Below are 112507 nucleotides of genomic sequence, written 5' to 3' on the forward strand. Positions count from 1 at the left end.
CGTCTATCGGCGTACGAGCGCGGCGACGAACCCCTGGGCGACGCCGTCCTCGTCGTTGGAGGGCGCACGGTGGCGCGCGGCTGCCAGGACGTCCGGGTGGGCGTTGGCCATGGCGTAGAGATACAGGTCAGGGCAGCACGACGATCTTCCGTCCCTGGCCGGCTGCGAACCGGTCCAGTGCCTGCGGGTACTCCGTCAGCGGCAGGCGGTGGCTGATGAAGACCTGGGGATCGAGTACCCCGGTGGCGAACAGTTCCGCCGCGCGCTCGTAGCTGTGCAGGACGGCCATGGAGCCGGTGATAGTGATCTCCTGGTTGTAGATGCGGTACGGCGAAATGGTGGCCGTGGTCGCGTAGTCGGAGACCCCGAACTGCAGAAAGGTGCCGGCCTTGGCGACCCGTTCCAGGCCGTCCTGGATGGCGGCGGCATTGCCGGTCGCGTCGACCACCACGTCCCAGCCACCCGGTCGTCCCAACTCCTCGGCAGAGAGCGCAGCTTGGGAACAGCCCAGCTTCTCTGCCGTCGCCAGCCGCTTCGGGTTGACGTCGACGACCTCCACCGATGCGGCACCGGTGCGCTTGGCCAGCTCCAGCATCATCAGGCCCATCGTCCCGCTGCCGTAGATCAGCACATGCGAGCCGAGCCTGCTGTTGAGCACGTCGTAGCCACGCACGGCGCAGGACAGCGGCTCGATCAGCGCCGCGTCCTGGACGTCCACGTGGTCCGGCAGTCGTACGCAGTTGGCGACGGGCGCCACGGCGTACTCGGCGGCGCCGCCGGCCACGCTCACACCGATCGCCTGCCATCGGTCGCAGAGGTTGTTGCGTCCCGCCCGGCAGGAGCGGCACTCGTTGCAGTACAGCGAGGGGTCCACGGCGACCCGGTCGCCGATCGCGAGTTCGGTGACCTCGCTGCCGAGGCCCACGACCTCCCCGGCGAACTCGTGGCCCGGAACGACCGGCAGGGTCGGTGCGAACTCGCCCTGCAGGATGTGCAGATCGGTCCCGCACAGCCCGCAGGCCGCCACATCGACCACGACCTCGCGCGGTCCGGGAGCGGGGTCGGGCACCGTGGTGACGGTGACCTTGCCGGGGGCTTCGATGACAGCGGCTTTCACTTGACGGCTCCCAGGGACAGGCCGCGGACGAGTTTGTCCTGGGCGGCGAAGCCGGCGATGAGGACGGGCAGGGAGACCAGGGTGGCCGCGGCGCACAGCCGGGCCAGGAAGAGGCCTTCGTTGGTGATGAAGCCGACCAGGAACACCGGGGCGGTGGAGGCCTGGGTGGCGGTGAGGTTGACGGCGAACATGAACTCGTTCCAGCTGAAGATGAAGCAGATCAGCGAGGTGGCGGCGAGTCCGGGCATGGCGATCGGTGCGACGACCCGCCACAGCACGGTGAGCAGGCCCGCGCCGTCGACCTCGGCGGCCTCCAGGATCTCCTTGGGGACCTCGGCGAGGAAGGAACGCATCATCCAGATCGCGATCGGCAGGTTCATCGCGGTGTACAGGACGATCAGCGTCCAGACGTTGTCCAGCATCCCGACCTCTTTGACGATCATGTAGACCGGGAGCAGGGCCGCGATCGCGGGGAGGAACTTGGTGGACAGGAAGAAGAACATCACGTCGGTCCACTTCTCGACCGGCTTGATGGACAGCGCGTAGGCCGTCGGCACCGCCAGGGCGAGCACCAGCAGCGTCGAAATCACGCTGGCCATGGCCGAGTTGAGGAGGAAGGGGGTGATGTCCCGGCTGAACAGCAGTTCGTACTGGTCGGTGGTGAGCGCGGCCAGCGGGGTGGGCGGGTTGGTCGCGGCGTCGGCCTCCTGGTGGAAGGAGGTGAGCACCATCCAGGCCACCGGGGCGAAGAACGCCAGGGTGGCGAGCCAGGCGACGAACGTCCACAGCGGCGACAACCTGGGCGCACCACCGTGCTCACCCTGCCGGTCGCGGCGGCGGATCAGTTTCCTGATCCCTGCTCCGGGTGCGGGGAGGGCTGCGTGGGTCATCGGGATATCTCCTCGCGGAACAGGGATGCGATGGTGCGCAGCGCGAAGGTCGCGATCACGATCGAGCCGAGGACGACGACGACTCCGGCGGCGGCCGCCTCGCCGTACTCGTACTTGCGGAACATGGTCAGGTAGATCTCGTAGGGCAGGTTGGTGGTCTGCTTGCCGGGGCCGCCCTGGGTGATGCTGTAGACCGCGTCGAAGGTCTGCACGACGTAGATGGTGCCGAGCAGGATGCCCAGCTCCAGGTACTGGCGCAGGTGCGGCAGCGTGATGTGGCGGAAGGTCGCCAGGGGGGAGGCCCCGTCGACGCGGGCCGCCTCCAGGACGTCACCGGGCTGCGCCTGCAGGCCGGCCAGCAGGATCAGCATCATGAACGGGGTCCACTGCCACACCAGGGAGATCACCACGGCCGGCATCGGGTAGGACGAAATCCAGTCGATGGTGGGGCCGTTGTCGGCGCCGAAGAGGCGGTAGACGGCGTTGAGGGTGCCGTTGAGCAGGCCGTAGTCGGGGTTGTAGAGGGCGTGCTTCCACAACAGGGAGGCGGCGACCGGCATGACCAGGAACGGGGCGATGAGCAGGGTGCGGGCCAGGCCGCGGCCGACGAACCTGCGGTCCAGCAGCAGCGCCAGGCCCAGGCCGAACAGCACGCTGATGAGGACCACCGATGCGGTGAGTACGACGGTGTTGAGCACCGCCGTGCGCAGCCGCTCGTCGGAGAAGACGAACGTGAAGTTGGACAGGCCCACAAAGCGCCGGTCTCCCGGCCTGAGGATGTTCCAGTGGAAGGTGGAGATGACGAGGGTGGCCACAAAGGGCAGTTGCGTCACGACGATGGTGAAGATCAGCGCCGGCAGCAGCGGGATGCGCCGCCGCCACTTGTTGATGCCGGTGGGCTTGCGGGTACGCACGGGTGGCGGTGTGGTCTTGGGTGCAGCGGTGAGCGTGGTCATGGACTGTCCTTGGCCGGTGACGGCCGGGTAGGGGAGACGGTGCCGTGCCCGGCCGGCGCCATGGCCGGCCGGGCGTCCAAGGGTCACTTCTGCTTCTTGGCGACTTCCTCGGCGAGCTTCTGGCCGTCGCTGAGCGCCTTGTCCACGCTGGTCTTTCCGGCGATGGCCGCGGAGATCTCCTGGGTCACCTTGGTGCCCAGGTCCTGGAACTCGGGGACGGCCACGAACTGGATCCCCACCGTCGGCCTGGGCTGCACACCCGGGTCGGACGGGTTGGCCTGCTGGATGGACTGCAAGGTGACGTCACCGAACGCCGCGGACGCCTTGGCGTACTCGGGGTTCGCATACGTGCTGGCCCGCTTGCCGGCCGGCACCCGCGACCAGCCCAGCTCCTCGCCGACCAGCTCCTCGTACTCCTTGCTGGAGGCCCACAGCATGAACTTCGAGGCCGCGTCCGCCTTCTTGGTGGTCTTGGGCATCGCCCACGCCCAGGCCCACAGCCAGCCACTGTTGGCGGTCTCGACCGTCGGGGCGTACGCGTAGCCGACCTTGCCGGCCACCTTGCTGGACTTGGGGTCCTCCAACGACCCGGCCGCACTGGTCGCGTCGTACCACATCGCGACCTTGCCCTGACTCATCGCGTTCAGACACTCGGTGAACCCGGCCTGCGACGCGCCCGCCTCACCGTGCTTCTTCACCAGGTCGACGTAGAAGTTCGTCGCCTCCTTGAACTTCGGGCTGTTGACCTGCGCCTTCCAGTCCTCGGTGAACCAGGTGCCGCCGAAGGTGTTCACCATGGTGGTCAGCGGCGCCCCCAGCTCGCCCCAGCCGGCCAGACCACGCAGGCAGATGCCCTTCATCCCCGGCCGGGCGCCGTCCACCTTCGCGGCGATGGCGGCGACCTGCTGCCAGGTCGGCTTTTCGGGCATCGTGATGCCCTTCTGCGCCATGACCTCCTTGTTGTACATCAGGAAGGACGACTCGCCGTAGAACGGCAGTGCGTACAGCTTGCCGTCCTCACCGGACAGCGACTTGACCATCGGCTTGAGCAGATCGGCCTTGTCGAAGCTCTTGTCCTTGTCGGCGTAGGAGCCCAGCTCCTGCAGCCAGCCGTTCTGCTCCCAGATCGGCACCTCGTACGCGCCGATGGTCGCCACGTCGTACTGGCCGGCCTGGGTGGCGATGTCCTGGGTGACTTTGTCCCGCAGCTCGTTCTCCGGAAGGATCGTGAAGTTCACCTTGATCCCGGTGTCCTTCGTGAACGTGCTCTTCGTCAGTTTCGCGATGTCCTCCATCTGCGGATTGCCGACCATCAGCACATTGATGCTCTCGCCGTCACCGGAGCTCGAGGAGCCGCCCGCCCCGCTACAGGCGACCAGCAGTGAGCTTGCGGCCGTGGCCGTGGCGATGACATGGATCATTCTTCGTGTGCGCATGACTGACTCCAGGAGTGTTCGAGGGCATGGGGAACCAGGACCCCGGCCTTACGGGGTGGAATGGGGAGATGAACTGCGGCTCAGGCCTGGATGACCTGGGGACCCAGCAGTGCGTAGCGGTGGGCCTCGGAACTGTGCAGCCCCGTGTCGGTGACGATGGCTTCAAAATCCGTCACGTCAGCGAATCGGCAGAAGCTCATGGCGCCGAATTTCGCATGGACGCCGGAGAACACCCGGCGTTTGGCGACCCGCATGACCTCGGCCTTCACCTCACTGACCGCGGGATCAGGGGTGGTGAGTCCGTACTCGCGGGAGATGCCGTTCGCGCCGACGTACGCCAGGTCGATGGCGAAGTCGGACAGCATGCGGGTCGCCCAGTGGTCGACCGTGGCCAGCGTCCCGCCACGCACCCTGCCGCCGAGCAGCAGCACGGTGATGTTCTGGGCGGAGGCCAGGTCCGATGCGGTGGCCAGCGAGGAGGTGACCACGGTCAGTGGACGCTCGCGGGGGAGGGCGGCGGCGATGAGTTGCGGGGTGTAGCCCTCGTCGATGTAGACGGTCTCGGCGTCCCCGAGCAGCGCGGCTGCGGCGGCCGCGATCCGGGACTTCTCGGGGACGTGCTCGGTCGTACGGAAGGCGAGCGTGGTCTCGAAGCCCGCGCTCTCCACGGGATGGGCACCGCCGTGCGTACGCCGGACCAGCCCTTGCGCCTCCAGCAGGTTCAGATCACGCCTCACGGTCTCCTTGGAGACCCCGAGTTCGGCGGCGAGCTTTCCTACGTCCACGGATCCGGAACGGCGTGCCGTTTCCAGAATTCCGCGTCTTCGTTCCTCGGCGTCCACGGCGACACCTCCGTTTCACGGCTCTGGGCGCTGTACCCGCGCCGACTGTTTCCCGGAGCCTGGCCCGATCGGGCTCTGGTGGCCCAATTTCTACAAGGGGATTGCCCTTGCTGACCAGGTTCGTCGTAATGCAGTTGATGACCGAATGTGCCCGTATTTCGGAGTGCGGATCCCCTGGATGATGCGGTGGCGGGTTCCGCAGGGCGGGAGGCTGCTGCCCGCTCGACGACGGCTGTGTGCCCGTTCGCTGCCCGTTCTTCCGGACGGATCCGGACACGTGGCCGGGATCATGCGTGGGCATCCGGTCACCTGCGGGGTCGGCTGATGCGCGCGGCGCAGCGACGGAGCACGGAAATGAGTGCGGCCCGCTGCGCGTCAGGGACGCGGCGGGCCGCGGTGGATGTGCAACCGGGTCGGAGGGCAGAGCAGCGCATCGGCTGAACTGGGGTGTTGCAACGCCTGGAACCCGGGCCGGGCGGAGTCCGCCCGGGGAGTGTCATGAGTGGACAGGGCCCCGCCCCTGCGCCGGTCGTCGGCACAGAGGCGGGACTCCAGTGATTCGCGGGCCTGTCAGACCCGGTCGAGGATCATGTCCATCTCGTCGATGAACGCCTGGTCGGGCTCGGGCTGGGGGTCATCGCCGTTCTGGCGGGCGTACGAGGCGGTCGCGGAGTTCTCCGCCGCGACCTCGACGGCGTTGCGGTCGCCGGCCTGCTCGAAGGCCCGCTGCAGGGCGGTTTGGCCGAGCGTCATCATCTGGACCATGGCACGGTTGGCCTGCTGCCGCACGCCGGCCTCCTGGGCGGCATCGGCGTTGGCCCGCTGGCGGTCGATGAGCTCCGTGGCCAGGATCAGCAGGTTGACGCCCCACACGATGCCCACCATGGCCCCGGCGGCGCCGACTCCGGTAACGCCGGTAGCCGCCAGGATCAGGCCGCCGATGATCGCGGTGCCGCCCAGGAGCACGGTACGGGTGAACTGGGTGCCGGTCGGATGGGCGAGGCAGCGGTCGCGGCAGTCCGCACCGAGTTTGTCGTCGTTGTTGGCGAACAGCGCCGCGGTCATGTCCTGGAGCTTGCGGTCGTTTTCACTGGTCCCGAAGTCCGCGCCGGCTATCTCGTTGCGGAACTTCTCGGCCTCTGCCTTCATCTTCGGGATGTCGGTGTCCAGGTTCCAGCCGGTGACCTGCCGGGACACCTCGTTGGCCTCCGCGAACGCCGCGTCGACGTCGGCCTTTTCCGCGGTGCCGGGCTCCTGCTTGAGGGCGGTGAGGTCCATCTGGAGTTCGACGTCGTTGAAGTTGTCGAAGAAGGCGACGCTCGTGCCGTCCCCGTTCACGACGTACTCCAAGTCCTCTCCGGCGGCCTTCGCGGAGTCGGGCCTGATCAGCACGTAGGCGAGGACCGCCAACGCGGTGATGCCGATGGTGACCAGCAGGAGGGTGCGGTTGCGTCGCCGGCGGTGCGAGGGGGCTGGCTGGGCAGGGGGAACTGCAAGAGTGCTCATTCGGCTTCCTTTTTCGGGGCACCGGATGGTGCCACGGAGTTGGGGGGAAGGACGCTGATGGCTTGTATATGTCTGGCCGAAGCGGGATTCGACAGCGGAATTCGACGATGAGGGTGCGGCTGCCCCGGGCATGAGGGGACGGATGAAATCCGCCTCCCGAGCCCGCGATGTGGTCAGCCGCGTCGGAACGTGCCACCTACATGGGTCCTTGGCTTTCGGGCGCGGGATCCGGCCGCGCCATCCGAATGCCCCTGGTATGGGGCCGTTGGACCTGAGGTGTGCCTTCTGGGAGAAGTCTCATCGATCGGGAGCGCTCGCCGACAGAGTCAAATATCCCGAGTCGGTTGCCCGTTTGAGGGGAGTTACCGAGCGCGATCCGCCCATACGGGCCGATTCTGCCCGGGATTCAGCCCGAGGCAGAGCCTTTCGGCTCTGCCTCAACCTGCCGATTGCTCCATGCGACGGGGTTTTGTGCCCTTCTTGTGGTGAGTGGGTCGTGTACGCCTCGCTTGACGAAAGAGACAGAGGGCCCCCGTCCCAGCCATCCGTTCCAGGCCGTCGGTGTCTCCGCTGGTCAGAGCCCGTTCCAGCATTCCAGCGTCCCGTAGTGACCGCCTTTTGTGGCGGACGGGACGGATCGCGGAACAAGCTGCGGTCGTCCAAGCAGCCCGCTGGACGACCCACTTCCGCACCATGGAGATCTCGATGCGTTCGCGCCTTGCCACCCGTTCCGCCCGCCTCGCCCTGGCCGCAGCCGCGGCGGCTGTCCTCACCGCAACCGCAACCGCCACCGCAACCGCCGACAGCGGAAGCAACACCGTGCAGGCCTGCGGAACCAACGACCTGACCTTCACGGTCAGCTCGGAGACGCAGGCGGGTGGCTACCTCCTCGTCACCGCCAAGGCCAAGTCCGGCGTCACCTGCTACCTGGAGGGCGTCTTCCCCTCCGCGTCCTTCGGCTCCGCCGCCGACACCCAGGTGTCGCCCGCCGAGCAGGGCGTCAGCGACAACGTCACTCTCTCCGGGGCCACCGCCGCCTACGCCGGCATCAACCCCAAGCCCACCAACGACGACAACGGCAGGCAGTTCGACCTGCTCCACCTCTCCGTCCAAGGCGACGAGACCAACGCCATCACCCTCGACCTCCCCCACACCGTCACGGTCGACAGGCCCATCGCCACCAACTGGCACGCTGACCCCGCCGACGCCGTTCCTTTCCCCAGCTGACCTCCGCGCCGGGCGCCTTCACCTCGCCCGTCGACAGCAGCGTCACCTGCCGGCGGGCCGGCGTAGCCCGCCTCCTGCCCTGGTGACGAGCCCGCACCCGCCGCCCCCGGCCGACGGACACACCGCCGGCCGGGGGCGGCGTCAGTCGGTAGAGATGGCCGACGCCGGTGAGTGCCTTGCCCGTGCCGGCCGGTACATGGGGAGACCCTTCGCCCGGATCGCGGGTGACGTGACGCCGTACCGGGAGTGAAGCGGGGGACTGACCGGAACAGGAACCGTATCTCCGTGTATGGGCGTTTTACGGTGCCCTGATGCGACTTGTTTCTAGGTGGGCCCTGCTCTCGTCGGGGTGCGCGCCCGTCCTGCTGGCCGGAGGCTGGGCGATCGCGGCGGTGTTGGAGGGGCCTGCCTACGACCCCGCCACCCAGACGATCAGTGTCCTGGCGGCGTACGGGGCCGCCGGATTCTGGGTGGTGACCGGAGGGCTGCTCGCCCTGGGCGTCTGCCACCTGCTGACCGCCTGGGGGCTGCGTGCGGCCGCACTCGCCGGGCGTGTGGCGCTGGCCGGCGGGGGAGCGGCGACACTGGGCGTTGCATTGGTCCCCGCACCGAGTAGTGGGGGGTCTCTGCGGCACGGTTTCATTGCCGGGGTCGGATTCGCTCTCCTGGCGGTGTGGCCGGTCCTGGCCGCCGATCGTAGAACGGGCACGCCTTGGGGACTTCGGCCCGCGCCCTCGCTCGCGGCGACCGCATTGATGACGGTCGGCGCGGCATGGTTCCTGCTCGAACTGCACCGCCACGGTGCCCCGGGCGTCGCCGAACGCGTGGTGACCTGTATCCAGTCCCTCTGGCCCTTCGTGGTCGTCGCTTCCTGCGTCCGCCACGCTGACGACGACGGGCCTGCGATGTGACTCCCGCGATGTGAGGGACGAATGCCGTCGTCGACGCGCGGGTGGCGGAAGAACGGGATGAAGTCCTCCCGCGGCGACAGCTCGATCCAGTCGTAGCCCAACTCGGCGACCACGGCGGACAGTTCGAGCAGCGGGACGTTGCGGATCATGTGTGGGTCGAGGGCGATCCTCGTCGTGCGCACTCCCTGATTAAAGCGCTTTAAGCCCTGGTACTATCAGCGGCGTCACAGACAGATGTCAAGGGTGTTGCCCAAACCACGGGAGGTCGTGTGGACGAGCTCGGCTCCGCTGCCCCCGCGGGCGGCAACGGCGCGATCCCGCGTCCCCGCCTGGAGGACGTCGCCGCGCGCGTCGGCCTGTCGACGGCGTCGGTGTCGCTGGTGCTGCGGGGCGTGCCCGGGCCCAGCGAGCGCACCCGGCAGCGCGTCCTGAAGGCCGCCGCCGAACTCGGCTACCGCCCCGACCGCACCGCCAGCGCCCTGGCCAGCAGACGCAGCCGGCTGCTCGGCGTCATGGTCGCCATCCACAGCCCCTTTCACGCCGAGCTGGTCGAGCACCTGCACACGGCTGCCGAGGAGGTCGGCTACGACCTCGTCCTGAGCGCCCTGACTCCGAACCGCGACGAGAACACGGCCGTCGAGACGCTTCTGGCCTTCCGCTGCGAGGCGCTGATCCTCCTCGGTCCGTTGGCCCCCGCCTCCGTACTCGCCGACCTCGACCGAAGGGCGCCCGTCATCTCCGTGGGCCGCCGGATCACCGGGGCCGAACTGGACGCCGTCCGCACCGCCGACGACGACGGAGTCGGCCAGATCGTCGACCACCTGGTGGGCCTCGGCCACCGCACGATCGCCTACGTCGACGGCGGCAAGGGTGTCATCGCCACCGACCGGCGCCGTGGCTACCGCAGCGCCATGCGCCGCCACGGACTCGACGAACAGATCGGGATCCTGCACGGGGACATCACCGAGGAGGCAGGGGAGAAGGCCGGCCGGCACTTCCTCGACGACGGTGAACTGCCGACCGCCGTCGTGGCCTACAACGACCAGAGCGCCATAGGCCTGCTCACCGCCTTCCGGCGGGCCGGCATCGACGTCCCCGGCACCATCTCCGTCGCCGGCTACGACGACAACACCCTGTCCCGGCTGGCCGCCTTCGACCTGACCACCGTCAGCCAGAACGCCGAGGAACAGGCCCGCCAGGCCGTGACGGCCGCCGTCGAGCGCCTCGACCAGGGCCGCACCACACCCCGCGAGATCGTCCTCGCTCCCTCCCTGGTGATACGGGGGACCACGGCTCGGCCGCGCTGATCACGGGGCAGGCGTCGCCGGTCCCACGAAGATTCGTACAACGTCGGAACAACGTCCACAGAAGGGCTGTCATCGTGAATGGGCTCGGCATCGCCGTCGTGGGGTTCGGCTGGATGGGACGCGTGCACACGCAGGCGTACGCCCGTCTGCCACACCACTTCCCGCAGCTGTCCCTGCGGCCCGAACTGGTCACCGTCGCGGACGAGGTGCCCGGCCGGGCCGAGGAGGCGGCGGGGCGGTACGGTTTCGCGTCCGCGGTCCGCGACTGGCGGGAGGTGGCCGCCGATCCGCGGGTGCGGGCGGTGAGCATCACCGCCCCGAACTTCCTGCACCGCGAGATCGGCGTGGCGATGGCCGAGGCCGGCAAGCACATCTGGATCGAGAAGCCGGTGGGCCTGACCGCCGAGGACGCCAGGGCCGTCGCCGACGCCCTCGGCAAGGCGGGCGTACAGGGCACGGTCGGCTTCAACTACCGCAACGCGCCCGCCGTCGAGGCCGCCCGCGAACTGGTCGCCTCCGGCGAGATCGGCACGGTCACACACGTACGCATCCGGCTGTTCAGCGACTACGCGGCGCACCCCGAGGGTGCCCTGAGCTGGCGGTACGAGCGGGAGCGCGGGGGCAGCGGGGTGCTGGGCGACCTGGCCTCACACGGCGTCGACCTGGCCCGCTTCCTGCTCGGGGACATCACCTCCCTCACCGCCGACACCGCCGTCTTCATCCCCGAGCGGGCCCGCCCCACCGGCGCCACCGCCGGTCACGCCAGGGCCGCCGGCGGCGAACTCGGCCCGGTGGAGAACGAGGACTACGTCAACTGCCTCCTCCGTTTCGCCTCCGGCGCCCGCGGCGTCCTGGAGGCGTCCCGGGTCTCGGTCGGCGAGCAGAACAACTACGGATTCGAGATCCATGGCACCACCGGCGCGGTGTTCTGGGACTACCGCCGGATGGGAGAGCTCGCCGTCAGCCGCGGCAGCAGTTACCAGGACCAGCCCGTGAGCACGCTGTACGTCGGCCCCGGCCACGGGGAGTACGCCGCCTTCCAGCCGGGCTCGGCCAACAGCATGGGGTACGACGACCTGAAGGTCATCGAGGCGTACCACTTCGTGCGTTCGGTCGCCGAGGGCGTCCCGTACGGGCCGACGGCGGCCGACGCCGTGGCGAGCGCGGTGGCACTGGACGCCATGGCACGCTCCGCCGAGCAGGGAACGTGGGTGGACCTGGGGTGACGCGTCATCCGCCGCCGTCGAGGTCGGTGCGCCGGCGGAGCACCCGTAGTTCGTGACCGAGGAGTTGCATCTCGTACAGCTTCCCGCGCGCGTTCTCGAACGGGCGGTGCAGGATCATCATCAGCTCACCGTCGAAGGTGTGGAACAGCATGCCGTGACCGCTGTCGTCGCGGACCAAGGGGCGGCGCTGTTCCCAAGGCCCGGTGATGTCACCGGACTTGGAGACGGCGTACGTCTGCACATAGCCGCCGCTGATGGTGCCGTCCTGGTCGGCCACATTCTTCTCGTACGTCGACCACAGCATGAGCAGGGAGTCGTCAGGGGTGCGGTACAGCTGCGGGCCGTCGGTGACGTAGGGCGCGAGCTGGTGCGGTACGCCGCCGGGGATCTGCTCGCTGATCCAGAACGCGTCCGACGCCTTGAACAGGAAGACCGGATCTCCGATCGTCCGGGTCAGGTCCGGAGCCAGCCGGATCGCTTCCATGGTTCCGTCGATGGTCTGCAGCCACTCGTGTGCGTACACCATCCAGGGCTGCCCGGCCGGGTCGACGTAGAGCGTGCCGTCGAGGGTCATCAGCTGCTCGGGAGGGGTGGGGCCCGCCGGGTCGACGACGGTGAAGGGCCCCAGCAGCGAGTCGGACACGGCCGTGATCGTGCCGCGCATGTGGTTGGGGAGCTGGAACGGCGTGCCCCATTGACCGGGCGGCGGTACCGGCAGCGGCTTGTCCTGGTCGTGCAGCGTGGTGAACAGGTAGTACCTGCCGCCCCATGCGTGCACCTCCGGCGCCCATCCGCCGTCGCTCGCCCAGATGTCCTCCTGCTCGGCGGCCCGGAAGACCACGACGGGACGCGTCCAGTCGCGCAGGTCGCTGCTGCGGTAGACCATCGTGCCGGTGCCGTCCACGCCCGATACGGACGGGTCGTTGGACGTGTAGAGGTAGTACGTACCGGACTCGCTGTCGGCGACGATGAACGGATCGTGCAGCGGCATGTCGGGAAGCCGCATCAGCTCGGTCTCATCGGTCTCATGCTCATCGGTCTCATGGGTCTCAGCCACGGGCGAAGAATACGTGGATGCTCATTCCCGGTCGGGGCGGCTACTCCCAACCAGGATCGCGAGAGGTTGGCGGCAGCAGGGACTCGATCTTCCCCCGGACCTCCCGCATCACGGCGACGATGCGTCGCTGATGCTCCTCCGTGAGGCGGGACACTGGTACCGAGCAGCTGATGGCGTCGGTGGCCGGGGTGTCGTAGCGCAGGGCGAAGCCGAAGCCGGCGATGCCGAGGACGGTTTCCTCGCGGTCGATCGCGTAGCCGCGTTCGCGTACCTCGGCGAGGTCGGTGAGCAGTGTCGTCCGGGTGGTGTGCGTGTTCTCCGTGCAGGCCGTCAACGGCTCGTCGGGCAAGGGGAGTTCGGCGTCGGGACGGTCCGCGAGCAGGGCCTTGCCCAGGGCGCCGGCATGGGCGGGGACGCGGCGGCCCACCCGGCTGATCGTGCGCAGGTATTCGTGTGATTCGCGGGTCGCGAGGTAGACGACGTCCGAGCCGTCAAGGCGTGCCAGGTGGATGGTCTCGCCGAGTGCGTCCGAGGCCTCGTCGAGATACGGGCGGACCGTACGAACCCGCTTGTCACTGTCGAGATAGCTGGTGCCGGTGAGCAGCGCGCGGATCCCGATGCCGTACAGGGAACCGGTCGCATCCGTGCGGACCCAGCCGTGCTCGACGAGGGTCTGCAGCAGCGCGTACATGCTGCTGCGGGGCACGCCCAGCTCCTCGGAGAGCTCGCGCAGCCGCGCCGGCTGGTCGCCTCGTGCGGCGAGCAGTTCGAGCAACGCGACAGTACGGACCGCCGACTTGACCTCGGGTACGCCTCCAGCCTGTGACATGAGCCGATCGTAAGTCCGTCTCGTAAGTTCGCCGGCAATCGATGGGCCCTCACCCATTGACCCGTTCCCGTCCACAAGCCTAGCCTCCATCCTCATACATGGATGCTGTCTTCATATGAAGACAGCGTGGTGGAGGCGGCGCCCACGGTTCAAAGGGGAACTGGTACATGCCACTTGTTGTCGTCGGGATCAGTGTTCTGATCCTGCTCTTCCTGATGACGAAGCTGAAACTCAACGGCTTTGTCGCCCTTCTCCTCGTGGCCGTGGGCGTCGGCCTGGTCCAAGGGATCGAGCTGGAGAAGATCCCGGAGGTCCTCTCGGAGGGCATCGGGGGACAGATCGGCGACACGATGCTCGTCATCGGGCTCGGCGCGATGGTCGGCCGGGTGATGGGGGACTCCGGCGCGGCCCAGCGGATAGCCGGCAAGCTCCTCGACCTGTGCGGCCCGCGCTGGGTGCAGGTGGCCATGGTGCTGACGGCCATGCTCATCGGCGTCACGATGTTCTACGAGGTCGCGTTCGTGATCATCGTGCCGATCGCGTTCACCATCGTGCGCGTCACCGGGAAGAACCTGCTGTGGGTCGGGCTCCCGATGTCGATCGCCCTGTCCACCATGCACAGCTTCCTGCCGCCCCACCCCGGACCGACCGCGGTGGCCGCTTCCTTCGACGCCTCGGTCGGACTGACGCTGTTCTACGGCCTGTTCATCGCCCTCCCCGCCGGCGCGCTCATCGCCCTGCTGTGGCCGCGCCTTCCGTTCGTCCGGGCGATGAACCCCTCCATCCCCAAGGGCCTGGTCAGCGAACGCGTCTTCGACGAGGAGGAGATGCCGGGCATGGCCTGGTCGCTGTCGGTCGCCCTGCTGCCCGTCGTACTGATCGCCGGGGCGGCCGTGACCGACATGGCCGCGTCCGGAACCAGTCCTGTCCTGCACTTCGTCGCCTTCATCGGTTCGGCGCCGGTCGCCCTCCTGTTGACGCTGAGCATCGCCATGTGGGCGTTCGGCCCGCGGATCGGCCGCAGCCTTGACGAGGTCAGCGCCTCGTGCCGGTCGGCGGCCCAGGCGATGGCGATGATCCTGCTCGTGATCGGCGCGGGCGGAGCCTTCAAGCAGGTCCTCGTCGACGGCGGGATCTCCGACTACATCAAGGACACGACCGACGGCTGGTCCATCTCGCCGATCGTCCTCGCCTGGCTCATCGCGGCAATCCTCCGCGTGGCCCTCGGCTCGGCGACCGTCGCCGTCGTCACGGCCTCGGGCGTGGTGCTGCCGCTGCTCGCGGGCAGCGGAGTCCACCCAGAGATCATGGTGCTGGCCGTCTCCTGCGGCTCGATCGCGTTCTCCCACGTGAACGACCCCGGCTTCTGGATGTTCAAGGAGTACTTCAACCTGTCCGTCATCGACGCGATCAAGACGCGCACCACCTACACGACCGTGCTCGCGATCCTGGGCCTGGGCGGCGTACTGGCCGTCGAATGGGCCCTGGACGTCCTCAACCTGTGAAGCGGAGACCAGTCATGCGCCAGCCCACCGTCACCAAGTTCTCCGTCCACCCGGTCGCCGGCCGGGATTCCATGGAGCTCAACCTCTCCGGTGCCCACGGCCCGTACTTCACCCGGAACATCGTCGTCCTCGAGGACTCCGAGGGGCGTACGGGACTGGGGGAGGTGCCAGGAGGGGAAAAGATCACGCAGACACTGCGGGACGCCGAATCCCTCGTCGTCGGCGCGCGTGTGGGCGACTACAAGCGCGTCCTGCGGGCCATCGGCGACAGGTTCGTGGATCGCGACCGGGGCGGCAGGGGCGGCCAGACCTTCGATCTGCGCACCACCGTGCACGCGGTCACCGCCGTCGAGTCGGCACTTCTGGATCTCCTCGGGCAACACCTGGAGGTTCCCGTCGCCGCGCTCCTGGGCGAGGGGAAGCAGCGGGATTCCGTACGGGTCCTCGGCTACCTCTTCTACGTCGGCGACCCCGACCGGACCGACCTGGAGTACGTACGCGAACCCGGCTCGGCCGTGGACTGGTACCGGATCCGGCACGAGGAGGCGCTGACCCCCGAGACGATCGTCCGTCAGGCCGAGGCGACCTATGACCTGTACGGTTTCCGCGACTTCAAGCTCAAGGGTGGCGTCCTGCCCGGGAGCGAGGAGGTCGAGGCGGTACGGGCGCTCAAGGAGCGCTTCCCCGAGGCCCGGATCACCCTCGACCCGAACGGCGCCTGGTCCCTCCGGGAAGCCGTCGAACTGTGCAAGCCGCTCGTCGGCACGCTCGCCTACGCCGAGGATCCGTGCGGAGCTGAAGGCGGCTACTCGGGGCGGGAGATCCTCGCGGAGTTCCGCCGGGCCACCGGGCTGCCCACGGCGACCAACATGATCGCGACGGACTGGCGTCAGCTGACCCACGCGCTGGCCCTGCAGTCCGTCTCCATCCCGCTCGCGGACCCGCACTTCTGGACGATGCAGGGTTCGGTACGCGTCGCCCAGCTCTGCGACGCGATGGGGCTGACCTGGGGCTGCCACTCCAACAACCACTTCGACATCTCCCTGGCGATGATGGCCCACTGCGGGGCCGCCGCCCCCGGTGAGTACAACGCCCTTGACACGCACTGGATCTGGCAGGAGGGCCTGGAACGGCTGACCACCGAACCCCCGCGGATCGTCGACGGCGAGGTCGCCGTCCCGGACACCCCCGGCCTCGGCGTCCACCTCGACAGGGACCGCCTCCTCGCGGCCCAGGACCTCTACCTGGAGAAGAAGCTGTCGGCCCGCGACGACGCCCTCGCGATGCGGTACCTGGTCAAGGACTGGACCTTCGACGGCAAGCGGCCCTGTCTCGTGCGCTGAGCCCTGCGCGCTGAACCCGGCCCGGGACGCGCCGAGGGCCGGCGCCCCGGCCCTCAAGCCCAGGCCGTGGCCGGTACGAAGGAGCTGTCCCGGCCGTGCGGGCGGCGGCGTTGGCCTCCGCGTAGGCAGCCGTGCGGCGCCTCGGACCTCCATGGAACTGTTGGCCGTCGAGCCCGGCGGCGTCCGCATCGTCTACATCGCCCGCGTGCGCCGGGACCAGGTCCGAGCGGCGATCAACGAAGCGTTCGACATCATGGCCGGCCACACCAGCGCCGCCGCCGACGTCGACCTCTGAACACCCAGAGCCGCTGTGGCCCCGTTGCGGTCTCGGGAGGAGCATGGGAGATGAGCGACCAAGGAGGGTCGTCATGAAGACCGGAGCCTCGGATTACGACCGCTGGCTGTACGCGCACACGCCATCCCAGGCCGAGGGCGAGCGCGACGAACCGGCCGAGCGTGCGGCCATGGAGCAGCACCCGGACGTGCCCAGAACCGAGCCGTCCCAGGCGGAGGGCGAGAGGGTGGACGACATCAGGACCACATGACCGCCGATAAATGATCAATGAAGGGTGCAGGTGGCAGAGCCCCGGTACCGCGCGACGCGGTCCGGAGCTCGACAGCGCAGGCGCCCGGCGTGGACTGGGTCGACGTCGGCGCCGGCGCCGGAGTTGTCGTGGCCTCGGTCGCCGTCGGCGCGGTGAACAGCCGATCGAGTCGGTCAACGACACCCCTACGATCACTGATCGCAGCGACCAACTGCCCACTCACCGGGCTGGCATGCCTCCGTGAGGGCTGCTGACCACCAAGGGCAGTGACCCATCGGCGAGGTAGAAGTGCCCGGGGAAGTAGTCGATGTGGAGATGACCGCCGTCCTCGGCAGTGGCCATGGCCTGCAGATTCTCCGCGAGGACCGCCCTGCCGGCGGAGTCACCGCTGATCACCAGCATTTGCCGCTCGGCGTCCCGGTGGATAAGGACCCCGGGGCCAGAAGTCTTCCTGACCTCGACCCCGGTCAGGGCGTTGCTGCCCGGCGATGAGGTGGAGTTGAGCAGCCCCTCGCCCTGGGCCACCGCACTTGCCAAGCGCGTCAGTTCTTCCGCCGATGCGGAGAGATCCACTTCGCTGTAGCCGGGGTCGGAGACCAGTCTCACTGGCGTCACTCCTTCAAAGTCGGACTCCCATGATGCCTGCCTGCCAAGATCGTCCGCCATGCGTCCGGGAGCGCGGTGTCGGCGGCACGTCTTCTCCACAGGCGAACTCGTCGACGCCCAGTACCCGCGGTGCCTGCGGCAGCACGGCGGGAATCAGTTGCCCCAGCAGTGCGGTGCGTAGGCCGTGGAGCCACAGCTTTGCGCACAGACGCCGGCCCGGCCACTCACCGAGTTTCATCGCCGCCGCCCTCATCGCCGACCGTGCCGCCGGCGAGGAACGGCGGCGTGGCTCGGTCAGGCCCGAGACCCGTTCCACGAACGTCCGGCGCCGGCTCTGATTCGTCGTCCCTTAAACGGTCGAGTGATCCGCGCCGCGTCTGTGCAGGCCGCGGCCTCACAGCAGGCCGAGGTCCCGGGCGCGGAGTGCCGCCTGGGTGCGGTCGCGCAGGGCGAGGCGGGTGAGGATGCGGGAGACGTGGTTCTTGACCGTGCCCTCGCTGAGGTACAGGCGTGCGGCGATCTCCCGGTTGGTGTGGCCGTGTGCCAGGAGTCGCAGGATGTCGGTCTCGCGGGGGCTCAGCGAGACGGCGGGAGGCGCGTCGGCGGGGGAGGGGGACGGCAGGGCGGCGGTGAGGTGGCGGGTGACGGAGGAGTCGAGCTGGGTGACGCCCGCGTGTGCCAGGCGTACCGCGTGGGCGAGTTCCTCGGCCGGCAGATCCTTGAGGAGATAGCCGTGGGCGCCCGCCCGCAGCGCCTGTACGACGTACTCCTCGTCGTCGAACGTCGTCAGCATCACCACGCTGCACTCCGGCGCCCGGCCGCGCAGGACGGCGACCGCTTCGACCCCGTCCATCTCAGGCATCCGGACGTCCATGAGCACGACGTCCGGGCTCAGTTCCAGTGCCTTCGCCACGGCGTCCCGGCCGTCCACGGCTGTGCCGACGACGGCGATGCCCGGCCGGATGGAGAGCAGGGAGGCGATGCCGTCCCGGATGAGCCGCTGGTCGTCCACCACCAGCACCCGCACCGGCGGCGCCGGCTCCTGGCTGTCTGTGGTCATCGTTCCCCCGTCTTCCCGCACGGAACGGTCACCGTCAGCCGGGTACCGGAGTCCGGGCCGCTGTCGATGTCCACGCTCCCCGCTACCAGGTGCACCCGCTCCCTCATCCCGAGCAGCCCGAACCCGGTGACGGTCGCGTCCGGTGCGAAGCCGCGGCCGTCGTCGGTCACTTCCAGCCGCGCGGCGTCCTCGTCCAGGCGGACGGCCACCGTCACCCGCGTGGCCCGCGCATGGCGGCGCGCGTTGGTCACGCCCTCCTGCGCGGCCCGGTACAGGGCGGTCAGCTCGGCCGTGCTGTAGCCGTCCTCGTCGCCGCTCACCTCGACGGTGACCTGCGGCGATGCCGCACCGCTGTGTGCCAGGCCGGCCAGCGAGGCCGCCAGCGTGGGGTGCGCCGCCTCGCCCCGCAGCGCGTGGACCGACTGCCGGACGTCTCCCAGCGCGAGTCTCACCGACCGCCTCGCCTCGGTCAGCGCCCTCTGAGCCGCGTCGGGGTCCAGGGCCCGGAAGTCCGAGGCCATCTCCAACTGCACGGACATCGCCGTGAGATGGTGCCCGAGACTGTCGTGGATGTCCCGGGCCAGCCGGTTGCGCTCGGCGGCGGCGGACAGCGCGGCGACTCGCGCGGCGTACTTCTCCACTTCGAGCCGGGCGCGCTGTTCGCCGACGGCCACGGCGGCCATCGAGATCGCCAGCACCAGGCCGACGGAGAGCATCAGCAGGTCGGACACGCGCTCCAGATCGCGATACCAGCCGGGTGCGGTCAGCACGTACGCGGTGAGCGGCCCGGCCAGGCACAGCGCGCCCAGCGCGAGCGCGGTCGTGCGGCCGAAGGCGAAGTAGGCGGTGAACGGCAGCAGCACGAACAGCACTTGGGACAGGCCCGAGGTGTCGAGAAACACCACAGCGCCGATCAGTCCGCACCGGGCCAGCAGCAGCGGCACCCGGGCCCCGGGCCGGCGGCGTCCGACCGCTTCCAGAGCGAACAGCGCCCCGATCGCGGCCACAAAACCCGACACCCGCCATGCCGCGGGCTCAGGGCCGTCGCCCAGGCCGGCCGCCGCGTAGTACAGACCGCCGACGAGCACCGCGCCGTACAGCAGCGGCGCTACCCACCGCACGGGCCCATACGCCGCCATGCGCACCCCCTCGCCCCCTCACCCGCTGCCGCCAGGCTAGGCCGAACGCGACCGCCGAGGGACACCGGCGGGAAACTCCGGCCGGTTCGGGCCGATCGGCACATGCCGAACGGCACAACACGGCCCGGAAGACGGTGACTTCCGGCTGCCGACGGCCGACGTCCTGCACCTCCCGCCACCTGCTTGCCGCTCCCTACCGTGACGGCCCTGACCCACTGTCCGAGCCAGACCGAGCACCCGGAGCGGCCTCATGTCCTCGTCCCTCACCTCATCGACATCGACGTTTCGTGCCGGCGCCCTGTGCGGGCTGCTGTCCGGCCTGCTGATCGCCCTGCCCGCGCTGGTCGAGGCGTTCACCGGGGAGACCTCTGCGACCAGCGTCCCCCTCGCCCTCTCCTCCGCGTTCGCCCTGCCGCTGCTCACCGCGCTGCACCGGCGGCAGGGCCCGGCCGGCGGGCGCCTCGCGGAGGTCGCCCACACCGTGAACCTCGTCGGGCTCGGCCTGTTCGGTGGTGCCGCGTTCGCCTCGAACCTGGTGCTGTTCTACTTCAACGACGACGTCATCGAGGAGACCCTGACCGGGCCCACGATCCCCGCACTCATCGGCTCCGCAGCGGTCTTCGCCGTGGGCTGCGCCCTGTTCGGAGCAGCGATGATTCGGGCCCGCGTCCTGCCGAGGGTCCCGTCGTGGGGGTACGCCGTCGTCCTGCCACTGTTCGCGTTCCTGACCTCGCTGCCCGACTCCCTGCTCACCAGTGCGCTGCACGTCCTGGTCGGCGTCATCCTGATGTGGCTCTCGGCCGCGCTGTGGCGGACAGCTGGAGGTATCGAGCACGCTTCCGCCCCGAACCATGTGTCCGTCTGAGCCGTCGTGCGAACCCCTCGCAGGTCAGAGCGGATTTGCGGGTACGAACGAGCTGTCCTGGCGGGACAGTTCGTGTTCCCGTGGGGCGGCCCGGGACTGAGCAGGACCTTTGCTGAGCTGGGCCTTTGCGGTGTCGGCCGTGCCGTGCTTCCCGTCACTTCCCTCGTTTTCCCCCGAGTTCCCGGGCAAGTGTGCACTGATTGTGCACTGGGCGCGGTCAGGGCGGACACGGGATGAGGCGGCCGGAGGATGACAGCGGGCCTCGTTCTGCCCGTCCACTCCATCTACCTCCACACCACCCACTGTCGCGGTTCCCCGACGCTATGCCGCAACAGCCTCCATTGCTGACTTGGTGCTGACTACGCAGCGTTGAACTCCGGCCTTTGGGGCTGATCGGGCGGGGCTCAGTAGGCGACAGCCCTTGTCCATTGCAGGGCTGGTCCGGATATGGTCCGGATCTTGCTCACGGTGCCCTTCGGCAGACGCCAGCGGGATGAAGGAACTGGCTTCACCGCCGGATCGGCGCATCAACGAAGTGGGCCCCAGTACACCCTGCCGCCCCGGGGGCGAACCCGACAGTCAGCGACCGCGCTCGATCCACGCGTCGAGATGCGGCGCCTCGGCGCCGATCGTGGTGTCGTCCCCATGTCCGGTACGCACCGTGGTTTCGGGCGGCAGCGTCAGCAGACGGTCGCGGATTGAGCGGATGATCGTCGGGAAGTGCGAGTACGAACGTCCCGTGGCCCCCGGCCCGCCCTGGAAGAGGGTGTCTCCGGTGAAAACCGTGGCCAGTTCCTCGGCGTAGAGACACACCGCGCCTTGAGTGTGCCCGGGGGTGTGCAGGACCGTCAGTTTCGTCCTGGCGACGGTGAGACGGCGGCCGTCCGAGAGGTAGCCGTCGGGATCCCGGTCGGGATGCGTGTGTTTCCACAACAGACGGTCGTCCAGGTGCAGGAAGATCGGCGCACCGGTGCGGTCGGCCAGTGACGGCGCGGCGTCGATGTGGTCGTTGTGGGCGTGGGTGCACACGATGGCCGTAAGGCGACGGTCGCCGACCGCCTCGGCGATGGCGTCGGCGTCGTGGGCCGCGTCGATGACCAGTGCCTCGTGGTCGTCACCTACGATCCAGACGTTGTTCTCGACGTCCCATGTCCCGCCGTCCAGTGAGAAGATCCCGGCGGTGACGACCCGCTCGACGCGTACGGCTCCGCTCACAGCATCACCACCGAGCGCAGGACGTCGCCGTGGTGCATCCGCTCGAAGGCTTTCTCCACATCGTCGAGTTGGATGGTCTCGGTGACGAATGCCTCCAGGTCCAGGCGGCCCTGCAGGTGCAGGTCGATGAGCATCGGGAAGTCGCGGGAGGGCAGGCAGTCGCCGTACCAGGAGGACTTCAGGGCGCCGCCGCGTCCGAAGACGTCCAGGAGGGGGAGTTCGAGCTTCATCTCCGGGGTGGGTACGCCGACGAGGACGACGGTGCCGGCGAGGTCGCGGGCGTAGAAGGCCTGCCGGTAGGTCTCCGGGCGGCCGACTGCCTCGATGACGACGTCCGCGCCGAAGCCGCCGGTCAGCTCGCGGATCGCCTCGACGGGGTCGGTCTGCTTGGAGTTGACGGTGTGGGTGGCGCCCATGGTGCGGGCTGTGGCCAGCTTGCGGTCGTCGATGTCGACGGCGATGATCTTCGCAGCCCCGGCCAGGTTCGCCCCGGCGATCGCCGCGTCCCCGACACCGCCGCAGCCGATCACCGCGACCGTGCCGCCCCGGCCGACGTTCCCGGTGTTGATCGCGGCACCGATCCCGGCCATCACGCCGCAGCCCAGCAGTCCGGCGACCTGCGGGGCGACCGACGGGTCGACCTTGGTGCACTGCCCGGCCGCGACCAGCGTCTTCTCCGCGAAGGCGCCGATACCGAGTGCCGGAGAGAGTTCCTGGCCGGTCGAGGCCAGGGCCATCTTCTGCGTGGCGTTGTGCGTGTTGAAGCAGTACCAGGGCCAGCCGCGCAGACAGGCCCGGCAATTCCCGCACACTGCTCGCCAGTTCAGGATGACGACGTCCCCGGGCTCGACGTCGGTGACCCCCTCGCCGACCGACTCCACCACGCCCGCCGCCTCGTGGCCCAGCAGGAACGGGAAGTCGTCGCTGATGCCGCCCTGTTTGTAGTGCAGATCGGTGTGACACACCCCGCATGCCTGCACCTGTACCACGGCCTCGCCCGGGCCCGGATCGGGCACCACGATCGTCTCCACCCGCACCGGTTCGTCCTTGCCCGCCGCGATCACGCCGCGTACTTCTTGCGCCATGGGTCAACTGCCTTTCTGGGATTCCGAGTAGTCGTGGAAGCCGCGCCCCGACTTCCGGCCGAGCAGTCCGGCCTCCACCATGCGCAACAGCAGCGGAGGTGCGGCGTGCAAGGGTTCCTTGAAGTCGGCGTACATGGCGTCGGCGATCGCCGCGAGGGTGTCCAGGCCGATCAGGTCGGCCAGGCTCAGCGGGCCCAGGGGGTGGGCGCAGCCGAGGACCATGCCCGTGTCGATGTCCTCCGCGGAGGCGAAGCCGGACTCCAGCATCCGGATCGCGGAGAGCAAGTACGGCACCAGCAGGGCGTTCACCACGAAGCCCGCCCGGTCCTGGGAGCGGATCACCTGCTTGCCGAGCGTGCCGGTTACGAACCCCTCTGCCCGGGCCTGGGTTTGAGGGCTCGTCAGCAGGGACGGCACGATCTCCACGAGGCCGAGGACCGGGACCGGATTGAAGAAGTGCACCCCGATCACCTGGTGCGGGCGCGTGGTGGCCATGCCTAGTTTCATGATGGGCAGCGAGGAGGTGTTCGACACGAGCAGCGCGTCCTCGCGTACGACGATGCGGTCGAGGGCGGCGAACAGGTCGAGCTTCACTGCCTCGTCCTCGGTCGCCGCCTCCACCACCAGGTCCCGGTCGGACAGGTCCACGAGGTCGGAGGTGACCCGCACCCTGTCTATCGCGGCGTCGCGCTCCTCACCGGTGAGCTTGCCGCGCCGTACGCCCCGGTCGAGCGAGGCGGCGATCCGGGACCGACCGGCCTTGGCCGCCTCCTCGTTCACCTCGTGCACCACGACGTCCAAGCCGGCCCGGGCGCAGACCTCGGCGATGCCCGCGCCCATCAGTCCACAGCCGACGACGCCGACCCGGCGCACGTCCGCGCCCGGCCCACCGCTCACCGGAAGGCCGCCTGCCCCGTCAGCGCCTGGCCGATCATCAACGTGTGCATCTCGACGGTGCCCTCGTAGGTGAGGATCGACTCGAGGTTGTTGGCGTGCCGGATGACCGGGTACTCCAGCGAGATGCCGTTCGCGCCCATGATGGTGCGGGCCGTACGGCAGATCTCCAGCGCGCTGCGGGTGTTGTTGAGCTTGCCGAAGCTGACCTGCTCGGGGCGCAGTCCGCGGTCGTCCTTGGCGCGGCCGAGGTGGAAGGCGAGCAGCGTGCCCTTGGCCAGCTCGAGGGCCATGTCGGTCAGCTTGGCCTGCGTCAGCTGGAAGCCGCTGATCGGGCGGCCGAACTGCACTCGGTCGCCCGCGTAGGCGAGTGCCGCTCGGAACGACGAGCGGGCGGCGCCCATGGCGCCCCAGGCGATGCCGTACCGGGCCTCGTTGAGGCAGGACAGCGGGCCCTTCAGCCCCCGTACCTCCGGTAGCACGGCACTCCCGGGCAGCCGTACGGAGTCCAGGACCAGCTCGCTCGTCACCGACGCCCGCAGCGACATCTTGTGCTTGATCGCGGGGGCCGAGAAGCCAGGGGTGTCGGTGGGCACGACGAAACCGCGGACGCCGTCGTCGGTGCGGGCCCAGACCACCGCGACGTCGGCGACCGAGCCGTTGGTGATCCACATCTTGCGTCCGTCGAGTATCCAGTCGTCGCCGTCGCGGCGGGCGGCGGTGCGCATACTGCCGGGGTCGGAGCCGGAGTCGGGCTCGGTGAGTCCGAAGCAGCCGATGGCGGTGCCCGCGGCGAGCCGGGGCAGCCACTCCTCCTTCTGTTCCTCGGACCCGAACGCGTGAATCGCGTACATGGCCAGCGAACCCTGGACCGAGACGAGGGAACGCAGACCGGAGTCGGTCGCCTCCAGTTCGAGACAGGCAAGGCCGTAGTCGACCGCGCTCATACCAGCACAGCCGTAGCCCTCCAGGTGCATGCCCAGCAGGCCCAGCTCGCCGAGTTCCTTGGTGAGTCCACGGATGTCCTCGACCACGCCCTGCTCGAACCACTCGGCGATGTGCGGTTCCACGCGCCGGTCGCAGAAGGTGCGGACGGCGTCGCGCACGGCGCGCTCGTCCGGGGTCAGCAGGCTGTCGATCTCCAGAAGGTCGAGGGGGTCGGCCGGTCGGCCGGAGTTCTGCGCGTGCATCGGGGCTCCAAAGCGAAGAGAAGCGAGGAGAGGCGAGAGGAGAGCAGAGGAGAGGAGAGCAGAGGTGAAGGGGGATGGGGTTGGGGCCGCCGGTCCTGAGGGGGAGTTGGCCGACGGCCCCGGCCATGGGGATCAGGACGTCGCCGTTGGGCTGATGATGAAGTTGCTGAAGCCGCCGTTGCGCTCCGCGATGCCGCTGATGGCCTCGTTGACCTGATCCAGCGGGATGACCTGGTGCTCCAGCGGGCTCAGGTCGAGCAAGCCCGCCTCCACCATGTCGGCCATGGTCTGGCCCTCGCCGGAGGTGAACCAGGCCGATCCGATGAGCCGCAGCTGCTGGTCCATCATGCGGTGGATGTCAATCGGCAGGTCACCGGCGACGGCGCCGATGTTCACCGCGATGCCGCCGCGCGCCATGGCCCGCATGCCGGCCAGGAACGTCTCGTGCGGGGCGCCCGGGCCGAGGGCGTCGATGTAGATGTCGACGCCGTAGTTGTCGGTCTCCTGGTGGATCCAGTCGTCCAGCGGGCCGTCGTTGAGGGAGTGCAGTCGCAGTCGGCCGCCGCCCAGTTTGTCGACCTGGTCGAGCAGGCCCTGGTCGCGGCCGGTGCCGTACACCTCGGTCAGGCCCATGGCGGGCGCGAGCAGGGCGGCGCCGATGCCGAGGGTGCCGCTGATGCCGTTGACCAGGATCGACTTGCCCGGACCGGCGCCGGCCTTGCGGAGGGCGGAGTACATGGTGCCGAGGTAGCCGAAGCGGGCGGCGGCCTCGAAGGACAGGTTGTCGGGGAGCTTCACCAGGGAGTAGGCCGGGGCGATCATGTACTCGGCGAGGCCGCCCTGGTAGCGGTTGAGGAGGTCGATCGCGGTGGGGGAGAAACCGAAGTACCCGGCGAAGGCGTAACTGGCGCAGTTGATCGAGTCGTTGTTGCGGCAGGACCGACAAGCCCCGCAGCTGCGGCCCGGGTTGACGTACACCCGGTCGCCGACCTCCCAGCCCTGGACGCCCTCGCCGACCGCCTCGACCACACCGGCCGGGTCGAGCCCGAAGATCGCCGGGAGCGTGGGCAGGGGGCTGTGCGGGAACCAAGTGGTCCACATGTTCAGGATGTTGGCGAGGTTCGGGACGATGTTGACGGCGTGCACGGCCACCCGGACGTCGCCGGGACCCGGCTCGGGAACGGGGAGTTCCTCGATCAGCATGGGCTCGCCGACTTGGTGCATTCGCGCGGCTCGCATGGTCGCACTCATGGCCACTCCTTCGTGGTGTGGAGATGTCGCCGGTGGAGCCGGCCCCCATCTCATGGTTCGGGGATATGGATGTGGGGGGCGGGATGTGCGTGGGGGTCTCTGGGGTGTGGAGCTCTGGGAGATGCGGTTCTGCGGTGTTGATGTCGGCCGTCGAACCGCACCACCGGTGCCGTCTGTACGGCGTCGCCGCCGTCGTCGTACGGCGTGATCGGTCGCCCGGCGGTCCGGTCGGACCGCCCGTACGGCGTGTGTGATCTCAGTCGTCCAGCAGCGTCGTCAGCCGCTGCCGCTGGAGTTTCCCGGTCGCCCCTCGGGGCAGTGCCGGGACGACGCAGAGGAGGCGGGGCCACTTGTGGCGGGCCAGCCGTCCGTCGAGGTGAGCGCGGACGTCGTCGAGCGTCGGTTCGCCTGAGTCGGAGACGAGGAACGCGGTCACGACCTCGCCCCACACCTCGTCCGGCGTCCCGGACACCGCGACCTCGACCACGCCCGGAAGGTCGGCCAGCGCGTTCTCGACCTCGGCGGGGTCGACGTTCTCGCCGCCGGTGATGATCGTGTCCTTGACCCGGCCGACGACCTCCAGCCGGCCGTCGGCGTCGACACGTCCCCGGTCGCCGCTGTGGAACCAGCCCTCGGCGTCGGTGGCGGGCCGCAGCCCGGTCGCCGTCCAGTAGTGCGAGGCGACCGACGGTCCGCGCACCCAGATCTCACCGGCGACACCCGCCGGGGCGGGCGCCCCCGCCCCGTCCACGACCAGCAGCTCGACATGGGGCACGGCACGCCCCGCGACGGCGGCGGCCGTGTCGAGCGGCGAGTACGTCACCCCCGCACAGGTCTCCGTCAGCCCGTAGGAGTCGGCGACCCCGATGCCGCGCTCGTGGAGCTGCGCCCGGGTCGCCGTCTGGGCCGGTGCCCCGCCGGACAGGACCCATCGAAGGGTGTCCAGGTCACCGCTGGTGAAGCGGGGGTGCCGGGCCAGCAGCGCGGCCATGGCGGGCACCGCGAACGCGCAGGTCACCCGGTGGTCACGGACCAGATCGGTGAACAGGTCCGGGTCGAACCTCGGCGCCAGCACCACCGTTCCGCGCCGTGCCCACGTGTACTGCGGAAGCCCGCCCAGTACGGCCACGTGCGCCAGCGGGGTGGAGACGAGGGCGACGTCGTCCTCGCCGACCGGCAGCAGGGACAGGCCGTTGACCATGCTCCAGCGCAGGTTGTCGTGCGTGAGCGCGACCCCTTTGGGGCGGCCGGAGGTCCCGGACGTGAACGCGATGATCGCGACATCGGACCCCGCGGGCGGCTCGGGATCGGCGGCCGGCGCCGACGCCTCGTCGCCGGGGTGCAGCTCGTCCCACGTCAGCCGGAAGCACGTACCACCGCCATCGCCCGGACCCGCGCTCAGGAACCGTTCGTCACCGGCCACCGCACGCGGCGCGGTCTCCTCGCGGAACACCGCCAGCTCGCCGCCGGTCACCTGAGGGTGGACCGGTACGAGGACCGCGCCCATCCGCGTCACGGCGAACAGCGTGATCAGGGCCTCGGGCCGGGCTGCCCCCTGCATCACCACCCGGTCGCCCCTGCGCACCCCGAACTTGTCGAGCCGGGCGACCGTGCGCCGCACGGCCAGATCCAGCTCGGCATAGGTCCAGGACCTGTCCGCGAAGATCAGGGCGGTGCGCGAGCCGGCCTCGGCCGCGCTCGTCACGAGGTGGGCGCCGAACCACACCTCGGTGGAGTCTCCGGTCATGCGCGCACCTCCTTCCTACGTCGGGCGCGGGCGAGGGCGCCGAGGGTGGACCCCGCGAGATCGGCGGGGGAGACGGGCGGGTTCTGCTGGAGCAGTCGACGGGCCGCCAGGTGCTCGGCGGGCCAGTTCAGTGTCTCCACGGCCACCAGCCGCTCGTCGCGGAAGGCGTACACGGCCAGCCGTTCCGGGGTGTCACTGTCACCGGGCACCACCCGCACTTCGTCGGTGCTCGCCCGCAACCCCGCGATCTGGAGCTTCACCGGACCTTGGTCGCTCCAGAACCACGGCAGACTCTCGTACGGCCCGGCGGCGCCCCCGGCGATACGGCGGCCGACGAGTGCCCCCTGGTCGATGGCGTTCTGCACGGACTCCAGCCGGATGAGCCCGTCCGCGTGCGGATGCGGATGCCGGGCGCAGTCGCCCACGGCAAAGACCCGGGGATCGGAAACCGAGCGCAGCTGCTCGTCCACGATCACCCCGTCGTCCACCGCCAGACCCGCCTCGCGGGCCAGTTCGTCCCTGGGCGTGGCCCCGATGCCGTAGACCACGAGGTCGGCGGGGAGCGGGCCTTGGCCGGTGACGACCTGGTGGACCTGCCCGTCCTTGCCCTCGATCTGCTCGATGGCCGTTCCGGTGAGGATACGGATGCCGTCGCGCTCGTGCCGCTCCCGCAGATGCTCCTCGAGTTGAGGTGAGACGGCCCGGCTGAGCAGCCGGTCGGCCAGTTCGACCACCGTCACGCGTGCTCCGCCTGCCTGGGCGACCTGGGCCAGTTCCAGTCCTATGAACCCGCCGCCCACGACCACGACGTCACGGGCCGTCGTCAGGGCCCGGCCGATCGTGAGGGCGTCGTCGAGGGAGCGCAGCGCGTGGACGCCCGCCAGCTCGGCGCCGGGGACGGGCAGCGGACGGTTGCGCGCGCCGGTCGCCAGGACGAGGTGCTCGTACGGGACGCGCTCGCCCGAGCCGGTGGTCACCGCGCAGGCGGCCGTGTCGAGGGCGGCGACGTACTCGCCGAGCCGCAGATCGATGTCCCGCTCGCGGTAGAAGGACTCCGGCACCAGGTCGACGCCCGGGCCCTCCGGTTCGGTGTGGGCCTTCTTGGACAGCGGGGGCCGCTGGTACGGCAGCCGGGGCTCGTCGGCGAAGACGGTGACCGGGCCCTCGTACCCGGCGCCGCGCAGGGCCTGGACGACGCTGAACCCGGCCTGTCCGCCCCCGACGACGACCACGCCCGCGTTGGTGCCGCTCATACCTGCTCCTCGGGGATGTGGACGACCAGCCCGTCGAGCGCGTCGGAGACCTGGACCTGGCAGCTGAGCCGGCTGGTGGGCCGGCGTTCGGCGGCGGTGAAGTCCAGCATCTCGTCCTCGACGTCGTTCGGCGGTCCCACGAGGTCGCTGTGGCGGTCGTCGACGTAGACGTGGCAGGTGGCGCAGGAGGCGTTTCCGCCGCACTCCGCGACGATGCCGTCGACGCCGTTCGACACGGCCGCCCGCATGAGCACCGTCCCGGAATCGGCGGTGACCTTGCGTTGGGTGCCGTCGGGCAACTCGAAGATGACGATGGGCATGAAGTCCTCCCGATGGGGACGGCTCTAGTGGCTCAGCAGGGCTCACAGGGCCCGGCGGGGCTCAGGCTTGCCAGGTGACGTTCAGCGAGGTGAGTCCCCGGAACACCCAGCCCTCCAGGCGGCCCGCGGCGGAGCCGCTGTCGGATGCTGTCGCGCCCTCGACGAGGCGGAGTCCCTTGAGGCGGCTGAAGACGAGGGGCCAGGCGAGCGCGCTGACCTCGTGGCGTGCGACCCACGCGCCCATGCAGAAGTGCGGACCGCCACCGAAGGCGAGATGCGGCCGGTGCGGCCGGTCGATGTCGAACTCGTCGGCCCGTTCGAAGACCGACTCGTCCCGGTTCCCCGAGGCAATGACGAGGGCCACGCGGCTCCCGGCGGGGAGCGCGACGCCCGCGATCTCGTAGTCCTGGGTGAGCTGGCGTGGATACATGCCGATCGGCGAGATCCAGCGCGCGGTCTCCTCGAAGACCCGCTTCCACAGGCCTGGATCGGCCATGACCCGGTCCCGTACGTCCGGGCGTCGCAGCAGTGCCTGCGCACCGACCCCGAAGACGTCGCGCGGTTCGTTGACGCCGCCGCCGATGACGACCTTGATGTTGTTCTGGATCTCGGTCAGCTCCACCGGATCGGCTGCGTGGACCATGGAGGAGATCACCGAGCCGTCGGGTTCGCGGCGGGCGGCATCGGCCATTTCGGCCACCGCGTCCTCAATGGCCCGGGTGGCCTGCTCGGCACGCAGCCAGATGTCGGGGTCGTCGGCGTAGTTGCCGTTCGCCGCCATCATCGCCCGCGACCAGTCGGAGATGTCGTCGGCGCCGGCGTTGCGCAGCCCCAGGACCACGGCCAGGTTGGCCGCCGCGAGCGGCTCGGCGAAGTCGCCGATCAGGTCGCCCTCGCCGCGCCCGGCGATCCGGTCGAGCAGTTCGTGCGCGTTGCGTTCGAAGGTCCCGGCCCACAGGTCGCGGACCTGGCGGGGGCGGGTCGGCGGCTCGGCCGCGGCCCGCAGCCGCCGGTGCTCCGGGTCGTCCTCACGGAGCAGATTGGGGCCGATGGTGCGCAGCAGCAGCGAGCCCTCCTCGCGCGAGCTGAACACCTCCGGCAGCTTCTCCGCGTGGACGATGTCCTCGTACCGGGTCAGCAGATGCCGTCCGACCGACGGCACCCACGCCAGCGGTGCGGTGCGGCGCAGCTCCGCGTAGGCCGGGTACGGGTCGCGGCGCAGCTCGGCGAGGTCGAGCTCGACGACCGGCGCGCCGGGGGCCGCGGTGGTCATGACGTCCCGCTCGCGCTGATCAGGACGAAGAACATCGTGGCGGGCTCCGTGCCGGTCACGCGCCAGGCGTGCCGGGTGCCGTTCTGGACGACCAGGTCGCCGGGCCCCAGCGTGGCGACCTCACCGCCGTCCAGGTCGAGGACGATCTCGCCGGACAGGACCACGCCGTAGTCGACGGTGGGGGTGGTGTGCATACCAGGGTTGTCGGGCTCGAAGAGTTCGGCGAGTCCGGGGGAGGTCGCCAACTGCTCGGCCGCCGCGGCGGCGGGGTCGAAGCCGGGGTCGGCGTAGACGGCGCTCGGCGGGAAGGTGACGGTCAGGGCGATCGTTTCGCCGGGAGCAGGCACGAAGGACTTCAGCGATGCCGTCGGGTCGGCCGACGGGGTGGCGGGCGCCATCGTGTTCCACACCAGGGACCTGGCGTGGCCCGGGGTGTGGACGCACTGATGGGTGCGCGGCGGCTCGCCGTCACTGATGATCACGGGCTTGCCGCTCGGGCTGACACCGGTAACGACACGACGGACCATGATTCTCTCCCTTGAGAAACCGACGGGGGGCGTCAGGTGAAGGTGGCTGAACGCTAAAGCGCTTAGGGGGTATTCGATAGATGTGTGACAGTCAAAGTTCTGACGAATTTGAAAGATGGCGTCACCACGGGCACCGGGCAGTCGTCCGAGGGGCCGGGCGCGGTCGTTCAGTCTGCGGCCGGGGTCTCCTGATTGACCAGGGTTCGCAGCAGGTGAACCAGCTCACCGAGCTGGTCGTCGCGCAGGACGGCCGTCCACGCCCGCTCGCGCAGGGTCTGGGCCTCGATGGCCTTCCGCAGCGTCTCGCGGCCCTCTTCCGTGAGCTCGACGATCAGCTGGCGGCGGTCGGTCTCCACGCGCTTGCGCGTGACCAGTCCGCGGTTCTCCAGCGTCGTCAGCGCGCTGGAGATGCTGGCGCGCGTGGACCCGGAGACCCGGCCGATGTCCTGCTGGGCGAGGCCGTCGTAGGCCCACAGCGCGTTCAGGATGCGGAATCCCGCCCAGGTCAGACCGAGCGGCCGGTGGACGTGCTTCTCGAAGTCCTTGGTCAGCCGGGCCTCGAGGCGGGTGAGGTCGGTGACCATCTCGATCGCGTCGAGATCCCGGGGATCGGTCGTGCCCAGCTCGCGATGGTGATGGCGCAGCAGCTCCGAGAACTCCCGGGTCCGGCGCAGCCTCGCAGCTTCCGCTTCTCCTACGGTCTCCGTCACGATCTCCCGCCCTCTCTGGCCCGGCCGGACTTGTGTCAGCCGGCGACGATCGGATTGACCATAGTGCCGACGCCCGTGACCTCGGTCCGCAGGACCTTACCTTCGGTGAGGTACAGCCGAGGGGTGCGGCGGACACCGCAGCCGGCCGGGGTGCCGGTGAAGATGAGGTCGCCCGGCTCGAACGTCACCCGCTTCGACAGCCAGGCGATCAGCTCGGGCACGCTGAAGATGAGGTCCGAGGTGCGGCCCCGCTGCACCTCGAGGTCGTCGACCCAGCCGGCCACCTCGATGTCGTCCGGGTCCTCGAACTCGTCGACGGTCACCAGGTATGGGCCGATCGGGCTGAAGGTGTCGTACGACTTCGGCAGCGTGAACTGGTTGATCGGCTTACGCCACTGCTCCTTGCGGTCGCTGATGTCCTGACCCGCGGTGACACCCGCCACGTACGACCAGGCGTCGGTCTCGGAGATGTTCTTGCCGGCCCTCCCCATGACCACCACGAGTTCGGCCTCGTAGTCGACCTTGTCGTACTGCGGCTCCACCACGACAGAGTCGTACGGGCCGACCACCGACGAGGCGAACTTGGCGAACACCGATGGTTCGTCCGGGACCGGGAGGTTGGACTCCTCGGCGTGCGCACGGTAGTTGAGGGCCACCCCGATCGCCTTGTACGGCTTGGCGACCTGGCCCAGGTCACGCAGCTCGAACGGCCTCCAGTCGGCATCCGCGGCACGCTCGGCGAGAGTGCGCAGCTCGTCGTGGAGCGAGAGGTCGGAGAGGACCTCCAGGCGCGGCTCGATCGCTCCCTTGCTGGCGTCCGCGATGTCGAGGGCGCGGTCCCCGCGCACAGCGACGGGGCGGCCGGCGAGGTTGGCGAGCTTCATGCGGGCACTTCCTTCTGGTCGGAGAGCTGCGGGAGGGGGAGCGCGAGGTCGCCCTCCGCCTGTACGCCGAGCGTGTTGATGACGGTGGCGATGGTGAGGTACTGGCCGACGGTGTAGAGGACGTCGATGATCTGCTCGACACTCAGGTGCGCCTCGAGTCGGCCCCACAGCTCGTCGTCGACGGACTGGCGGTCGATGAGCGAGTCGGTGGCGGCGAGCAGGACCTGGTCGAGGGCGTCGAGGCCGTCCCACGCGCCGGTCGCGGCGGCGAGGATCGTCTCGTCGGCCAACCCCGCCCGGCGGGCGATCCTGACGTGCTGGTCCCACTCGTACGCCGCCTGGGCGCGGGCGGCGATCCGCAGGATCATCAGCTCCCGGGACGTCAGCGGCAGGGTGTTCTTGCCCAGCACGTGGTTACTGAAGACGAGGTAGCGGCGCAGCGCGTCCTCGTGGTGGGCCAGGGTGGCCCAGATCGTGTAGATGCGGCCGTTCTGATCGCGGTACGGCGCCAGTGCGGCCAGCGTCTTCTCCTGCAGGTCGGCCTCGTCTACGGGCCGCACGCGGGCTTTCTCGGGCACATCTCCCGGCATCGGAGTCCTCCTCGGCTCGATGACGTCAACGTATTCGTAAGACCCTTGACCGTCAAGAGTCTAACAAATATTGTCCTCGTCATGACGATCCAGAGCCTTGGGTATGTGGGCATCGGTGCGCCCGACCCGGATGCATGGGCGGAGTACGCCCGGACAGTGATAGGCCTCGCGGTCGAGCCGGGGGAGCCTGGTGACTTCGCGCGCCACCACCTGCGTATGGACCAGCACCCGTTCCGCATGTGGCTGACCGAGGCGGAAACCGGCGGCGTGACGGTCATCGGCTGGGAGGTCCGCGACCCGGCCGCGATCGACGAGATGACGGTGCGGCTCAAGGAGGCCGGCATCGACGTGGGCGTCGGCACGGACGAGGAGTGCCACGACCGCCAGGTGGCCCGCATGGTGCACTTCACCGGCCCCCTCGGTATCCGCACCGAGCTGTTCTGCGGCCGGCGCCTCGCCCCCAGCCAGTTCGTCTCACCGCTGGGCGTCGACTTCGTGACCGGGGAACAGGGGCTCGGGCACGTGGTGATGAAGACGCCGTACGTGCAGGAGGCGGTGGACTTCTACTGCGACGTCCTGGGCTTCCGGCTCAGCGACACCGCCGACTACCCCTGGGGCACCTTCTACTTCCTGGGCTGCAACCCCCGGCACCACAGCATCGCCTTCATCCGCTCGTACAAGAACGAGGGCACCCACCACATCCTGTGCGAGGTGACCAGCCCGGAGGAGGTCGGCCGCGCCCTAGACCGGACCCGCGAGCACGACGTCGAGCTCATGGCGACGCTCGGCAAGCACGCCAACGACGGGATGTTCTCCTTCTACATGACGTCGCCCGCCGGCTTCGGCATCGAGATCGGAGCGGGCGGTGTGCAGGTCGACGAGAGCACCTGGGTGAGCCGCACCTACACCGCTGACATCTGGGGCCACCACCCCGTGGACTGACAGCCCCGGGCCTCCATTCCGTGGACTGAACGCCCGGACCTTCCCGTCCCGCACTCGCCCCCATCCGCCGTGGCGCCCATCTGCCCTCGACGAAAGCAGCCGTACCCCATGCTCCAGAGTTTTCTGCAGGACACCTGGGTCACCCCCACGGTCACGCCCGCATCGGCGGTCGCCGTACGCGACGCGGTCACCGGCGAGACGGTCTGCCACGTCTCCTCCGAAGGGCTCGACGTCGCCGGGGCGTTCGCCCACGCACGACGCGTCGGCGGTCCCGCCCTGCGCGACCTCACCTTCCCGCAGCGAGCCGACCTCCTGGACGCGGTCGCCGCCGCCGTCCGGGCCCGCCGCGAGGAGCTCTACGTGCTGTCGGCCCGAGCCGGTGCGACCCTGACGGACGCCCGGTACGACGTCGACGGTGGCATCCGCGTCCTGCGCGACTACGCTGCCCGGGCCCGGGCCGAACTCCCGGACGCCCCCTATCTGTTGGAGGGCCCCGCCGAACGCCTCGCGCGCGGTGAGGACTTCCTCGGCCTCCACCTCGTCACCCCCTCACCGGGCCTGATGCTCCAGGTGAACGCCTTCAACTTCCCGGTCTGGGCCCCGCTGGAGAAGCTGGCGCAGGCGGTGCTGGCCGGTATGCCCAGCGTGGTGAAGCCGGCCACCCCCACCGCATACCTCACCGAACACCTCGTCCGGATCGTCACCGAGGCCGGAGTCCTGCCGCCCGGAGCCCTGCAGATGGTCGTCGGCTCGGTGCGCACGGCGCTCGATCTGCTCCACGAACAGGACGTGCTGTCTTTCACCGGCTCGGCCGCTACCGCCGAGACACTGCGCACGCAGCCGAACCTGGTGGCCCGCTCCGTGCGCTTCAACGCGGAGGCCGACTCCGTCAACGCCATCGTCCTCGCGCCGGACGTCGAGCCCGGATCCCCGCTGTTCGAAGCCTTCGTCCGCGAGGTCGTGACCGAGATGACGGTCAAGGCCGGCCAGAAGTGCACCGCGATCCGCCGGGTCCTCGTCCCGCAGGAGCACGAACTCGCCGCGCTGGACGCGATCTCGGCCGGGCTGGCAGGGGTGACCATCGGCAACCCCGGTGCGGAGGGCGTCCGGATGGGGGCGGTCGTCAGCCTGGAACAACGCGAGGACGTACGGCGGGCGGTCCGCGCCATTGTCGAGTCCGGCCGCTTCGTGTACGGAGACCCGGGCAAGGTGCGTGTGGTGGACGCCGACCCGGAGCGGGGCGCCTTCCTGGACACGCTGTTGATCTCCGCGGACCCGGACGCCTCGGCACCCCACGAGGTCGAACCCTTCGGACCGGCCGCGACCGTGCTGGCGTACCGCGACACCGCCCACGCCATGGACCTGGTTGCGCGCGGCCGAGGCAGCCTCGCCGCCTCCGTGGTCGGCGACGACCTCGCCTGGACGACCGCCTTCGTCCGGGAGGCGGCTCCCTGGCACGGGCGGCTCCACCTGCTGGACTCGACGAACATGGCGCAGACCACCGGGCACGGATCCCCGCTCCCCGCCCTGCGCCACGGCGGCCCGGGCCGGGCCGGCGGGGGATCGGAAATGGGGGGCACCCGCGGTGTCGTGGACCTGATGCAGCGAACGGCACTCCAGGCATCACCGAGGCTGCTGGACTCCCTCCGGAACGGGCATGCCCGGCCGCCGGCCGACTCCGCGTGACGGCCATGCGCGCGAGGCGGGCATGGTCCGAACGGCTCAACCGTCGTACCGCACCCGTGGAACACGGAACGGACCTGCCGGCCACGATGCTGCTGGCGCTGGCCCTGGCCTACGGAGTCTCCCCGCTGGCCATCGACATGTATCTGTCGGCGTTTCCGCGCATGGCGCGTGACCTGCATGCCTCAGCCACCGGCGTCCAGCTGACGCTGACCGCGTTCATGACCGGCCTGGCCGTCGGGCAACTGGTCATCGGGCCGCTGTCGGACCGCTGGGGCCGGCGTCGGCCGCTGCTGGCCGGGACCGCGGTGAGTGTGCTCGCGGGGCTGCTCTGCGCCGCTGCGCCCTCCGCCGGACTGCTTGTCGCGGCCCGTTTCGTGCACGGCGTCAGCGGCGCCGCCGGGATCGTCATCGCCCGTGCCGTGGTCGGGGACCGGGCGCGCGGGGTGGGGGCGGCCCGGGCGTACGGGCTGCTGATGATGACGGCCGGCGTGGCACCGGTCGTCGCCCCGCTGATCGGGGGAGCACTGGTCGGTGCCGTCGGCTGGCGCGGGATCTTCCTCGTCCTCGCGGGGCTGGCGGCACTGACGTTCCTCGGCGTGCTCTTCCTGGTTCCCGAGACTCTGCCGCACGACCGGCGGTACGGCGGAGGGCTCGCCACCATCCTCCGCCGTACCGGCACCCTTCTTACCGACCGGCCGTTCCTTGGTTACGCCTTCGCCTTCGTCTTCGGGTTCGGCACCCTGTTCAGCTACCTCGCGGCGTCGCCGTTCGTCTACCAGAACGTCTTCGGCCTCTCGATCGGGACCTACGCGGTGATCCTGGCCGCCAACGCCATCGGTTTCACCGCCACCAGCGCCCTCAACCGGAGGATCGTCCGGCGTTTGGGCGCCCGTCTCCTGCTGCGCGTCGGCCTCGTCATCATGTCGGTGTGCTCTACGACGCTGTGTCTGCTCGCCGGCACCGGACTGCTCGTCCGCGACGTCGCCGTCCCGCTGGTCTTCGTGACGGTGTCGTCGCTCGGTCTGATCGCGGCCAACGCGACGGCGCTCGCCGTCGCCCGGGCCCCGCAGGCGGCGGGCAGCGCGTCGGCGATCGTCGGGGCTCTGCAGTTCGGTCTGGCCGCGACCGTCTCCCCGCTGGTCGGACTGGGCGGAGAGAACACCGCCGTCCCCATGGCCGTGGCCATGGCCGCCTCAACGGTCGTGGCGGGCACGGCCGTGCTGGTGCTGGCGGGAAGCGAGTAGCAGAACACCGAGAACTGTTGCTCGTCGGCGTTTCTCCGGACGACAGCCAGATCGTGTCCGGCGGACAGTCCGGCGATCTGCAGCTTCAGGCTCCCCTGGTAACTCCAGAACCACGGCAGCGCCGTGTACGGGCGCCCCCTGCCGGTCAGCCGTGCGGCGAGGCAGCGCGCTTGGTCCGCGGCGTTCTGGACCGACTCCAGCCGGATCCGCTGCCCGCTGCGGGAGTCGGGGAACGCGGCACAGCCACCGATCGCCGAGATGTCCGGGTCGGACGTGGACAAGTAGGCGTCGACGATGATGCCGTCGCCGGTTTCCAGGCCCGCGGCTTTGGCGAGTTCGGTGTTCGGTACCACCCCCACCCCGGAGACGACCAGGTCGGCTCCCAGGGTCTCACCGTCGGACGTGCGGACCACCGTTACGCGGCCGTCGCGGCCGAGCAGCTCGGAGAGCCCGCTCTCGAGGATCACCCGGGCGCCTAGGACGCAGTGGCGCTCCGCGAAGAAGTCCGCCGTGGGAGGAGACACGGCGCGCCCCATGACGCGCTCGGCGACGTCGAAGACCACCGCGTCCACCCCTGCGGTCCGGCATGCCGCCGCCACCTCCAGACCGATGAACCCGGACCCGACGATCACCACGTGCCGTGCCGTACGCAGCCGGGTGCGCAGCTTCTCGGCGTCCTCGACCGTGCGCAGGGACAGCACTCCGTCCAACCCGGCACCGGGGACGGGGAGCGGACGCGGGCGCGTACCTGTGGCGAGCACAAGGTGCCCGTACTCGACGACTGAGGCGTCATCAAGGTGCACCGTGCGGCGCGCGCGGTCGAGCTGTACGGCGCGGCGTCCGGTCAGCAGACGGATGTCCCGCTCGGTGTAGAACCTCTGCCCCCGCAGGGCCACCTCCGACCGGCCGCCGCAAACCCGCGGCGGCCGCGTCGTGGCCACCGTCTCTCTTCGATCGGGGCATCGCCGGCCGACGGGCTGCGAGGAGGACAGGGCGTAGTACTGCGGTACTAACGGGCCCCGCCGGATTCGGCTCCGCGGTACGGGATGGTCGCCCGGTACCGCTCCTAGGTTGAGATCGCGGGTCAGTCAGGCCCAGCTCACCCAATGATCTCTTCTCCTGGTGGGAGTAATCCGTGGCCACCTTCCTCTATCGGCTCGGCCGGCTGTCGTTCCGGCGACGACGCATCGTCGTGATGCTGTGGATCGCCGTCCTGGCCGCCATCGGCATCGGCGCCATGAGCGCACCCGGCACATCCTCCGGGGCCCTGAGCGTTCCGGGCACGCAATCGCAGAAGGCGATCGACCTGCTGCAGAAGGAGTTTCCGCAGGCATCCGCCGACGGTGCCACCGCGCGGGTGGTGTTCGAGGCGCCCAGCGGGCAGAAGCTCACCTCCGCCGCCAACAAGGCCGAGGTCGAGTCCCTGGTGGCGAAGCTGGAGAAGTCGCCGCAGGTGTCGGGCGTCTCCGATCCCTTCACCAGCGGCCTGGTCAGCAAGTCCGGCACCATCGCCTACGCCCAGGTGTCCTACAAGGTCGCTCAGGCCGACGTCAGCGGCGCGGCCCACGCCGTCCAGACCAAGGTCGTCGCCCAGGGCGAGAAGGCCGGCCTGAAGGTGAGCCTGGGCGGCAACGCCGTCAAGGACAAGGCCACGAGCAAGGCGGCCGAGCTGATCGGCGTCGGGGTCGCCGCCGTCGTCCTGGTGATCACATTCGGCTCGATGATCGCGGCCGGCTTGCCCCTGCTCACCGCGATCCTCGGGGTGGCCGCGGCCATCCTGTCGGTCACACTTGCCACGCATTTCTTCGACCTGGCCTCGGCCTCCACGACCCTGGCACTGATGCTGGGCCTGGCCGTCGCCATCGACTACGCCCTGTTCATCGTCTCCCGCTACCGCAACGAGATCCGCGACGGCCACGAACCCGAGGAAGCCTGCGGGCGGGCCCTGGGCACCGCCGGGTCCGCGGTCGTCTTCGCCGGCCTGACCGTGATCGTCGCGCTGAGCGGCCTGAGCGTCATCGGCATCGGCATGCTCACCTCCATGGGCCTGGCCTCCGCCTTCGCCGTCGCCGTCGCCGTGATCATCGCGCTGACCCTGCTGCCCGCCATGCTCGGCTTCGCCGGTACGCGGATCATGAAGGGCAAGCTGCTCACCCGCCGTATGAAGGCGCTGGAGCGCGGCGAGGGCGAGTCGATGGGCGTGCGCTGGGCGAGGTTCGTCACCCGCAACCCGGTCAAGGTGCTCGCCGTCTCGGTGGTCGGCCTGGCCCTGGTGGCCATCCCCACGATGTCCCTGAAGATGGCCCTGAACGACGACTCCGGGAAGCCCCCCGGCACCACCCAGCGCATCGCCTACGACACCCTCAGTAAGGGTTTCGGGCCGGGCTTCAACGGACCGCTCACCGTGGTCGTCGACGCCCGGGACAGCGACAATCCCAAGGCTGCCGCCCAGGACGCGTACACCATGCTGAGCAAGCTGGACGATGTCGCGGCCGTCCGTCCTCCCTCCTTCAACCAGGCCGGCGACGTGGCCCTGCTCGGCGCCGTCCCCAAGAGCGCCGCCACCAGTGAGGCCACCAAGGACCTCGTGGGCGAGATCCGCGACCACGGCGCCGCCCTGCACCAGGACACCGGCGCCGACCTGATGGTCACCGGTCTGACCGCCGTCAACATCGACGTCAGCACCAAGCTCTCGGACGCGCTCGTGCCCTACCTGGCCATCGTCGTGGGCCTGGCTCTGGTCCTGCTCCTGCTGGTCTTCCGGTCGATCGTGATCCCGCTCAAGGCCGCCCTGGGCTTCCTGCTCAGTGTGGTCTCGACCCTGGGTGTCCTGGTCGCGGTCTTCCAGTGGGGCTGGCTGAAGGATCTCTTCGGCGTCGACCAGACCGGACCCATCGTCAGCCTGCTGCCCATCGTGCTGATCGGCGTGGTGTTCGGACTCGCCATGGACTACGAGGTCTTCCTCGTCTCCCGGATGCGGGAGGAGTACGTCCATGGCGCCGAACCCACGCAGGCCATCGTGCAGGGTTTCCGGCACAGCGGCCGGGTGGTCACCGCGGCCGCGGTCATCATGGTCTCCGTCTTCTCCGGATTCCTCCTCGACGACGAGGTGCTGATCAAGTCCATCGGGCTGGGGCTCGCCGCCGCCGTGTTCTTCGACGCCTTCGTCGTCCGGATGACCATCGTCCCGGCGGTGATGGCCCTGCTCGGCCACCGCTCCTGGGCCCTGCCGCAGTGGCTGGACCGCATCCTGCCCGACGTGGACGTCGAGGGCGAGAAGCTGCGCCACGCGCTCGAAGCCGAGCCGACGGACCCCGCGCCCGAGCCCGTACTCGCCGGTGTCGCCGCCGGGGTCCACGCGGGCTCGGACGGCCACAGCGCCCCCCACTCCTTCACCGGCGTCCACGCTTCTGGTGTCACGGACGCGTCGGCACCTGCCCAGCAGGCCCCCAGGAAGGCACGAGGACTGTCCAGGTTCAAGCAGCGCCTCGCACGGGGCGGTGACGCCACCGTCCCCGCTGACACGACGGAGTCGGAGGCACCGGTACGCAGGAAGCTGCTGAAGAACCCGATGCGCAGGAGGTGACGAGAGCGAGCCGTAGCACCGGCTTCCGCGCCGGCTCCTGACGTGGCGGCCGACTCTCACCGGCCGTCTCCCCTGCCCCGCCCGTCGGCCCGATCCCCCCGGGCCGGCGGGCGGCCTGACATCGCGAAGGGTCTGTCCCGTGACCGCACCCAGTGCCCCCGTTCCCGCCCCACGCCCGGACGAGCGCCAGTTCCTTCAGGCGCTGACGAGCGATCCCGAGCAGCGGGTGATCGTCTCGGTCGTCTCCCGGCTCGCCTCGTGGCGGCGGGCCGACCGGGCCCGTCCCTGGGTCCGGCGGTGGGGGGTCCCGGGCTTCTGCCTCGTGGTCGGCAGCGACGCCTACGCCAATCCCCACAACGTCGGCAATCCCCAGCTGCCGATCGTCCTCGCCTTCTGTATCCCGCTGCTGTGGCGGGAACGACGTCCCATGCTGGTCTTCGCCCTCACCACGGCCGTTTCGATCGTGTCTCTTCCTCTGGGTGTGCTGACCGGCGCCGAATTCGCCCGGGTGGTCGCCCTCTTCAATGTCGGCCATCACTGCACGCCGCGCCGGCTGGCCGTCGCCACCGGCGTCACCCTCGTGCAACTCGTCGCATGGGCCTACTTCTTCTGGCGCGGCCAGCAGCTGGAGTACGTCACGCGTCCGGAGCCCGTGACGTTGATGGTGATGGTCGCCGTAGTGGCGTTCGCGGCACTGGGCCTGCTTGTGCGGCTGGCCTACGCCTACATCGACGCCTTGAAGAAGCAACGTGACCAGCAGGCCCGTCTCGCCACCGCGCAGGAACGCGCCCGCGTCTCCCGCGAGATGCACGACATCCTCGGCCACACCCTCGCCGTCATCGTCGGCCTCGCCGACGGCGCAGCCGGCCTCACCGAGACCAAGCCCGAACGCGGTGCCCAGACCCTCCGCACCATCAGCGCCAGCGGCCGCGACGCCCTGGCCGAACTGCGCCGCCTGCTCGCCGTCATCGGCGACGACCGCCACGGCCAGGGCCGGTCGCACGACGTCCCTCTCGCCCCGCAGCCCAGCCTCGCCGACCTCGACGCGCTGCTCGACCGGGTCCGCGCCGCCGGCCCCACCGTCGCCCTGCACGCGCACGGCGACCTCACCGAGCTGGCCCCGGGACTCCAGCTGTCCGCGTACCGCATCATCCAGGAGGCCCTGACCAACACCGTCAAGTACGCCGCCTCCGACACCTCGGTCCACGTCTCCATCGCCGCCGACCCCGACACCGTACGCATCACGGTCGAGGACACCGGCCCGCCCCGTACCCCGCGTACACGCCGTGGCCGGACGGGCAGCGGCCGAGGGCTGGTCGGCATGCGCGAGCGCGCCGCCCTCTACCGGGGCGAGGTCACCGCCGGCCTCAACCCGCACGGCGGCTGGACCGTCCACGCCACCCTCATCCCCAACCCGCCGGTCAACTCCCTGGAGAAGGACCCAGCTTGACCATTGTCCTCACCGTCGACGGCAAGGCGCTGCAGCGGATTGGGCTTCGGCATGCTGCTGGAGGTTCAGCCCCGGCCTCACCGTCGTCGGCGAGGCCGCGGACCAGTGCAGCAGTCCGTACCGCCGCCGAACTCCGCCGATGCCGTCCTGACGGATGTCCGCATGCCCGGCATGGACGGTATCGAGACCACACGGCACATCGTCGAGTCCGGCGGACCTCCCGGAGTCCCAGCTGACCAGCTTCGAGCCGCACGAGTACGCCTACGGGGCGCTGCGCACCGGAGCCGGCGGGTTCCGGCTTGCGGACGCCCACCCGGACGAACTCCTGGTGGGAATCAGGACGGTCGCGTGCGGCGACGCCGTGGACGTGCCCGCCATCCCGCGCCGCCTGCTGGAAACCGTCACCGCGCGGATCGCCCGGCCCGGGCTCGGCATCGCCCCGACCCGCGCCTGACCGGCCTGCCCAGCATGAGCGCAAGGCCCTGGCCGATATCACCGCCTGGGCACGATCGGCGTACAACCCACGACACGGGACTCGCCCGGCAGACCCGACCGCGCCTGGGCCCAGAGTCGACGCGCCTTCCTACCGCGGTACTACCCGGCACTGCCGTATTCGGTCCCGCGGTGCCGATGACATGCGCGTTTCCCCGCCTAGTTTGACGGCAGGGTCACACACGCCTCGTCCCCGCCGTGATCCGGGCAAACCCTCTCTCCCCAGCCGGCCCTGCCGGTCCCGCTCCGGGCACCGCCGCCCCTCGCCCACAGCCCCCTGCGCGGTGCCCGCCCAGCAGTTGGTCATCCGTGACAACGATCAGGAGAAACCCATGGGACCGTATGCACGCACAGGTCTGGCCGGAATCATGAGCTGCGGCGTTCTGCTCACCGCCGTCCTCATCGGACGGCTGGACGGCACCGACACCGCCACCGGCAACGCCAACGACGAGCGACCGCAGCCGGGGCCCTACGTCGCTCTCGGAGACTCCTACACCTCCGGCCCGAAGATCCCACGACAGTCCGGGACACCGGTCGGCTGCGACCGTTCCGACCACAACTATCCCGCGGTGGTGGCACGCCAACTCGGCGTCACAGCCGCCGACTTCCGTGATGTCAGCTGCAGCGGTGCCACCATCACCGACCTCACCGCGCCGCAGAAGACGTCCAACGGCACCAACCCCGCCCAGCTTTCGGCCCTCTCGACGCGGACACGGCTGGTCACCCTCGGCATCGGCGGCAACGACATCGGCTTCGGCTCGACGGTCACGAAATGCGTCACGATGGGCGCGATGTACCGTGCGACCGGCAGCGACCGCCTCTTCTCCGACGATGCGCCCTGCAAGAAGCAGTACGTCGACGACGGCACCGACGAAGTGACACAGAAGATCCAGGCGACTGGCCGACAGCTGTCCGCGGCGCTGGCCGAGATCGAACGGCATGCACCGAAGGCCCGGGTCTACGTCGTCGGCTATCCGGCGATCCTGCCCGCCGAAGGCAAAGGCTGCGGCAGGGAACTGCCCCTCGCGCCCGGTGACGCGACCTACCTGCACGACAAGGGGAAGCAGCTCAACACCATGCTGCGCGGGCAGGCTGAGGCCGCCGGAGCGACGTACGTCGACACCTACTCCCCGTCCGTCGGTCACGACGCCTGCTCCGCGCAGAAGACCCGCTGGATCGAGCCCCTGCGGCCCAGCAGCCCGGCCGCCGCCGTCCATCCGAACGCGCACGGCGAGCAAGGCATGGCCGACGCCGTGCTCCGCGCGATCGGCGACTGAACGCCCGCAGGAGACAGGGGACTTCCAGCCGCCGGCGACCGGCCTATCTGATCCACCCCGCCCAACCGCGCTCGTTGCCGGCATGGCGCCCCACAGGAAGAGCCACGGCAGCATGCCCACCGTTCTCGTTGTCAACGACCAGAAGCTGCAACGCCTCGGCTACCGCCTTCTGCTGCATTCCGAGCCGGACCTGAATGCGGTCGGCGAGGCGGCCGGCGGTGCCGAGGCGGTCCGCATGAGCACCGCGCTTCGCCCGGACGTCGTCCTCATGCACATCTTCAAGCCCGGCACGGACTCGATCGACACCGTCCGCCGCATCGCACGCGGCGACAGCCCGCCCCACCCTCGTGTACTGGTGCTTGCCCCCGTCGGGCTCGACGGGTACGCCTGGGCCGTGCTGGCAGCCGGTGCTGACGCACTGCTTCCGGAGAACACCGCCCCGCACGAGCTGACCGCGGCCATTCGTGCGGTGGCGGCCGGAGGCACCGTCATCCCGCCCGATCTCACCCGCCGGCTCATCGACACCGTTCGACGTCGGCCGCCCGCCTCCACGTCCCTCCCGACGGAACGGCTCGGCGCACTCACCGAACGTGAACGTCAGGTCCTTGCCGCCGTGGCCTCCGGCTGGAGCACCACCGAGATCGCCGCACACCTGTCCATCGCCCCGACCACTGTCAAATTCCACGTCTGCCGCATCCTCACCAAGATCGGCGCCCGCAGCCGCGTCCAGGCAGTTGCCTTCGCCTACGAGTCGGGCCTGACCGAACCGCAGACCACTCGCTCGCCGCTCCCTGCGCCCGGGCGCGCCCGCCCGACCCTGTGAGGCGGGCGCGGCCGGGCACGGCCCGCTCGTCGCAGCCGCGAGGGGGGCGCCCTAGTACCCCGGTACTAGTCGGCGTCGCCGTATTCCCGCCCACAGTGCCGTAGCGCCAGTCGATACCGCTTCTAGGCTGAAATCCGGGCCTGGTCAGGCCCGTCCACGCAAAGACCTCTTTCCTGGCGGGAACAAATCCGTGGCCACCATCCTGCGCCGACTCAAGTCGGTCAGCGTTTCACTCACTCATGGCGGCCGGACCGGCCACGATGCTGCTTCTGTCGGTCTTCCCCTCGCTCTTGGACCCGCACATGCCCACACTCGTCCTGAGACTCGCCGTGGCACCGGACTCCGCCTCGCCTTTGCCCTGTTCGAGGGCGAGAAGTCGCGCCACGCCCTCGACGCCCAGCAGACCGCCCACCCCACGGCCCCCTTCTCCCCGGCTTCGGCCCCGGCTCCGGCGGCGCGGGTCCTGGCCAGGCCAGGACGACCGCAGAACCCGAGCCGTCGTCAGCCGTACGATCACGGAAGAGCGGCCGGCCCCGGTCGGCGTTCTTCCCGAGTCGCCGCTCGTCTATCCATTCCCTCGGGACCGGCGAGCGGATCGCCTGCACCGCGGAGGGCACAGACCTTGACACCCACGCCCCCACAGGATTCCCGGCCCGGTCGACACGTCCCCAGCCGACCCGAGCTGCCCGAGGCACTGACGAGCGACGCTGAGCAACGTGTGATTGTGTCGATCATCGCTCGGCTGTCTTCCTGGCGGTGGGCGGACCGGACCCACCCCCGGGTCCGGAGGTGGGGCGTACCGTTGTTCTGCGCCGTCCTGGGACTGCCGTCCATGCTCAACCCCGCCGGCGAATCCGGGGTCGGCGAAGAGCTGGTCCTCACCGTCGCCGTGGCCGTTCCGCTGCTGTGGCGGGAGCGCAGGCCCATGCTGGTCTTCGCGCTCATCACTGCCACCGCCGTGCTGATGGCCTCCACAGGGTCCCTCCATGACGCCAACGCCAGTGCCGACGTAGCCCGCATCGTGGCCCTGTTCAACGTCGGCCGCTTCGGCACCCCCCGCCAGCTGCTCATCGCCGTCACCATCTCCCTGGTGCAGTTGGTCGCCTGGGCCGTCACGCTGTGGAGCGACGGTCAGCTGGAGTACGCCAGACGGCCGGAAATCCTCCTGCTGTTGGGGGTGGTGACGGTGACGGCCATCGCCGGGCTCGGCCTCGCCACCCGCCTGGTGAACGTCGTCATCGCCGGCCTGCAGAAGGAGAAGGACCAGCAGGCCCGTCTCGCCGTCGCCCAGGAACGTGCCCGCGTCTCCGGGGAGATGCACGACATCCTCGGCCACACCCTCGCTGTCATGGTCGGTCTCGCCGACGGCGCCGCGGGCCTGACCGAGACAAAGCCTCAGCGCGGCGCCGAAACCCTGCGGATCATCGCCGACAGCGGCCGTGGCGCCCTCGCCGAACTGCGCCGCCTACTCGCCGTCATCGGCGACGACAACGACCGGCCGGACGAAGCCCCGCTCAGCCCGCAGCCCGGCCTGGCCGACCTCGGTCCGCTGATCGAACGCGTCCGTGCCGCCGGACCGAGCGTCACCCTCGGCACCGACGGCGACCTCACCGCGCCGGCCCCTGGTCTCCAGCTCGCCGTCTACCGCATCGTCCAGGAAGCTTTCACCAACACCCTCAAGTACGCCGCCGCCGACACCTCCATCAGCGTCCGGGTAGCCGTCGGCTCCGAGACGGTCCACGTCGATGTCGAGGACACCGGGCCCCTCCACGCACTCCGCTCCCGCAGACGGAGCGCAGGAAGCGGCCGGGGTCTGGTCGGCATGCGCGAGCGCGCGGCCATCTATCAGGGCCAGGTCACCGCCGGGCCCAACCGCGAAGGCGGCTGGAGCGTCCACGCCCGCCTCCTGACCACCCCGCCTGTCACCACGACCACAACGGAGAACCCTCGCGCATGACCACCGTGCTCATCGTCGACGACCAGGCCCTGCAACGCCTCGGCTTCAGCATGCTGCTGGAACAGCACCCCGACCTCACCCTCATCGGCGAGGCCACCCACGGTGCCGAAGCCGTCCGCAAGGCCGCCGAGCTCAAGCCCGACGTCGTCCTCATGGACGTCCGCATGCCGGGCATGGACGGCATCGAGGCCACCAGACGCATCATCGAGTCCGGCGGACGCTCCCGCATCCTGGTCCTGACCACCTTCGACCTCGACGAATACGCCTACGACGCCCTGCGCGCCGGAGCGTCCGGGTTCCTGCTCAAAGACGCCCTGCCCGACGAACTGGTCTCCGGCATCCGCGCGGTGGCCGCCGGAGACGCCGTCATCTCGCCCGGTCTGACCCGCAAGCTTATCGACGCCTTCGGCAGCCGTCTGCCGGGCCACACGCCCGAACAGCAACGGCAGCTGGCTCGCCTCACCAACCGCGAACGCGAAGTGCTCACCGCCATCGCGACCGGCTGGAGCAACACCGAGATCGCCAAACGCCTCTCCCTCGCCGAGTCCACCGTCAAGTCACACGTGAGCAGCATCCTCACCAAGATCGGGGTCCGGGACCGGGTCCAGGCCGTGATCTTCGCCTACGACACCGGCCTCGTCAGGCCCGCCTGAACATGGCCGGAGGACGCCGTACCAGGCTCGGGCGCCGGTTCCTGGGCTTCAGACAGCGGGCGGCGCTTCCTTCGCCACAACAGCGCGCCCCCGATCGCCATCAGAGCGACCAGGGCGAAGGCGGGGCCGCCCAGCGTCAGGACGCGCTGGAGAGAGGTCGCGGCGGCGTATCCGACACCTGCTTCGGCTGTGGCCCACACACAGGCGGCGACGACGCTGTAGGGAGCGATGCGCCGGTAGGGCAGGCGGGTGGCGCCCGCGAAGTGCGGGGCGAGGGTGCGCACCACCGGCAGGAAACGGGCCAGGAAGACCGCTCGGCCGCCGTGGCGCGTCATCAGCGTCTCGGCCTGGTGCCAGGCGGCACCCGGTATCCGACGGCCTATGCGGCCTCCGCGCAGCTGATCACCGAGGAGTCTGCCGGTGCGATGGGCGAGGAAGTCACCCGCCACCACGGCTCCGGCCGCGGCAGCGATCACGAGAGGAAGGCTGATGTGGCCGGTGCGAGCCAGCGCGCCGGCGGTCAGGAGCAGGGTGAGCGTGGGGATGAAAGCGCCGACGAGAAGGATCGACTCGGCCAGGACAGCGGCGGCCACCACCGCGTACGCCGAGGCCGGGGAGATGTGGCCGAGGATGTCGGAGAGCGCGTTCACCGACTCGCCTCGACGGACTGCGGCTCGATCAGGTCCGCGGAGACGAGGGGTCGTTGCAGATGCCAGACGTAGGCGGGGGGAACGTTGGCCCATACCGTCCAGCGGCCCGTGGCATAGGTGCGCTGGTAGGTGGCCATGATCTCGTCCACGGCGGCGTGGCGGCAGGCTTCGGCTCGCGGTGCCGTCAGGGCGCGGGCCTTGCGGGTGCCGAGGTAGGCGAAGTAGGTCAGCGTGCCGCCGGGGTGGAGGAGTTCCATGTAGCGGGCCATGATGCGCTCGACCTGCACGGGCGTGAAGTTGGTCAGCGGCAGCCCGGAGACGATGACGTCGTAGCGCTGGTCGGTGTCGAGCTGCTCGACGTAGGTCTGATGCACGTTCACCTGCGCAGACGTGGCTGTCAGGTGCGGGTGCGTGGTGACGAGACTGCGCAGTCGCGAGGCGAAACGCGGATTTGCCTCGACGATGTCCAGGCGGCTGGCTCGGGGCAGTTCGGGTATCAGGGTGCGGGTGACCGCGCCGGTGCCGGCACCGGCTTCCAGGACCGCCAGCGGGCGGGGCGCCTGAGCCCGTACGGGATCGGTGAGCGCGCGGGCCAGGGCCTTGCCGCTGGGGGCTACGGCACCCGTGGTGCGCAGATCACGGGCTGCCTCGATCAGGAACGTCCAGCCTTCGGCATTGCGCTGCGCCGGGACGCGGTCGTGGGGAGTGGTCCAGTCGTTCATGGAATTGACGCTAGAAAGCCGCGTCCGGCATCGGATCCGTCGTTCTGCGACGGTGTCCCCCTACGAAAGTAGGGGGCAGGCAGTGTCGATCGTCAGATGGAAGGGAGCGTGAGTCTGTCTAGGATCGCGAAGGTGGGCAGGAACAAGGCCTCAAGGTGGGCAGCAGCCGCCGGACGTGCAGGACTCGTGGCGTTTCTCGCGCTGGCCGCCGCGGTGAACGGTGCGTCGATCGGCAGCGGTCAGTACGTGGCCCCGGTCATCGCCTCCGCGGTGGTGTGCGCGGTGGCTCTGCTCGTGCCGCGGCTGAGATGGCCTCTCGCGCCGTTCCTGGTCACCGCGGTCACCGCGTGGTGGGGATGGCTCACGGTGCCGCTGCTGGGCATCGTCATGTTCGACCTGGCCGTGGCGCGCCGGATGCGGGTGGCGGCGGGCTGCGCCGCCGTTGCGTTGGGCGTCAATCTGCTCGGCTACCCGGCAACTCGGGTGTGGGTCGACCAACGGTATGTGTCCGCGCTGTTCGTGCTACTCGTCGCCGCCGTCGTCGGACTGTGGCTTGGCAACCGTCGGGGACTGATCCAGGCGCTGGCCGCCGACATGGAGCATCTGCGCGTCGAGTCGCAGCTGCGCGAGGAAGCGGCCCGCATCGCGGAACGGTCCCGTATCGCCGCCGAGATGCACGACGTCCTGGCCCACCGCCTGAGCCTGATCGCGCTGCACACCGGCGTGCTGGCCACCAAGAACGACATGCTGCCCGCACCGGTCGCGGAACGACTCGGTCTGCTGCGCACGGCGTCCGTCGAAGCCCTCACCGATCTGCGCGACGTTCTCGGTGTGCTGCGCGACTCCGACCCCGGCCCCGACGCCACGCCGACCAGCGCCGCGCTCACGCCGGTGATGAGGGAAGTAGGGGAACTGGCCGACGAGGCCCGCGCCGCCGGCCAGCACATCGAGCTGACCACCGACGGCCTTCCCGAGCGGGCTCCGACCACCCACCGTCTGGCCGTGTACCGCATCGTCCAGGAAGCACTGACCAATGCCCGCAAGCACGCCGACGGCGCTCCGGTGACCGTACGCATCGACTACGGGCCGCCCGCCACCCTCGTCGAGGTCACCAACCCCCCTGGCACTCCCCGTACGGACACCGTCGGCAGCGGCTACGGCCTCGTCGGCCTGCGCGAACGCGTCACCGCCCTCGGCGGGCACCTGGACTCCGGACCGGCCGGCGCGGGCGCCTGGCGACTGGCCGCCCGCATCCCCCACCCCGCCGGCATCGAACAGAACGGCACCCGCACATGATCCGCACCATGATCGTCGATGACGACGCCCTGGTCCGCCTCGGCCTGGCCGACCTCCTGGACGGCGACCCCGGCATCGAGGTCGTCGCCCAGGCCCCCGATGGCCTGAAGGCCATCGAACAGGCCACCGCCCACCGCATCGACGTCGCCCTCGTCGACGTACGCATGCCCCACATGGACGGCATCACCGCCACCGCCCGCCTGCGAGCCATCCCTCACCCGCCGAAGGTGATCACCCTGACCACCTTCGACCTTGACGAGTACGTCTACAACGCCCTCGCCGCCGGAGCCGACGGCTTCCTGCTCAAGGACACCGACCCCGCCGAAATACTGCGCGCCGTCCACCTGGTGGCCGCTGGTTCGGCCATGCTCCACCCCACCGCGGCCCGCCGTCTCATCGACCGCTACCACGCGGCCAACCAGCCCGAAGCAACCGCTGCCAAGGCCCGGCTGGACCGGCTCACCCCCCGCGAACGCGACGTGCTCACCCTGCTCGCCCACGGCGACACCAACGCCGACATCGCCACCCGCCTCGCCATGCGCGAGAGCACCGTCAAGGCCCACGTCAGCCGTGTCCTGACCGCGCTGGAAGTCACCAACCGCGTCCAGGCCGCCCTCGTGGCCCGCGACGCGGGACTCACCTCCTGATGACTGACTCGTCGAGCCGATGCCGTCGAGTCGATATGGAGGCCCTTGAACTCGACATCCTTCGGGACGAGGACATCGACTACGTACGGCGGACCGCGGCAGCGGGAGTCAGCACCGAACTCCACGTCCACCCCTCCATCCCGCACGCCTTCGAAGCCATCGCCTTCGACACCGCCGTCGCCCGGCGCATGAAGGCCGACCGCATTCGCGTTCTCAAGGGACTGTGACCAGTGAGCACATAGAGAGCGGACCAGAAGTGAAGGCACCAGTGCGCGCCGAACATGAAAGCGGTGCCCACACGCCTGGCTTTGTACGTGGGAGCTGGGTTCTGGCAACACCTGAAGGCTTGCGGTGAGCGCATCGGTGTGTCCCGTGCTGAGGCGCTGCCTCAGCGGACTGCCTGGGCCAGGAATCCCCTCACTCTTCAGGGAGGGGAGGATTCAAGGGGCGTGCCCCGATGACGTACCGCATCAGCATCCGTTGAGGAACCGGTGTCGCGAGCGGCATCGTGCCGTCGCGACCACCGGTCGTGTTCAGGGCGTACGTCGAGTCTCAGCCACGCCAGTGCACTTTGAAGACCCACGCATGCTGCCCCGCCTTGCGTGCGGCTTCGGGGATGTCGATCACCAGCGCCCCGTTGCTGAGGGTCCATGTCAGGGGCCGGCCGTGGCCGAGCATCGTCACCTTGTCGCCGCTGCGGATCGGGATCGGTGCTTCGACGGTGAGCTTGGCGCCCGGCTTGGCCAGGGAGTGGATGTAGAAGGCCTCGTCCGGGCGGACGGTGAACCGCAGGTCCTCGCCCAGTTCGGCCATCCGGGACCAGTACGTGGTGTCGTAGATCGCCTCTCCGTTGGTGCGCAGCCAGCGGCCTGTCTCGCGCAGCCGGGTCTGCATGATCTCAGGGATGGTGCCGTCGGCACGCGGGCCGATGTCGAGGAGGAAGTTGCCGTTCTTGGAGACGATGTCGACGAGGCTGTGCACCACCTGTTCGGTCGTCATGTAGGCGTCGTCCGGTGTCGCCTGGTTGTAGCCGTAGCTGAAGGGGTCCAGGCCGCGGCTGGACTCCCACTTGGCGACGACCGTGTTGTCGTACGTCGTGTACTCGGGCGTGGTGAAGTCGTGGAAGGCGATGCCCGCACGGTCGTTGACGGTGACCTCGATGGGCCGGGGGCGGTTCTTGGCGTGGTTGAAGTATTCGGCGAGGACGTTCAGGCTGTCGTTGGCGCCGCCGATGTCACACCAGATGAGCTCCGGGTCGTAGCCCTGGATCAGCTCCAGCATCTGCGGGGCCTGGTAGTCCTTCACGAAGTCCTTGCCCGCGGTGTAACCCGTGTACGGCACCGGTTCCCGGGTGTATGGATTGCGCGGGGCGTGACCCATCCAGGGATTGTCCGGGTTGAACCACTCGGGCATGGAGAAGTAGAGCCCGCGGTGGAGTTCGGGTGTGTAGCGGCGGGACGCCTCGAAGAGTTCCTTGATGAGGTCCCGTTTCGGGCCCATCTTCACGGAACTGCGGTCGGAGACCTTCGTGTCCCACAGGGCGAAGCCTTCGTGGTGCTTCGAGGTCAGCACGTGGTACTCCGCGCCCGCGTCCCGGAACAGTTCGACCCAGGCGCGCGGATCGAACTTCTCCGCCGTGAACATCGGGATGAAGTCGTCGTAGGCGAAGCCTTCGCCGTACTTCTCGCGGTGGTACGCGAAGACCGCGTTGGCGGGGTCCTGCATGTGGTTCCAGTACCACTCGGCGTACTGCTTTCCGACCGGCGACCAGGCGGGCACCGAGTAGACACCCCAGTGGATGAAGATGCCGAACTTGGCGCCGTGGAACCAGTACGGCGCCTGGTGGCCGGAGAGAGAAGCCGCAGTGGGCTGGTAGTCGGCGACTCCGAGGGTCAACCGGCTTTTCTGCGCGGCGGCTTGAGATCCGCGTCCGGTGACGGTCACCGAGCCGTCCCGGACCGTGCCGGGGGCGGTGCCCACACGGTTGCGGATGCCCACGCGGACGCGGGCCTGCTCGCCGGGGTCCAGACGGCGGACGCGTGCGGCCTCGACGGTGCGGGCTCCCGGAACCTCGACGCGCACCGACACGCCGTCCGCGGCCAGGACGGCGACCGTCCCCGCGTTGACGACGGTGGCTTCGACGCTCTGGGCGCCGGACGACTCCAGGAGCGAGTTGGTGGACCGGGCCCCGCGCAGAGCCAGCGCGCGTCCCTGAGCGGCAGGTTGCAGGGACAGCGCGAACACGTGGAGCGAGGTCTTGTTCGCCTCCGCCGGGTTGGTCACCGGAAGCGTGATCGCTACGGCGTCGCGCCGTGGATCGAGCCACAGCTCGGACGTGCCGATCCCCACGCGGTGTTCGTCCCTGGTGCCGTCCGGTCCGTAGCGGTACGGCACCGACAGAGATCCGCCCGCGGAGTACCAGTCGGAACCGCCGAGGGTGGCGGTCGTGGTCGAGCCGTCCGTGTAGTGGACCGTAGCTGTGCCGGAGGCGTTGCCATAGCTGCCCGCGGTGAGGAAGACGGCCGAGAGGTAGCGGCCTTTGGGCAGTTCGGCGCGCTGGCCGAGTGCGACGACATTGTTCTTCGCGCCGTCAGCGGAGGCCGGGAAGACGAAGGGCACGCCGTCGACTTCGACACGGCCCGTCGGAAGTTCCTCCCCCGGGAACGTGTAGCCCGAGCCGTCGAAGTCGCCGCCCCGTGCGGAGGCGGTGTCGATGCCGTCGTTGTCGTAGAGGGTGTCGAGCGGGACAGGGACGGGGTCGGGGACGGGAGCCCACGGCCCGGCGTGCTCCGGGAGCGGTTCGGCGGCGTGTGCGGCGGTGGCTGAGGTGAGGGGAAGGGCTGCCGCGGCGGCGACTCCGGCCGCAGCGCCCAGGACCTGACGTCTCGGATACGTACCCATGAGCGGCTCCAATTCATCGGATGTCTGATGATTGAAGGGACTCGCCGCGGTGTCAATGGGACGGACAGGGAGGGGAATTAGAGAGATAGGTAGGATGACACAGTGGATGGCTCGGGCGCATGTACCGTTTGATCAGTTTTCCGGTGGATCTCAGGGGAGTGGGGAGAGTTGGCACGGGTGCACGGCGGCGTGTGTGGCTGCCTCTGGCGGTAAGCGCTTCGTCGCGCGCGAGGTCTACCACCACCTCACCAGCGCCTTCAGGACCGGACCATCGGCATCTCCAGCCACTTGACGATCTACAGGAGCTTCAGAGTCAAGCTCATGCCGTGTAGAGGGACCGCGCTTTCCGCGCCGTGCGACGTGCCGTCCGACGTGCTGAGGACGTGCGAACCCCGGGGCGCTCGCCGTGTGGGGGCGGGCGCCCTTACAGAACCACACGCCCACGGAGCACGGTGTGCAGGCGTGTGGGTACCGAATATGCAGCTTCCTACTTGCTGGAAGCAGCGTCCTACTCCGCGCCCGCGGTCTTCACGGCGGCTGACTCCGCCGGGGCGGGGACCTCTGTCGGGGGTCTACGGGGGATGAGGCTCGCGAAGGTGAAGGAGAGGACACCGGCGCCGACGCCCAGGGCCAGGACGGCACGCAGGCCGTTCTCCGTCGGGATGTGCACGCCGTGGAAGTCGGTGGTCATGTGCGCCAGGATCAGGCCGGCGACAGCGCTGGAAACGGTCGTGCCGATGGAACGCATAAGGGCGTTGAGGCCGTTGGCGGCGGCGGTCTCGGACACCGGCACGGCTTCCATGATCAGCGCGGGCAGCGCGCCGTAGGCGAAGCCCACTCCTGTCGCCACGATGCAGGAGGCCACGATGACCTGCCAGAGCCCGGACATCATCACCATGGTGAGCAGGTAGCCCGCTCCCACGATCACGGACCCGATCATGAGCGTCACCCTCGGCCCCTTGGTCTTGGTGATGCGCGCTCCGTACGGGGAGACCGCCATCATCGTCAGACCCTGCGGAGCCATGACCAGGCCGGTGACGACCAGAGACTTGCCCAGACCGTAGCCGGTGGCCTCAGGCATCGTGAGCAGCTGTGGCAGCACCAGGTTCATCGCGAACAGGGCGAGGCCGAGCGCCAGTCCGGCGAGGTTGGTGAGCAGTACCTGCGGTTGTGCGGTGGTGCGCAGGTCCACCATGGGCTGCGGGGCGCGCAGTTGGAACCAGCCCCACAGCGGCAGCACGATCACGGCCACGGCGAACAGGGAGAGGACCGTACCGCTTCCCCATCCCCAGTCGGCGCCCTTGGAGACCGCGAGGAGCAGGCAGACCAGGCCCACCGCCATGCCGACCGCACCCATCAGATCGAAGCGCCCGCCCGTACGCACCTTCGACTCGGGCACCAGCAGGAACACGAGCCCGGCGGCGACTGCGCCGAGGGCCGCGGACACCCAGAACAGCACGTGCCAGTCGAAGTTGTCGGCGATGACCGCGGCGGCGGGCAGGCCCAGGGCGGCGCCGACGCCGAGGGAGCCGAGCATCGCCGCCGTCGCCGCGGGCACTTTCTCGGCGGGCAGTACGTCGCGCATGATGCTCACGCCCAGCGGCACCACGCCCGCCGCCAGTCCCTGCAACGCCCGTCCGACGAGCAGCGGACCGAGGGAGTCGCTCAGCGCGCAGATCACCGAGCCCAGCACCATCAGGCCGACGCCGAGCAGGAGCATGCGCCGCTTGCCGTACATGTCGCCGAGCCGGCCCGTCACGGGAGTGGAGACTGCGCCGCACAGCAGCGTGGCCGTGACGGCCCAGGCGGTGTCCGAGGCCTGGGCGTCCAGCAGTCGGGGCAGGAGGGGGACGATCGGGATCACCAGGGTCTGCGTCATCGCGGCGGCGATCCCGGTGAAGGCGAGTGTCGCCACCACGACGCCCAGACGTAACGACGGGAAATTCTGCGCCTGGGCGGTCGGCGGGTGTGTTCCGGACATGGGTGAGCCTTCCCTGTGGGGGTGCGGGCTGAGAGCGGCCGCAACGGAATGGGCTGACGTCGGTGAGGACAGGGAGCAGGTAGGGGTTGCTCATTCGGGCGGTGGGCCCGTGCGCGCCGGCCTAAAGCGCGTTGGAGGCCAGTGCGTCGTGCCAGGGAGTGCCGGTAGCGATGGCCTGGCGCCACGGGCGGATGGCCTTGGGCGGCATGCCGACGGCGAGGACTCCGGTCAGCGTCTCGCCGGTGCGGTATGCGGCCACGAACCTGCGCTCGCTCAAGTCGCCTTCCATGACGGCCACTTCGTCGTGGCCGCGCAGATATCCGTACGCCTGGATCCTCATGTCGTACTGGTCGGACCAGAAGTAGGGCACCGGCGCGAACGGCTTGCCGGTCTCAGGGTGGAGCAGGTTACGGGCCGCGGCCATGCCCTGCTCGGCCGCGTTGGTACGGTGCTCGATCCGCATCGGTGTCCCGAACAGCGGGTTGTGCCAGCGGGCGACGTCCCCGGCCGTGTACACCTTCGGCGCGGCACGGCAGTACTCGTCGCAGAGCACGCCGTCGGCCACCGGCAGGCCGCTGCCGCCCAGCCACTCGGTGTTGGGAAGCGATCCGACGGCCACCAACACCTCGTCGGCCTCGACCAGTTCGCCGTCCGCCAGACGCACGCCGCGCTCGGTCACTCCGGTCACGGTGACCCCGGTGCGCAGGTGCACGCCATGGTCGCGGTGGGCCCGCGAGAGGATCTGTCCGACCTCCGTGCCAACCGCGTGGGCCAGTGGCACCGGGGCGGGTTCGAGCAGGACGACCTCCACACCGAGCCGCCATGCCACGGCGGCGGCCTCGGCGCCGAGGAAGCCTGCGCCGACCACCACCAGGCGGCTGCCCGGCTTCAGCCTCTCCCGCAGGGCGAGCGCGTCGTCGAGCGTGCGCAGGACGTGGGCGACACCGTCACCGGGAAGGCGCCGTGGCCGTACACCGGTCGCTATGACCAGCCGGTCGTACGGCACCGTCGAGCCGTCCGCCAGCCGCACCAGACGCGCGGCGGTGTCGAGGCCGGTCGCGGCGGCGCCGAGGCGCAGGTCGAGGCCGAGGGCGGCGAGGTCCTCCGGAGTCCGCAGGGCCGTCCTGTCGACGTCCCACTGACCGGACAGGACCTGTTTGGACAGCGGGGGCCGGTCGTAGGGCGGGTGGAGTTCGTCGCCGACCAGGGTCAGCGTGCCGTCGTAGCCCTCCCGGCGCAGTGTCTCGGCCGCCGCCAGACCGGCGGTCGAGGCACCGACGACCACGATCCGCTTCACCGCTCGGCCAAGCGGATCGCCGCGGCCGGGCAGACGGCCACGGCCTCCCGTACGCCGTCGGGGAGTTCGGCGGCGGGGTGCTCCTCCAGCACCACGGCGACGCCGTCCTCGTCCCGTTGGTCGAACACGTCGGGGGCGGCCATCACACACTGCCCGGCCGCGACGCATTTCGGTTCGTCCAGCTCCACACGCATGGTTTCTCGTCCTCGGTTCTTCAGGGGTGGGGCTTCAGGCAGGGGGTTTTCAGGGGCGGCGGCCTTGCGGCTACCAGACGACCGGCAGCTCGTACACGCCGTAGACCACCATGTCGTGACGGAAACTCAGCTCTTCCAGGGGTACGGCCAGACGCAGGTCCGGCAGCCTGCGCAGCAGCGCGGGCAGGGCCTCCTGCAGTTCCACGCGGGCGAGGGACTGGCCGAGACACTGGTGGACGCCGTGTCCGAAGGCCACGTGTCCTCGGGCGTCGCGGTCGAGGTCCAGGACGTCGGCGGTCTCGAAGACGCTGTTGTCCCGGTTGGCGGAGGGCACACCGAAGACCAGCATCTCGCCCTCCCGTACGAGGTGACCGCCGACGACGATGTCCTCGGTCGCCACGCGCACCAGCATGTCCTGGGCGATCGACAGGTACCGCAGCAGTTCGTCGACGGCGGCGGCGACCACCTTCGGATCGTCGGTGTTCCGGATCCGGTCGGCCTGCCGGGGGTTCTCCAGCAGGGCCAGCGTCCCCAGCGCGATCATGTTGGCCGTGGTCTCATGCCCTGCGTGCAGGAGGACCATGCTGTTCATGGCCACGTCGAGATCAGTGAGCTCTCCGGCGACCACCCGCTCGGTGATCAGCCGGCTGATGAGGTCGTCCCCCGGCTCGCGCTCCTTGCGCTTCACCAGATCCAGGAGGTAGCCGAACAGTTCGCCGCTCGCTGTCTTCCTCTCCTCCTGTGGAGTTCCCTTGCGCATCAGCGTGGCGCTGCGTGTCTGGAAGAAGGTGTGGTCGTCGTAGGGCACCCCGAGCAGCATCGAGATCACCAGGGACGGAATCGGCAGGGCGTACGTGCGCACCAGGTCCGCCGGAGGACCTGCGGCGATCATCTCCTCCAGTAACCGGTCGACCAGCGACCGGACATGCGGCCGCATCGCCTCGACCCGCTTGACGGTGAACTCGCCGGTGAGGGTGCGCCGGATGCGGGAGTGCTCGGGATCGTCCATCCGCGGGAACGCCTGCGGCTGGCCGTGCTGCTGGGTTTCCATCAGCTGCGGGTAGCGATGTCCGTCGGCACTGAGCCGCGGATCGCCCAGTACCTGCTTGACATCGTCGTACCGGGTGACCGCCCAGGCGATGCGGCCGTTGCTCAACCGCACATGGAGCAGCCCGTCGGCGCGCCGCCAACCGGCCTGCACGGGGGGCGGGTCGAAGGGGCAGCGGGGGGAACGCGTGCCGGGGTAGTCGGGAAGGCCGGTGCCGTCGTTCGGCTGGGTCTGGTCGGTCGCCGTACTCATGGTTGCTCCTGTGGGGGGAGGGGGTGGACGAGCAGTGATCCGCCGAAGCAGGTATGCGAGGCGCCTGCTCATGGGTGGTGTGTGGTGCTCCGCAGCAGGTGGGCCATCTCCATGCCGGGGTCAGCGGGGATGAAGGAGTCGGTCTCGTCCCGGATCCGGTCGAGGTGGTCTCGTACGTCCTCAGCCGTCAGCGCCGGGTTGTGGTAGCCCTGCGTCCGTGCGACGAAGAACCGCGCGACCTGTCCGGCACCTGCGGTGTAGACCTCACCGGATAACGGGCAGTCCTCGTGGCCAGGAAGGCGACCACGGGCGAGACCAGCGCCGGGTCGAGGCTGCGAGTGAGGGTGTTCATCATCTCCAGGGCCGCGGGATCGACGGGCGGCCGTTCGCGCCGCCGGTCCGCGCGTCCGCCAGGGATCCGGCGAGCATGCGGGTGGCGGCGACCGGCCCTCGTGCTGCAGGGCGCCCGAGCCGTGTCACCAGGCGACCGGCAGCGCGTGAACGCCGTAGATGCTCATGTCGTTGCGGAACCTGATCTCCTCCGGCGGCACCGCGAGCCGCAGGCCGGGCAGCTGGCGCAGGAGCACGGGCAGGGCGATCTCGAGTTCGGCACGGGCCAGGACCTGTCCGAGGCACTGGTGCACGCCGTGTCCGAAGGCCACGTGTCCGCGGGCGTCGCGCTCGATGTCGAGGCGGTCGGGGTCGCTGACGAAGTCGGGATCCCAGTTGGCTGCCGCGAGGTTCATGACCAGGAGGTCACCGGCGCGGACGAGCCGGCCACCGAGCTCGATGTCCTCCTTGGCCACTCGGGTGACCAGGTTATGCACGATCGTGAGGTGGCGCAGGAGCTCCTCCACCGCGGCCGAGACCACCTTCGGGTCGTCCGTGTCGCGGATCCGCGCGAGCGCGGCCGGGTTCTCCAGCAGCGTGAGGGTGCCCAGCGCGATCATGTTCGCGGTGGTCTCGTGCCCGGCGTTGAGGAGGATCAAGCTGTTCATCGCCAAGGTCTCGCGGCTCAGCTGCCCTTCCTGGAGGTGCTCGCGCGCGACGCGGCTGATCAGGGCATCGTCCGGCTCGCGTTCCTTCTTCCCGATGAGGTCGAACAGGTAGCCGAAGATCGACTTCCTCGCCTTCTGCCTCTCCTCCTCCGTGGCGGTGCGGCTCATCAGGACGGAGGTGATGTCCTGGAAGTAGGCGTGGTCGTCGTAAGGCACTCCTAACAGCATCGAGATCACCAGGGAGGGAATGGGCAGCGCGTACGCCTCGACCAGATCCGCGGGACTGCCGGAGGCGACCATGGTGTCGATGAACTCGTTCGCCATCTCCTCGATCCGCGGGCGCATGGCCTGGACCCGCTTGACCGTGAAGTCCTTGGTCAGCATGCGGCGCAGCCGGGCGTGTTCGGGGTCGTCCATCCGGGGAAACATCTGGGCGCCGGCCATGCTGCTCTGCTGCATGGGGACCTCTGCGCTGATCCGCGGGTCCGTCATCGCGGCCGTGACGTCCTCGTACCGGCTCACGGCCCAGGCGGCGTGGCCGTTCCAGTTCACCCGTCGCAGACCACCCGTCTCCCGCCACTCCCGGTACTCGGGGGCGGGGGCCAAAGGGCAGCGTGCGTCGCGGTCAGCGGGGAACTCGGGAAGACCGATGGCGTCATCGGTGCCGGTCGTGGTGGACATGGAACCTCCTGGAGCGTCGTGGGGGGGAAGGCGCCGAGGTACTGGTGAGCGAGCCGTCGTGACCACTCGAAGAACGCAGAGGCACTACACGCGTCATGGACTGCACACAGCGCTCCGCGTTCGCCACTCACCGGATCATTCGCGAGCCGACATGCAGCGGTAACTGGCAGCTGACTGCCAGTTCCATGGTGCCCCTGATGCAAGTGGCAGTCAACTGCCTCTTGGTACTCTGTCTTCGTGGCCACAGATTCCGAGCGACTCCTGCGGACCGACGCAGCCCGCAACGCCGAGCGGATCCTGCGCTCCGCCCGCGAGGTCTTCGCCGAGAGCGGCCCCGACGCACAACTGGACGAGATCGCCCAACACGCCGGGGTCGGTATCAGAACGCTCTTCCGGCGCTTTCCCAACAAGGCCGTCCTCGCGAAGGCCGCATTAGAACAGGGCATCGCCGAGTGCATCGCTCCGGCCATCGAACAGGCACTCCTCGATGACGACCCGCTCCTGGCACTCAACTCCGTGATCGACGCCGCCATGTCGCTGGCCGCCCGCGAGCACAACACCCTGGCTGCCGCGAGAAACGCCGGCGCCGTCATCTCGGACGCCATCGGCCCGTACTACGCGTCGCTGACCCTCCTCACCCGTCGGGCCCAGGAGGTCGGACGCATCCGCGCCGACCTCGTACCGGACGACATGCCCAGAATCATGGCCATGCTCTTCAGCCTGCTGTGGACCATGGACCCGGCCAGCGACGGCTGGCGCCGCTACCTCTCCCTCATCCTCGATGGCCTGTCACCGGCGGCGGCGACCCCGCTTCCCGAGTCCGTTCCGCTGCGGCCATCACCACGACCTGGAAACTGGCCGATCTGACGCGAGGGCCGAACGGCGCCCCTCGGCGAGACACTCGCCTCCGTCCAACGGGCGGAACCTCCGTACGGAATCCCGGCACCCGTCGGCAGGTGGAACACGTCCGCCAGGGCTGCTTCGATGGGCGACTCCGAGGCGGGTTCAGCCCCTTGGGCACCCAAGATTCCACGAACTCGCGCGCTTCGTTCCGAACGCTTCATAAGGTCTACTTAGGGGTCGTTTCGGCGTTGGGAGTGGTGGGGTCGGGTGGGTAGCCCTTGGCGCGGAGGAAGGTGTCCAGGGCGAGGGCCACGATGTCGCCGATGGGCAGGTGGTCGAGTTCGTTGTCCAGCGCGAACCGCTTGATCCGCTTCTTCAGCTTCAACGCGGCCGGGACCGAGGAGTCGAGACTCTCGCGCGCGATGATGCGCTGGTTGAGAATGACGGCAGTATCGGGAATGTCCTTGGGACGGCCGGGGCCGTGAGCCCACGGTGTTCCCTCGCTGGGCGCCTCCTGCGATCGCAGGTCCTGTTCCTGGTGGGAACCTGGAGCATCGGTCCTCACTGGGAACGCTGTACCGCCTGCCATCGGAGGAACTTCCGGACGAACCGCCACCTCGGCGGCCGGGCCCGCACCAGGAGCCGCGGACGTGACGTGAGACGGGCCGTACTGCGCAACAGGTTCGGCCGACTGCGTGGGCTGGACTGCAGATGTTGCAGGCTCGACAGCCGGGACCACAGACGGTGCCTGCCGCTTCGCCGACTCCCCGACGGATTCCATCTCCGCCTCTGGGGCGACGACGGCCGGGTGAGCCGGCTGACTGTTGGCCGGCTCCTGCACGGGGCCGCTTGGCGCGACCTCGACGGTCGGCTGGGCGGCAGGCTGCGCCACTTCGGGCACCGTTTCGGTCCGGCCCGACGGCTACGAGGAAGGCATCCACTCGCCGCCCGGCCACAATTGTCCGCGAGTATCCATTTCATTGCCGCCGGTGGCATTTTTCCGTCGACTCATGCTCGGTACAGCAGCAAGATTCGGTATCGCCACAGGTCAAGTGCTGTTCGTTCATCACGGAGATCGCAGGCGGCTCTGTGGGAAGCGCACCGGAATCGGTTGGGCTCTCGTTACCCTGGGACCTGCTCCGTGCCCGCTACGCCAGTACCCGCGTCGACGGTCGACGCAAGAATGGATCACCAGGATGACTCGCAAGGTCGCAGTGTTCGGCGCTGGCTACATCGGACTGGTCACCGGGGCCTGCTTCGCGGAACTGGGCCACGCTGTCGTCGTCCGGGACATCGTTCCGGAACGCATCCAGATGCTTCGCGCCGGCGACGTGCCAATCTTCGAGCCCGGCCTTGGCGACATGATCGCCCGCAACCAGGACCGACTCAGCTTCACGCTGGATGCGGATGAAGCGGTCGCCGAGGCGGAGGTGGTCTACGTCTGCGTCGACACCCCGCCGATGCCGTCCGGTGATGCTGACCTGTCACGGGTATTCGCGGTGATCGAGGCGCTCAAGGGCGCCAGTCACCTCACGGCGGTGGTCGTGAAATCGACCGTCCCGGTGGGCACCGGCGAGAGGGTACGGGCCGCCCTCGACGCAGCCGGGCTGGAACACGTCGGATACGCCTCCAACCCCGAATTCACCGCAGAAGGAAAGGCCGTCGGCGACTTCATGCACCCCGACCGCGTCGTGGTCGGGGTCTGGGAGGATGCCACGGCCAAACTGATCACCGAGTTGCACGAGGGCGTCGACGGGCCGGTCCTGGTGATGGACGTCGCCTCCGCCGAGATGACGAAGCTGGGCGCGAACGCGGCTTTGGCCACGAAGATTTCGCTCACGAACGAGCTGGCGACGGTGTGCGAGGCCACCGGTGCCGACATCGAACAGGTCGCTCGGGCCATCGGCATGGACCCGCGGATCGGGTCCCACTTCATGAAGGCGGGTCTTGGCTACGGTGGCTCCTGCTTCCCGAAGGACTCGCGTGCACTGCGCGCGCTGGCGACCAACTCCGGTCACCCGTTCCAGCTTCTGACCGCGGTCATCGAAGTGAACGATCTGCAGTCGCGCCGTCACATCCAGCGGCTGAAGGCCGAGTTGGGCGGTCTGCGGGACCGTACGGTCGCTCTGCTCGGTATGACCTTCAAGCCCGGCACGGACGACATGCGGGAGGCGCCGAGCACGATCATCGCCTCGCGGCTCCTGGCCGAGGGCGCGACGGTGCGTTGCTGGGATCCGCTGGCGGAGCCCGGCGCCATCGAGCCGTGGACGTCCGTAAGCCGTCACGCGACACCGCTGGAGGCCGTGAGCGGGGCGGATGCGGCGCTGATCGTCACGGAGTGGCCGGAGCTGGCCGGGGTGTCGTGGGGGCAGGCTCGCACGGTGATGCGGCGCCCGCTGATTTTCGACGGCCGGAACCTTTTGGACCCGCAGACGATGAAGGGCCTGGGCTTCACGTACATGAGCGTGGGACGGCCGACGGTATCGGGCTGACTCCGTAGCAGATGGCACTGCGGCCCCGGGCAGACGTCCGGGGCCGCAGTGGTGGACTCACGATCGTGGTGGCGGCAGTTGCTGGCTGGTGTCGAGGGAGCCACTCAGCCGTTACCGATCAGGAGGACAGAGGACAGAAGGACATCATGATCGCCGAACGCACCCGGCACACGACCGATGTGCCGTAATGCGCCGCCGCAAGTGTGCACGCGATGTGCGCGCAGATCTGTGGGACGGAACTGTCGTGCAGGTCAGAGTGGTGTGACGGGCACGAAGGAACTGTCCTGGCGGAACACGTCGGTGCCGTCCGTCGGGTCCACCCGGAGCTGGTAGCTGTAGTGGCGCAGGTAGTACCCCGGGTAGTTGTACGACTCGAAGCGGACGGAGCCGCTCGCCGTGCCCGTACGGGCGATGTACGTGGCGTCCCTGGCGAAGGTCGACGAGCCGTCGTTGGTGTCGAAGCGCGCCCGGAAGTCCCAGTGGCGCAGATAGTTCCCGGCCGCGTTGCGGAAGGAGTAGCCGCCCGCGTCGGCGAGACCCGGCACGACCGTGAACGTGGCCGCCTGCTTCTCCGCGGCGCTGCTCGTGGAGCTCACCACGGGGAGGTTGAGCAGGGCGGACTGCTCCTGCCAGTAGCGGGTGGTGTAGTTGGCCGAGCGCAGCGAGCGGCTGACGTTCGCCGGCAGGTTCACCCCGCCGGAGACCGTCTCCTTGAGCACGGTGAAGTGGCGTGCCGTGCCGGAGATCGACGGCAGCCTCTTCGGGGCGCTCCAGGTCGCGAAGGTGTCGTAGCTGTCGCTGTAGTAGTAACTGCCGTCGCCGTAGCCGTCGAAGAAGATCCGCCACGCGCCGTTGTCGAGCTGGATCAGTGCGGCGCCCTCGCGGGTGCTGCCCCAGCCCGCCCAGTTGCCGGTTCTGCGAATGGTGTACGGGCCGTTGAGGGCGGTGGCGGTGGCGTACTCGATGTACTTCGTCGTCTCGTTCTTCGTGAACGCGTGGTAGGTGGAGCCGAGCTTCACGATGAACGTGTCGATGTGGTTGGCGCCGATGCCGGACAGGGCCACGGGTGAACTCCACGCGGTGAGCGCGGAGTTGGTGGCCCTCAGTCGATACGGCGTGAAGATCCACTGGTCGTTGGCGGTCGAGCAGGACAGGATGATGTTCACGCTGCCGTCGCTGTCGACGAACCACTCGGGTGCCCAGGCGCGCGACAGGTTCGCGATGGGGACGGTGTAGTCGTACAGGAACGTCCAGTTGACCCGGTCCGAGCTGCGGGCGAAGCCGATGGTGGTGCTGGTGCCCTGCCAGGTGTGCGTGGTGTACGTGACGTAGTAGTAGCCGTCGGAGTGCCGGAAGATGCTGGCGTCACGGATCCGGCCCGCCGGCGGGGTGTACGCGGACGCCTTCAGCAGACGGAAGTCGGTGGCGTCGTCGGACTCGTACACGTTGACCGTGGCATCGGTGCTGTTGAGGAACGGCACGATGGTGTAGCGGGTGGCGGAGCCGCGGGGCGGTGCGGCGGCCAGAGCCGAGCCGAGCGTTCCGGGCAGTGCGCCCAGCAGGACCGCCGAAGCGGGGAGGGCGGCCATCGCCCGCAGCACGCCGCGGCGGGACGGTGTCAGGGAGTTCGGAGATCTGGTGTCGTTCGGTATGGCGGCGGGTCTGTCCGGTGTGTTCATGTGCGGCTCTCCTCGGTGCTTTCTTCTGCGGGTACGGCCCGTCCCATGGGCCCTGTTTCTTGTTCGGGGCCCTGCGGAACGGGCCGTACGCAGCGGTCAGTTCACAGGCGCGCCCCGATGGCCGTGCCGTTACGCGGGACCAGGAAGCCCGCGGCGGACGGAAGCGAGCCGTCGGCGTCGCGGGGCCCCGTGATCGCGGCAGGGTTTGTGCTCTGGACGGACGACTCGCCCCAACTGCCGCCCAAATTCCAGGAGTTGCCGGTGGCGACGGTGCCCGAGCCCACGGCGGCGGCCCGCCCGTCAGCGACCGACAGGTTCTCCTTCAGCACGGCACGCGATCCCGCACCGTCGGCGTCGAAGCCCGTACCGGCGTTGCCGAAGGTGGAGTTGCGGCTCAGCGCGAGCGCGCCCGGGTTGCCGTTGTCGGTGACGCCGTGCTTGGCGTTCTTGAAGGAGACGCTGTTGCGCAGGGTGTGGGCGACCGACGGGTCGGGATCCCCGCCGCCCATCTTGAAGCCGTTGCCGTCGCCCGCGAAGTCGGGGAAGTTCCAGCGGTTGAAGCCGTTGCCGTACGCGACCGTGTCCTCGATGACGATCGGCGAGGTGAACTCCCAGGCGTCGAAGCCGTCGTCGACGTTGTTCCACAGCCGCGCGCCCCGCACCACGTTGCCGCTCCCGCTGCCCTCCTTGATGGCGAGACCGTCCGCGCTCTCGCCGTTCTTGCGCGGATCGCGGTTGCCGTAACTGTCCAGGTTCAGGATCTGGTTGTTGCTGGAGGCGCCCTGAAGCTGGAAACCCGACTCGTAGTTGTCGTGGGTGCGCAGGCCGGAGAAGACGTTGTTGTTGCAGCCGTCGCAGTAGATGCCGTACGGGCCGTTCACGATCTCCAGTCCCGAGATCCGCCAGTGGGACGCCTCCTGGTGGATGGCACCGCGCTCGGCACGCGGGATGCTGCCGCCAACAGGTGTGTGACTGGCGGGCAGTTGCTCCCCGTCGACGACGACGCGCTCACCCTGGTACGACTCCAGGGTGATCGGCTGGGACGCCGTGCCCGAGGTGGTGATGGTGATGTTGTCGGTCATCCCGTACGTACCGCCGCGGACGGCGATGACGTCACCGGGCCGCGCCTTGTCCACGGCCTTCTGAATCGTCCGCAGCGGACGCGCGAGCGTTCCTGGAGCGGAGTCGTCGCCGTTCACGGCCACGACGATGGTGGGCGTGGCGGCGGCTGATGTCTCCTCAGCCGTCGCTGTCGCCATCGTCGCTGGCACCGCGGCCCCCAACACGAGTAATCCGGCGAGCACACCGACTGTGCGCATAAGGCTTCCTCTTCCTGTCCGGACGGATGTCGCCTTCTTGTGGTCACCCGACCGCGGAACGTTGCCGGGCCGCGCGGTCAGGAACCATGAACAGCACCGGCCAACGGCCGACATTTCGAACGGAGTTCGGCAAGCCGGTCGAAACGTAAGGTGCAGGTGGGGCCGCGTCAAGACTTCGCGAACGCTTGGCGACTTCTGTCGCTGGTGAGTCGCAGGCGCACGTACGAGCTGATCGTGACGCAACCATTGACGTGCACCCGCCCGCCTCTTACGTTCTGGTCGGTTATCCGAACCTTGATCGATATATCGGACATCGCTCCCGACCAGAAGCTTGAGTAGAAGAGGCCCCCCATGGCGTCATCCCCCTCCAGACGAGCCCTGCTTCGCGCCGCCGCCCTGGTCGCCGCGACCCCGGTGATGTCCACGATCCCCGTCGGCCGCGCCGCCGCCCAGACCGGTGCCGCCGCGGCAGCGGCCGCCGTCGCGGCCGGGCTGCCGGCGCCGACCGCCTGGGCGGTGCGGCCGTTCGAGCTGGAGGACGTGAAGCTCGGGCAGGGCGTCTTCGCCGGCAAGCGCCAGCTGATGCTCGACCACGGCCGTGGCTACGACGTGAACCGGCTGCTCCAGGTCTTCCGCGCCAACGCCGGGCTCTCCACGGGCGGCGCGGTCGCCCCCGGCGGCTGGGAGGGCCTGGACGGCGAGGCCAACGGCAACCTGCGCGGCCACTACACCGGCCACTTCCTGACCATGCTGTCGCAGGCGTACGCGTCCACCGGCGACCAGGCGTACGCCGACAAGATCCGCACCATGATCGGCGCGCTGACCGACGTGCGCGCGGCACTGCGGACCGCCCCGCGCATGCTCGCCGTCACCGGGAAGTGGGGCGGCGCCCACGAGAACGTCCGGGGCTCGTACCAGTACGTCGATCTCCCGGCCGCCGTGCTCGGCGGTGCCGCGGCGATCACCCTGTCGGTCTGGGTGAAGCCCACCCACAACGCCAACTGGCAGCGTGTCTTCGACTTCGGCAACAACGCCACCCGGTACATGTACCTGGCCGGCCGCAACGCGAACGGAGCACCGCGGTTCGCCATCACGACCAGCGGGCCGGGCGGGGAGCAGGGGCTCAACGGCACCGCCGCACTGCCGCTGAACCAGTGGAGCCATCTGGCGGTGACCATCAGCGGCAGCACCGGCACGCTCTACGTCAACGGCTCGGCCGTTGCCCAGAACACGTCGATGACCCTCAATCCGGCGGCGCTGGGCACCCTGACGAACAACTGGCTGGGCCGCTCCAACTTCTCCACCGACCCCGTGTTCGCGGGCGCCTTCGACGAGTTCAACGTCTACTCGCGTGCCCTGACCGCGGCCGAGATCACCTCGCTGCAGACGAACGAGGCCAAGAACTCCTCCGCTGGACTCGGCAACCTCGCGTCGTACTACTTCTCCGCCACCACCGGCGGCACCTTCGCCGACGCCTCGGGCCGTGGCCTGACCGCCACCCTGCGCCGCACCTGGGGCGGACCGAGCCACCCCGGCTTCCTCGCCGCGTACCCGGAGACGCAGTTCATCGACCTGGAGTCGCGGACCACCGCGGACTACACCAAGGTCTGGGCGCCCTACTACACCGCGCACAAGATCCTCAAGGGCCTGCTGGACGCGTACCTCGCCACCGACGACGACCGGGCGCTCGACCTCGCGTCCGGCATGTGCGACTGGATGTACTCCCGGCTGTCCAAGCTGCCCGACTCCACGCTCCAGCGCATGTGGGGCATCTTCTCCAGCGGCGAGTTCGGCGGCATCGTCGAGACGATCGTCGACCTGCACTCGATCACCGGCAAGGCCGAACACCTCGCGCTGGCCAAGCTGTTCGACCTCGACAAGCTCATCGACGCCTGCGCCGCGAACACCGACACCCTCGACGGCCTGCACGCCAACCAGCACATCCCGATCTTCACCGGGTACGTCAGGCTGTACGACGCGACCGGCGAGACCCGCTACCTCACCGCCGCCAAGAACTTCTGGGGCATGGTCATCCCGCACCGCATGTTCGGCATCGGCGGGACGAGCACGGCCGAGTTCTGGAAGGCCCGAGGGCTCGTCGCGGGCACGATCAGCGACACCAGCGCCGAGACCTGCTGCGCCTACAACCTGCTCAAGCTGAGCCGGATGCTGTTCTTCCACGACCAGGACCCGAAGTACATGGACTACTACGAGCGGGGCCTGTACAACCAGGTCCTCGGCTCCAAGCAGGACAAGGCCGACGCGGAGAAGCCGCTGGTCACGTACTTCATCGGCCTCACCCCCGGGCACGTACGCGACTACACGCCCAAGCAGGGCACGACCTGCTGCGAGGGCACCGGCATGGAGAGCGCCACCAAGTACCAGGACTCGGTGTACTTCACGAAGGCCGACAACTCCGCCCTGTACGTCAACCTGTACAGCCCCTCCACGCTGACCTGGTCCGCGAAGGGCGTCACCGTCACGCAGACCACGGACTACCCGAGGGAGCAGGGCTCCACGCTCACCATCAGCGGCGGCAGCGCGACCTTCGAGCTGAAGCTGCGCGTGCCGTCCTGGGCGACCGGTGGCTTCCGGGTGACCGTCAACGGCAGCGCGGTGAGCGGAACTCCGAACCCCGGCAGCTACTTCACCGTCTCCCGGAACTGGCAGAGCGGCGACACCGTACGCGTCACCATCCCGTTCCGGCTGCGGGTCGAGAAGGCGCTCGACGACCCGTCCCTCCAGACGCTCTTCTACGGCCCGGTCAACCTGGTGGGCCGTAACTCCAGCACGAGCCACCTCCAGGTCGGGCTCTACAAGAACGCCGCACTCTCCGGAGACCTGCTGCCCTCACTGACGCCGGTGTCCGGCAAGCCCCTCCACTACACGCTGAACGGCACCGAGTTCGCCCCCTTCTACGAGGGCACCGAGGACCGGACGCACGCCTATGTCCGCCGGGCGGAGCCCAAGGTCGTCTTCGGGAACACGGACTCCGGGGTCGCCAACCCGGCGAAGTCCGACGGGACGACGCTGCTCGACGAGATCTGGGCGGGGGCGCCGTTCGCCAACAAGGGCGCGCTGGTCTCGCGTGTGCAGTCGACCGTGAATTCCTGGGTGTCGGCCGGGTTGTTGAGCCAGGCCGACGGTCAGAAGGTGGTCACCACGGCGCAGAACGCCACGTACGTGCCCTGACGGCGGGCGGATCTCTCGGGTCTCTCCGGGCGAGGCAACTGCCGGGGAGGTCACCGGCGTCGACACGGTGACCTCCCGCTCGGCTCATGCTTTCTGCGCGTCTACGGAGATGGTTGTGACGCCGTCCCACTGTGGCGGAATGGCCCCGCTGCCGTTCGGGCCGCCGTTCTGCAGCGCGATCGTCCGCGCGGGGGAGGGGATCCTGATGCCCTCGACCCGGTAGCGCGTGTGCAGCCGCTTGATGAACTCGTGCTTGATCCGGTACTGGTCGCTGAACTCGCCGACGCCCAGGATGACCGTGAAGCTGATCCGCGAATCCCCGAACGTGTGGAAGCGGATGGCGGGTTCGTGCTCGGGCATGGCGCCCTCGACCTCCGTCATCACCTCGGTCACGACCTCGGAGGTCACCCGCTCGACATGCTCCAGGTCGCTGTCGTAGCCGACCCCGACCTGCACGGTGAGCGTCATCTCCTGTTCGGGACGGCTGTAGTTGGTCATGTTCGTGCTGGACAACTGGGCGTTGGGGATGATCACAAGGTTGTTGGAGAGGTCGCGTACGACGGTGTTGCGCCAGTTGATGTCGACGACATAGCCCTCCTCTCCGCTCGTCAGCTGGATGTAGTCACCGGGCTGGATCGTCTTCGAGGCGAGGATGTGGATGCCGGCGAAGAGGTTCGCGAGGGTGTCCTGGAGGGCGAGCGCGACCGCCAGACCGCCGACGCCGAGGGCGGTGAGCAACGGGGCGATGGAGATGCCCAGGGTCTGCAGGACGACCAGGATGCCGATCGCCAGCACCACGACACGCGTGATGTTGACGAAGATCGTGGCCGATCCGGCGACGCCCTGCCGTGACTGGGTCACGGCCCGCACCAGGCCCGTGATGATGCGCGCCGCCGTGATGGTGGAGGCGAGGATGAGGAGAACCGTCAGGATCTGGTTGAGGTTGTGGTTGACCTGCTTCGTCAGAGGCAGGGCCGCCGCGGCCGCGGCCACACCCCCGGCGAGCGCCGCGATCGGTACCAGCGCGCGCAGCGAGTCGACGATGACGTCGTCCCCGCGCCAACTCGTACGGTCCGCGTGCTTGCCCAGCCAGCGCAGCAGCAGCCGCAGCAGGATGCCCGCCGCAAGCCCGACAGCCACCCAGACGCCGGCGATGATCATGTCCTGCGCGGTGAGATCGCGGTTCACCAACTGCCTCCCGTCGTGCCGGGAAGGGCGCTTTCGCCCGGTATGCGATGTCTTGTCACTTGGTCACCTGCTGCTCGATTCCGTGTAGTGCGCTCCCGCCGGGACGTCTGTGCGAAGACACGGCGGGTTCGCTCATCCTGCCGTATTCGCGCGTATGCCTCGCCCCTGGTCCGTTTCGTTTCCGGCCATCGTCGTAGGCGCACCGGGTACGTGGACGCCCGGCGCGGCTGGGACAGGGCTTGCGCGGAGTGATCACCGGCGACTCAGGGGGCTGGGGCTCGTCCCCTTCACCGCGCCCAAGATGGCCTGGATACGCCGCCGCCGGGGCCGGTGCTCAGATCATCTTCAGGCGCACCAACGCGCCCAGCGTCAACGCCCCCGGCAGCAGCGGCAGCCACACCGTGATGATGCGGTAGGCGAGTACCACCGCCGTCGCCACCGCGGCCGGGCCGCCCGCCGCCACCAGCGCGACGATCAGCGCGGCCTCGACCGAGCCGATACCGCCCGGCGTGGGGATGAGTGCGACGGCGACCGTCGCCGCCAGATACGCGACCACGATGTGCAGCGGAGACACCGGCAGCCCCAACGCCAGCCCCACCGCGACCAGTCCGGCCGCCTGCAGGATGGGGAAGGAGATCGAGCCGCCCCACAGCGCGAGCGCGCGCGCCGGCCGGGTGTGCACGGAGCGCGCCTCGCTCAGCGCGGTCCGCAGGAAGGTGAACACGACGGTACGCAGCCGTCGTACGAGCAGCAGGACCGCCACCGCGACGCACACCGCCGCACCGGCGGCGAGCAGCAGCGGACCGATCGCCGCGTCCGGGATGAGCTTGTCGGGTCGCAGCGCGTCGGGGAAAGCGATCAGCAGGGCCAGCAGCAGGCCGGTCCGGGCTATGGACTCCGCGAGCAGATAGAGCGCGAGCGCGGCCGATGAGCGGGCCAGCGGGACACCGCACACCGCCATGAAGCGGAGGTTGACGGCGCTCGCGCCGAGCCCGGTCGGCAGGAGGTGGTTGGCGGCGCCCGCCGCGAACTGCGTGGCGAGCAGCCGGCATTTGGGCAGCCGTTCGACCAGGGCGCCCTGCCGGGTGACGGCCGCCGCGACCCAGGTGAGGCAGGTCGCCGCACCCGCCGCCAGCAGCCAGGGCCACTTGGCCGTCGCCAGGTGGCCGAAGCCGTCCACGAGCACGGACCAGTGGCGCACCGCGACCACGGCTACGAGGGCGAGCGGAAGCAGGCACAGGATCTGGCGGACCGGGATGCGTCGGTGGAGGGCTCGGGGAAGTCGTACGTCCGTCACACCTGGAGAGGCTTTCCGCGCCGAGCCAACGGGCGGTTGCGGGCATGGGGACGGCGGCTTACGCGCCGGGCACGTCCTTGGACCATGCGCATCGGCCAACCCCTTGACCTCAAGGTTGCTTGAGGTCTTAGCGTCGTACGCATGAGCATGGAAACCACCGCCTGGACGCAGCTGCACAGCGTCATGAACGCCCAGCAGGAACGCCGCCCCTTCGCCCGCGCGACACTGCGCCGCATCGCCGGTTTCGCCCGCCCGCACCGCCGCCGTATCGTGCAGTTCGTCGTGCTCAGCGTGGCGACCGCGCTGCTCGCTGTGGCGACGCCGGTCCTCGCCGGGCGCGTCGTGGACGCGATCGTGTCCGGCGGCGAGGAGGGCACGGTCGTACGCCTTGCCCTGCTCATCGCCCTGATCGCGTTCGCCGAGGCGGGGCTCGGGCTGATGAGCCGCTGGCTCTCGTCGACACTCGGCGAGGGACTCATCCTCGATCTGCGCACAGCGGTCTTCGATCATGTGCAGCGCATGCCGGTCGCGTTCTTCACACGCACTCGTACGGGAGCGCTCGTCAGCCGACTCAACAACGACGTGATCGGCGCCCAGCGCGCGTTCAGCAACACCCTGTCCGGAGTGGTCAGCAACCTCGTGACGCTGCTGCTCACCCTCGTCGTCATGCTCACCCTGTCCTGGCAGATCACCCTGCTCGCCCTGGTCCTGCTCCCGGTGTTCGTCGTCCCCGCCCGCCGCATGGGCCGCCGGATGGCGAAACTCCAGCGCGAGGCCGCCGACCTGAACGCCGCGATGGGCACCCGCATGACCGAGCGGTTCTCCGCGCCCGGCGCCACGCTCATCAAGCTCTTCGGGAGGCCCGACGACGAGTCGAAGGAGTTCGCCGCGCGGGCCCGGCGGGTGCGCGACATCGGGGTGCGTACGGCGATGGCACAGACGGCGTTCATCACCGCACTGACCCTCGTCTCCGCACTCGCGCTCGCCCTGGTGTACGGCCTCGGCGGCTGGTTCGCACTGCGCGGCAGCCTGGAACCGGGCGCCGTGGTGTCGCTGGCGCTGCTCCTCACCCGCCTCTATGCGCCCCTGACCTCCTTGGCGGGAGCCCGAGTCGAGGTCATGAGCGCCCTCGTGAGCTTCGAGCGCGTCTTCGAGGTGCTCGACCTGAAGCCGCTGATCGAGGAGAAACCGGGCGCCCGGAAGGTGCCGGACGGTCCGGTCTCCGTCGAGTTCACCGACGTCCGCTTCGGCTACCCGTCCGCCGACAAGGTCTCCCTGGCCTCGCTCGAGGAGGTCGCCTCCCTCGACACCCGCGGCGGCGCCGAGGTCCTGCACGGCATCTCCTTCCGCGCCGAACCCGGCCAGACCGTCGCCCTCGTCGGCTCCTCCGGCGCCGGAAAGTCGACCATCGCGCAACTGCTGCCCCGGCTGTACGACACCGACGAGGGCTCCGTACGCATCGGCGGCGTCGACGTACGCGAACTGAGCGCCGAGTCGATGCGGGCAGCCGTCGGCATGGTCACCCAGGACGGGCACCTCTTCCACGACTCGGTCCGCGCCAACCTGCTGCTCGCCCGGCCCGACGCCGACGACGACGAACTGTGGGCCGTACTGCGCCGCGCCCGCCTCGACGATCTCGTACGCTCCCTGCCCGACAGCCTGGACACCGTGGTCGGCGAGCGCGGCTACCGGCTCTCCGGCGGCGAACGCCAGCGCATGACCATCGCCCGCCTGCTGCTGGCCCGCCAGCGGATCGTCATCCTCGACGAGGCCACCGCCCACCTGGACAACACCTCCGAAGCCGCCGTCCAGGAAGCGCTCACCGAAGCCCTGGAGGGCCGCACCGCGGTCGTCATCGCCCACCGGCTGTCGACCGTACGGGCCGCCGACGCGATCCTCGTCGTCGAGGCCGGCCGGATCGTGGAGCGAGGCACGCACGAGGAACTGCTCGCGGCGGGCGGACGGTACGCGGAGCTGTACCGGACGCAGTTCCGGAAGACCGCGCCGCTCGAGGCGGCGGCATGAGCAGCATCGCCCTTCCGGCAGTCGGCGCATCTCGTTCGTCAGGCCAGACTGACCTCGACCGGCAGTTTCTTGATGCCGTTGACGAAGTTCGAGCGGACGCGGGGGACGTCGCCGGCCAGGCGGATGTCCGCGAGGCGCGGAATCAGCTCCTCGAACATGATGCGGATCTCGGTACGGGCGAGCAGGTTGCCCAGGCACAGATGCGGGCTGCCCTTGCCGAAGGTGACGTGGTCGTTGTGCTGCCGGGCGACGTCGAAGTCGTACGGGTTGCCGAAGACCTCCTCGTCGCGGTTGCCGGAGGCGAACCACATGACGACCTTGTCGCCCTCCTTGACCCGCTTGCCGCCGAGTTCGACGTCGCGGGTCGCGGTGCGGCGGAAGTGGTAGACGGGGGAGGCCCAGCGCAGGAACTCCTCCACCGCGAGGGGAATCAGGGAGGGGTCCTCCCGCAGGCGGGCCAGTTGCTCGGGGTGCTGGAGGAGCGCCAGCATGGAGTGCGTGATGGTGTGGCGGGTGGTCTCGTTGCCGGCGACGACCAGCAGCAGGAAGTAGTTGTCGAAGTCCTGCGGTGAGAGCGGGACGCCGTCGCGCGGGGTGGTGTTGACGAGCTTCGACACCAGGTCCGTGCCGTCGCCGCCGCGCCGTCGGCGGGCCAACTCCCGTCCATACTCGAAGACTTCGAGCGAGGCGGGGGAGCGGAAGGGCAGGTCGCGGTACTGCTCGCTCTCCTCGCTGTGCAGCAGCACGTCCGCGTAGTCGGGGTCGGTGTGGCCGATGATGCGGTTGCCCCAGTCGATGAGCTGCTGGTTGTCCGTAGGAGGTACGTCGAGAAGGCGGGCCAGGACGTTGATGGGGAAATCGGCGGAGATCTCCTTGACGAAGTCGAAGGTGCCCTTGGCCAGGGCGGCGTCCAGCGTGGTGGCGGTCAGGCCGCGCAGGAAGTCCGTGTAGCTGTTGATGACGCTCGCCCCGAACTGACGCTGGATCAGGCTGCGCAGGGCGCGGTGGCGGACGCCGTCCAGCTCCAGGATCGAGGCGCGCTTCTTGATCTGGTCGTCGTCGACCTCTTCGAGGTTGACGAACTTCGTCGAGGTGAAGGTTTCCGGGTCGCGGTCGACGGCGGTGATGTCCGCATGCCGGGTCACCGCCCAGAAACCCGAGTTGGGGGCCTTTTCCGGCTGCCAGTGCACCGGGTCCTCGTGGCGCAGAGTGTGGAACATGCGCCAGGGGGTGACCCCGTCGGTGAAGTGGTCGAGGTCGGCGAGGTCGACGTCCGCGAGCGGCATGGGTTCGCGCACGGCGTCGGTCAGGATCTCGGTCATCAAAGGGCTCCTCGGCGGCGCGGACGGCGTCACAGGTGGTAGGCGTACTCGGTGAACTCCCAGTCGGTGACGTGCCGTTGGAAGCGTTCGACCTCGTTGCGCTTGTAGCTCAGGAAGGACGTGGCGAAGTCCTTGCCGAGCATCTCGGTCAGGGCGGTGTCCGCCTCCAGCGCGTCCAGGGCCGCGGGCAGGTTCATCGGCAGTACGGGGGACTTGGACGTGTCGTAGCCGTAGCCCTCCAGCGGGGCCGGTGGCTCCTCGCCCGCCCGGACGCCGAGCAGGGCGGCGGCGACCGTGCCGGCGATCAGCAGATACGGGTTGGCGCCGGCGTCGCCGAGCCGCAGTTCCACGCGCGCGCCGGAGCCCCGCTCGGGCGGGATGCGGAGCATGGCACTGCGGTTGTCCAGGCCCCAGTCGATCAGCCAGGGCGCGAGTGTGTCGGGTCCGAAGCGCTTGTACGAGTTGACCGTGGGGTTGGCCAGCGCGGCGAGCGCGGGCGCGTGCGCGAGGATGCCGGCGACGGCGTGCCGGGCGGTGGCGGACAGGCCGTACGTGCCGGAAGGGTCGTCGAAGGCGTTGTGGGCGCCTTCCTCGTCGGGGGCCAGGCAGGACAGATGGAGGTGGAAGCCGGAGCCGCCCGCGTCACCGAAGGGCTTGGCCATGAAGGTGGCGAGCTTGCCCTCCTTGCGGGCCAGCTCCTTGACGGCGGCCTTGAAGCGGAAGGCGCGGTCGGCGGCGTCCAGGGCGCCCGAGTGGCTGAGGTTGATCTCGTACTGGCCGCCGTCGAACTCGTGGTTGCCGGTGGTGACGCCGATGCCCAGGTCGCGCAGGTGCCGCAGGGTGCGCAGCAGGTGGTTGCCGGGGTCGGCGCGCAGACCGGCGGTGTAGACGGCGCCGGTGGTCTCCGGTGCGCGGCGCCAGCCGGTGGGTGTCTGCGGGGCGGGTTCCAGCAGGAAGTACTCCAGCTCGGGGCCGACCACGGGCCGCAGTCCGTGTTCGGCGCACCGGGCCAGGACGGCCCGCAGCAGGTCGCGCGGTGACTCGGCGGCGGGAGCCCCGGTCGCCGGATCGACGACCTCTCCCAGGCAGGTGGCGACGCCGGGCTCCCAGGGCAGCGCGGCCAGGGTGGACAGGTCCGGGCGCACGCAGACGTCCGGCAGTCCCGCGTCCAGACCGCCCGCGACCGGGACGACGTCGCCCTGGGGGCTGGTGTGGTACACGGCGCGGCAGAAGGCCAGGCCGTGGTCGCAGGCCGACGGCAGGTGGTCGAGCAGGACGTCGCGGGCGCGGTCGGTGCCGATCAGGTCGGGATAGATCACCCGGACCACGTCGATGCCCTCGGCGGCGAGCCGCTCCAGATGGCGTCGGACGTCCGGGGTGTCGGATGCGCTCACCGATGTCTCCTTGGGCGGGTGGTGGGACGCCCTCGGGCCCTGGGGGGCGCTGGGAGGGGGAGTCGGGGGAGTCGGGGATTTCATTTGATCCCGAACGGTATGGAAGTGAGTCGCCGTGCCGCAAGAGTCTGGCCCGGAAAAATTATCCACCTGGACAGGTATTGACCAAGGCTAATCGGCTTCCTATGTTGTTTGAAGCCAAACGAGTCAGGGATGCGGCTTCCTCGCAGCCCTTTGGCAGAGGGGCCTGGCCGCACGGTGCCTGTGCACACGGCGGCCGGGCCCCTCCCACCGAACCGTCCCCGCCCTGCTCCGACGCCCTCACCCCCTGGAGGACCGGCCATGAAGGTCGTCGTCGACATGAACAAGTGCCAGGACCACGGCCAGTGCGTCTTCGCGGCCCCCGACGTCTTCTCGCTGGACGACGCGGGCCATCTGGCGTACGTCTCCGATCCGGACGACGCGCTGCGCGACGAGGTCGAGGAGGCCGCGGACGTGTGTCCGCTGCAGGCCATCCGGATCGAGGACTGAGAAGCGTGAACGGACGCATCGTCGTCGCCGGCGCCTCCATGGGCGGCCTGCGCGCCGCCGAGCAACTGCGTGCGGCGGGCTGGACCGGCGCGATCACGGTCGTCGGCGACGAGCCCCACATGCCGTACAACCGGCCGCCGTTGTCGAAGGACGTGCTGGCCGGGAAGGCGCCGTTCGAGTCGCTGGCCTTCACGCCGAAGGCGTCGACGGCCGATGTGGAGTGGCGGCTCGGCGCAAAGATCGTCGCGGCCCGCCTCGCCGAGCGGACCGTGGAACTCGACGACGGATCGGCCCTCTCGTACGACGGTCTGGTCGTCGCCACCGGCATGCGGCCCCGTCGGCTGCGCTGCCCCGGCCCGCTCGCCGGCCGCCACACGGTCCGTACGCTCGCCGACGCGCAGGGCCTGCGAGACGAACTGACCCGGCCCGGCACCCGTGTCGTCGTGGTCGGCGCCGGATTCATCGGCTGCGAGGTCGCCGCCACCGCCGTAGGACTCGGCGTTCGCGAGGTGACCGTCGTCGATCCGCTGCCCCTGCCCATGGTGGGCCCGCTGGGCGAACTGCCGGCCCGCGCGCTGCTGAAGCGGCACGAGGAGCGGGGGGTGCGCTTCGCCCTCGGCACGGGAGTCGCCGGGTTCGAGGGCGACGACCGTGTGACCGGTGTCGTCCTCGCCGACGGTTCCGTGCTGCCCGCCGACGTGGTGGTGGAGTCGGTCGGCTCGGTCGCCAACACCGAGTGGCTTCAGGGCAACGGGCTCGACCTGTCCGACGGAGTGCTCACCGACGAGCACCTGCGGGCCGGCGGACATCCGGAGGCGGTCGCGGTCGGCGACGTCGCCCGCTTCCCCAACGCCCGCTACGACGGCGTACCTCGTCGGGTCGAGCACTGGTCGATCCCCACCGACACCGCCAAGCATGCGGCGAGGACGCTGGCCGCTCATCTGGCCGGTGGGGCCGTGGAGTTGGCGCCCTTCGCGCCGCTGCCCACCTTCTGGAGCGACCAGCACGACTTCCGGCTCCAGTCGTTCGGGGCGCCCGGTCTTGGCCTCGAAGACGTGCGAGTGCTGGACGGCGAGCCGGAGGGTGACGTCCTCGTCGGTTACCACGTCGGCGGTCGACTCGTCGGCGTCGTCGCGCTCGGCGGCCACGCGGCCGCCCTGGGTGCCGCCAAGTATCGCGCCCACCTGCTCAAGCAGCCCGCCCTCACCGCGTAAGGAGCTCCAAGTGGCCAGTCTCCGTGGTTACTTCCATCCCAAGACGGCGAGTGGTGCCTCGTCGCTGATTCCGTCGCCGCCGTGGCGTTACTCCGGTGATCTGCTGACCGTCGAGTACCGCACGGATCCCTCGCGGGTGCGTGAACTCCTGCCGGAGCCCTTGGAGTTGGCCGACGAGGACCCGGGTGCGGTAGCGCTGATCTGGGCCGACTGGCAGTCCTGCTCCGAGTCCGGGGCGGAGCTGCTGGATCCGGTGCTGTCGCAGTACAAGGAGGCCTTCGCGGTCGTGCGCTGCAAGTTCCGGGGGCAGACGTATTCGCGGTGCGTGTACATCTGGGTCGACAAGGACTTCGCCATCGCGCGCGGGCTGCATCAGGGGTATCCGAAGAAGCTCGGGTCCATCCATCAGACACGGCCCCATCCGTACGGGCCCGCTCCGCGGGTTGAGGCGGGGGCTCGGTTCGGGGCGACGCTCGCGGCAGCCGACCGGCGGTTGGCCCAGGCCGTGGTCACGTTGCGGGAGCCGTCGGAGACGAACGGGTTCGTCAACGGGCATCCCATGGTGCATCACCGGTGGCTGCCGTCCATTGAGAAGGGCAAGGGGCTTGCTCTGGATGAGCTGATCGAGTCCGGGGCGGATTCCTTCGAGGGCGGGCAGCCGTGGGTCGGGGACGCCGAGTTGGAGTTGTTCGAGGCGCCTACGGAGGAGCTGGCGCGGTTGGAGGTTCGGGAGCCGATTGCTGCGTACTACCGGCAGGTTGGGGTGGTTTGGGACGGCGGGCGGCTGCTGGAGGTCGGTACGTCGGGAGCGTTTGCCGGGTGAGGTCTGTGGCCCGCCGCGGGTTGTTTTGTGCTGGTCGCACCTATGCGGCGGAGCCGCATATCGATACAACCCCGCGCCCCTAGGTAGCTCATCTGCCCCCGTTTATTAGGAGCCGCTCGTCATGTCTGACCTCATCACCGTCGCCGGTGTTTCCGTCGACACCCGGCACTGGATAGGCGGCCAACGCGTCGCCTCCGCCGACACCTTCGCCGACCTCTCTCCGATCGATGGAAGCGTCCTCGGCGAGATAGCCCGCGGCACCCCGGCGGAGGCCGGCGCCGCCGTGGCCGCCGCCAAGGCCGCCTTCCCCTCCTGGGCCGCCACCCCCCGCGCCGAACGCGCCCGCATCCTGCACGCCATCGCCGACGGCGTCGAGAAGCGGATCGAAGAGCTGGCCATCGTCGAGACCACCGACAACGGCGCCCTGCTGCGGTCGCATCGCCGGGGTGTGATGCCGCGTGTGGCCCACAACTTCCGTTTCTTCGCGGACTGGCTGCTGAAGCTCGACCACGAGGACTTCGAGACGAGAGGCCACACGAACCACGTGAGCTGGGACCCGGCGGGCCCCTCCGTGCTGATCACCCCGTGGAACGCGCCGCTCATGCTGGCCACATGGAAGGTCGCCCCGGCCCTGGCGGCCGGCAACACGGTCGTCCTCAAGCCCGCCGAGTGGTCCCCGCTGACTGCCTCGCTGCTCGCCGACATCGCGGCCCAGGCCGGGCTCCCGGCCGGTGTCCTCAACGTCGTCCAGGGCTACGGCGCCGAGATCGGCGACGCCCTCACCTCGCACCCGGACGTACGCCGGATCAGCTTCACGGGGTCGGTGCCGACGGCGCGTCGTATCGCTGCGTCCGCCGCGCCGAACCTCACCCCGCTCAGCCTCGAACTCGGCGGTAAATCACCCCTGTTGGTGTTCGCCGACGCCGACCTGGACCTCGCCGTCGACCTCGCGGTGGAGCAGTACGACAACGCCGGGCAGGTCTGCCTGGCCGCGACCCGCATCCTCGTCGAGGAGTCGGTCGCCGAGGAGTTCACCCGCCGCTTCGTGGAGAAGGCGGCGCGGTTGAAGCAGGGCGACCCGCGGGAGGAAGCCACCGACATCGGGCCCAGCATCCACTCCCGCCAGCTGGAGAAGATCGACGGCTTTGTGCGGCGGGCTGTGGAGACCGGGGCGCGCGTCGTCATCGGCGGGTACCGCAAGGAGGGGCAGTACTACGCACCGACGCTCCTCACGGATGTCGCCCAGGCCTCGGAGATCGTCCAGGAGGAGGTCTTCGGGCCGGTACTGACCCTCCAGACCTTCGCCACCGAGGAAGAAGCCGTCCACCTCGCGAACGACACCCGCTTCGGGCTCGCCGCCACCCTCGCCACCGGCGACCACGAGCGCGCCGAACGCGTCAGCGCCCAGCTCGTGGCGGGCACGGCCTGGGTCAACTGCTTCTTCGTACGTGACCTCCAGGCGCCCTTCGGCGGCTCCCGCCTCTCCGGTGTCGGCCGGGAGGGCGGCACCTGGAGCTTCGACTTCTACTGCGACCTGAAGAACACCGTCACGGCCCCGAACGGATGGAACAACCATGGGTGAGATCGTCGGGGCGGGCCTGCTCGCCCATGTCCCCACCATCGTGCTCCCGGAGGCGGACCGGCTGGAGCTGAACGAGGGCAAGGAGATCACCCTCGTCACCGGCCTTCACCAGCTCCGTAAGGACGTCTTCGAGCGGGGTGCCGCCAACGAGTACGACACGGTGGTCGTCCTCGACTCCCACTGGGCCACCACCGTCGAGTTCGTCGTCACCGCCCAGCAACGGCGCGCGGGCCTGTTCACCTCCGAGGAACTGCCGCGCGGTATGTGCCGGATGCCGTACGACTTTCCCGGCGACCCCGAACTCGCCCGCAACATCGAGAAATTCGCCGACAAGCACGGCACCTGGATCACCGCGATCGACGACGACTACCTGCCGATCTACTACGCCACCATCAACCTGTGGAAGTTCCTCGGCGAGGGGCTTCCGGACAAGCGGTGGGTGAGCATCGGCGTCTGCCAGACCGGCGATATGGAGGACCACCTTCGCCTCGGCCGTGCCCTCGCGGACGGTATCGCCGCCACCCCCGGGCGGCGCGTCCTGCTCATCGCCTCGGGCGCGCTGTCGCACACCTTCTGGCCGCTGCGCGAGATCCGCGACCACGAGGCCAGCGATCCGGTGCACATCCGCACGCCGGAGGCCCGCGAGGCCGACTACGAACGCATCGCCTGGTTCAAGGAGGGCCGTCACGACAAGGTCCTGGACACCATGGGCGAGTTCTGGAAGGTCAAGCCGGAGGCGAAGTTCTTCCACTACCTGATGATGGCCGGCGCGCTCGGCGAGCAGGCGTGCGTCGCGAAGGCCCGGCAGTACGGCGAGTACGAGAACTCCGTCGGCACCGGCCAGGTCCATCTGTGGTTCGACCGCCCCGCCGACGGCTGGACCGGCAACAGCCTGCCCACCCCCGCCGCTCAGTCCTGACGAGGAGTACCCCCATGCCCGAATTCCGCCGCATCCTGCTCGACGGCGCCGCCGTCGAGGCCACCGTCGACGGGGACGAACTCGTCGCCGGCGACGGCCGCCGCGTCAAGACCGAGGAGGCGCATCACCTGCCCCCGGTCGTCCCGTCCAAGGTGATCGCGGTCCACCTCAACCACCGCAGCCGCGTCGACGAGTTCCAGATCCAACTCCCCGACACACCCACCTACTTCCACAAGCCGACCTCGTCGCTGAACTCCCACCGGGGCGCCGTCGTCCGCCCCGAGGGCTGCAAGTGGCTCAACTACGAGGGCGAGGTCGCCATCGTCATCGGGAAGACCGCACGCAACATCTCGCAGGCCGAGGCGGGCGAGTACATCGCGGGCTACACCGTCGCCAACGACTACGGTCTGCACGACTTCCGCGACACCGACGCCGGCTCCATGCTCCGGGTGAAGGGCTCCGACACCCTCTGCCCGCTCGGCCCGGGGCTCGTCACCGACTGGGACTTCCACGGCAAGAGCCTGCGCACGTACGTCAACGGCCAAGTGGTCCAGGACGGTTCGACCGACGAGATGAAGTGGGACATGCACTACCTCGTCGCCGACATCGCCCGCACGATCACCTTGTACCCCGGTGACGTGCTGCTGTCGGGCACCCCGGCCAACTCTCGTCCCGTACATCCCGGCGACGTCGTCGAGGTCGCGGTCGAGGGCCTGGGCCGCCTCACCAACCACGTCGTCACCGGCCCCACCCCCATCCGCACCGATGCCGGCGCCCAGCCCACCGAATCGGAGGAGGTGCTGTCCACGGCGCTCGGCGGCGACTGGGAGTTCCGCGGCATCCGTCCGCCCCGGCGGTGACTCCTGTGCGGGGGGCCTGCCGGTTCCGGCGTACGAGTAGGGTCGCGCTCATGAGCGATTCCTCCGAGAAGCCCTCCGCCAAGCCCCGCAAGCGCGTGGATTACGGGACCGGCCGCGAGGCCCTGCTCAACGCGGCCGTACGTGTGGTGGCCCGGGGCGGGCTGCGCAAGCTCACCTATCGCTCTGTCGCGGAGGAGGCGGGCGTCACGCACGGGCTCGTGGTGCACCACTTCGGTTCACGTGACGCGCTGGTCGAGGCAGCCCTCGAACACGCGGTGCGCACGAGCGCGAGTACGAGTTCCCTGGAACCCGGCACGGGCGACATCGCTGACTTCGCGGCGGGACTGGCGGACATGGTCACCCGCGAGCCGGCCATGCAGACGTTCCAGTACGAGCTCATGCTCGAGTCCCGGCGCAGGCCCGAGCTGCTGCCGCAGATCCGCGCGCTGTACGACGAGTACTTCGAGGCCACGGAGAGGGAGCTGTCCCGCAGCCTGCCCGAAGGCACCAGCCCTGCCCTGACCCGGCTCGTCTTCGCCGCTCTGGAGGGTCTCGTACTGCACCAGCTGGTCCTCGACGAGCCGGACGTCACAGAGGCCGCGCTGAAGGAGCTGCGGTCACTGCTGACGCGGCAGCGTGGCGGCGCAGAGTAGTCGCTCATGCGGTAATCCCTGCCATAACAGCAGGTCAGGACAGGTCCCCGTCGCCCGGCGACGGGGACTCGTCTGTTTCCGGCGGCGTAAAGAGTCGATTACGTGCGCGCGAAGTATTGACGAAACTATCCGAGTGGATAATTCTCGCGGTGTAGGGCCATTGGTCGCCTTCCCCTCTTCTACTCCCCAGCTCCCCCTCCGCCTCGCGCCCGATACGAGGAGTGCCACGACATGACCGTCGCCACCGCCGGACCCGCATCCGCCACCGAGGATCTGCTGCCCTTCCGCGACCCCGGCTTCCGCGCGGACCCGTACCCGTACTACGCGCGGCTGCGGCAGGAGCACCCTGTCTACAGGCATCCGGTCGGTCTGTACGTCGTCTCCCGCTACGAGGACGTCGCCCGGCTGATCCGCAACCCCACCCTGAGCGTGCAGCAACTCGACTTCGGGCCAGCCACCCCGATCCACCACACCATGCTCGGCAAGGACGCCCCCGACCACACGCGGCTGCGGCGGATCACCAACCGCTGGTTCACGCCCAAGGCCGTCGAAGAATGGTCCAAGGTGACGCGTGCCTCCGTGGAGGCCGTGCTCGACGAGGTCGAGAAGGGCGACGGCACCCTGGACGCCGCCGACGGCCTCTCCCTGAAGTGCACCTTCGACACCACCTGTCACATCTTCGGCATCGAGCCGACCGAGATGGACGCCATCCAGCGCAAGACCTACGAGATCGGGCTGAGCCTCGGCCCCGGCGGCAACGACGAGGAGGCCCGCGCCACCACGGAGGCGTTCGCCTGGTTCGCCGAGCACATCCGCCGGCTCGTGGCCGACAAGCGCGCCCACCTCGGCGAGGGTCTGATCGACGCCTTCATCGCCGCGCAGGACGAGGGCAGGATGACCGAGGAAGAAGTCGTCTACACGATCTTCCTGTTCTTCGCCGTGGGCCACCTCGACGTCAAGCACCTGATCAACCACGGCATCTGGCTGATGACGCAGAAGCCCGAGCTGTTCGCGGCCTACCGGGACGAGCCGGAGGCACGGCCGGGCATCATCAACGAGATCCTGCGGATCGAAACGCCCGAGTCGATGGTGGTGCGCCTGACCACGCAGGACACGGTCATCGGCGACGTCACCGTAGCGGCCGGAGAGGCGCTGGCCCTGCTCATCGCCTCCGCCAACCGTGACCCCGAGGTGTTCGCCGACCCCGACACCTTCGACCACACCCGCCCGGTCGCCGCCGGCCAGCACCTGGCCTTCGGCTCTGGCATGCACGGCTGCGCCGGCCAGGTCCTGGCCCGGGCCGAGGCGGACATCGTCTTCAGCGCGATCGTCAACCGGTTCTCCGGTGTGGAGCCGGTCGGCGAGCCCACCTATGCGCACACCGAGTTCCTGCGCACCATCACCCACCTCCCCGTCCGTTTCCTGTGATTCCCCTGATCCGTTTCGAGAGCCAGGAGCCGTCATGAAGGTCGAAGTCGACCTCAAGAAGTGCCAGGACCACGGCCAGTGCGTGTACGCGGCCCCCGACCTGTTCGCGCTGGACGACGAGGGGCGCCTGTCCGTGCGATCGCGGGCGACCGACGTGTACGTGGCCGACGTGGACGAGGAGAACGCCGAGGAGCTGTACGAGGCCGCCGAGGTCTGCCCGCTCCAGGCCATCACGGTGCACGAATAGCCGGGGACGCGGCATGTTTCGGGTCGTGTCCTACCCGACCGCGCGGCTGCTGCGCCGCGTACTTCCCCGGGACCAACGTCCTGGTACCCCTGGACAGCACCGCCGACCCCACGTCGAAGTCGGTCGTCATACGACTCGTACGTCGGATCGCGGCCGACCGGCCCGTCGCCTGAGTCACGGTCCTGTAAAGACCTCCGCGGCCGCAAAAGGATCCCCCGCAGCCCCTTGCCAAACGGATAGTTCCCGCCCACCATGAGGCAACTCGTTTGGCCTAAAACGAAATCTCCGTCCCTCCCCGTTCCCCGGCAGGTGATTCGAGTGGACAGTCAGACCGCGGTCGCCACGCAGACCGCTCATGACGCATCCATGGCAGGCAGACTCAAGCCCAACTCTCTCGGTGTCCTCGGCATCCTCTTCTTCGTTCTCTCCGCCCAGGCACCGCTGACCGGCATCGCCGGGGCCGTGCCCATCGCCATCGCCATCGGCAACGGCGCCGGCGCCCCGGCCGCCTATCTCGCAGCGGGCGTCGTCGTCCTGCTGTTCTCCGTGGGCTTCGTCGCCATGGGCCGCCACGTCGTGGACGCCGGCGCCTTCTACACCTACATCGGCAAGGGCCTCGGTCGCGCGACCGGCTCCGGCAGCGCCGCCGTCGCGCTCTTCTCCTACTGTGCCGTGCAAGCCTGTATGTACGGACTGTACGGAAGCATCATGAGCGGCCTTGTCGAGTACCACACCGGTGCCCAGGTGGCGTGGTGGGTCTGGGCCCTGGTCACCATGGCGATCGTGCAGGTTCTCGGCGCCTCGGGCATCGAGATGGGCGCCAAGATCCTCGCCGTTTTCGTGCTGGCCGAGTTCAGCATCCTGATCGTCTTCGCCCTCGTGACCCTCTTCAAGGGCGGCGGACCCGAGGGGCTCGGCCTCACGGACAGCTTCTCGCCGTCCGCCGCGTTCCAGGGCGCCCCCGGCGTGGCGCTGATGTTCGCCGTGGCGTCGATGTTCGGCTTCGAGTCCACCGCCATCTACGGCGAGGAGGCTCGTGAACCCCGCAAGACTGTTCCCCGGGCCACTTACCTGTCCGTCGCGGTGGTCACCGGCTTCTTCGCGTTCACCTCATGGATGCTGGTCTCCGCGCACGGCGCGTCCCAGGCCACGGCCGAGGCGGGCAAGGCCCTGGAGAGCGGCGACGCCACGGCCTTCGTCTTCACGCCGATCGCCGCCCAGTTCGGCGGCTGGGTCAACGACGTGCTGCCGATCCTGCTGGCCACTTCCCTCTTCGCCGGCCTCCTGGCCTTCCACAACTCCGCCAACCGCTACCTGTTCTCTCTCGGCCGCGAAGGGCTCCTGCCGCGTGGACTGACCGCCATCAACCGGCGTCACTCGCCCTGGGTGGCGGGCACCGTGCAGACCGTGATCGCGGTGCTGCTGGTGGTGCCGTTCGCGGTCCTGGGCAAGGATCCGGTGCTGACCCTCTTCTCCTGGTTCAGCGGGGTCGCCGTCCTGGGCATCATGCTGCTGTACTTCCTGACCTCGGTCTCGGTCGTCGTGTTCTTCCGCCGCTCGGGCGCCGACACCCGCCCCTGGAACACCCTGATCGCCCCAGTGCTGGGCGCACTCGGCATCGCCGGTGCCATCTGGCTCATCGTCGCCAACTTCACGACGCTCATCGGCGGCGACCGGACCACGGCCCTATGGCTCCAGGCCACCGTTCCGGTGGTGATGATCCTCGGCGTCATCGCCGCCCGGCTGACGCGGTCCCGGGCAGAGACCACCGACTGACACCGCGTCCCTCGCTGATACGGCCGGAGCCTGCGCCCCGGTCGTATCGGGCCTTTTGACGAACCGAGTGAGTCGTTTGTCATCGAATGAAATGGAGATGGAGAGCGCGTGCTGAACGCCACCCATGAGGAACTGCTGCGCCGCGCCAAGGGACTCGACCTGCCCACACAGCACCACATCGACGGCAAGGACGAAGCCGGTCACGGTGGATCGTTCGCCGTGATTTCCCCTCGCGACGGCCAGACCCTGGTCCAGGTCGCCGACGCGCGGGAGGCGGAGATCGATCTCGCCGTGGCGGCGGCGCGCCGCGCCTTCGACACAGGGCCGTGGCCGCACCTGGCGCCCGCCGAGCGTGGTCGGGTCCTGTTGCGAATCGCCGAGCTGCTGGAGGAGCGGCGCGAGGAGCTGGCGCTGACCGTGAGCCTGGAGATGGGCAAACCGATCACGGACGCGTACGCCATCGAGCTGCGCGCCGCGATCAACACCTTCCGCTGGTACGGGCAGCTCGCCGACAAACTCACCGACGAGTCTCCCCATACCGCATCGGACTCACTGGCCTTGGTCACCCGGGAGCCGACAGGCGTCGTCGGCGCCGTCGTGCCGTGGAACTTCCCGCTCACGTTGGCGAGTTGGAAGGTCGCTCCCGCGCTCGCCGCCGGCTGCACGGTCGTCCTGAAGCCGTCGGAGTCCTCTCCGCTGTCCGCCCTCCTGCTCGGCCGCGTCGCCACCGACGCCGGACTGCCGCCGGGCGTCCTCAACGTTGTCACCGGTGACGGGCCGGTGGCAGGGCGGGCGCTCGGCCTCCACCCCGACGTCGATGTCCTGGCCTTCACCGGCTCCACCGTCGTCGGCCGCCACTTCCTGCGCTACGCCGCCGACTCCAATCTCAAGCGCGTCTGGCTCGAACTCGGCGGCAAGTCACCGAACATCGTGCTGCCCGACGCCCCGGACCTGGAGAAGGCGGCGGCGACCGCAGCCTGGGGCATCTTCTTCAACCAGGGTGAGATGTGCACGGCCCCCTCCCGGCTGCTGGTCCACTCGTCCATCGCCGAACAGGTCACGGAGACCGTCGTGGCGCGGGCGCGCGAGCTGCGGGTGGGCGACCCGCTCGATCCGGCCACCGAGATGGGCGCACTGGTCGGCGACAGCCACCTCGGCAGGGTCCTGGAACATGTCGCCTCCGGCCTGGACGAGGGCGCCAGGCTGCGGGTGGGAGGGGGCCGGGCCCTGGCCGAGACCGGCGGCAGCTACCTGCGGCCCACCGTGTTCGACCGGGTCGACCCCGGCATGCGGCTGGCCCGCGAGGAGATCTTCGGCCCCGTCCTGTCCGTCCTTGCCTTCGACGACCTCGACGAGGCGGTAAGGCTGGCCAACGCCACCGAGTACGGCCTCGCCGCGGGGCTGTGGACGTCCGACCTGTCCACCGCTCACAAGGTCTCGCGCGCACTGAAGGCCGGCACGGTCTGGGTCAACTGCTACGAGGAGGGCGACCTGACCGTCCCCTTCGGCGGTATGAAGCAGTCAGGCAACGGCCGGGACAAGTCCGTCCACGCCATCGAGAAGTACACCGAACTGAAGACCACCTGGATCCAGTTGTGACCCGTACGCACACGCGACCCCTGATCGCGATTCCGGCCCGGTTCGCCGCCACCACGTCCGCGCTCCGCTACGCCGCCGAGGTGAACGCCCGCGCGCTGGTCGAGGCCGTGTGGCGGGCCGGGGGTGAGCCGGTGAGCATCCACCCCGCCGACCCGGCCGGAGCCGACGTGGCCGAGCGGCTCGCCCGCTTCGACGGCGTGTTGCTCCCGGGCGGCGGAGACCTGGCCCCGCACCGCTACGGAGCCACCGACAGCCATGACAGCGTCTATGACGTCGACGACCTCCAGGACGTGTTCGACCTCGAAGTCGCCTGCCAGACACTGGACTTGGGACTGCCCCTGCTGGCGATCTGCCGTGGGCTGCAGGTGGTGAACGTCGCCCTCGGCGGCAGCCTGGAACAGGACATGGGCGGCGTGGACCGCGAACACCGGCACATCGTGCATCCGGTCGCGATCCAGCGCGGCACCCTGCTCGAACAGGCCACCGGCGCCGAGAAGGCGGAGGCTTCCTGCTACCACCACCAGCGCGTCGACCGCATCGGTGTCGGGCTCAAGGTCACCGCGCGGGCCGCCGACGGCACGGTGGAGGGGCTCGAACTGCCCGGAACCCCGGGGTGGTTCACGGCGGTGCAGTGGCACCCCGAGGACACCGCGGACCAGGACCGGGCCCAGCTGGGCCTGTTCGACGCGCTGGTCCAGGCCGCCCACAACAGACGCTGACACAGGCATGGCTCTCTTCGGCCGCAAGCAGAAGGCTCCCCGCCTCGCTCCCGAACTCGACGACGTTCCGCTGGGCCGGGTGCTGAGGGGCATCGCCGCCGCCCGGGGACCAGGACCGCAGGACCTCGCCATCGCCCAGGTGGAGCGGCTCCTGCGGGACACCGGCGACGACTGGGACCGCCGCTGCCACCGTATAAGCGTCCTCGCGCAGGCCGTGCCCGCGCTGGCCCGGGGCTGGCGCGAGCGCCGACCCCGCGACCCGGACGCCCTGGTGCTGGCCACCTGGTCCGAACTGGCCACCGATCCGCGGAGTGCCCTGGCGATCTGCCGCGTCGCCGCCGAGGTCCGCCCGACTGATCCGACCCCGTGGGTGGGTGCGCTGGCGGCGCTGCGGATTCTGGGGCGGCCTAGCTCTGAACTTTCTCCCGTCTGGCTGGAGATACGCGCGCGTGATCCATGGCACCGGGAGGCGCACCTGCAGATCCTGGGCCACCTCTCCCCGGAGGAGCAGGGCAGCCAGGCCGTGCTACGGGACTTTCTCGATGATGCCCACGCGGTCATGCCGTGGGACGCACCGACGGCATGCCTGCCACTGGCGGCGGCTGTGCGGCAGTACCACCGCGAAAGGAGCAGGGGAGGAATCCAGGCGCTGGGAGTGAGCCGGTACTGGTCGCAGCCGCACACCGCACGGCTGCTGGACCAGGGCACGGCCCACTGGCTGCAACCGGGGCACCTGCGTCACGCGGCCGCCGTCGCGGACCTGGGAATGCTCGCCTACGCCTTGATCCGGGCGGGCCGCAGCGGCGATGCCCGGCAGGTCTTCTCCGCCATCGGCGGGCTGGTGACGCCTTGGCCGTGGAGCTACGAGGGGGACCCGGTGGAGTGCTACACCGGCTACTCCGGCCGCGTGTAGGCGTGCGGCTCTCCCTCCACACGCATCGCGCGGGGGCTGGCCTTGCGGTCGGGCCCCACGCCGTACACCGGCGTCAGTCGCGCTCCGCCGCCTCGACGATGTTGGTCAGCAGCATGGCGCGGGTCATCGGTCCGACCCCGCCGACCGGCGGTGTGAGGGAGCCGGCGACCTGGTCGACGTCCGGGTGGACGTCCCCGAGGATGCCCTCGACGGTACGGGTGACGCCCACGGACAGGACGGTGGCGCCCGGCTTGATCCAGTCGGGCGTGACCAGGTGGGCCACGCCGGCCGCGGCCACGACCACGTCGGCGACGCGAGCGTGGGCCGCGGTGTCCTGCGTGGCCTCGTGGCACAGGGTCACCGTGGCGTGCTCGGTGCTGCGGGTCAGCATCAGGCCGAGCGGGCGGCCCACGGTGAGCCCGCAGCCGATGACGCAGAACTGCTGTCCGGTGATGGGCACGCGGTTGCGCCGAAGAAGGTCGATGATGCCGCGCGGGGTGCAGGGCAGCGGCCCCGGCATGCCCAGCACGAGTCGGCCCAGGTTGGCGGGGTGCAGCCCGTCGGCGTCCTTGGCAGGGTCGATGAGCTCCAGCACGGCGTGGGTGTCGATGTGGGCCGGCAGCGGCAGCTGGACGATGAAACCGGTGCAGGCCGGGTCGGCGTTGAGCCGGAGCACGGACGCCTCCACATCGGCCTGGGTCGCCGTGTCGGGCAGCTCCACCCGGATCGACGCGATGCCGACCTGGGCGCAGTCGCGGTGCTTGCCGCCGACGTAGGAGCGGCTGGCCGGATCGTCGCCGACCAGGATGGTGGCAAGGCCGGGGGCGACACCCCGGCTCTTCAGCACCTGCACTCGCTCGGCGAGTTCACGTCTCGTCTCGGCTGCCGCGGCCTTCCCGTCGAGCAGCGTCGCGGTGGTCATGTCACACAAGCCTCTCGGTGCGGCTGTCAGGAGAAGACGACGGTGCGGGAGCCGGTGAGGACGACGCGGTCCTCCGCGTGCAGCCGGACCGCCCGTGCCAGCACGACCCGCTCGACGTCCCGGCCGATCGCGACCAGTTCGGGCGCGGTGTGGCGATGACCGACGCGGACGACGTCCTGCTCGATGATCGGGCCCTCGTCCAGGTCGGCGGTGACGAAGTGGGCGGTGGCGCCGATGAGTTTGACGCCCCGCTCGTGGGCCTGGTGGTAGGGCTTGGCGCCCTTGAAGCCCGGCAGGAACGAGTGGTGGATGTTGATGATCCGGCCGGACATCCTGCCGCACAGGTCGTCGGAGAGGACCTGCATGTAGCGGGCGAGCACCACGAAGTCGACCTGGTGCTTAGCCATCAGCCGCAGCAGCTCGGCCTCCGCCTCGGGCTTGGTGTCGCGGGTGACGGGGACGTGGACGAAGGGGATGCCGTACCGCTTCGCGACAGGCGCCAGTTCGGGGTGGTTGGAGACGATCAGCGGGATGTCGAGGGGCAGTTCGCCCAGGTCCCAGCGGTAGAGCAGGTCGACGAGGCAGTGGTCGAACTTCGACACCATCAGCAGCACCCGGCGGCGCTGCTCCTCGGGCCGGACGGTCAGAACCGGGTCGAAGCGGGCCAGCCGCAGCGCGAGTTCGTCCCGCAGGTTCTCGGTGTCGGCCTCGGGCGTCTCCAGGCACACACGGATGGTGAAGATGCCGGTGCCGGGATCGGAGAACTGGGCGCTCTCCAGGATGTTGCCCTTGGCCTCCGCGACGCCCGCGGCGAGCGCGTGGACGATGCCCGGCTGGTCGGGGCAGCGGAGCGTGAGAATGCAGCGTTGCACGTCGGGATCTCCGTCGGCTCAGGCCCGCACGCGGGCGCGCTCGGGGTCGTACACGGGTGTGGGCCGGACCGTGGCGTCGGCCTTGGAGCCGTCGGCGGCGACGGCGGTCAGCGCGGTGCCGGACCTCACGGCATCGCGGTGGACCCGAGCCAGACCGAGGGTGGCGCCGTCGAGGACGGGGGAGGGCAGCGCCATCGTCACGTAGCCGATGTCACGGCCGCCCAGCTCCAGCCGGGCGCCCTCGGCGGCCTCCGGCGCGGTGTCCACGACGACGCTGACGACGCGGCCGGTCACGCTGTCCTTCTTGGCCAGCAGCGCGTCCCGCCCCTGGAAGGGGCCCTTGTCGAAGTCCAGCGCCCAGCCCATCCGGCACTCGAACGGGGTGACGGTGCGGTCGTACTCCAGCTCCCCCATGATCATTCCGGCCTCGGTGCGGCAGGTCAGCAGGGCGATCGCGCCGAAGGCCCTGATCCCCAGGTCCGCACCCGCCTCGAAGACCGCGTCCCACAGCGCGAGGGCCTGCTCCCGCGGGACCTGGATCTCGTAGCCGAGCTCGGCGGTGAAACCGAGCCGGCTCACCTGTGCGGGGATGCCCGCGATGAGGGCGTCGCGCAGGAAGGTGTAGTAGGGGAACGCGGTGTTGGACACGTCGACGTGGGTGAGGCGCTGGAGGACGTCGCGGCTGCGCGGGCCCTGCAGGGTCAGGACGGCGGACTCGTCGCGGCGTTCGGTGACCGTGGTCCCGGCGGGCGCGTGAGCGGCCAGCGACTGCCGGGTGGCGGGGTTGCCGCCGGTGACGACGACGTGGTCGGGCGCGAGGACGGCCACGGTCACGTCGTCCAGCATCATCCCGTCGGCGTCGACCACGACCCCGTAGGCGATGCGTCCGGCACCCAGCCCCTTGACGCTGCGCGAGAAGACGGCGTCGACGGTTGCGACCGCCTCCTCACCTTGGACATGCCACTTGTAGAGCATCGAGTACTCGGAGGCCCCGACGGCGGTGCGGATCGCTTCGTACTCCTCGGCCGGATCACCGATGGCCAGCGGTACGGCGTTGCCGTAGATGTCGATCCACTCCCCGACCCGGTCCGCGTAGCGGGGAGCGAACGGGGTGGTGCTCAGTCCTTCGGGGATGGCCATGAGGGCTCCAGTGGCTAGAGGGCGTGCGCTGCAGCGAGAATCTATCCATCTGGATAACTTGTCAATAGGATAGATTGAGTTCGGGGGACGGCAGACAAAGGAGGGGCGAGTGACCGCCGCGGCAGAGACGGACGGTGAGGCCGGCGAGGACGCACGGCCCAGCTACGGCGAAGGACGGGGGGCGCTCCTGGAAGCGGCCGTCAGGGTGGTGGCCCGGGGCGGCCTGCGGAAGTTGACCTACCGTGCCGTTGCCGCCGAAGCCGGCGTCACGCACGGACTGGTCGCCCACCACTTCGGTTCGCGCGACGTCCTCCTCGAAGAGGCGCTGCGGTGGTGCGTCACACGCAGCATCGAGACGTCCTCGCTGGTGCCCGCCAGCGGAAGGCTGGAGGACTTCGCCGCGACCCTGGCCGACTTCATCGCGGCCGACCCCGACGTCCAGGCGTTCCAGTACGAGCTGAAGCTCGAATCGAGCAGGCGGCCGGAGCTGCGGCGCCATGTAGACGCGCTCTACGACGCGTACCGCGACGCCGTCCGCGAGGCCTTGGCCTGCTTCGACGTGTCGCAGGAGATGGCGGAGATCGTCTTCGCGGCCCTGGAGGGCCTGGTATTCCACCAGGTCACGTCCGGCGCACCGGGCCGCACCGAGGCGAGTGTCGACGCCTTGCGTCGGCTCCTCGCAGCCCATCGCGCGCAGGCGTCACCGGGGACGTCCGACGGTACATCGAATGAGCCGAAGCTCTCCTGCGCCAACCTCAGAAGCGGCGATGACGAGCATTTTCAAAGGGCATGACCAGGGAGCCCGGCCGCACGGCACGCCTTCCTCGGGCATGCCGTGCGGCCGGCGACGCGACCGCGGTGCTGGACCAGCACCTGCGGTTCACCGGGTGAGCCGGGAAGCCGAGGAGCTGTTCGGTCTGGGGTCCAAGGAAGTCCTCGGCCGGTCCGCCGACGCCGTGCTGGCCGATGCCGAGACGGGTGCCGGCGTCTCAGCCGCCTGGGGCGGTGGCCCGGCATGGTCCGCTCGGCCCTCGGCCGGCCGCCGTGGTGACGGCCGCCCGGTGCCCGTGTCCTTGTCTCTCACCCAGCTCGCCCTCGGGGTGGGTGCGACCGGGTGGCTGCTGGTGGCCATGGATTCGGAGCCGGCGCACCGGTAGGCCCTCGGCCGGGCCATGCTTGACGGACTCGACCGGGAAGCGCCCGTCCAGCTGGTGGTCTACGACACGGACGCCCGGGTGCGCTGGATCAACGCCGCGATCGAGAAGCAGTTCGGACCCCCCTTGAAGAGGCTGCCGGACGGTTCGTGAAGGACATCTTGCCGGAGGGCGAGGTTCTGACGGAGGTCGACGGGACGGCCGCAGGTGTCGAGGAGATCATCCAGCGCGTGGTCCGCACCGGCGCACCCGTGGTCGACGTGCGTTACCGGAGAAGGTGTTCGGCTCGGTGGAAATCGCGTTCGCTGTCGCTTTTGAGTCTGCGGGCCGGTGGCCGGATCCGTTGCCATGCGGTGACCTTTCACCAGTGTGGCGTTCAGGACTTCCAAAGCGCCCGGAACTCGGCTCGGTAGTCGGTCGGGCCCTCGTACCGTTCGCCAGCCTTCGGCAGATTGTCGTCACGAGTGACGACCTGCCAGCCCAGACCGGACGGCGCCGGGGCAGCGCCCGCGAAGACCCGGTTGAGTGCGTCGGCCGCCGCATACGCCTGGTGGCCGAGTGAGGATCCGACGCACATCTGGACGCCCTTGCCCTCGCGCACATAGCCCAGGCTGTCCAGCGAACATTCACCGCCGGCGACCGACAGATCCGGTCGGTTCGCCGACACCAGTGCGGCCTGGATACCGCCCGTCGCCATGAAGTCGACGTCCACCGCAACCGCGTTGACCTGCGGCAGTTTGGTCAGGGCGGTTTCGAACTTCTGCCGGATCTGCGGAACGTCCTGTGGTGTGATGTCGACCGTGCCTGCAACGGTACATCCGGAGCAGGTGGCGATCTCCTTCTCGAAACCTTCCGCGAGGTACTCGCCGAAGGCGACCCCGCGGAACGCCACGTGCAGGACCTTCGCCTTGCCCTTCGACTTGGCGATCAACCAGTCCGCGCGCAGTTTCCCCTGCTGGCGGAAGAACTCGGCGTTGGACGGCACGGACGAGGCGAAGGTCGCACCGGCATCGAACATGGCCTTCCCGCCCCCCAGTTTGGGGTCGTCGCAGTCGAACGCCGTCAGCCCGACGATCTTGATTTTCGCCTGCTTCGCCTCGCCCAGAGCAGCCTTCACCGGGGCGCAGTCGACCGATTCCAGGACGATTCCATCGGCCTTGGCGGCGACTGCCTGCCGCACGCAGCCGGCCCAGGCGCCGTTGGCGTTGTTGCGTCCGTCGCAGACGGACGTTTTCCACCCCAGCGTCTTTCCTGCCTTCCGTACCTGCTCGGTGAGATGGGCGAGGCCGGGCACCTGCTCGAACGCAGAGATGACCCACACCTTCTTTCCGGCCGATGCGGGTGGTCCGGATGTGGGAGCGGGGCCCCCGATCCCCTTGACGGCTGCTTCGACAGCGGTCGTGGCAGCGGAGACCGCTTCGGCTGAATTCCCGCCGGGCTTACCGGCCGCCGCGCCCGTATTTGTTGAGCAGCCTGTGAGAGCCAGCATCCCTGCCAAGGCGCCTGCCGAAGCGGTGCGGGGGATGGGGATCGAATAGCGTTTCATGGCCGATCGTCCTTGTCTGGGGTCGGTGGGTTTGCCGCCGGACCGGAGGCACCCTCAGGTCGCCCGTGAATGAAGGCCCTGGTCCAGCCCGCGCCCCAGACCTCTGGGCTCGGGGCGGGTGCGTTTCGACAGTGTGGGGTGGTCCCCTGCCCCGCGGTTGATCCGGAGGGCGAAGTCATTGACCGCGGTGGTACTCCTGACCCACGACCCGCCCTCCGAAGGCTTGTGCCGTGACAGTCAACAACCTCGCCCTGCCGGTCAATGCGATCGGCGGGCTCGTCGTCAGACTCTGTCGCCATACGACACACGGGAGGTTTTGACCGATGAACCCGTTCGACTCAGCAGTGAGTCTGGCTCAGGCCGTCCGGTCCAAGCAGGTCAGTCCGGTGGAGATCGCGCAGGAGTACTTGCGTCGGATCGACCGGTACGACCCGGAGATCAACGCGTTCGTCTGGCGCAACGACGAAGAGGTGCTCCAAGCGGCGAAGGACGCCGAGGACGCCGTCATGTCGGACGGGAAGCTGCCTGCTTTCCACGGGGTGCCGATCCCCGTGAAGGACTTCAACTCTGTTGCCGGACAGCCGAACACCTACGGATCCGTGGGGGTCTCCGACGCCCCGCGCACAGAGACCGATCTGAGCATCGAGCGCCTGCAGCAGTCCGGTTTCCTGCTGATGGGACGGACCAACGCACCCGAGATGGGGCCGATGTCGGTCACCGAGAACCAGCGCTACGGCATCACACGCAACCCGTGGGACCTCAGGCTGAGCCCGGGAGGATCGAGCGGCGGCGGCGCCGCCGCCGTCGCGGGCGGGTTGGCGCCGGTGGCACAGGCCTCGGACGGCGGCGGATCGATCCGTATGCCGTCCTCGGCGTGCGGGCTGGTGGGCCTAAAACCGAGCCGGGGACGGGTCCCGATGCGTGTGCCCGCCTGGGAGCATTCCGCGACCGACGGTGCGGTCACCCGCCATGTCGAGGACGCCGCCGCACTGCTGGACGTGATGTCAGTACCTGATCTGCTGGGGTGGTACCACGCGCCGGTGCCGGAGCGGCCGTTCGCCGAGGAGGTCGGCCGGGAGACCGGACGGCTGCGGGTCGGCCTGCTGGTGTCGGCGCCCACCGGGGTACCCGTGGACGACGAGTGCGTCGCCGCGGCCAAGGCGCTCGCGCACGTCCTGGAGGGTCTCGGCCACGACGTCTCGCCGGTTGAGCCCAGGTTCTTCTCCCTGGACGCGGCGCGGGCCTTCGTCGACCTGGTCGTGCCGGCCGCACTCCACCTGACCCCGTACGACGATCCCGATCTGGCCGAGCCGTACCTGCAGGTGCTGCGGGCACAGGCATTGTCCCGCAACAGTGCCGAGTACGCCCAGGGTGTCGCGCTGCTGCACCTGGAGTCCCGCGAGATCATCGCTCAGTGGGGACGCGACTTCGACGTCCTGCTCACTCCCACCATGGCCTGCACGCCGCCGCCGGCGGGCACTGTCGTCCAGGACAAGAACGCCGACCCCACCGGCTTCCGGATGACGGAGACCCAGATGATCTCCTTCACGTTCTTCGCCAACTTGACCGGGCTGCCGGCGATCAGCCTGCCCGTGCACCGGACCGCCGCGGGTGTCCCGGTCGGTGCCCAACTGGTTGGTGCCCCCTTCGACGAAGCGTGCCTGATCCGCCTGGCCAGTGCCGTCGAGTCGGTCTTCGGATGGACCACGACGCTTCCCGACGCGTTCCGCTGAGCCGGCCAGAGGTTGCGACCATGGATGAACCAGCCATCGAACTGTCCGGCATCAGCAAATCGTTCACCGGTGTGCCCGTGCTCAGAGACGTCTCGTTCCGTGTCCGTGCGGGATCCCTCCATGCCCTGCTGGGTGGCAACGGGTCGGGCAAGTCCACCACCTTGAAGATCCTCGCCGGGATCCACCGCGCCGAGCACGGGGGCGTCATCCGAGTGCACGGCACGCGCCATGACACCCGGGACTACTCTCCGGCGACGGCACGCGCGGCAGGTCTGCGATTCGTGCACCAGGAACTGGGGCTGGTCCCCGACCTCACCGTCAGTGAGAACTTCGCCCTGGACGGGGGGTTTCCCCGGCGGTACGGCCCCGCCATCGGATGGCGTGCGCTGCATCGCGGCACCCAGGAGCAGCTCGACCGGGCGCAGGTCCGGGTCGACGCCCGCACACCGGTGCGGGAGCTCCGGCCGAGCGACCGCACCCTGGTGGCGATCGCGAGGGCCCTGCGCGACAGCGATCGCGGTCGGCACATCACCCTCGTGCTCGACGAACCCACCGCGAGCCTGCCGCAGCACGAGGTCGACGTGCTGCTGGGGGCGTTGCGCGAGTGCCGGGACCGAGGCCAGACGATCATCTACGTGAGCCACCGGCTTGGCGAGGTACTCGAGATCGCCGACCGGATCAGCGTGCTCCGCGACGGCGAGGTGGCCGTCGACATCCCTGCGTCCGGTGCGAGCCGGGAGAGCTTGATCGAGGCGATGACCGGTGCCTCCGTCGAGCCTCCGGCGCGGCGGGCACCGGGAGAGGGGGACCCGGTGGGCCCGGCTCTCCTGCGGGTCCAAGGGCTCAGCGCGGGCGCGCTGAGATGTGCGGACCTCGACCTGGCGGCAGGGGAGGTGGTCGGTCTCGCCGGTCTCGTCGGCTCGGGACGTACCTCGCTGTTGCGGGCGCTGTTCGGGGACCTGCTGGTGCGTGCCGGCACCGTCATACTCGACGGACAGGCGGTCACCGTCCGCAACCCCGCCGAAGCGATCGAGCTGGGCATCGCCCTGGTGCCCGAGGACCGCGCCGGTGACGCCGCGTTCCTTGACCGTCCTCTGTGGGAGAACGTGTCCGCGGCCAGTGCCGGGGACTACTGGTCCGGCTGGCGGATGGACCGCAGGCGGGAGCGGAGCGACGCGCTCGCGCTGCTGGACCGCTACGACGTACGCGCTGCGTCGGCCGACGCGCCGTTCGCCTCGGTCTCGGGCGGCAACCAGCAGAAGGCGGTGCTCGCCCGCTGGTTCCACCGCGCGCCCCGGGTGCTGCTGCTCGACGAGCCGACGCAGGGGGTCGATGCCGCAGCCCGGGCCGACATCCACCGGTTCGTGCGCGCGCAGGTTTCGGGCGGCAGCGCCGCGCTCGTGGCGAGCTCGGACGCGGAGGAACTCGCCGAGCTGTGCGACCGCGTCGTCGTCCTGCGCGAGGGGCGAAGCTCGGCGGTGCTGTCCGGACCCCAACTCACTGAAGCTCGCATCTCCCAGTTGGCACAAGAGGATCGGAGTGACCTCGATGTCCCTGAACAGTAAGTCGTCCGTCGGCGTCGAGTCGCCCGTACGAGAACCCGAACCGGACGAGAGCCAGCGGGTGGAACGGGCGGGCCCACGGCGGCACACCTTCCAGCGCTATGCCCTAGTCATGGTCCTGGTCTTGATGATCATCACGTTTGCCGTGCTTCCCGAATCGGGATCGGCCTTCCGTAGTCCGGAGAACGTCCGGGCCATGCTGGCGAACCAGGCCGTCGGACTCACCGTGGCGATCGCCCTGCTGTTCCCGATGGCCGCCGGGTACTTCGACTTCTCTGTCGGCGCTGTGACCGCGACCTGCTCGGTCGTAGCGGCGGCGTTGCTGTCCCAGGCGGGTCTCCCGCTGCCCCTGGCCGTGCTGGTGGCGATCATCGTCGGTGCCACGGCAGGTCTGATCCTCGGTGTCCTCATCGCCGTGCTGGACATGAACGCGTTCATCGCCACGCTCGGGACCGCCACCCTTCTCGGCGGTCTGATCTTCGCCTACACCGGAGGGCTGCAGATCACGTCCGGGATACCCTCCTCACTCACTGACCTCGGGTCGCTGTCGGTGCTCGGGGTTCCCCGGATCGCCGTGCTGGCGGCGTTGATCGCTGCGGCCTCCTGGTTCGTGATGGGCCATACCCCCTTCGGCAGACAGCTGTTCGCCATCGGCTCCAACGCACGGGCAGCCGCTCTGGTCGGTGTGCGGGTGACCCGGGTGCGCCTGCTGTCATTCGTCGTGTCCGGCACCGTGGCCGGGATCGCCGGTGTGCTGCTGCTGGCCCGCCAGGGCGCGGCGACCTCCGACAACGGCATGACCATGCTCTTCCCGGCGCTCACCGCCGTGCTGCTGAGCACTATCACGCTGGAGCTCGGACGCCCGTCGGTGGCCGGAACCGTCGTCGCCATCTTTCTGGTGGCGGTGAGCGTCAGCGGCCTCACTCTTCTCGGGGCACCCGCATGGGTGGGGCCGGTGTTCGACGGGGCAGCGCTGCTGGTCGCCGTGGCTTTCACTCGCCTGGCAGCGGGACGTAGCAACCGGAGCTGAGGTCCACTATTCTCCCGGGCCCAGGAGGCTGATGAGTGATGAGCCAGACGGTACAGGAGCGCATCCTCTACGGGGCCACGCAGGACGCACTCCGCCCGGTCGATTCGGAACCCACGACCATCCTCCGGTCCCGGAGCGTGGTCCGCGGTCCCAACACCTTCGCCCTGGGCACGCTGAGATGCAGCATCTTCTCCTGTGACGACGGGGCCGAGGCGGAGTCCTACTGCTTGTCGCAGTCGGCGGGCATCGCGCTGGGCCTGGCGTTGGAAGGGGAACTGACCGTCACGCAGGCAGGGAGGTCGGTCACCCTCCATCCAGGACAGTTCACGTTCTACGCGGGCGCCCAGCCGTTCGCCGTCCTCGCTCCCGCCGCGCACGTGTATCTCGTCGTCACCATCCCGCTGTTCACCATCGGCCTGCGACTCGTCGATCTGTCGGGAATGCTCGCCGCCGGCATTCCCGGCCTGCTCACCAGCTCCAGTCTCCTCTCGGACACGCTCACGACCTTGGCGACTCGACAGTCCGAGTTGTCGCCCCGGGCCCGGCAGCAGTGCGGCAACGCCGTGGTGGCACTGATCCAGGGAGTGATCTCGGACCACCAGGCGGACGAGGAGCCGACGCGGATGCTCAGCCTGTTCAATCTGCTGGCACAGTCCGTGGAGCAGCACCTGACCGACGAGGTCCTGGACGCCGAGCGCCTGGCGGCCGCGCACCACCTCTCGGCACGGTACGTGCGTCAGATCTTCGCCGCGCGTCAGTCCACGGTCTCCCGGTACGTGCGTGAGCGCCGACTCGAACACGCACGCGCCGACCTCGTGCACCCGGGCCTGGCCACCCACAGCGTCGCAGCCATCGGCCGCCACTGGGGGTTCCACGACGCCTCCGTGTTCTCCCGGGCCTTCAAGGCCCAGTACGGCCAACCCCCACAGTCGTACCGGCGCATGAACTCCAGGCTCTGACCTCGCTTGCGACCCGGCACTTGCCCTGCGAAGACCGCCAGCGGTCCGCCCCGTCCGCGCTGGTCTCGCAGGTGGGGTCATAGGCATGACCGATTCCGCGGACGCCTCCCGGTCAAGGAAGTCGGCGGCGGCGACCTCGCCCCGCACCGGTACGGCGCCACCGACACGCACGACAGCGTCTACGACGTCGACGACCTCCAGGACACCTTCGACCTCCAAGTCGCCTGGCGGGCGCTGGAGTCGGGCCTGCCCCTGCTGGCGGTCTGCCGAGGTATGCAGGTCGTCAACGTCGCCCTGGGCGGCACGCTGGAACAGGACATGGGCGGTCCGCAGCGCGAACACCGGCACCTCGTTCATCCGGTGGCGATCCGGCGCGGCACGCTGCTGGAACAGGCCACCGGAGCGGAGAAGGTCGAAGCCTCCTGCTACCACCACCAGCGAGTGGACCGACTCGGTGGGGGCCTGGAGGTCACCGCACGGGCAGCCGACGGCACACCGGAAGGCCTCGAACTCCCCGAAGCGCGCGGTTGGTTCACCGCCGTCCAGTGGCACCCCGAGGACACCGCGCACGAGGACGCCGCCCAGCATGGTCTCTTCGCGGCGCTCGTGCGGGCGGCCCGCTGAAGCTCACAGCGAAGGGCTCTCAGCCCTTCGGGCGCCGCCCGCTGCGGCGAGGAGCGGGCTCGGCCCCGTTCAGCAGCGACTGACGGCGCTCCTCGCCGTTCTCCTCGACCTGCAGCACAACGCGCCGCAGGCCCTTGGCCAGATTCCGGCACTCCTCGTCCGTCAACTGCCCGGTGACGAACGCCTCCTCCTCGTTGAACTGCGGGAACAGCCGCCGCATCAGCCGCTCACCCTCGTCGGTGAGGCTGAGCAGGACCAGCCTGCCGTCCGACGGGTGCCCGGCCCTGCTGAGCAGCCCGCGCGATTCCAGCGTGCGCGACACGCCGGTGAGCGTCCCCTTGGAGATGCCGGCCTCCTCGGCCACGTGCCGGGTCTCCGACTCGCCCCACACCCACACGACCCACAGGACCACGAAAGCCGTCCAGGTCAGATCGGAGCCTCGCAGCACCGAGTTCTCCAGGTGCTGGCGGACCGCCGAGGCTGCCCGGTAGATGTTGGCCACGGCCGCCATCTGGTCCCGGCGTATCGGGATGCCGCCGAGTTTCGCCGCGGCGAGCTTCTCGGCTTCGGTGATGGATCGCTGGCCGGGCACGGGCGCTCCCTCGTTGTGCATTGACCGTTCGGCCTCAAATTGTACGAAGAGAGTGCCCGAGGGCGATGCCTGCCCTCGGGCACACTTCCGGTGTCATGACCGCGTGGCGCTCAGCGCTCGTGGACGACACGCCCGTCGAACACCGTCAAGTCCACCTCCGCGTCCGTGAGTTCGTGGGGATCCAGTTCCAGCAGTGGACGGTCCAGTACGCACAGATCCGCGACCTTGCCGACTTCGATGGACCCCTTCCACTCCTCCGCGAAGTCCTGACGCGCCGCGTTGATCGTGTACGCACGCAACGCCTCGGCGAGGCCCACACACTGCTCCGGGCCGCTGCGCCGGCCGCTCGCCTTGGACTCGCGCAGCATCATCGCGGCCACTCCTTGTCGCCAGTCGGGCTCCGTGATCGGTGCGTCGGAGCTGGCGCACACCGCGATGCCGGCCTCGACGGCGGACCGTACGGGCCACTGGTAGGCGGAGCGTTCGGCACCCACCACCTCGTCCATCAAGTCGGAGACGGTCCACTTGATGGCCGGGTTCATGTTGATGCCGTAACCGTGTGCGGCGAGTTTTGCGAGGCTGCCGGCGCCGATGAAGTCGCCGTGGATGACGTAGTGCCGGGCGTCGGGCCGGGGTATGGCTTCGTCGGCCGCGACGAATGCGTCCACGACGGTGTCGATGGCCCGGTCTCCGGTGACGTGCACGCCCAGCTGGAAGCCCGCTTCATGGGCGATCCGGATCATCTCGCGCAGCTCGCCGACCTGGAGCGCGGGAGTGTCACCGTGTACGCACAGCGCACCGTGGCCGCCGTCGGCGTACGGCTCGTTCATCCACGCCGTACGGTTCGGCGGTACTCCGTCGGCGAAGATCTTGACGCCGATGGCGCGCAGGAGCCGTGGGTCGGCCGACTCCGGGCGCCGCAGTTCGGCCAGGCCCTTGCGTACGTCGTCCGCGGAGCCGCCCATCGGCGCGGGCAGCAGCAGAACGCTGACCCGGGCCTCGAGACCGCCGGTGGCCGCGAGGTCGGCGTACGCGGTCCAGTTGTCGGTGCTCAGCCCGCCGAAGAGGGTCGTGGCGCCGCCTGGGCCGAGGCCGGGCTCGGTGTAGCTGGTGATGCCGCGCGAGTGGAGTTCGGCGATCACGTTCTGGATGGCCTGGCGGCGCTGGGCGACGGTGGGGGAGGGGAGTGCGGCCTGGACGAGTCCCTGGGCGGCCTCGCGCAGGATGCCGGTGGGCTCGCCGTCCGGGTCGAGGTCGATGACGCCGCCCGACAGGGGCACGATCGACGCGTCGATGCCGCACTCGCGCAGGGCCGCGCTGTTGACCCACACCATGTGCGAGGAGAAGTCGGTCAGGCAGACCGGGTTGTCCGGCGCCACGCTGTCGAGATCCCGGCGGTGCGGAAAGCGACGGGGGTCGGCGAGACACTCCGCCAGGTAGCCGGGGTCCCAGCCGAGCCCGATGATCCACTCGCCGGGCCGGGAGGCCTGCACCTGACTCCGCACGGCGGCGGCGATATCGGCGATCGACGCCACTGCCGGATGGCCGACGGCGATGGCGAAGGGCGGCTTGGTCATGCCGTACGCGGCCCCGTGCAGATGGGAGTCGTTGATGCCGGGCAGTGCGGTCCGGCCGCCCAGTTCGACGACGCGCGTGCCGGGCCCGGCCAGGGCGCGGATCTCGGCGTCGGTGCCGACGGCGACCACGGTCCGGCCGCGCACGGCGACACCTTCGGCCACGGTGAAGCCGTCGTCGACGGTCAGGATCTGTCCGCCGGTCAGGATGAGGGTGGGGGCGCTGTCGCTCACGCGGAACCTCTCTGGGACGTGAAGGGGTCGTCGGAGTCGTAGGACGGGTACGGGTCACCGCGTCAGCCGCGGACCGAAGTAGGCGAGCGCCGCGCCCGCCACCAGGGCGATGCCCTGGGCCATCTGCTGCCAGAACGTCGGCACGTTCAGCAGCGTCAGCCCGTTCTGCAGACAGCCCAGGAACAGTACGCCGAGCAGCACTCCGAAGACGGAGCCCGAGCCGCCGGTGAGCGCGACTCCACCGAGCAGGACCGCGGTGAGCACGGTCAGCTCGAAACCGGCCCCCGAGGTTCCGGCGACCGCGCTGTCCAGTACGGACGCCTTGATCGCGCCGGCCAGGGCCGCCGCGACCGAGGTGACGACGAACAGTGCGAAGGGCGTACGGCGGATGCTGATGCCGGAGAGATAGGCGGCCTCCCGGTTGACGCCGATGGCGAAGACATGCCGCCCGGCCGGGGTGAGCGCCAGGAACAGCGCACCGGCGACCAGTACCAGCAGCGCGATGAAGACCGGCGCGTCGATCCCCGCGATACGCGACCCGCCGAGCCAGGCAAACCCGGAGCCGAAGCTGCTCAGCGGCAGCGGGAAGAGCTGCTGCGCGAGTCCGCGCACCGCGGCCAGCATGCCCAGCGTCACGATGAACGAGGACAGTCCGAGATAGCAGCACAGGAAGCCGTTCACGGCGCCCACCGCCGCCCCCACGGCGAGTGCGCCGAGCACGGCGACAACCGGTGACTGGTGCTGCTGCCCGGCGAGCCAGCCGGCTACCAGCCCGCCCAGGGCGACGGTGGAGCCGACCGACAGATCGAGGTAACCGCTGATGACCAGCAGCGCCAGCGGCACGGCCACGAGAGTGAGGGTGGCCGCGTCGGTGGCGATCCCGCGCAGATTGCCCCCGTCGAGGAAGCTGCCCGTCGTCAGCTGGAACACCAGCACCATCAAGGCGAGGACGACGAGCAGCGGATGCCGCCGCACGGCGTCGAGTCCGCTGCCGGCCAGGGTGCGCGGGCCCGTGACGAGGCGGTCGGCGGGGGAGGTGGTCGCGGTGGTCATGCTGTTCCCTTTGAGGTCGCGGGGGCGGGGTCGTGGACGGCCGACAGGAGCGCGGCCTCGGTGAGTTCGGCACCGCTGAGCTCGCCGACGACCCGGCCGGCGGAGACGATCAGGCAGCGGTGGGCGAGTGCGACGACCTCTTCCGGATCGCTGGACGCGAACAGCACGGCGGTGCCGCGATGCGCGGCGAGTGAGGAGACGACCTGGTAGATCTCCTGCCGGGCGCCCACGTCGACGCCTTGGGTGGGCTCGTCGAGGAGCAGGACGTCGATGGTGTGCGCCTCGTTGATCCAGCGGCCCAGGACGAGTTTCTGCTGGTTCCCGCCGGAGAAGGCGGCCGCCGGCAGGCTCGGCCGGGCCGGGCGGAGCCCCACGGCGTCGCACAGCGCGCCGAAGATCCGCCGCTCGGCGCGCAGCGCCCGCACCCCGCGCCGGGCGAGCGGACGTATCGCCGGCAGCAGCGCGTTGTCCTGCGCGCTCAGCACCGGGAACAGGCCCTGTCTGCGCCGGTCCGCCGGTACGAGGGCGATCCCCGCGGCCAGTGCGTCGGCAGGCCGGGTGGCTTCGGCGGCACGGTCTTTGACGCGCACGGTCCCACCCGATGCGCGGCGCCTGCCGAAGAGGGTCTCCAGGACGCGCGTACGGCCGGAACCGATGAGTCCGAACAGGCCGACGATCTCGCCCTCGGCCACGTCCACGTCGACGGGGCCGAATCCGGGACCCCGCAGGCCGTCCACCGTGAGGCAGACAGGGCGCGGCGCGTCGGAGTCGGCCGGGGCGCCCGCTGTCGCGCCCGGCGAGAGGGCAGGCGCCGGGCCGACAATCGCGTCGACCAACTCCTGCCGGCTCCGCCCCGACACCTCCGCCTGATGCGTCACACGCCCGTCCCGCAGCACCGTCACCGCGTCCGCGAGCCGTTCCACCTCGGCCAGCAGATGGGTGACATACACGATGGCCAGCCCCTGGGTGCGCAGGTCCTCCACCCGCTCGGCCAGCGCGTCGCTCTCGGCCCCGGACAGGGCGGCGGTGGGTTCGTCCAGGACGAGGACCGAGGCGCTGCGGCTGAGCGCCTTGGCGATCTCCACCAACTGCCGTTGCCCCATGGGTAGTTCGCCCACCCGGTCGTGAGGGGAGCAGTTCGCCGCCACGCGCTGGAGCAGTCCGGCGGCGACGTCCTCCTGGGCCCGGCGGTCGATCCGGCCGTACTTGGTCCACTCCTGGCCGAGAAAGATGTTCTCGGCCACCGTCAGGGAATCGACGACGCTGAGCGTCTGGAAGATGATCGCCACTCCGGCGGCGATCGACTCACGCGGGCTCAGCCGGGTGTGGCTGCTGCCGCCCACCTCGATGGTGCCCGCGTCCGGCGGGAAGGCCCCGCCGAGGCACTTGATCAGGGTGGACTTGCCGGCGCCGTTGTGGCCGAGGAGGGCGTGCACCTGGCCCGCCGGGACGGTGAGGTCCACGCCGTCCAGCGCCCGCACCCCGCCGAAGGACTTGCTGAGTCCGCGGATGCGAAGATTCGGTTCCGCCATGCCCGTGATGCCCGTCATGTCGGCCGCCTAGGAGTTCTGTGCGAGCAGGTCGTCGATCCGCGCGGTGTCGGTGTGCTGGACGAGCGTGATCGGCACCTGGGCGCTGGGGTTCGCCTTCCCTGCGGCGACGGCCATCGGTACGTCGACGATGGCGTTCGCGATGTCCTGCGGCGCCAGCGCGGCCGAGGCCCGGTAGAACGTGCCCTGTTTGATGGCGAGGAGGGAAGGGGCGGCGCCGTCCTGCCCGCCGACGAAGGTCTTGTCGTCGGCCTTCGCCCGCCCCGTCTGCTGGAGGGCCTTGAAGCCGCCGTACGCGGCGGCGTCCGTGACGCCGAGGAGGATATTGAGGTCGGGGTGCTTGGCGAGGATAGCCCGGGTCTTCGAGAGCCCGGTGTCCGGGTCGATGGCCTGCTCCTTCGCGACCACGTCGACACCGGGCGCCTGCTTGGTGAAGGCGTCGATCATGCCCTTGGTGCGCTCGCGGCCCAGCTGGATCGTGCTGTCGGTGAGGAAGGCGATCTTGCCCTTGCCTCCGAGGTTCTCATTGGCCCACTTCGCGGCGGCTTCCCCGAGCAGGGTGCCGCCCTCGAGGAAGCTGAACTGGATGTCAGCGCTCTGATGTTCCAGCGTTCCGCCGTACGTCACCCAGATCAGCCCGGCGTCGAGGGCGCGCTTGGCGGTGGCCTCGGTGGCTTCGAAGACCATCGGGAACGACACGATGGCCGGGATCTTCTGGGAGACCCAGGCGCTCAGATTGGTGGCCTGAGTGTCGGCGTTGCTCGCGTCGTTCGTGGTCAGCAGGGTGATGCCGTGCTTCTTCGCGGCCTTGGTGGAGAGCTTCACCAGCGTCGAGTACAGGGGGAGCTGGGTGAACGGATAGTCCAGGCCGATCTTGGTGAGGGTCTTCGTACTCGGCGACGAGCCGGCGGCCGCGGCGGTCGAGCCGGAGCCGTCGTCCGGCGCCGAACAGCCAGCGGCGGCCAGCGCGGTGGCCGCCGTGATCCCGCCGGACCACGCGAGGAACTGCCGGCGTGAGGCCGCGGACGCGGCTTGCTGGAAACTGGTCATGGCGGGGCTCTCCCAGGGAAACGGGCCCGTCACGGCGGGCGTCCGGCTGTGCCGAACAGGAAAGCCCCGGACCACGTACCTGGCCATCCGTACAAATACCGACTCTCCGAGCGCCCGGGTGCCGGCCAGGAGAGGCCCTGTTGCGGAACGGTAAACGGCTTGTCCGGCGCCCTGGACCCGCATATCGTAAGGGCCCAAACAATCGCTCCGCGTAATCCGCGTAGCGACAAGAGCCGCCGGGAGGCTCGCATGCTCGGCCACCAGCAGATCGCCGCCGCGACGCGCATCGGCATGCTCACGCGCGAGCGCGACACCGCCACGGCCTGCGCCCAGGCCTTGCAGGAACTCGGCCGGGCCCTTCCCTTCGACGCCGCGTCCCTGCTCGGGATCGACCCGGTCTCCGGGGCGCACGTGCAGATCGCCGGTATCGGCTACCCCGCCGCGGCCTCGCAGTCCTTGGCCGCCGAGTTCGTCTCGACCCCGTGGTACGCCAACGTCGTACGGCAGGAGCTGCCGCGCTCCATCTCCGAGGACGCCGACGATCCCGGACCGCGCTTCAGACATGGCTGGTTCTACGCCGAGCGGGTCCGCCCCGCCGGCTTTCGTGACGGGCTGACCGGGGCGCTCCGTCACCAGGGGCGCCTCGTCGGCCTGATCCACCTCTCCGCAGAAGGCGCGGACGTCTACGACACCGAAGCGCGACAACTGCTCGCCTCGATCCTGCCGGCACTGGGCGCCCTCGCCGACCCCACGGCACACGCCGGTGGCTTCCATGAACTCCCGGCGGGGGCGGCGGCGAACCTCGTCACCCCCGACGGCGTCATCGACCTGCCAGGCCGGGCGCCCGCTGGGGCCCTGCACGACGAGGACTTCCGGCGGCTCACGGAGGCGTTCACCCTCTCGCGGGGGCTGCGGCTGCGCGCGCTGTGGCCGGTCGGGTCCGGATGGTGCCGGGTGGTGCTGCAACGGTGCACGGCGGGTCCGGCGGCACGCGAGGCGGTGCTGGTGTCCGAGGAGCGCGCCGAACTGCCGTACGGCCTGAGCCCGCGCGAACTCGAAGTGCTCACGCGAGCCGCCCGGGGCCAGACCAACCAGGCCATCGCGCAGGCCCTGTTCCTGTCGCCACGCACGGTGCACAGCCACATCGAGCACCTGCTGCGCAAGACCGGCTGCTGCTCCCGCGCCGAGGCAACGGCGCTCGCCGTGCGTGACGGTGTGCTGCGGCCCGCGCCCGAGGACCTCGAGTACTTCGTGGAGAGGGAACCCAGATGACACCCCCCGTGACCACCACACCCTGCATGCTGCTCGTCCTCAGCGAGAACTGGACCCTGACCGGCGGTCGCGCCGACCTGCCCAAGGCGGTCCGGTGGGCCCGCGAGGCCGAGGACGCGGGCTTTGACGCGGTGATGGTCAGCGAACACATCGTGCTCGGCCCCGACGCGGGTGCCGACGGCATCATGGGCAACCCCCGCGACTACGCACTCCCGGGCAACCAGGACCCGTACACCCCCTGGCCCAACTCGCTGCTCCTGCTCGCCGCCATCGCCTCCGTCACCGAACGCCTGCGGCTGGCCGCCGCGGCCGTCCTCGCCCCGCTGCGCCATCCGCTGCTCATGGCACGGGAGTTGGGCACCCTCGACCTGATCAGCGAGGGACGGCTGCTGGTGCAGCCCACGGTCAGCTGGAGCAGGGACGAGTACGACGCCCTGGGAGTCCCCTTCGGCAGGCGGGGGCGGCTGCTCGACGAGCACCTGGAGGTCTGGGCGAAGGCATGGGGACCGTCCCCGATCTCGCACGACAGCGAGCACTACCCGTTCCGGGACGTCTACTTCGAGCCCAAGGCGTACCGGCCGGAGGGCCCGCGGCTGTGGTTCGGCGGACAGCGCCTGCACGGCCCCGTCCTGCGCAGGCTCGTCCGGTACGGCCACGGCTTCCACCCACTGGGCAGGCCCACACCGCAGGACATGCAACTCCTCAAGGACGCCATGACGGCGGCCGACCGGGACGTCACCGACCTGGAGATGATCGGCGGTACGCAGGCCGTCTTCCCCGACGACCGTTCCACGGCGGATATCGGTGCGGCGTTGGCATCGATCCCGGAACAGCTGGCACAGGGCTTCACGACCTTCTGCATCAAGCCGAACCAGTTCATCGACGACCCGGACGGGGTCGGGGCGTTCTGCCATGACGTGATGCGCCGGGTGGCAGCGCTGACCGCGTAGTGCAGGCCCTCAGCTGCTTGCCCCGCCCGGCGCCCTGCTCGGAAGGCTTGGTACGTGGCTCGACAGCTCGCCCGTGGGATGGGGTCCTTCTTCAAGGACTGCGACTGCACCAAGCCGACCCGTTGCCCGCGCCCGTACACGATTCGGTTCAGAGACGCTCTTGGTAACCAGCGTGAAGAGGTCGGTTAGGCACGCGGGACGACGCCATCGAGCGCCCTCAAGAAGACGGAGCCGTCCGTTGCCGAGGCCCGCCGGGAACTCGGTCAGCAGGCGGTCGCGGAATACGCGAAGCAATGGCGGCCCCGGCAACGCCGGATGACGGAGTACTCCTCGCGCTTGAGATCGTAATGACGGTGGGCTGGGGCTTGCGCAATGGTGAAGCCCGGGCGGTGAACATCAACACGTCGGGGCGGACGACGTCTACCGCTCGGCGAGTTGGGGCCTGGACCAGGTAGGCCGGAAGGGCTGTCGGGCCACGTCGGGTCATCGACGCGAGAGGGGCGACCGGTATCACGGCGCGATGTTATGCCCTGTGTTAGTCTCATGCGTTTGCGTGGTCGTCGCGGTGGGCGATTCTGCCTGTTCGGTTCCGCTTGTGTGTGGGCTGTTCCATCCTGCCGAGCCTTCCTCGGTACGTTCCCCTGCGGAAGGCTGTTCATGAAGCATCCCGATGACCCCGATGACTCCGGCATCGCTCACGGCGGTCCCGCCAAGCCCGAGGCCACGACCCCGGTACTGCCCCCGGCCGTCTCCTTCGCCGGTCTGGAACTACCGGTGGAGGTGCTGCGGACGCTGAGCGGACTCGGGGTGCGCGAACCCTTTCCGATCCAGGCCGCCACACTGCCCGATGCCCTTCAGGGACGCGACGTCCTGGGGCAAGGGCGCACCGGATCGGGCAAGACGCTCGCCTTCGGCCTGCCGCTGCTGACGCGTACGGCTGGGCGGCGCGCCGAACCGAAGCAGCCCCTCGCTCTGATCCTTGTGCCTACCCGGGAGCTGGCCCAACAGGTCACCCAGGCGCTGGCGCCGTACGCCGAGGCACTGCGGCTGCGGATGGCCACGGTCGTCGGCGGCATGTCGATCGGCCGGCAGGTCGCCGCGCTGCGCCAGGGAGTCGAGGTGGTCGTCGCCACCCCCGGACGCCTGCACGATCTGGTCGATCGCAATGCCTGCCGCCTGGGACGGGTAAGGATCACCGTGCTGGACGAGGCCGACCAGATGTGCGACTTGGGATTCCTGCCGCAGGTTGTCGACGTGCTCGACCAGGTGCACCCCGACGGTCAGCGGATGCTGTTCTCGGCCACTCTGGATCGCGACGTCGATCAGCTGGTCCGCCGCTACCTCCACGACCCCGTGGTCCACTCGGTCGACCCGTCCGCGGGCACGGTCTCGACGATGGAGCACCACGTTCTGGTCGTCCACGGCCCTGACCGCTACGCCGTCACCACGGAGATCGCCGCCCGCGACGGCCGCGTACTGCTGTTCCTCGACACCAAGCACGCCGTCGACCAGCTCACCCGGCATCTGCGGGCCAGCGGGGTGCACGCCGGGGCCCTGCACAGCGGCAAGTCCCAGCCACAGCGCGCACGGACCCTGGCGCAGTTCAAGAACGGCCAGATCACCGTTCTGGTGGCGACCAATGTCGCGGCCCGTGGCCTGCACGTCGACGACCTCGATCTCGTGGTCAACGTCGACCCGCCTACCGACTCCAAGGACTACGTGCACCGGGCCGGCCGCACCGCCCGCGCCGGTGAGTCCGGCAGCGTGGTCACGCTCGTGCTGGCGGGCCAGCGCCGCGAGACGAGCCGCATGATGGCCGGGGCCGGCATCGAGCCGACCGTTACCAACGTGCGCTCGGGCGAGGCGGAACTGAGCCGGATCACCGGCGCCAAGGCTCCCTCTGGCACCCCGCTCGACGGTGGGCCCGCCGTCCCCCGACCCAAGAACAGCAACGCTCCCTTCCGCGGCCTCGGCACCAGCAAGGACACCTCCCGCGGCGCCGGCGGCAAGTCACGAAAGGCTGGCGAGGCCCGCAAGCTCGCCGAGGCCCGCAAGGCCGCCCTCGTGCGTCGCAACGGCTGAGGGGCACTGCCCTGGGAGTGAACGTCCTGGCCACGGGATCGACAACCCTCGGCCTGGCCCGAAGCTGTCCTGTGCGCCTCACCTACCAAGCGAACGCCCTCGACCGCGAGAGGGATACTCGCCGAAACGGAGCAGGATGATGTTGCCGGCGCCCCGCACTGCGCCCGGCATGACAAGCTGTGCTTGCCCACCCCCCCGAACCCAGGAGGTCACCATGACCGCAGAGCCCGTATCTACGGAAGGTTCGGAGCAGGCTGCCCCGGAGACGTCCCCTCTGGCGCCGGACAGCGACGGCAACTACGACCTCAAGCGCAAGTTCCGCGAAGCCCTGGCGCGCAAGCGCGGTGCGCAGGCGGACGCGGCCGATGTTGCCGCCAACCCGGATGCGTCGAAGGTGCGTGCGGCGCACGGCCCGGCTGCGAGCCAGCGGTCGTTCAGGCGTAAGAGTGGCGGCTGAGTTGTCCCTGTGCGGTCGGCTCGGGGCGCGGTGACGACGTTGCCGTCGTTCCG

100 protein-coding genes and 3 pseudogenes are annotated in these 112507 nt (G+C 69.7%); 51 read left to right on the plus strand and 52 right to left on the minus strand.

Annotated elements, in window-relative coordinates; all coding sequences use genetic code 11:
- Positions 1–3: 3 nt before the first annotated feature.
- The 7 genes and pseudogenes from IEZ21_RS35790 to IEZ21_RS35820 form a co-directional block, all read right to left on the minus strand.
- Positions 4–117, minus strand: a pseudogene (locus tag IEZ21_RS35790) (HAD hydrolase family protein); the annotation flags it as partial.
- Between the two features lie 10 nt (positions 118–127).
- Complete coding sequence (locus IEZ21_RS35795) at positions 128–1117, minus strand: zinc-dependent alcohol dehydrogenase family protein (protein WP_189325986.1); 990 nt, start codon at positions 1115–1117, stop codon at positions 128–130.
- Positions 1114–2007 (minus strand): carbohydrate ABC transporter permease, encoded by an 894-nt coding sequence (locus tag IEZ21_RS35800; protein ID WP_189325987.1) that lies wholly within the window; start codon positions 2005–2007, stop codon positions 1114–1116. Before IEZ21_RS35800 ends, IEZ21_RS35795 begins: the two co-directional genes overlap by 4 nt.
- Positions 2004–2963 carry a carbohydrate ABC transporter permease gene (locus IEZ21_RS35805; RefSeq protein WP_189325988.1) on the minus strand — a complete coding sequence of 320 codons (960 nt, stop codon included), beginning with the start codon at positions 2961–2963 and terminating at the stop codon, positions 2004–2006. Before IEZ21_RS35805 ends, IEZ21_RS35800 begins: the two co-directional genes overlap by 4 nt.
- 83 nt (positions 2964–3046) lie before the next feature.
- Positions 3047–4399, minus strand: a complete 1353-nt coding sequence (locus tag IEZ21_RS35810; protein WP_213089396.1) for an ABC transporter substrate-binding protein — start codon at positions 4397–4399, stop codon at positions 3047–3049.
- Between the two features lie 80 nt (positions 4400–4479).
- The gene (locus tag IEZ21_RS35815; protein WP_189325989.1) at positions 4480–5241 is read right to left on the minus strand and encodes a DeoR/GlpR family DNA-binding transcription regulator; all 762 of its coding nucleotides are present in this window, start codon (positions 5239–5241) and stop codon (positions 4480–4482) included.
- 570 nt (positions 5242–5811) lie between these two features.
- The gene (locus IEZ21_RS35820; protein ID WP_189325990.1) at positions 5812–6747 is read right to left on the minus strand and encodes a hypothetical protein; all 936 of its coding nucleotides are present in this window, start codon (positions 6745–6747) and stop codon (positions 5812–5814) included.
- A gap of 705 nt (positions 6748–7452) precedes the next feature.
- On the opposite strand from IEZ21_RS35820, the gene IEZ21_RS35825 reads away from it, so the two are divergent.
- Positions 7453–7974 carry a DUF4232 domain-containing protein gene (locus IEZ21_RS35825; protein WP_189325991.1) on the plus strand — a complete coding sequence of 174 codons (522 nt, stop codon included), beginning with the start codon at positions 7453–7455 and terminating at the stop codon, positions 7972–7974.
- 311 nt (positions 7975–8285) lie between these two features.
- Positions 8286–8885, plus strand: coding sequence for a DUF998 domain-containing protein (locus IEZ21_RS35830; RefSeq protein ID WP_189325992.1), 600 nt, complete (start codon positions 8286–8288; stop codon positions 8883–8885).
- Between the two features lie 26 nt (positions 8886–8911).
- On the opposite strand, the pseudogene IEZ21_RS48045 reads toward IEZ21_RS35830, so the two are convergent.
- Positions 8912–9034 (minus strand): annotated as a pseudogene (locus IEZ21_RS48045) (sugar phosphate isomerase/epimerase); the annotation flags it as partial.
- A 120-nt stretch (positions 9035–9154) separates the two neighbouring features.
- Between IEZ21_RS48045 and IEZ21_RS35835 the strand changes: the two are divergent.
- Both IEZ21_RS35835 and IEZ21_RS35840 read left to right on the plus strand, forming a co-directional pair.
- The gene (locus IEZ21_RS35835) at positions 9155–10192 is read left to right on the plus strand and encodes a LacI family DNA-binding transcriptional regulator (protein WP_189325993.1); all 1038 of its coding nucleotides are present in this window, start codon (positions 9155–9157) and stop codon (positions 10190–10192) included.
- A gap of 71 nt (positions 10193–10263) precedes the next feature.
- On the plus strand, positions 10264–11418 hold the full coding sequence (locus tag IEZ21_RS35840) for a Gfo/Idh/MocA family protein (RefSeq protein WP_189326071.1): 1155 nt from the start codon (positions 10264–10266) through the stop codon (positions 11416–11418).
- Positions 11419–11422: 4 nt separating this feature from the next.
- On the opposite strand, the gene IEZ21_RS35845 is transcribed toward IEZ21_RS35840, so the two are convergent.
- A complete protein-coding gene (locus IEZ21_RS35845; protein ID WP_189326072.1) occupies positions 11423–12424 on the minus strand; it encodes a glycoside hydrolase family 43 protein in 1002 nt (333 codons plus the stop codon).
- 91 nt (positions 12425–12515) lie between these two features.
- A complete protein-coding gene (locus IEZ21_RS35850) occupies positions 12516–13304 on the minus strand; it encodes an IclR family transcriptional regulator (RefSeq protein WP_189325994.1) in 789 nt (262 codons plus the stop codon).
- Between the two features lie 167 nt (positions 13305–13471).
- Between IEZ21_RS35850 and IEZ21_RS35855 the strand changes: the two genes are divergently transcribed.
- The 4 genes from IEZ21_RS35855 (at position 13472) to IEZ21_RS35870 (ending at position 16697) form a co-directional block, all read left to right on the plus strand.
- Complete coding sequence (locus tag IEZ21_RS35855) at positions 13472–14809, plus strand: gluconate:H+ symporter (protein WP_189325995.1); 1338 nt, start codon at positions 13472–13474, stop codon at positions 14807–14809.
- A gap of 14 nt (positions 14810–14823) precedes the next feature.
- On the plus strand, positions 14824–16152 hold the full coding sequence (locus IEZ21_RS35860; protein ID WP_189325996.1) for an enolase C-terminal domain-like protein: 1329 nt from the start codon (positions 14824–14826) through the stop codon (positions 16150–16152).
- Positions 16153–16303: 151 nt separating this feature from the next.
- Positions 16304–16447: a hypothetical protein gene (locus IEZ21_RS35865; protein ID WP_189325997.1), complete on the plus strand. Its 144-nt coding sequence runs from the start codon at positions 16304–16306 to the stop codon at positions 16445–16447.
- Between the two features lie 73 nt (positions 16448–16520).
- Entirely contained in the window at positions 16521–16697 is a 177-nt protein-coding gene (locus IEZ21_RS35870; RefSeq protein ID WP_189325998.1) for a hypothetical protein, read from the plus strand.
- 219 nt (positions 16698–16916) lie between these two features.
- Here the strand turns inward: IEZ21_RS35870 and IEZ21_RS35875 are convergent, their stop codons facing one another.
- From IEZ21_RS35875 to IEZ21_RS35885, 3 genes are all read right to left on the minus strand, one after another.
- Entirely contained in the window at positions 16917–17303 is a 387-nt protein-coding gene (locus IEZ21_RS35875; protein ID WP_189325999.1) for an Imm32 family immunity protein, read from the minus strand.
- Between the two features lie 394 nt (positions 17304–17697).
- Positions 17698–18363, minus strand: a complete 666-nt coding sequence (locus IEZ21_RS35880) for a response regulator (protein ID WP_189326000.1) — start codon at positions 18361–18363, stop codon at positions 17698–17700.
- Complete coding sequence (locus IEZ21_RS35885; protein ID WP_189326001.1) at positions 18360–19502, minus strand: sensor histidine kinase; 1143 nt, start codon at positions 19500–19502, stop codon at positions 18360–18362. The genes IEZ21_RS35880 and IEZ21_RS35885 overlap by 4 nt, the downstream gene beginning before the upstream one ends.
- 250 nt (positions 19503–19752) lie before the next feature.
- Between IEZ21_RS35885 and IEZ21_RS35890 the strand changes: the two genes are divergently transcribed.
- Positions 19753–20367, plus strand: coding sequence for a hypothetical protein (locus tag IEZ21_RS35890; RefSeq protein ID WP_189326002.1), 615 nt, complete (start codon positions 19753–19755; stop codon positions 20365–20367).
- A gap of 579 nt (positions 20368–20946) precedes the next feature.
- On the opposite strand, the gene IEZ21_RS35895 is transcribed toward IEZ21_RS35890, so the two are convergent.
- The 13 genes from IEZ21_RS35895 to IEZ21_RS35950 all read right to left on the minus strand — a co-directional run bounded on the left by IEZ21_RS35895 (position 20947) and on the right by IEZ21_RS35950 (position 33306).
- Complete coding sequence (locus IEZ21_RS35895) at positions 20947–21582, minus strand: MBL fold metallo-hydrolase (protein WP_189326003.1); 636 nt, start codon at positions 21580–21582, stop codon at positions 20947–20949.
- The gene (locus IEZ21_RS35900; RefSeq protein WP_189326004.1) at positions 21579–22667 is read right to left on the minus strand and encodes an S-(hydroxymethyl)mycothiol dehydrogenase; all 1089 of its coding nucleotides are present in this window, start codon (positions 22665–22667) and stop codon (positions 21579–21581) included. The genes IEZ21_RS35895 and IEZ21_RS35900 overlap by 4 nt, the downstream gene beginning before the upstream one ends.
- 3 nt (positions 22668–22670) lie before the next feature.
- Positions 22671–23564, minus strand: a complete 894-nt coding sequence (locus IEZ21_RS47105; RefSeq protein ID WP_281399644.1) for a 3-hydroxybutyryl-CoA dehydrogenase — start codon at positions 23562–23564, stop codon at positions 22671–22673.
- Positions 23561–24751 (minus strand): acyl-CoA dehydrogenase family protein, encoded by a 1191-nt coding sequence (locus tag IEZ21_RS47110; protein ID WP_213089397.1) that lies wholly within the window; start codon positions 24749–24751, stop codon positions 23561–23563. The genes IEZ21_RS47105 and IEZ21_RS47110 overlap by 4 nt, the downstream gene beginning before the upstream one ends.
- Positions 24752–24883: 132 nt before the next feature.
- A complete protein-coding gene (locus IEZ21_RS35910; protein ID WP_189326005.1) occupies positions 24884–26002 on the minus strand; it encodes an alcohol dehydrogenase catalytic domain-containing protein in 1119 nt (372 codons plus the stop codon).
- A 256-nt stretch (positions 26003–26258) separates the two neighbouring features.
- Entirely contained in the window at positions 26259–27749 is a 1491-nt protein-coding gene (locus IEZ21_RS35915) for a class I adenylate-forming enzyme family protein (RefSeq protein WP_189326006.1), read from the minus strand.
- Positions 27746–29002, minus strand: coding sequence for an NAD(P)/FAD-dependent oxidoreductase (locus IEZ21_RS35920; protein ID WP_189326007.1), 1257 nt, complete (start codon positions 29000–29002; stop codon positions 27746–27748). The genes IEZ21_RS35915 and IEZ21_RS35920 overlap by 4 nt, the downstream gene beginning before the upstream one ends.
- The gene (locus IEZ21_RS35925; protein ID WP_189326008.1) at positions 28999–29322 is read right to left on the minus strand and encodes a 2Fe-2S iron-sulfur cluster-binding protein; all 324 of its coding nucleotides are present in this window, start codon (positions 29320–29322) and stop codon (positions 28999–29001) included. Before IEZ21_RS35925 ends, IEZ21_RS35920 begins: the two co-directional genes overlap by 4 nt.
- Before the next feature lie 61 nt (positions 29323–29383).
- Positions 29384–30595: a cytochrome P450 gene (locus tag IEZ21_RS35930; protein WP_189326009.1), complete on the minus strand. Its 1212-nt coding sequence runs from the start codon at positions 30593–30595 to the stop codon at positions 29384–29386.
- Positions 30592–31122 (minus strand): cupin domain-containing protein, encoded by a 531-nt coding sequence (locus IEZ21_RS35935; protein WP_189326010.1) that lies wholly within the window; start codon positions 31120–31122, stop codon positions 30592–30594. Before IEZ21_RS35935 ends, IEZ21_RS35930 begins: the two co-directional genes overlap by 4 nt.
- 167 nt (positions 31123–31289) lie before the next feature.
- The gene (locus IEZ21_RS35940; protein WP_246568483.1) at positions 31290–31832 is read right to left on the minus strand and encodes a MarR family winged helix-turn-helix transcriptional regulator; all 543 of its coding nucleotides are present in this window, start codon (positions 31830–31832) and stop codon (positions 31290–31292) included.
- Positions 31833–31867: 35 nt separating this feature from the next.
- Complete coding sequence (locus IEZ21_RS35945) at positions 31868–32716, minus strand: fumarylacetoacetate hydrolase family protein (RefSeq protein WP_189326011.1); 849 nt, start codon at positions 32714–32716, stop codon at positions 31868–31870.
- Positions 32713–33306 (minus strand): carboxymuconolactone decarboxylase family protein, encoded by a 594-nt coding sequence (locus tag IEZ21_RS35950; protein WP_189326012.1) that lies wholly within the window; start codon positions 33304–33306, stop codon positions 32713–32715. Before IEZ21_RS35950 ends, IEZ21_RS35945 begins: the two co-directional genes overlap by 4 nt.
- A gap of 81 nt (positions 33307–33387) precedes the next feature.
- Between IEZ21_RS35950 and IEZ21_RS35955 the strand changes: the two genes are divergently transcribed.
- The 3 genes from IEZ21_RS35955 (at position 33388) to IEZ21_RS35965 (ending at position 37178) form a co-directional block, all read left to right on the plus strand.
- The gene (locus IEZ21_RS35955) at positions 33388–34248 is read left to right on the plus strand and encodes a VOC family protein (RefSeq protein WP_189326013.1); all 861 of its coding nucleotides are present in this window, start codon (positions 33388–33390) and stop codon (positions 34246–34248) included.
- A 108-nt stretch (positions 34249–34356) separates the two neighbouring features.
- A complete protein-coding gene (gene paaZ / locus IEZ21_RS35960) occupies positions 34357–35934 on the plus strand; it encodes a phenylacetic acid degradation bifunctional protein PaaZ (protein ID WP_189326014.1) in 1578 nt (525 codons plus the stop codon).
- A gap of 56 nt (positions 35935–35990) precedes the next feature.
- Entirely contained in the window at positions 35991–37178 is a 1188-nt protein-coding gene (locus IEZ21_RS35965) for a multidrug effflux MFS transporter (RefSeq protein WP_213089398.1), read from the plus strand.
- A 50-nt stretch (positions 37179–37228) separates the two neighbouring features.
- Here IEZ21_RS35965 and IEZ21_RS35970 read toward each other — a convergent pair.
- Positions 37229–38119 (minus strand): annotated as a pseudogene (locus IEZ21_RS35970) (NAD(P)/FAD-dependent oxidoreductase); the annotation flags it as partial.
- Positions 38120–38313: 194 nt separating this feature from the next.
- Here IEZ21_RS35970 and IEZ21_RS35975 point away from each other — a divergent pair.
- The 5 genes from IEZ21_RS35975 (at position 38314) to IEZ21_RS35995 (ending at position 44806) form a co-directional block, all read left to right on the plus strand.
- Entirely contained in the window at positions 38314–40764 is a 2451-nt protein-coding gene (locus IEZ21_RS35975; RefSeq protein WP_189326015.1) for an MMPL family transporter, read from the plus strand.
- Between the two features lie 139 nt (positions 40765–40903).
- Positions 40904–42214, plus strand: a complete 1311-nt coding sequence (locus IEZ21_RS35980) for a sensor histidine kinase (protein ID WP_189326016.1) — start codon at positions 40904–40906, stop codon at positions 42212–42214.
- 154 nt (positions 42215–42368) lie between these two features.
- Positions 42369–42668 (plus strand): response regulator, encoded by a 300-nt coding sequence (locus IEZ21_RS35985; protein ID WP_189326017.1) that lies wholly within the window; start codon positions 42369–42371, stop codon positions 42666–42668.
- A 370-nt stretch (positions 42669–43038) separates the two neighbouring features.
- Positions 43039–43983 (plus strand): SGNH/GDSL hydrolase family protein, encoded by a 945-nt coding sequence (locus IEZ21_RS35990; RefSeq protein ID WP_189326018.1) that lies wholly within the window; start codon positions 43039–43041, stop codon positions 43981–43983.
- Between the two features lie 112 nt (positions 43984–44095).
- Positions 44096–44806, plus strand: coding sequence for a LuxR C-terminal-related transcriptional regulator (locus tag IEZ21_RS35995; protein WP_189326019.1), 711 nt, complete (start codon positions 44096–44098; stop codon positions 44804–44806).
- A 229-nt stretch (positions 44807–45035) separates the two neighbouring features.
- Here the strand turns inward: IEZ21_RS35995 and IEZ21_RS36000 are convergent, their stop codons facing one another.
- Complete coding sequence (locus IEZ21_RS36000; RefSeq protein ID WP_189326020.1) at positions 45036–45218, minus strand: hypothetical protein; 183 nt, start codon at positions 45216–45218, stop codon at positions 45036–45038.
- Between the two features lie 390 nt (positions 45219–45608).
- Here IEZ21_RS36000 and IEZ21_RS36005 point away from each other — a divergent pair, with 390 nt between their 5' ends.
- Together IEZ21_RS36005 and IEZ21_RS36010 are read left to right on the plus strand one after the other, a co-directional pair.
- Positions 45609–46763, plus strand: a complete 1155-nt coding sequence (locus IEZ21_RS36005) for a sensor histidine kinase (RefSeq protein ID WP_246568485.1) — start codon at positions 45609–45611, stop codon at positions 46761–46763.
- Positions 46760–47416 carry a response regulator gene (locus IEZ21_RS36010; RefSeq protein WP_033319305.1) on the plus strand — a complete coding sequence of 219 codons (657 nt, stop codon included), beginning with the start codon at positions 46760–46762 and terminating at the stop codon, positions 47414–47416. The genes IEZ21_RS36005 and IEZ21_RS36010 overlap by 4 nt, the downstream gene beginning before the upstream one ends.
- Here IEZ21_RS36010 and IEZ21_RS36015 read toward each other — a convergent pair.
- Both IEZ21_RS36015 and IEZ21_RS36020 read right to left on the minus strand, forming a co-directional pair.
- Complete coding sequence (locus IEZ21_RS36015) at positions 47386–48066, minus strand: DedA family protein (RefSeq protein ID WP_189326022.1); 681 nt, start codon at positions 48064–48066, stop codon at positions 47386–47388. The two genes, IEZ21_RS36010 and IEZ21_RS36015, sit on opposite strands and share 31 nt — an antisense overlap.
- Positions 48063–48788 (minus strand): class I SAM-dependent methyltransferase, encoded by a 726-nt coding sequence (locus tag IEZ21_RS36020; protein WP_189326023.1) that lies wholly within the window; start codon positions 48786–48788, stop codon positions 48063–48065. Before IEZ21_RS36020 ends, IEZ21_RS36015 begins: the two co-directional genes overlap by 4 nt.
- 132 nt (positions 48789–48920) lie before the next feature.
- Here IEZ21_RS36020 and IEZ21_RS36025 point away from each other — a divergent pair, with 132 nt between their 5' ends.
- The 3 genes from IEZ21_RS36025 to IEZ21_RS36035 are packed head-to-tail and all read left to right on the plus strand — an operon-like array spanning position 48921 to position 50958.
- Complete coding sequence (locus IEZ21_RS36025) at positions 48921–50084, plus strand: sensor histidine kinase (RefSeq protein WP_373302352.1); 1164 nt, start codon at positions 48921–48923, stop codon at positions 50082–50084.
- A complete protein-coding gene (locus IEZ21_RS36030; RefSeq protein WP_189326025.1) occupies positions 50081–50731 on the plus strand; it encodes a response regulator in 651 nt (216 codons plus the stop codon). Before IEZ21_RS36025 ends, IEZ21_RS36030 begins: the two co-directional genes overlap by 4 nt.
- Positions 50732–50766: 35 nt before the next feature.
- A complete protein-coding gene (locus tag IEZ21_RS36035) occupies positions 50767–50958 on the plus strand; it encodes an alpha/beta hydrolase fold domain-containing protein (protein ID WP_213089399.1) in 192 nt (63 codons plus the stop codon).
- 325 nt (positions 50959–51283) lie between these two features.
- Here the strand turns inward: IEZ21_RS36035 and IEZ21_RS36040 are convergent, their stop codons facing one another.
- From IEZ21_RS36040 to IEZ21_RS36065, 6 genes are all read right to left on the minus strand, one after another.
- A complete protein-coding gene (locus IEZ21_RS36040; protein ID WP_189326027.1) occupies positions 51284–53632 on the minus strand; it encodes an alpha-L-fucosidase in 2349 nt (782 codons plus the stop codon).
- Positions 53633–54140: 508 nt separating this feature from the next.
- Positions 54141–55613, minus strand: a complete 1473-nt coding sequence (locus IEZ21_RS36045; RefSeq protein WP_189326028.1) for an MFS transporter — start codon at positions 55611–55613, stop codon at positions 54141–54143.
- 121 nt (positions 55614–55734) lie between these two features.
- Entirely contained in the window at positions 55735–56910 is a 1176-nt protein-coding gene (locus IEZ21_RS36050; RefSeq protein WP_189326029.1) for an NAD(P)/FAD-dependent oxidoreductase, read from the minus strand.
- Positions 56907–57104 (minus strand): ferredoxin, encoded by a 198-nt coding sequence (locus IEZ21_RS36055; RefSeq protein ID WP_189326030.1) that lies wholly within the window; start codon positions 57102–57104, stop codon positions 56907–56909. The genes IEZ21_RS36050 and IEZ21_RS36055 overlap by 4 nt, the downstream gene beginning before the upstream one ends.
- A 70-nt stretch (positions 57105–57174) precedes the next feature.
- On the minus strand, positions 57175–58404 hold the full coding sequence (locus IEZ21_RS36060; protein WP_189326031.1) for a cytochrome P450: 1230 nt from the start codon (positions 58402–58404) through the stop codon (positions 57175–57177).
- Positions 58405–58880: 476 nt separating this feature from the next.
- Positions 58881–60083 (minus strand): cytochrome P450, encoded by a 1203-nt coding sequence (locus tag IEZ21_RS36065; RefSeq protein WP_189326032.1) that lies wholly within the window; start codon positions 60081–60083, stop codon positions 58881–58883.
- A gap of 237 nt (positions 60084–60320) precedes the next feature.
- Here IEZ21_RS36065 and IEZ21_RS36070 point away from each other — a divergent pair, with 237 nt between their 5' ends.
- Positions 60321–60950, plus strand: a complete 630-nt coding sequence (locus IEZ21_RS36070; RefSeq protein ID WP_033319314.1) for a TetR/AcrR family transcriptional regulator — start codon at positions 60321–60323, stop codon at positions 60948–60950.
- A gap of 202 nt (positions 60951–61152) precedes the next feature.
- Here IEZ21_RS36070 and IEZ21_RS36075 read toward each other — a convergent pair whose 3' ends face one another.
- Complete coding sequence (locus IEZ21_RS36075; protein ID WP_189326033.1) at positions 61153–61491, minus strand: hypothetical protein; 339 nt, start codon at positions 61489–61491, stop codon at positions 61153–61155.
- A gap of 259 nt (positions 61492–61750) precedes the next feature.
- On the opposite strand from IEZ21_RS36075, the gene IEZ21_RS36080 reads away from it, so the two are divergent.
- A complete protein-coding gene (locus tag IEZ21_RS36080; RefSeq protein ID WP_246568486.1) occupies positions 61751–63418 on the plus strand; it encodes a UDP-glucose dehydrogenase family protein in 1668 nt (555 codons plus the stop codon).
- Positions 63419–63669: 251 nt separating this feature from the next.
- On the opposite strand, the gene IEZ21_RS36085 is transcribed toward IEZ21_RS36080, so the two are convergent.
- Positions 63670–65097 (minus strand): glycoside hydrolase family 43 protein, encoded by a 1428-nt coding sequence (locus IEZ21_RS36085; protein WP_189326035.1) that lies wholly within the window; start codon positions 65095–65097, stop codon positions 63670–63672.
- Between the two features lie 101 nt (positions 65098–65198).
- Positions 65199–66356 carry a right-handed parallel beta-helix repeat-containing protein gene (locus IEZ21_RS36090; protein ID WP_246568488.1) on the minus strand — a complete coding sequence of 386 codons (1158 nt, stop codon included), beginning with the start codon at positions 66354–66356 and terminating at the stop codon, positions 65199–65201.
- A gap of 411 nt (positions 66357–66767) precedes the next feature.
- On the opposite strand from IEZ21_RS36090, the gene IEZ21_RS36095 reads away from it, so the two are divergent.
- Complete coding sequence (locus tag IEZ21_RS36095; protein ID WP_189326037.1) at positions 66768–69608, plus strand: beta-L-arabinofuranosidase domain-containing protein; 2841 nt, start codon at positions 66768–66770, stop codon at positions 69606–69608.
- Positions 69609–69692: 84 nt separating this feature from the next.
- On the opposite strand, the gene IEZ21_RS36100 is transcribed toward IEZ21_RS36095, so the two are convergent.
- Together IEZ21_RS36100 and IEZ21_RS36105 are read right to left on the minus strand one after the other, a co-directional pair.
- Positions 69693–70796, minus strand: a complete 1104-nt coding sequence (locus tag IEZ21_RS36100) for a mechanosensitive ion channel family protein (protein ID WP_189326038.1) — start codon at positions 70794–70796, stop codon at positions 69693–69695.
- 334 nt (positions 70797–71130) lie between these two features.
- The gene (locus tag IEZ21_RS36105) at positions 71131–72093 is read right to left on the minus strand and encodes a lysylphosphatidylglycerol synthase transmembrane domain-containing protein (RefSeq protein WP_189326039.1); all 963 of its coding nucleotides are present in this window, start codon (positions 72091–72093) and stop codon (positions 71131–71133) included.
- Between the two features lie 141 nt (positions 72094–72234).
- Here IEZ21_RS36105 and IEZ21_RS36110 point away from each other — a divergent pair, with 141 nt between their 5' ends.
- A complete protein-coding gene (locus IEZ21_RS36110; protein WP_189326040.1) occupies positions 72235–74118 on the plus strand; it encodes an ABC transporter ATP-binding protein in 1884 nt (627 codons plus the stop codon).
- A 38-nt stretch (positions 74119–74156) separates the two neighbouring features.
- Here IEZ21_RS36110 and IEZ21_RS36115 read toward each other — a convergent pair whose 3' ends face one another.
- Both IEZ21_RS36115 and IEZ21_RS36120 read right to left on the minus strand, forming a co-directional pair.
- Positions 74157–75440 (minus strand): cytochrome P450, encoded by a 1284-nt coding sequence (locus IEZ21_RS36115; RefSeq protein WP_189326041.1) that lies wholly within the window; start codon positions 75438–75440, stop codon positions 74157–74159.
- 29 nt (positions 75441–75469) lie between these two features.
- Positions 75470–76834 (minus strand): glutamine synthetase family protein, encoded by a 1365-nt coding sequence (locus tag IEZ21_RS36120; protein WP_189326042.1) that lies wholly within the window; start codon positions 76832–76834, stop codon positions 75470–75472.
- 342 nt (positions 76835–77176) lie between these two features.
- On the opposite strand from IEZ21_RS36120, the gene IEZ21_RS36125 reads away from it, so the two are divergent.
- The 13 genes from IEZ21_RS36125 (at position 77177) to IEZ21_RS36185 (ending at position 90098) form a co-directional block, all read left to right on the plus strand.
- Entirely contained in the window at positions 77177–77365 is a 189-nt protein-coding gene (locus IEZ21_RS36125; RefSeq protein ID WP_165341283.1) for a ferredoxin, read from the plus strand.
- 5 nt (positions 77366–77370) lie between these two features.
- Positions 77371–78579 (plus strand): NAD(P)/FAD-dependent oxidoreductase, encoded by a 1209-nt coding sequence (locus tag IEZ21_RS36130; RefSeq protein ID WP_189326043.1) that lies wholly within the window; start codon positions 77371–77373, stop codon positions 78577–78579.
- Positions 78580–78589: 10 nt separating this feature from the next.
- Positions 78590–79402, plus strand: coding sequence for an acetoacetate decarboxylase family protein (locus tag IEZ21_RS36135; RefSeq protein WP_189326044.1), 813 nt, complete (start codon positions 78590–78592; stop codon positions 79400–79402).
- Between the two features lie 121 nt (positions 79403–79523).
- On the plus strand, positions 79524–80984 hold the full coding sequence (locus IEZ21_RS36140) for an aldehyde dehydrogenase (protein WP_189326045.1): 1461 nt from the start codon (positions 79524–79526) through the stop codon (positions 80982–80984).
- Positions 80977–81903 carry a 3,4-dihydroxyphenylacetate 2,3-dioxygenase gene (locus IEZ21_RS36145; protein ID WP_189326046.1) on the plus strand — a complete coding sequence of 309 codons (927 nt, stop codon included), beginning with the start codon at positions 80977–80979 and terminating at the stop codon, positions 81901–81903. Before IEZ21_RS36140 ends, IEZ21_RS36145 begins: the two co-directional genes overlap by 8 nt.
- Before the next feature lie 14 nt (positions 81904–81917).
- Positions 81918–82763 (plus strand): fumarylacetoacetate hydrolase family protein, encoded by an 846-nt coding sequence (locus tag IEZ21_RS36150; RefSeq protein WP_189326047.1) that lies wholly within the window; start codon positions 81918–81920, stop codon positions 82761–82763.
- 50 nt (positions 82764–82813) lie between these two features.
- Positions 82814–83416, plus strand: coding sequence for a TetR/AcrR family transcriptional regulator (locus tag IEZ21_RS36155; protein WP_189326048.1), 603 nt, complete (start codon positions 82814–82816; stop codon positions 83414–83416).
- Between the two features lie 231 nt (positions 83417–83647).
- Positions 83648–84844, plus strand: coding sequence for a cytochrome P450 (locus IEZ21_RS36160; RefSeq protein ID WP_189326049.1), 1197 nt, complete (start codon positions 83648–83650; stop codon positions 84842–84844).
- Positions 84845–84878: 34 nt separating this feature from the next.
- Positions 84879–85091 carry a ferredoxin gene (locus IEZ21_RS36165; RefSeq protein WP_189326050.1) on the plus strand — a complete coding sequence of 71 codons (213 nt, stop codon included), beginning with the start codon at positions 84879–84881 and terminating at the stop codon, positions 85089–85091.
- A 318-nt stretch (positions 85092–85409) separates the two neighbouring features.
- Positions 85410–86867, plus strand: coding sequence for an APC family permease (locus tag IEZ21_RS36170; RefSeq protein WP_189326051.1), 1458 nt, complete (start codon positions 85410–85412; stop codon positions 86865–86867).
- A gap of 108 nt (positions 86868–86975) precedes the next feature.
- Complete coding sequence (locus tag IEZ21_RS36175; protein WP_189326052.1) at positions 86976–88466, plus strand: aldehyde dehydrogenase; 1491 nt, start codon at positions 86976–86978, stop codon at positions 88464–88466.
- Positions 88463–89185, plus strand: coding sequence for a gamma-glutamyl-gamma-aminobutyrate hydrolase family protein (locus tag IEZ21_RS36180; RefSeq protein ID WP_246568491.1), 723 nt, complete (start codon positions 88463–88465; stop codon positions 89183–89185). The genes IEZ21_RS36175 and IEZ21_RS36180 overlap by 4 nt, the downstream gene beginning before the upstream one ends.
- A gap of 7 nt (positions 89186–89192) precedes the next feature.
- Positions 89193–90098, plus strand: coding sequence for a tetratricopeptide repeat protein (locus tag IEZ21_RS36185; protein WP_189326053.1), 906 nt, complete (start codon positions 89193–89195; stop codon positions 90096–90098).
- A 73-nt stretch (positions 90099–90171) separates the two neighbouring features.
- Here IEZ21_RS36185 and IEZ21_RS36190 read toward each other — a convergent pair whose 3' ends face one another.
- Genes IEZ21_RS36190 through IEZ21_RS36200 form a run of 3 tightly spaced genes read right to left on the minus strand, consistent with a single transcriptional unit; the run spans position 90172 to position 93032 of the window.
- Positions 90172–91020: a bifunctional methylenetetrahydrofolate dehydrogenase/methenyltetrahydrofolate cyclohydrolase gene (locus IEZ21_RS36190; protein ID WP_189326054.1), complete on the minus strand. Its 849-nt coding sequence runs from the start codon at positions 91018–91020 to the stop codon at positions 90172–90174.
- 26 nt (positions 91021–91046) lie between these two features.
- Positions 91047–91892 (minus strand): formyltetrahydrofolate deformylase, encoded by an 846-nt coding sequence (gene purU, locus IEZ21_RS36195; protein WP_189326055.1) that lies wholly within the window; start codon positions 91890–91892, stop codon positions 91047–91049.
- 18 nt (positions 91893–91910) lie between these two features.
- Positions 91911–93032, minus strand: coding sequence for an aminomethyl transferase family protein (locus IEZ21_RS36200; protein ID WP_189326056.1), 1122 nt, complete (start codon positions 93030–93032; stop codon positions 91911–91913).
- Between the two features lie 109 nt (positions 93033–93141).
- Between IEZ21_RS36200 and IEZ21_RS36205 the strand changes: the two genes are divergently transcribed.
- The 3 genes from IEZ21_RS36205 to IEZ21_RS48520 all read left to right on the plus strand — a co-directional run bounded on the left by IEZ21_RS36205 (position 93142) and on the right by IEZ21_RS48520 (position 94339).
- Positions 93142–93825 (plus strand): TetR/AcrR family transcriptional regulator, encoded by a 684-nt coding sequence (locus IEZ21_RS36205; protein ID WP_189326057.1) that lies wholly within the window; start codon positions 93142–93144, stop codon positions 93823–93825.
- Positions 93826–93919: 94 nt separating this feature from the next.
- On the plus strand, positions 93920–94189 hold the full coding sequence (locus IEZ21_RS36210; RefSeq protein WP_189326058.1) for a nitrogen regulation protein NR(II): 270 nt from the start codon (positions 93920–93922) through the stop codon (positions 94187–94189).
- A gap of 15 nt (positions 94190–94204) precedes the next feature.
- Positions 94205–94339, plus strand: coding sequence for a hypothetical protein (locus IEZ21_RS48520; RefSeq protein WP_281399648.1), 135 nt, complete (start codon positions 94205–94207; stop codon positions 94337–94339).
- A gap of 223 nt (positions 94340–94562) precedes the next feature.
- Here IEZ21_RS48520 and IEZ21_RS36215 read toward each other — a convergent pair whose 3' ends face one another.
- Positions 94563–95732 carry a substrate-binding domain-containing protein gene (locus tag IEZ21_RS36215; RefSeq protein WP_189326059.1) on the minus strand — a complete coding sequence of 390 codons (1170 nt, stop codon included), beginning with the start codon at positions 95730–95732 and terminating at the stop codon, positions 94563–94565.
- A 323-nt stretch (positions 95733–96055) separates the two neighbouring features.
- Between IEZ21_RS36215 and IEZ21_RS36220 the strand changes: the two genes are divergently transcribed.
- The 5 genes from IEZ21_RS36220 to IEZ21_RS36240 are packed head-to-tail and all read left to right on the plus strand — an operon-like array spanning position 96056 to position 101640.
- The gene (locus tag IEZ21_RS36220) at positions 96056–97465 is read left to right on the plus strand and encodes an amidase (RefSeq protein ID WP_189326060.1); all 1410 of its coding nucleotides are present in this window, start codon (positions 96056–96058) and stop codon (positions 97463–97465) included.
- Between the two features lie 20 nt (positions 97466–97485).
- Positions 97486–99030: a sugar ABC transporter ATP-binding protein gene (locus IEZ21_RS36225; protein WP_189326061.1), complete on the plus strand. Its 1545-nt coding sequence runs from the start codon at positions 97486–97488 to the stop codon at positions 99028–99030.
- Entirely contained in the window at positions 99014–100057 is a 1044-nt protein-coding gene (locus IEZ21_RS36230; protein ID WP_189326062.1) for an ABC transporter permease, read from the plus strand. Before IEZ21_RS36225 ends, IEZ21_RS36230 begins: the two co-directional genes overlap by 17 nt.
- 38 nt (positions 100058–100095) lie before the next feature.
- Positions 100096–101016, plus strand: a complete 921-nt coding sequence (locus tag IEZ21_RS36235; RefSeq protein ID WP_189326063.1) for a helix-turn-helix domain-containing protein — start codon at positions 100096–100098, stop codon at positions 101014–101016.
- Between the two features lie 6 nt (positions 101017–101022).
- A complete protein-coding gene (locus IEZ21_RS36240) occupies positions 101023–101640 on the plus strand; it encodes a gamma-glutamyl-gamma-aminobutyrate hydrolase family protein (RefSeq protein ID WP_246568493.1) in 618 nt (205 codons plus the stop codon).
- A 19-nt stretch (positions 101641–101659) separates the two neighbouring features.
- On the opposite strand, the gene IEZ21_RS36245 is transcribed toward IEZ21_RS36240, so the two are convergent.
- The 5 genes from IEZ21_RS36245 to IEZ21_RS36265 all read right to left on the minus strand — a co-directional run bounded on the left by IEZ21_RS36245 (position 101660) and on the right by IEZ21_RS36265 (position 107693).
- The gene (locus IEZ21_RS36245; RefSeq protein WP_189326064.1) at positions 101660–102232 is read right to left on the minus strand and encodes a MarR family winged helix-turn-helix transcriptional regulator; all 573 of its coding nucleotides are present in this window, start codon (positions 102230–102232) and stop codon (positions 101660–101662) included.
- Positions 102233–102342: 110 nt separating this feature from the next.
- Positions 102343–104040: an amidohydrolase gene (locus IEZ21_RS36250; protein ID WP_189326065.1), complete on the minus strand. Its 1698-nt coding sequence runs from the start codon at positions 104038–104040 to the stop codon at positions 102343–102345.
- 54 nt (positions 104041–104094) lie between these two features.
- On the minus strand, positions 104095–105093 hold the full coding sequence (locus tag IEZ21_RS36255) for an ABC transporter permease (RefSeq protein ID WP_189326066.1): 999 nt from the start codon (positions 105091–105093) through the stop codon (positions 104095–104097).
- On the minus strand, positions 105090–106643 hold the full coding sequence (locus tag IEZ21_RS36260) for a sugar ABC transporter ATP-binding protein (RefSeq protein WP_246568495.1): 1554 nt from the start codon (positions 106641–106643) through the stop codon (positions 105090–105092). The genes IEZ21_RS36255 and IEZ21_RS36260 overlap by 4 nt, the downstream gene beginning before the upstream one ends.
- A 9-nt stretch (positions 106644–106652) precedes the next feature.
- Entirely contained in the window at positions 106653–107693 is a 1041-nt protein-coding gene (locus IEZ21_RS36265) for a sugar ABC transporter substrate-binding protein (protein WP_189326067.1), read from the minus strand.
- Positions 107694–107942: 249 nt separating this feature from the next.
- On the opposite strand from IEZ21_RS36265, the gene IEZ21_RS36270 reads away from it, so the two are divergent.
- The 4 genes from IEZ21_RS36270 (at position 107943) to IEZ21_RS36285 (ending at position 112454) form a co-directional block, all read left to right on the plus strand.
- Entirely contained in the window at positions 107943–108965 is a 1023-nt protein-coding gene (locus IEZ21_RS36270) for a helix-turn-helix transcriptional regulator (RefSeq protein WP_189326068.1), read from the plus strand.
- Positions 108966–108973: 8 nt separating this feature from the next.
- A complete protein-coding gene (locus tag IEZ21_RS36275) occupies positions 108974–109915 on the plus strand; it encodes an LLM class flavin-dependent oxidoreductase (protein ID WP_246568497.1) in 942 nt (313 codons plus the stop codon).
- Between the two features lie 657 nt (positions 109916–110572).
- Positions 110573–111997 (plus strand): DEAD/DEAH box helicase, encoded by a 1425-nt coding sequence (locus IEZ21_RS36280; RefSeq protein WP_189326069.1) that lies wholly within the window; start codon positions 110573–110575, stop codon positions 111995–111997.
- A 214-nt stretch (positions 111998–112211) separates the two neighbouring features.
- On the plus strand, positions 112212–112454 hold the full coding sequence (locus tag IEZ21_RS36285; RefSeq protein WP_165341253.1) for a DUF5302 domain-containing protein: 243 nt from the start codon (positions 112212–112214) through the stop codon (positions 112452–112454).
- The last annotated feature ends 53 nt before the right edge of the window (positions 112455–112507 follow it).

The sequence above is a fragment of the Streptomyces flaveus genome (genome assembly GCF_014647675.1).
Taxonomy (GTDB): Bacteria; Actinomycetota; Actinomycetes; order Streptomycetales; family Streptomycetaceae; genus Streptomyces; species Streptomyces flaveus.

What these genes read in the sequence shown, in the direction of transcription:
- IEZ21_RS35800 (WP_189325987.1), bottom strand. Translation starts at nt 2,007, where the DNA reads ATGACCCACGCAGCCCTCCCCGCACCCGGAGCAGGGATCAGGAAACTG.
- IEZ21_RS35805 (WP_189325988.1), bottom strand. Translation starts at nt 2,963, where the DNA reads ATGACCACGCTCACCGCTGCACCCAAGACCACACCGCCACCCGTGCGT.
- IEZ21_RS35810 (WP_213089396.1), bottom strand. Translation starts at nt 4,399, where the DNA reads ATGCGCACACGAAGAATGATCCATGTCATCGCCACGGCCACGGCCGCA.
- IEZ21_RS35820 (WP_189325990.1), bottom strand. Translation starts at nt 6,747, where the DNA reads ATGAGCACTCTTGCAGTTCCCCCTGCCCAGCCAGCCCCCTCGCACCGC.
- IEZ21_RS35825 (WP_189325991.1), top strand. Translation starts at nt 7,453, where the DNA reads ATGCGTTCGCGCCTTGCCACCCGTTCCGCCCGCCTCGCCCTGGCCGCA.
- IEZ21_RS35830 (WP_189325992.1), top strand. Translation starts at nt 8,286, where the DNA reads ATGCGACTTGTTTCTAGGTGGGCCCTGCTCTCGTCGGGGTGCGCGCCC.
- IEZ21_RS35845 (WP_189326072.1), bottom strand. Translation starts at nt 12,424, where the DNA reads ATGCGGCTTCCCGACATGCCGCTGCACGATCCGTTCATCGTCGCCGAC.
- IEZ21_RS35850 (WP_189325994.1), bottom strand. Translation starts at nt 13,304, where the DNA reads ATGTCACAGGCTGGAGGCGTACCCGAGGTCAAGTCGGCGGTCCGTACT.
- IEZ21_RS35855 (WP_189325995.1), top strand. Translation starts at nt 13,472, where the DNA reads ATGCCACTTGTTGTCGTCGGGATCAGTGTTCTGATCCTGCTCTTCCTG.
- IEZ21_RS35860 (WP_189325996.1), top strand. Translation starts at nt 14,824, where the DNA reads ATGCGCCAGCCCACCGTCACCAAGTTCTCCGTCCACCCGGTCGCCGGC.
- IEZ21_RS35865 (WP_189325997.1), top strand. Translation starts at nt 16,304, where the DNA reads ATGGAACTGTTGGCCGTCGAGCCCGGCGGCGTCCGCATCGTCTACATC.
- IEZ21_RS35870 (WP_189325998.1), top strand. Translation starts at nt 16,521, where the DNA reads ATGAAGACCGGAGCCTCGGATTACGACCGCTGGCTGTACGCGCACACG.
- IEZ21_RS35880 (WP_189326000.1), bottom strand. Translation starts at nt 18,363, where the DNA reads ATGACCACAGACAGCCAGGAGCCGGCGCCGCCGGTGCGGGTGCTGGTG.
- IEZ21_RS35885 (WP_189326001.1), bottom strand. Translation starts at nt 19,502, where the DNA reads ATGGCGGCGTATGGGCCCGTGCGGTGGGTAGCGCCGCTGCTGTACGGC.
- IEZ21_RS35890 (WP_189326002.1), top strand. Translation starts at nt 19,753, where the DNA reads ATGTCCTCGTCCCTCACCTCATCGACATCGACGTTTCGTGCCGGCGCC.
- IEZ21_RS35900 (WP_189326004.1), bottom strand. Translation starts at nt 22,667, where the DNA reads ATGGCGCAAGAAGTACGCGGCGTGATCGCGGCGGGCAAGGACGAACCG.
- IEZ21_RS47110 (WP_213089397.1), bottom strand. Translation starts at nt 24,751, where the DNA reads ATGCACGCGCAGAACTCCGGCCGACCGGCCGACCCCCTCGACCTTCTG.
- IEZ21_RS35910 (WP_189326005.1), bottom strand. Translation starts at nt 26,002, where the DNA reads ATGAGTGCGACCATGCGAGCCGCGCGAATGCACCAAGTCGGCGAGCCC.
- IEZ21_RS35915 (WP_189326006.1), bottom strand. Translation starts at nt 27,749, where the DNA reads ATGACCGGAGACTCCACCGAGGTGTGGTTCGGCGCCCACCTCGTGACG.
- IEZ21_RS35920 (WP_189326007.1), bottom strand. Translation starts at nt 29,002, where the DNA reads ATGAGCGGCACCAACGCGGGCGTGGTCGTCGTCGGGGGCGGACAGGCC.
- IEZ21_RS35925 (WP_189326008.1), bottom strand. Translation starts at nt 29,322, where the DNA reads ATGCCCATCGTCATCTTCGAGTTGCCCGACGGCACCCAACGCAAGGTC.
- IEZ21_RS35930 (WP_189326009.1), bottom strand. Translation starts at nt 30,595, where the DNA reads ATGACCACCGCGGCCCCCGGCGCGCCGGTCGTCGAGCTCGACCTCGCC.
- IEZ21_RS35935 (WP_189326010.1), bottom strand. Translation starts at nt 31,122, where the DNA reads ATGGTCCGTCGTGTCGTTACCGGTGTCAGCCCGAGCGGCAAGCCCGTG.
- IEZ21_RS35945 (WP_189326011.1), bottom strand. Translation starts at nt 32,716, where the DNA reads ATGAAGCTCGCCAACCTCGCCGGCCGCCCCGTCGCTGTGCGCGGGGAC.
- IEZ21_RS35950 (WP_189326012.1), bottom strand. Translation starts at nt 33,306, where the DNA reads ATGCCGGGAGATGTGCCCGAGAAAGCCCGCGTGCGGCCCGTAGACGAG.
- IEZ21_RS35955 (WP_189326013.1), top strand. Translation starts at nt 33,388, where the DNA reads ATGACGATCCAGAGCCTTGGGTATGTGGGCATCGGTGCGCCCGACCCG.
- paaZ (WP_189326014.1), top strand. Translation starts at nt 34,357, where the DNA reads ATGCTCCAGAGTTTTCTGCAGGACACCTGGGTCACCCCCACGGTCACG.
- IEZ21_RS35985 (WP_189326017.1), top strand. Translation starts at nt 42,369, where the DNA reads ATGTCCGCATGCCCGGCATGGACGGTATCGAGACCACACGGCACATCG.
- IEZ21_RS35990 (WP_189326018.1), top strand. Translation starts at nt 43,039, where the DNA reads ATGGGACCGTATGCACGCACAGGTCTGGCCGGAATCATGAGCTGCGGC.
- IEZ21_RS35995 (WP_189326019.1), top strand. Translation starts at nt 44,096, where the DNA reads ATGCCCACCGTTCTCGTTGTCAACGACCAGAAGCTGCAACGCCTCGGC.
- IEZ21_RS36010 (WP_033319305.1), top strand. Translation starts at nt 46,760, where the DNA reads ATGACCACCGTGCTCATCGTCGACGACCAGGCCCTGCAACGCCTCGGC.
- IEZ21_RS36020 (WP_189326023.1), bottom strand. Translation starts at nt 48,788, where the DNA reads ATGAACGACTGGACCACTCCCCACGACCGCGTCCCGGCGCAGCGCAAT.
- IEZ21_RS36030 (WP_189326025.1), top strand. Translation starts at nt 50,081, where the DNA reads ATGATCCGCACCATGATCGTCGATGACGACGCCCTGGTCCGCCTCGGC.
- IEZ21_RS36035 (WP_213089399.1), top strand. Translation starts at nt 50,767, where the DNA reads ATGGAGGCCCTTGAACTCGACATCCTTCGGGACGAGGACATCGACTAC.
- IEZ21_RS36040 (WP_189326027.1), bottom strand. Translation starts at nt 53,632, where the DNA reads ATGGGTACGTATCCGAGACGTCAGGTCCTGGGCGCTGCGGCCGGAGTC.
- IEZ21_RS36045 (WP_189326028.1), bottom strand. Translation starts at nt 55,613, where the DNA reads ATGTCCGGAACACACCCGCCGACCGCCCAGGCGCAGAATTTCCCGTCG.
- IEZ21_RS36055 (WP_189326030.1), bottom strand. Translation starts at nt 57,104, where the DNA reads ATGCGTGTGGAGCTGGACGAACCGAAATGCGTCGCGGCCGGGCAGTGT.
- IEZ21_RS36060 (WP_189326031.1), bottom strand. Translation starts at nt 58,404, where the DNA reads ATGAGTACGGCGACCGACCAGACCCAGCCGAACGACGGCACCGGCCTT.
- IEZ21_RS36065 (WP_189326032.1), bottom strand. Translation starts at nt 60,083, where the DNA reads ATGTCCACCACGACCGGCACCGATGACGCCATCGGTCTTCCCGAGTTC.
- IEZ21_RS36085 (WP_189326035.1), bottom strand. Translation starts at nt 65,097, where the DNA reads ATGAACACACCGGACAGACCCGCCGCCATACCGAACGACACCAGATCT.
- IEZ21_RS36090 (WP_246568488.1), bottom strand. Translation starts at nt 66,356, where the DNA reads ATGGCGACAGCGACGGCTGAGGAGACATCAGCCGCCGCCACGCCCACC.
- IEZ21_RS36095 (WP_189326037.1), top strand. Translation starts at nt 66,768, where the DNA reads ATGGCGTCATCCCCCTCCAGACGAGCCCTGCTTCGCGCCGCCGCCCTG.
- IEZ21_RS36110 (WP_189326040.1), top strand. Translation starts at nt 72,235, where the DNA reads ATGAGCATGGAAACCACCGCCTGGACGCAGCTGCACAGCGTCATGAAC.
- IEZ21_RS36115 (WP_189326041.1), bottom strand. Translation starts at nt 75,440, where the DNA reads ATGACCGAGATCCTGACCGACGCCGTGCGCGAACCCATGCCGCTCGCG.
- IEZ21_RS36125 (WP_165341283.1), top strand. Translation starts at nt 77,177, where the DNA reads ATGAAGGTCGTCGTCGACATGAACAAGTGCCAGGACCACGGCCAGTGC.
- IEZ21_RS36140 (WP_189326045.1), top strand. Translation starts at nt 79,524, where the DNA reads ATGTCTGACCTCATCACCGTCGCCGGTGTTTCCGTCGACACCCGGCAC.
- IEZ21_RS36145 (WP_189326046.1), top strand. Translation starts at nt 80,977, where the DNA reads ATGGGTGAGATCGTCGGGGCGGGCCTGCTCGCCCATGTCCCCACCATC.
- IEZ21_RS36150 (WP_189326047.1), top strand. Translation starts at nt 81,918, where the DNA reads ATGCCCGAATTCCGCCGCATCCTGCTCGACGGCGCCGCCGTCGAGGCC.
- IEZ21_RS36155 (WP_189326048.1), top strand. Translation starts at nt 82,814, where the DNA reads ATGAGCGATTCCTCCGAGAAGCCCTCCGCCAAGCCCCGCAAGCGCGTG.
- IEZ21_RS36160 (WP_189326049.1), top strand. Translation starts at nt 83,648, where the DNA reads ATGACCGTCGCCACCGCCGGACCCGCATCCGCCACCGAGGATCTGCTG.
- IEZ21_RS36165 (WP_189326050.1), top strand. Translation starts at nt 84,879, where the DNA reads ATGAAGGTCGAAGTCGACCTCAAGAAGTGCCAGGACCACGGCCAGTGC.
- IEZ21_RS36185 (WP_189326053.1), top strand. Translation starts at nt 89,193, where the DNA reads ATGGCTCTCTTCGGCCGCAAGCAGAAGGCTCCCCGCCTCGCTCCCGAA.
- IEZ21_RS36190 (WP_189326054.1), bottom strand. Translation starts at nt 91,020, where the DNA reads ATGACCACCGCGACGCTGCTCGACGGGAAGGCCGCGGCAGCCGAGACG.
- IEZ21_RS36200 (WP_189326056.1), bottom strand. Translation starts at nt 93,032, where the DNA reads ATGGCCATCCCCGAAGGACTGAGCACCACCCCGTTCGCTCCCCGCTAC.
- IEZ21_RS48520 (WP_281399648.1), top strand. Translation starts at nt 94,205, where the DNA reads ATGCTTGACGGACTCGACCGGGAAGCGCCCGTCCAGCTGGTGGTCTAC.
- IEZ21_RS36215 (WP_189326059.1), bottom strand. Translation starts at nt 95,732, where the DNA reads ATGAAACGCTATTCGATCCCCATCCCCCGCACCGCTTCGGCAGGCGCC.
- IEZ21_RS36220 (WP_189326060.1), top strand. Translation starts at nt 96,056, where the DNA reads ATGAACCCGTTCGACTCAGCAGTGAGTCTGGCTCAGGCCGTCCGGTCC.
- IEZ21_RS36225 (WP_189326061.1), top strand. Translation starts at nt 97,486, where the DNA reads ATGGATGAACCAGCCATCGAACTGTCCGGCATCAGCAAATCGTTCACC.
- IEZ21_RS36230 (WP_189326062.1), top strand. Translation starts at nt 99,014, where the DNA reads ATGTCCCTGAACAGTAAGTCGTCCGTCGGCGTCGAGTCGCCCGTACGA.
- IEZ21_RS36235 (WP_189326063.1), top strand. Translation starts at nt 100,096, where the DNA reads ATGAGCCAGACGGTACAGGAGCGCATCCTCTACGGGGCCACGCAGGAC.
- IEZ21_RS36255 (WP_189326066.1), bottom strand. Translation starts at nt 105,093, where the DNA reads ATGACCACCGCGACCACCTCCCCCGCCGACCGCCTCGTCACGGGCCCG.
- IEZ21_RS36260 (WP_246568495.1), bottom strand. Translation starts at nt 106,643, where the DNA reads ATGACGGGCATCACGGGCATGGCGGAACCGAATCTTCGCATCCGCGGA.
- IEZ21_RS36265 (WP_189326067.1), bottom strand. Translation starts at nt 107,693, where the DNA reads ATGACCAGTTTCCAGCAAGCCGCGTCCGCGGCCTCACGCCGGCAGTTC.
- IEZ21_RS36270 (WP_189326068.1), top strand. Translation starts at nt 107,943, where the DNA reads ATGCTCGGCCACCAGCAGATCGCCGCCGCGACGCGCATCGGCATGCTC.
- IEZ21_RS36280 (WP_189326069.1), top strand. Translation starts at nt 110,573, where the DNA reads ATGAAGCATCCCGATGACCCCGATGACTCCGGCATCGCTCACGGCGGT.
- IEZ21_RS36285 (WP_165341253.1), top strand. Translation starts at nt 112,212, where the DNA reads ATGACCGCAGAGCCCGTATCTACGGAAGGTTCGGAGCAGGCTGCCCCG.